Source organism: Streptomyces sp. NPDC004647 (assembly GCF_040609575.1).
GTDB lineage: Bacteria > Actinomycetota > Actinomycetes > Streptomycetales > Streptomycetaceae > Streptomyces.
This window is the reverse complement of the sequence record NZ_JBEXKU010000017.1, coordinates 1-105,563: the sequence shown is the minus strand read 5'-3', so window position 1 is coordinate 105,563 and position 105,563 is coordinate 1. Positions and strand designations below refer to the sequence as shown.

Genomic DNA, 105,563 nt, shown 5'->3' with positions numbered 1-105,563 from the left:
ACCCCCTTTTCGGTTTTTAATAATTTTCCGTTTTGGTTTTTGCCCCCCGCGCGGGGGGGCCCCCCCCCCCGGGGGGGGGGGGGGGCCCCGCGCCAGATATGGGCCGGTCGTTTCTCAGGGGCAGTTGACCGTGGTGTCGCCGGTGTCGCGATTGCAGGAGTCGAACGCGAGGCCGCCGTCGAGGCTGTCGTTGGCGTTGGTGCCGTCGTTGGCGTTGAGGGTGTCGCTGCCCTCGTGGCCGTTGAGAGTGTCGTTGCCGCTTCCTCCGGTCAGCGTGTCGTTGCCGGTGTTCCCGTTGAGGGTGTCATTGCCCTCGTCTCCGTTGAGCGTGTCGTTTCCGGCATTGCCGTGGATGGTGTCGTTCCCGCCCAGCCCGGAGATGGTGTCGTTCCCCGGCCCCCCGTTGATGGTGTCGTTGCCGGGGGTTGCCGCCGTACGGCCGGAGGCGCCGGCCGGGTCGTCGCCGACGAGACGATCCGCGCGGGGACCGCCGTTGAGCCGGTCCTCGCCGCTGCCTCCGTACAGGGTCGCCGGGGCATCCAGGTTCGGGGAGACCGTGATGTCGTCGTCGGCGTCCTGGCCGTTGACCTGTACGGCCGCGGGGAGCGGGCACGCCGCCGTGTTCTGCAACCGCGCCTCGCAGGGGGCGACGGCGCGCACGCCGTCCCCGTCGTCCGACACGAGGACGGTGCTGCCCTGCCGGCGGATAGTGATGTCGTTCGCCACCCCCTGGTCAGCCGTGACGACCAGAGTGCCGCCGACCATCTCGACCACCGTGGTTTCCGCGAGGTCGCGGGGCTCGGCGGTGAGCGGGACGGCCGAGGCCGAGGCACCGGTCAGCGAAGCGCAGAGGAGCGCTCCAGCCGCCAGGATCACGCTGATGCGTCGCGCTGTCATGGCTATGCGTCTCCTTCGTCGTGTCGCTGCCGCGCGGCCGGCCTGGCTCCGCGCCGCTCGTGCTTCCCGGTTCACGGACACTCCGCGATGCTGTCGCCCAGGTCGGCGGTGCAGCTGTCGGCTTCCGTGCCGCCCTGGACGTAGTCGTTGCCGCTGACCTCGTCCACGGCGTTGATGGTGTCCCTGCCGGAGCCCCCTTCGACGAAGTCGTTGCCGGCGCCGGCAACCACCTGGTCACCGCCACCGCCACCGCTGACCACGTCGTTCCCGGCACCGCCGTTGATGGTGTCGGAGCTGCCGCGACCCTCGATCGAGTCGTTGCCGGTGCCGCCGAAGATCCGGTCCGCGCCTGTACCCCCGACGAGGGTGTCGTTGCCGCCTCCGCCGGAGAGGAAGTCGGAGCCTTCGTCGCCTTCCAAGGTGTCGTTGGCGGCGCCGCCCTGGAGGCTGTCGTCACCCGCGCCACCGACCAGGGTGACTCCCGGACCCGCCAGGGAGGAGGTGACGTTGTCGTCCTGGTCACCAGCGTTCACCACGAGTTCGGTGACGGTGCCGGCAGCCGGGCAGACGGCCTCGGTCGCGCTGACCGCGGTGCACCCGCCGAGCGCCGCTATGTAGTCACCGGTGTCCCTCACCCTGATGGTGTCGCCGACCTGCCACACGGAGATGGTGTTCCCCCGCCCCACACCGGCGGTGACCGTGACCGACGTGCCGGTCTTGCTCACCAGCGTGCCGGCCAGGGCTGAGCCCGGCGGCTGCGTGCCGGGGGTCGCGCTCGCCGCGACAGTGAGGCACAGCGTGAAACCGAATACCGTCGTCAGGAGCGCAATGGTGCGATGAAGCGTGTTGTCCATGACCTGGCCTCCTAGATGCGTGCAAGATCGTTGCTCGTGTCGTGGTGTCCTCGGGTGGACCGGTGGTGACTGCAAGCGGGTGGCACCGCTGTGCGGTGCCCGACGCAGCGTGCTGTCGCGTGCCCGGGGGCAGGGTCGGCTCCGAGCGGCTGTGCCTTGTTGCCTCGTCACCTTGTTGCGCACGATGGCCGAATTCTCGTCGGCCGGTATTTCGGTGCGTTCGCCGTTCCGGCGGTATTGGCGCAGCGCGTATCGGCTCACTGCACACAGCGGGAGTTCATATACGCGTGTCGAAGGTTCGGCAGCCGCGAGGTCATGGCGGTGCCACTGCATGGACGCGCGAAGCGCTGCGTGCCGACGGATCGGGCGAACCGCGGCCACGACGTTCCGAAGTGTCGTGATCGACGGTTGCCCACCACCCCCTCATTGCTCACACATCAGATGGTGCCCGGTGTCACTCTGGCCGCCGGGCCTGAGTATGCCGTGTGGAGAACCTGTGGAGGAGGCGGTTTAGCGCCATTGAAGCGATAGCAACAAGACGGGGAATGAATTGTCGATGCGCGTGCCGTCGCAACAGGTCAGCGGTAGAGCCGGAGCGTCATGTGCGCCTGTCGAGCCAGGCTGGGCCGGACAGCGGGCTGTCCATGCCGAGGAGGGAGTCGGCCGGCGGGACGAGTTCGGGGCGGACTCGGCCGGTGCCGTCGTCCAGCAGCTCGGCGAGCCGGTCAGCAACCCGGGATGGTTGGTACCGGGAGAGCGTCCCAACTGCGCCTTCCCTCGTCCTGGCGGATCAGGTGCCGGCCGCCTGCTGGCACACTTCGGCCGAGGCAATCGCGCGGTTGCGTGATTGGCGCGAAGAGAACCCGGGCATCGTGGTCCCCCGGCGGTTCCCCGAGGGAGCGGGCACGCTCGAAGGGCCGCTCGCGACGTATGAACGGCCGGCGGCAAAGGTCACCACGGTGGGAGACGCGTACAGGGGCGGTCCGAAGCGCGGCATCACGACCGTCGGCACTCTGCGCGCAGGCGCCTTGCCGGCCATGTAGCTCAAAACCGCAGGTGTGGTGCGGGCCGCCCCGGCAGGCATTGTCGGTGCACGGCGAGGCAACGACCGGCCGGGGCCGGCGCGGGGAGCGGCCGAGGTGGCCCCGGCTCAGTCCCTCGGCGGGAGCAGGCCGGCTCCCGCCGGGGCCGGGCTCCGTCTACTCGTCACTCGCGGGCATGCGGGTAGTCCGGTGAGCGGTGCTGGAAGGACAGGACATTGGGGTTCTGAACGATTCCGTCGCGGATCTCGATGGCGCGTCGGATGGTCTCGTTTGCTTCCCAGGCGCTGGGTCCGGTGAGCACCGCCCGCAGGTAGGGGATCAGCGCATTGCTGATCTCCCAGGTGGCCGAGTTCCACAGGTAGGACGGGCTGTGGTCCACGCCGTAGTAACGGACGTTGTCGCCGACGACGAACGTCGGCTGCGTGAACGTCGTGGGCCGGGCCCAGGTGAAGCCCATTCCCTCGTCGCAGGAGACATCGATAATGAGGGTGCCCGGCGCGAGCGTGCGGAGGTCTTCGTCAATGAGGAACGTCAGCGGCGCTTTGGTGTCCTGCAGCACGCAGTTGACGATGATGTCGTGTTCGGCGAGGAACTCGGCCAGCCGGACCCGGCCCGTATCGGAGAGGGCGTGGCTGCGGCGAGGGTCGGCGTCATCGTGGTCGAACTGCACTATCCGGGCGGAATGGATCGGCGAGCTGACCGCGGTGACGCCCCGCTGGGTCAGGACGTCGACATCGTGCACTCCATGAGCGTTCAGGGCTGTCACCGCTCCCCGGGCGGTCGCGCCGAAACCCATCACGGCCGCCCGCATCCGACGACCGTAGTCACCTGTCGAACCGTTGATCTGCAAGGCGTGCAGCACCGAGCAGTAACCGGCGAGCTCGTTGTTCTTGTGGAAGACGTGCAGATTGAACCACCCGTCGGTGGTCCAGTGATTCATCGCCTCGAAAGCGATCAGTGTGAGCTGCCGGTCGATGGCCACCTGGGTGAGCTTCTTGTCCTGGACGCAGTGCGGCCAGCCCCAAAGGACCTGTCCCTCGCGCAGCTCCGCCAGATCCTCCGGCAGCGGCTTGGCCAGCAGAATGATGTCACACTCCGCGATCAGCTGCTCACGGGAACGGAACCCGGCGACGAAGGGCACCAGCCGCTCATCGGGGATGCCGAAGCGTACTCCGTAGCCGTATTCGAGGTAGATGCGTCCTCGGAGGTCGGCGTCGATCCGCTCGAAGTGCGATGGGTGGATCGGCAGTCGACGCTCGTTCTCTTTGCGTGACTCCGACAAGACTCCGAGTTTGAGCTGATGCACAGGCGCCCCTTTGTTTGATGCCTGTCTAACACAGGGCACCAAATCACGGGCGCTTCCGCGGTCCTGCCCCCGCCGACGGCGGGGCTGCGCCGGCCCGCGGCCCGTGACGGGGTGCGCCGACCGCGGCACGCATATGGCTGCTCCAGCAGGCCGCTCCCCTCCAGTCGGCTGAGACTTTGGGCAACCGTCTTCGCCGACAAACTCCGCGAAGCGGTGCATGAACTGCGGGATCTGCTCTCCACCGAGGCCCCGGAGAGATGAGGGCCGTGACCGGACGGCCCAGGCGGTTGCCTGGACTGCTGGTCGGTGAGCCGTCCGGCGCGCGCTCGCTGTTGCGGATGCGGAAAGGGCAGCGGTGGTCTCGTTGCCGACAGACGGCAGCAGATGGTCGGAGAGATGCTTCAACTGGTTCCCGTGACCTTTCGGGGAGAGCGCCGGCCCCGAGGTGCGCCGTCGTGATGCTGCTGCCGTCCGTCTCTACCGGAGATCTCATCGGTCTGCCCGGGGATCCCGGAGGGCCCTTCGAGGTGTTTGCGGGAGTCCCACCACTGTCCAAGTTCTCTTCGCAGGCGGTCGCAGGCCGCGAGCGCGGCAGCAATGGTCGGCCATTTCCATCTGATGCGCCTCATCGGCGGCGCCACGTGCCCGGTCTCGTGGAGTGGAGGTTCCTCCCGCGCTGCCAGGCTCCGGTAGACCTCCAGCGGGGTGACGCGGCTGCGCGGCCCCTCGGGCTCCCCCAAAGTGCCTTGTCCGAGCTTGTCGAGGGGCGACCTCTGGGTGCACGTGGCGGCAGCTGCCGCCGGTGTTCGGCCCGTGCCGGCAGACGTCTACCGGCGGTTCGCTCAGTGGAGCGGGGGGCGGGTGTGGGCACGGGTGAACCAAGTGGTGCTCGATGAGCTGGGCGCTCGCGGTGAGCTGGACTGGTCGAGGCGTGCGATCGGCTCCGTCGGTGTCCGAGCGGCAAAAGAGGCCCTGACCGGACCGAATCCGACCGACCGTGGCAAAGGTCCGGCGTGGCCCGGGAGGTGGGCAGGCCGACCGGTGCGCCAGCCTCGAATCCGCCATGGGTCCCGGCCGCGCCGTGCAAGGTCGTGTCGTCGTTGCTCTGTCAGAGATTCTAGGGCTGGAGTGAGCTAATGCCGAAAGGATTCATGAAACCTTGCTATGGCTCGGCAGCAGGTCTGCTGCGGCGGTAATGGGCCTGCCGGCACACCGGAAAAGGTCCGATCACACCGTGTGGAATCCCTGATCAGAGAGACGTGATGACGATGTTCCGCAGGGGGCCGCTCGCATTCCCCCATGCTGTCGCTGCCTTGCTGCTCCTCGTGGGCGCGGCTGCTGACCTCTTCGGGCCGCAGCCGTACATGGGACTGCCTCTTCTGGCGGCCGCCCCGCTGATCGCATGTGTCCTGCTGTCGTTCCGCACCGGGCTGGCATTCGCCGTGCTTGCGTGCGTGCTCTCGATTGCGCTGGACCTGCACCTCCGACGTCCTGCGACCGCGCTCTTCGTCGACCTGGCCGACGTACTCATCGTCAGTTCGATCGCCTTGGGGATCAATCGCCTGCTGCATCGGCAGGGACGCTATCTTGCGCAGGCCCGCGATGTTGCCGAGGCGGTGCAGCGTGCGGTACTGCCGGACCCTCCGCGCCGCGCGGGGCCGCTCGCCGTGGCCGCTCGCTACGAGACGGCGCAAGCAGAGGCTCGGATCGGTGGAGATCTGTACGCCGTGCAGCCCACCCCCTATGGAATCCGCGCAATCATCGGTGATGTTCGCGGTAAGGGGCTGCAGGCAATCTCCTCCGTCTCCGTGATCGTCGGAGCGTTCCGCCAGGAAGCCGAGCATGCTCCCACGCTGGCCGAGCTGGCGCACCGGCTGGACAGCGCTCTGTCCCGGGAGAGCGACCGTCGCCGGGAGACCGTCAGCGGCTTTGAGGACTTCACTACCGCAGTGCTGGTCCAGATCCCGCCAGACGGCGACGCAGTGCAACTGGTCAATCGTGGCCATCCGGCGCCTTTCCTGGTGGAGGGAGGAACCGTGGTCCGACTGGAACCAGCGCGTTACGAACTGCCGCTTGGAATGAGGCTGCCGGAGACCGGGGCGGGGGGCGGTGTGTCCGCCGCAGATGTCTTTACGCTGCGGCCGGGCGCCTCACTTCTGCTGGTCACCGATGGCGTGACCGAAGCGCGCAACCATCACGGCCGGTTCTACGATCCCTGCACCCAGCTTCCCGCAGGCGAGTACAGCCATCCGAGCCGCCTTGTAGACGCCCTCGCACAGGACGTATCCAGCTGGACAGGCAACCAACGGCAAGACGACATGGCGATCCTCGTTCTCACGCGAACCGAGAACGGACCCCCGGAACCCACCACATGAAGGCTATTCAGGCTTAACGCTCGGACATCCGCACGTGGTCGTCGCTCGGTGGCCGCCTACGACGCGGCCACGCTTCTTGCCACCTCACGGTCACCCGCCCGACGACTGCCCCACCCTGCGGACGTATCACCTCCGTGGGCGGCACCACCCGCCGGAACAGCTACCACAATTCATCGGGCACCAAGTGTTCATGGGTCGCCACGTCCTCCCCCATGACATCGCACAGATATTCGAGCAAGCGGCTACGCTTGAGCCACGGCGACGCCCCGAGAAATGGTCATGTCCACGGCATCGTTGGCCGACTGCGCGACTGTGCACGAACGGCTGCACCCCAACCTCGCCGCGGCGCGCACCACGGGCAGACGGCAGACCTGCTGTTCCAGGTCACCCCGGCCGTGGAACTGCTGCTGCCCACCGAGGCGGTTGCCGACCTGTGCTCGGTCCTTCCCCGCTGGCGCCACTCCCCCGCCCTGGCCGCCGGCATGCTGCGCCGCATCGCCCTGGAGCGGTACGGACTGCACACCACGACGGGTTGCGGGCCTCCCGCGCGCCGGGCTGGCTGTTGGGGGCCATGGCCGCCATGGTGCTGAGGCCTCGGATACCCCTGCGGTATCCGATGTCCTGTGACAGGGGACCCTGACAGTTTGTCATCGACGTTGGACCGGCGACCCTGCTCCGAGACCACCGGGTCATGTGCACGGCACGTTGATGTCGTACGTGAGCTCGCCGGAGTCGATCGGGATCTCGTTCCAGTAGGGGCCTGCCTGGTGGAAGGTCATGGTGACGCTGTAGGTGCCGCAGCCATTGAGGACGGCGGGAGAGCCGCCGCTGGCCGAACCTTCGGCAGACCCCTGCGTGACAGGGCTGGGGGTGGCGTAGTTCTCCGACTCGCCGCTCTTGGTCACGGTGCCGCTGGCGCTCCAGGAGGCCGGGTAGCGGCTGCTGGCGTTGTACCAGGCGCTGCCCCAGTAGTACTGCGGCTGGCTGTTGTTCACCCTCACCTCGTTGCCGCCGGGCCCGAACCGCAAGCACACCTGCGCCTCGGCGTAGGTCCACCGATCCTCGCTGTAGAGCTGCGTCTTCGGTGCGCAGTAATCGCCTGCCGGCGCGGCGGCGCGGTGCTCCGCGGCCATGGCGGTGTTGCCCAGGGCGAGGCCGGGCAGCGCCAGCAGGGCGACGCTCAGGCTGGCTCCGATTGTGCGCGCCAGGGGGCCGCCTGCGGTGCTATCGGGAGTGTCCCGGATGTGAGCGGGTGCTGACGTGGTGCGTCGTGAAAATCTCATGAGCCGTCTCCTACCGCGCGTGCCGACCCCTTGATCGTGGGGTGAATCCAGGACAGCACGGACAGCAATCGCAGGTTGCAGTCAGCCATATGATTCACCCAGGAGAGCACACGGGCCGCTGGGCAGCGCGGCCAATCCTTGATGGCACGAACCACGCACCGGTCCATCTTCAGTGGCAAACGTTCAAGGTAGTTTGTACCGCCGCACCAAGCGCGAGAAGGCGTACCGGTCGCAACCAGCCGCAGCTCTGCTCGGCCTGAGCCTCAGTCGGAAACGAGACGACCGGCCCTTCTCGGCCACAACGGCTCGGATCCGTCACTCTCGCGCGCCGAGCAGCGGGAACCATGCTGGTGGAGCACCACATCGCCACCCGGAAAACCACTAGGGATGCTCGTAACGGGAACGGGAATCTCACTTATCCATGGAACCAGAGGCCAGGGACCGTCTACCCCCTGGCCATTGCACGACACGACGTAGTAAGGCCAGTTCAACGGCCCCAAAAGTACAGCCACAATTCCTCACACCAGATTCACGAGGGCACAGGTCAGAGCCGTATCGCACCTGGCGTTACACCGAGAATTCACAGTGGAAGGGCGCCGCGCGGCGTCAGGCCGGTGCCGGGAGGCCGCGGATCATGTCCGCGGCCTTTTCCGCGATCATGATCGTAGGGGCGTTGGTGTTGCCCCGCACCACGGTGGGCATGACCGAGGCGTCCACCACCCGCAGGCCGTTCACGCCATGCACCCTGAGCCGGGAGTCCACGACGGGGCCGATGGAGCAGGTGCCCGCCGGGTGGTAGAGGGTCTGCAACTCGCGCCGGGCGAAGTCGAGCAGGCCGGTGTCGTCCGTGGAGCGGGGTACGCGGAAATCGGCTCGGCGGTGCTTGCGCAGGCTGGGCTGGTCGGCGATGTCGAGCAGCATCCTGAGCGCCCGGATCATCGTCGCGCGATCGTCCTCGGTGGTCAGGTACTTGTGCAGGATATGCGGTTTGGCACTGGGCACAGCCGACCGCAGGGAGACTTTGCCCCGGCTCGTGGGGGCGAGCAGGACCGCGCCGAACATGAAGGCATGGTCGGTGACGGGGCTGATGCCTTCCTCGTGGAACATCACCGGGGTGGCGTGCACCTGGATGTCGGGGGCGTCCAGCCCTTCGCGGGTGCGGTGAAATCCGCCGGCCTCGCCCACGTTCGAGCTGAGCGGGCCGCGGCCCTCTGTCTCCAGCAGGCGCACGTTGTCCGGTGTCTCGGCGGTCATCAGCGACTCGGTGTCGGTCAGGTAGCACAAGCCGACATGCGGATGGTCCTGCAGGTTTTCCCCCACCGGGAGGTCGACGCGCGGCGTGATGCCGCGGGCGGCCAGTTCACCGGCCGCGCCTATGCCTGAGAGCATGAGCAGTTGCGGGGAGTTGTACGCCCCGGCCGACAGCACCACTTCCCGTTCGGCGCGCAGTCGCAGCGATTCGCCGTTCCGGTCCACCTCGACGCCGGTCGTGCGGTCGCCGTCGAGCAGGAGGCGGGTGCATTGGGTGCCGGTGAGCACCTCGAGGTTGGGCCGGGACAAGGCCGGCCGCAGATACGCGACAGCGGTGCTGCAGCGCAGACCGTCGCGCTGAGTGAGGTGGTAGTAGCCGACACCGTCCTGTTCCGGACCGTTGAAGTCGATGGTGTAGGGGTGGCCGGCCTCCTGGGCGGCCGCCACATAGGCGGCCATCAACGGATGCAGGGAACGGCCCTCGCTGACCGTGAGAGGTCCGCCGGTCGCGTGCCACGGTGACGGGGCGCCCGAGAAGTCCTCGGCGCGCAGGAAGTAGGGAAGGACATCCTGCCAGCTCCACCCGTCGGCGCCGGCGGCCGCCCAGGCGTCGTAGTCGCGTCGATTGCCGCGTATGTAAATCATCGCGTTCATCGACGACGAGCCGCCGAGCATCCGGCCCCGGGGCAGATAGCGGCGGCGGCCGTCCAGCCCCGGTTCGCAGTCAGTGAGGTAACTCCAGTCGTATTTCGTCTGGAACAGCTTGCTGAACGCGGCCGGAACGTGGATTTCCTGGGCATCGTCCACCGGCCCGGCTTCGATGAGCAGGACGCGCGTGCTCGCGTCCTCGGTGAGTCGGGCTGCCAGCACGCACCCCGCCGACCCGGCACCCACGATGATGTAGTCGTACACCCGTCCCCCTCGGCCGACCTGGCTGTCCGATCCCTTCACCTAAGCCGCTTCGGTGGGCGGATCACACCCCGCTATCGGCCAAAATTAATCCGTTCCGCTCGGCTCAGTCATGCGAAACCAGCGATGAACGGCCGGGAAGCCGGCCCGGCCACGGCAGGTGGGGTGCTGGTCGGCGCGTCGTCCGGTTCGGCGAACGGCTGAGCGTGCTTCGTCACTGCGCTCTTGGCGCAGGGGCATCCGCGCGGGTTGCGGGGCTCGGCCCAGACTGTGGGCGGGCGGAGTCGTCGGTCGGTCTCCGTCGGGATGTCGACGCCCTCGGCGAGGCCCTGATGCGGGCCGGCAGGCTGCGTAGACGCCCATCCTGCGCTCCGTTCACGCCTGTGCTGGTATCATGCAATGCATGGAACCTGACGTTACAGGTAAGCCGGGTGCGGGTAAGGCTGAGAGTCAGCTCCGAAAAGGGGTGCTCGAATACTGCGTTCTGGCTCTGTTGCGAGACAGCCCCCGCTATGGAGTTGAGCTGTTGGGGGTGCTCGGAGCCGTGAGTGCCATGGCGACCAGTCAGGGCACGATCTACCCGCTGCTCGCGCGGCTGCGGCGTGAGGGGCTAGTGGACACCAGCTGGCAGGAGTCGCCGAGCGGGCCACCCCGCCGCTACTACGCCCTGACGGCCTCGGGGCGCACCGCACTGGAGGAATTCACCACCATCTGGCCGTACTTCCGTGATGCCGTCGATCATTTCATCGCCGATTGACCAGGAGATTCAGCGTGAAGACCACCGATCACCCACTCGTGGAAACGTACCTGGCCACCGTGGCGCGCGAGGCGACCGGACTCAGTCCGGAGCGCAGGAGCGAACTGCTGGCCGATCTGACCGAACACATTGCCGTGGCCCTCGAAGAAGAGACCACCCCAGGCGACGAGGGAGTACGCGGAGTGCTTGAGCGTCTTGGTGCCCCCCGCACGATCGTGGCAACTGCTCAGGGGGAGGAGCCGCCAATGCCGCCTGCGAGCCGATGGCACACCATTGCCCCTCTGGTCCTTCTGCCGATCGCCGGTCCGCTGACAGTGGTCACTCCTCTGATTGGCGGCATTGCCCTGATCGCCGGGACGGTACTGCTGTGGATCGCGCCGCAGTGGCGGACCCGGGACAAGGTGGCCGGGATGGGGGCAACGCTGCTGGTGCCCCTCTGCATCGCACTCGTGGGCCTCGCTGTCGCTACAGGCTCGATGCACCCGTACGCCTGGGAGCTCGCCACGATGGCCGCCGCCGCGCTCGTCTCAGCGCTCGCCTGCGCACACCTGCACCGAGCCGCACGCCGCAGCTCCTGAACCGACCGACTGTCGAAACCTGGCTTTACTCTGGCTAAAACTTCGTACGCGCCTCTGCATTTGAGCCTGTACTTCGCTTTGCAGATGAGCCCGTACCCCGACAGCCCGTAGAAACCGTAGCCGCCTGCGCCCGACTGATCCGGCCGAGAGGGGCCTTGGTGCCTCCGGGCGGCTCCGCCCAGCCCTGCCCCGGTGCCTCACAAGCGCCCGGCCGATCGCTCAGCTCACCACTCGGGAGTGCCGGTTCGTGCCCGCGGCGCCGCCTTGGGTGGTCAAACGGTGCCCCGGGTCCGGTGACACCACCCCCCAGGTCATCTGATCGACAGGGGGCAACCATCATGCCGGACCCGGAGGCCAGGAGTCCCGTTTCAGGGCGACGAACAAAGTGGGGCCGACCGCCGGAACCATCCGTGAACTGCCGATCCTGCCCACCTCGTACGACACCGGCGGCTGCGTATTCCGCCGCCGGGGACCGGTCCGCTGCGCCACGTCTGCGTGCGCGGCAGCACTGACTTGCCGTTCGTATCGCTACGCATCGCGTTCGCTCGTCCGAGGGGGTCCATAGGACGTCTGCCCATTGATTCCCTGTCAGTTCTGTAGACAGCAACCACTCTGGATGGAACGCTCGCTACAGAGCTGCGATTGTCGCCGAGTGCAGCGTTCCGCATGTGCGGAAGGGTTCTTCGCCCGCGCTCGGCTGCGGCGGTCATGGTCGTCCGCGCTTCCCATCTCCTCGGATCACGCCGCAGCTCAACTCAGCCTCGGACCGATGCAGCAGGTCGCGATACCCGGCCGATCTCGTCGGCCGAGCTCGAGTCGGCATTCCTTCGCGGACAGGAGTTCACCAGATGAGGGACCGAACCACCCCAGCGGCACTCGCCGCCGTCGTACCCGCCATGGCGGCGAGCTTGGCCGCCCCCGCCGCCCCGCTGCCGACCGGCGCGGTGTCACCCGTCCCCAGGGCACCGCCTGCGACGTCGGCGCCTACAAGCACACGCAGTGACACCGGCAACCCGGCTGCGGCGGGGCATCAGGAACCGTCCGCCCATGCGGTGCTCCCGCCACCGAAGAGACAGCACGAAGCAGAGGAAAGCAGATTCAAGCAGAAGGAGACCGATGAGATCCCGCAGCGTGCGTCATACCGCGATCCGTGCCGCGACCGCCGTCGCGGCCCTGCTGTTGTCGATCACGGCAGCCCCGGCAGCCCCGGCAGCCTCCGCCGGCTCCGGCCACGACCCGCTGGTCGTCCGCACCGCACAAGGCTCGGTGCGCGGCGCGGCCGGTGCCGATGGCGGCCGGGTCTTCCAGGGCGTTCCTTTCGCCGCCTCCCCGACCGGGGCGCTGCGCTGGCGCCCGCCCCAGCCGGCCGCACCGTGGTCCGGCGTACGGGACGCCACCGAACCGGCCAGTCCCTGTGCCCAGTTACCACTGACGCTGCTTCCGGACGGCGGACCCGTCCTGCCCGGTGACTCCAACCGGACCGGTAGTACGTCGGAGGACTGCCTGTACCTCAATGTGTGGACCCCGGCCCGCACCACCGGCAGGGACCTGCCGGTGGTGGTGTGGCTGCACGGCGGCGGCAACGCCTACGGCGCCGGAAGCGACTACAACGGCGCGGCGCTGGCAGCACGGGGCGTACTCGTCGTCACGGTCAACTACCGCCTCGGAGCACTGGGGTTCCTCGCCCACCCCGCCCTGTCAGCCGAGAACGCGGACCATGCCTCGGGTGACTACGGCCTGATGGACCAGCAGGCCGCGCTGCGCTGGGTACAGCGCAACATCGGCGCGTTCGGCGGAGACCGGAACAAGGTCACCCTCGGTGGCCAGTCCGCCGGGTCCGTCGGCACCTGCCTCCACATCACCTCGCCGACCGCGAAAGGCCTGTTCCACCGGGCCGTCCAGCAGAGCGGCAGCTGCGTATCGAACGGCGCTCTCCCCCCGCTCACCCTGGCCGCGGCCGAGAAGAAGGGGCAGAGCTTCGCGGCATCGGTCGGCTGCACCGACCCGTCGACCGCCCCGGCCTGCCTGCGCGCCGTACCCCCCGCCGAGCTCATCCGAGGCGCCCCCGGGGCCGCATCCCTGTGGGCAGCGAACACCGGGCCGCGCATCCTTCCGGTCCCGCCGCACGAGGCGTGGGCTACGGGGCGGGTGAACGCGGTCCCGACGCTGAGCGGCAGCACCCACGACGAGTACCGGTACTTCACAGCGCTGTACGTGGACCTGCTCGGCGGCGGACCGCTCACACCGCAGAAGTACGCCGACTTGATCAGGCTGCAGCATCCTGAAGGGGCGGCCGCCGTCCTCGACGCATACCCGGCCTCCGCGTATACCTCCCCCAACCTGGCCTATTCCGCCGTCGGCACCGACCAGCGGTTCGCCTGCCCGGCCAGGGCGGACAGCCGCCTGTACAGCGGCCGGGCACCCGTCTACGCCTATGAGTTCGACGATCCCCAGGCACCGCCGTTCATGCCGGCGCCGCACACCCCGCAGGGCGCCTTTCACGCCGCGGAACTGGCCTATCTGTTCCCGATGGACGCCCTGCCACTGCTGACTCCCGCGCAGCGGCGGCTGTCCGCGACGATGGTCGGCTACTGGGCCAGATTCGCCGCCACCGGCAACCCCAACGGGCCGGGCGCCCCCACCTGGCCCCGCTACACCGCCGACCACGACCGCATCCAGGTGCTGGCCCCGGACCGGACCGCTCCCACCACGGGTTTCGCGGCCGACCACCGCTGCCCGTTCTGGCAGTCGTCCGGCACCTCCTGAGGGGCTGCTCGCTGCTCCATGGGTTACGCCGAGGACGCCCGCCCGCTCCGGCGGGCGGGCGTCCTCGGCCGCCTCGCCCCGTACGGTGAGGCCGCCGCCCTGGCCCGAGCTGACCTTGCCCCCGCAGACCACCGATTTCGGAACAGCCGTGATCCGTCCGGCTGTAAGCAGGCGCGGCGACGATGACGGAAGGGGCTTGATGACGTCAACGTTCACACTGGTCCGGGACGGGCGCCGGGCGTGCCGGCATGGTCCGGATGCCTTGGCGAGCCGACAGCGGGAACGTCTGGCCGCGATGGTCGCCTTCGCCCGCGCTCACTCCCCGTACTACCGCGAGCTCTACCGGAGCGTTCCGGCACATGTCGAGGACCCGACGCTGCTCCCGGTGACGGACAAGCAGACGCTGATGGCGCGCTTCAACGACTGGGTCACCGACCCGGAGGCGACCATCGACCGGGTACGGGCCTTCGTCGATGACCCCGAGCGGATCGGCGACCGTTTTCTCGACAAATACCTGGTCTCCACCACCTCCGGTACCACCGGACACCGCGGAGTCTTTCTGCTCGACGATCGAGCGGCGGCGGTGGTCAGGGCCCTGTCGCTGCGTGCCGCCTCGCGAGCGCTCACCCCCGCTCGGCTGGCGGGCATGCTCGCCCACCGGATGCGGTCGGCTCACGTCATCGCCACCGGCGGCCATCTGGCGGCGTACGCGGTCATCACCCGGCTGCGTACGGCCGGCCGTTGGCACGCCCGGGGCAGCAGGGTCTACTCGGTGCACAGCCCCCTGCCCGAGCTGGTGGACCGGCTCAACGAGTACCGTCCCGTGCACCTGGACGGCTACGCCACCGTGATCGCGCTGCTCGCCGGGGAGCAGCTGGCCGGTCGTCTGCGCATAGCCCCGGCCGTGGTATCGCTGGTGGCCGAGGGCCTCAGCGACAGTGAACATCGACGCATCCGCTCGGCGTTCGGGGCGCACGTCGTCAACACGTACGGCTGCAACGAGAGCCTGGCACTGGGTTACAGCTGCCCGCAGGGATGGCTGCACACCCACAGCGACTGGCTGATCCTTGAGCCGGTCGATGCGGACCTCCGCCCCACCGCACCCGGACAGCAGTCCTCCACCGTTCTGCTGACCAGCCTGTGCCGGTGGGCGCAGCCGATCCTCCGCTACGACCTGGGCGACAGCGTCCTGCGGCGTCCGGATCCGTGCCCGTGCGGAGACCCGCTGCCCGCGATCAAGGTGCGTGGCCGTGCCGCGGACCTGCTGTCCTTCCCGGCTCAGAGGGTGAGACCGTCCACATCGTGCCGATGGCCTTCGAGACCGTCATCGAGTGCATCCCTGATATCGACTTGTTCCAGATCGTGCAGACGACACCCACCACCGTGCGGGTACGGATACGGCCGACCACCGGCGCGGATCCGCACAGGGTGTGGAGCTCGGTGCGAGCCGGGATCGCCGGGCTGCTCACCGCCCACCAGGTGGGGCACGTCACCGTCGAACGCGCCCACGAGCCACCCCAGCAGTCCCCCGGCGGCAAATACCGGGTGGTCATCCCGTTCTCCTGAACGCTTTCCTGACCCACCCCTGACCCACCCACGCACGCACGGCGTGCAGGGGCGCCCATTTACGGGTTCGCGGCCCGTCCGTGACGCGGGCCGGCTGCGGATGCCTTTCCCACGGGAACGCCGTGGTGGGCCGCCAAGGCCAGCAACGCGACGCGCAGTGGCTCGATCTCCAGGGTGGTGGCCGGTTCGAACCAGCAGGCGACGGCGGTTCCACTCGCCGTCCTGAGGGTGAAGCGGGCGAGCTCGCCTGACACCTCTGGTCGGTCGCGCAGGTCGAAAACGACGGTCAGGGAGTCCTGGGCCCATGTCACCAGGGCGTTGCGGTAGTGGTGCACCTCGGCCACGGCCGCGGCACTGGCGCCCTGCTGCAACATGCCCAGTCCGAGCAGCAGCTTCAAACCGTGCGGGTGGCGCTGGAACCCGTCTCCGACTGCCTGGAGAAAGTTGTCCAGCCGCTGCGTGACGTCAGTGCCCGGTACCTCGACCGAGGGCAGGGCCGCCAGCAGGACGACTCTGGCGTGTTCGAGCACTGCGACGTAGATCCCGTCCTTGCTGCCGAAGTGCCAGTAGATGGCGCTGGCGGGGAGGCCGCATGCGGCGGAGATCATCGAAATGGACGTGGCGGCGTAACCGTGCTGCGACATCAGCTCGCCGGCGGCGCCGAGAATCGCGTCACGGGACCGCATGCCGCGGTCTTGGGCCGGTGCCTTCGTCATACGGCCGACTCTAGAGGAGCATCAGAGGCCACGAGGAAGGACCGGCACTTCGCTTCTCGCAGACGCCCACATCACCCCGAGGGACCGGTTGAACGCGGTGATGCTTCGGTCGGGCCGAACGGCCTGGTCCCCAGCCGTGACGGGCGCGGATGCGGTGCGGTCAGGCTTCGCCGTTGCGCAGCAGGGGCCGAAGGGCGTCGATCACTGAGGAATCCTCGATGGTGGCGGGCAGTTCAGGGTCCCCTCCGTCAGCGATGTCGCGCATGGTGCGGCGCAGGATCTTGCCGGAACGGGTCTTGGGCAACGCCGCAACCACGTCGATCCGGCGCAGTGCGGCGACCGGGCCGATGGTGTCGCGCACGTGAGCGACCAGTTCCGTGCGGACCCGGGCCACGTTGCCGTCGGTGCCCTCTTTCAGGACCACGAAGGCGCGCGGTACCTGGCCCTTGAGGTCGTCCGCCACGCCGATAACGGCGCATTCGACGACATCCGGGTGGGCAGCGAGGACCTCTTCCATCGCACCGCTGGAAAGGCGGTGTCCAGCGACGTTGAGTACGTCGTCGGTACGGCCCATGATGTAGACGTAGCCGTCCTCGTCCCGGTGACCGCCGTCGCCGGTGAGGTAGTAGCCGTCGTACGCGGACAGGTAGGAGCGGATGTACCGCTCGTCGTCGCCCCACAGCGTGGTCAGGGTGCCGGGCGGCAGCGGCAGGCGGATGGCCACCGTCCCCTCCGTACCGTTCGGGACTTCGCGGCCCGCCTCGTCGAGGATGCGCACGTCGTAGCCGGATACCGGCAGGGTCGGCGAGCCCGGCTTGGTGGGGTGTGGCTCCAGGCCCATGGGGTTGGCGACGATCGGCCATCCGGTCTCGGTCTGCCACCAGTTGTCGACGACCGGGACGCCCAGCAGGTCGGCTGACCAGTGGTAGGTCTCCGGGTCCAGGCGCTCACCCGCCAGAAACAGGTACCGCAGCGAGCCGGTGTCGTGCTTGGCGAACAGCTCGCCGCCCGGGTCCTTCTGCCGCACCGCCCGGATCGCGGTCGGTGCGGTGAACAGGGTCGTCACCCGGTGCTCCGCGATGACCCGCCAGAATGCTCCGGCGTCGGGGGTGCCGACGGGCTTGCCCTCGTACAGCACAGTGGTGCAGCCGGTCAGCAGGGGTGCGTAGACGATGTAGGAGTGGCCGACCACCCAGCCGACGTCGGAGGCGGCCCAGAAGACCTCACCGGGGTGGGTGTCGAAGACGTTCTCCATCGACCAGCGCAACGCGACAGCGTGGCCCCCGTTGTCGCGCACCACGCCCTTGGGGCGGCCGGTGGTGCCTGAGGTGTAGAGGATGTACAGCGGGTCGGTGGCGGCCACCGGCACGCACGGCACCGGTTCAGCGGCGGCCATGGCATCGGTCCAGTCCAGGTCGCGGGGTGCGGTCATCTCGGCCGTGTACTGCGGTCGCTGGTGGATCACACAGTGCTCGGGCTGGTGGTCGGCCTGGGCGAGTGCGGCGTCCAGGAGGGGTTTGTACGGCACGGTGCGGCCCGCTTCGATGCCGCAGGAGGCGGAGATGACGATCTTCGGCTGGGCATCGCCGATCCGGACAGCCAGCTCGCGCGTGGCAAAACCACCGAAGACCACGGAGTGGACCGCTCCGATGCGGGCGCACGCCAGTATCGCGATCACCGCTTCGGGAATCATCGGCAGGTACACGACGACGCGGTCGCCCTTGGTCACCCCCAGCCCTGAGAGCACACCCGCGAAGCGGGCGACCTCATCGCGCAACTCGCGGTAGGTGAAGCGGGTCCGGGTATCGGTTACGGGGCTGTCGTGCACGAGCGCGAGGCGGTCTCCGTACCCGGCATCGACGTGCCGGTCCAGCGCGTTGTGGCAGGTGTTCAGCTCTCCACCGGGGAACCAGCGGTACAGCGGCGCCCGGCGGTCCTCCAGCGCCGCCGACGGCGAGACGGTCCAGTCGATGGCGCGGGCGGCCTCCAGCCAGAACCCCTCCGGGTCTTCCAGGCTGCGGCGGTGGGCGGCCGCGTAGCTGGTTCGCTTCGGTGGCCTGCTGAGTGCCATGGGGGTACTCCCTCTCAGATCCGCGGGAAGGACAGGCGTCTTGCGCTCGGCGGGACAGTGGTGATGCCGAGATGCCGAGTAGAGCACAACGGCCTCGAGGGGCACCAAGTCGCTGCACGGCGACGATCCCGTCGTCCGTACGTATTCTCTGGACTTTCGAGGCGCTGTGATCGCCCGGATGCGACAGGCTGGTTCGGGTCGCCCCCGCACTTCGACCCAGCGCGGTACAAGAAGCGCAACACCGTCGAGCGAGCGGTGAACAGGCTCAAGCAGTTCAGGGCTGTCGCTACCCGGACGACAAGCGCGGCTACATGTACTTGGGCACTATCACCGCAGCCACACTCGTCATCTGGCTCCGCTCCTGATCGAAGAGACACAACTCAGGTCGTTACACACCACGCCTCCCCGCACCGGCAGTGCCCTGGGGGACGTCATGGCAGATCACCGGGGGCCCGCTGCGTCTTCCCTGTGATGCGCCCGCCCGCCGGCACGCGGTGTGCTGGTCTTCGGGCGCAGGTCCGTCATCCGCGTGGGGACACGGGAGTAGTCAGCTCCTGCCGAAGTCCTTGGTCTTGACGAAGCGGCGGTCCGTCTTCGACGGGCCGTCCTCCGTCCCACGCAGAATCCAGTAGCCGGTGTCCGTGCGGGGCTTGCTGAAGCCGAACGTGCCGATGAGCAGCTCGTCAAGGCCATCGGTGTCGAGGTCGGCGAGGTACAGGTCCCAGCCGAAGGAGTCCTGGCCCCCCGAGCGCCGGGGGGAACCGCCCAGGCCGATCGCAGACCGGTCGATCGTGACGGTACGGGCCGCGCTGAGCCCGTCCTTGCCGCCAAGCACCACCACCACCTGGCCGTCGTCGCCACGGGACGAGGTTGCTATGTCGTCGTGGCCGTCGCCGTTGATGTCGCCGACCGCGACATCGAGGCCCGCCTTCAGCTTCCCGAGTCCGCCGGCGCGGGCCTTGCCCCGGCCAGGGCCGTCGCTGCTGCCGTAGACGGCAACGGCCCGATCGTCGCCCTGGCCGCTGGCGAGGATGTCCTGCTTGCCATCGCCGTCGAAGTCCCCTGCGGCGACAGGGATGGAGCCGGCCGTGCTCGTGATGCCGGGTACGGACCCGGCAGGCTTCAGCCCTCCGGCCGTTCCCCGGTAGAAGGTGGCGTCGGTGACGTCTTCCGGCAGGCCCTCCTCGAGGCGCGCGTCCTCCTCGTCGTACTCGCCCTTCGTCACCAGGTCGTCCCGGCCGTCGCCGTCGAAGTCGCCGACGACCGTGTGGGCCACCGACACCCAGCCCCTGAAGCCCACATCGGTGGTCGAGGTGGTGCGAGGCGCCCCGCCCTCGCGGCTGAGCGGGCCGTACAGGACGGTGCCCGGCTGCGGCCCGTCGGCGGACTCGCTGAAGGAGGGCTGCGCGAGGGTCAGCAGGTCGAGGGCGCCATCGCCGTCGAAGTCCCCGGTGGCGGTGGCCTGGCGGATGTCGGGGGTCAGCTTGGTGACACCACTGGGGCCATCGGGGCCACCCCAAACGATGCGCTGCTCGGGCGTGTCCTTCCCGCTGGAATCATCGAATATCACATCGCCTGCCATGACATCGGCGTAGCCGTCGTCATCCAGATCTCCGGTGAACTGAGTCGACCGGTCGTGCCCGATCGGCCCGCTGCTGATCCTTTGGTCAAGCTTGGGCAAGCGCTCCGCGAGGCGGAATGCCGCGCACGGTTCCGGCCCGCCGGGCGCGGAGAGGGCGACGAAACGGTTGCGCCGCCACTCCACCCCAGGGTTCGCGAGCACGTTGTACCAGCCGTTGACGACCACGTCGGCGTGCCCGTCACCATTGACGTCGTCCCGGTTGACCGGGCCGTCGTTCCGCTTCGAGGGGGAATGGGACGGTGGTGTCGCCTTCCCGTTCGAGGGGGAATGGCACGGTGGTGCCGCCTTCCTGCCGTCGGCCGAGCAGGCCGTGAACAGCGGGGTGGTCACGCAGAGACAGATCACGGCGGCGACAAGGCGGCGGGGGTGATGGCGCATGGAACCATCCTGCGAGACACGGCTCACGAACCCGTAACGGCCGGGGCAAGGCCGGATTGCGGCTGGATCTTGATCGAGGCAGTTGAAGACTGCGCGGCAAGCAGGGGAACCGACGAACGCGGCTCGTGAGGTGACGGAATGTGGGGGCGGGATCAGCGGGCCGGGCCCGCGCGAGTCCGGCGACGGCCGGCCGGAAGACCGAAGGGGCGGCGCAGCCGAGGACCTGGCCGGCACCCAGAGCGCTGGCCTGGGTGACACCCCCCAGCCCAGCGCGGAACCGGCCCGACACCTGGAGGATCTCGTCACCACCGACCACTGAAACAGCAACGGCGTCACCAAGGACGCCGACCCGGCAGAGTGGAAAACTCCACCTGCGCGAGACCGACAGCAGCCAGGTCGGCAAGGCGACCCTCGGCCGCCCCATCGACGGAATCGGCGTGCTGCGGTGGGTCAGCATCGACGCAGGCAACCGCATCCGCGGTCTCGGCCGGGCCTCCTCACCCGGAGCCGGCGTTGAGCCACCTCCGATGAGCAGCAGGCGAAGTGATGGACCGGCACCTATCCGTAAGGGCTATGGCGGAAAGCACGGCCGTACCGGCAGGATTCATGACCATGGATCAGGGTGCTGCTACGGTCTGGGCCGCCAGCGCGGCAGGCTTAACGGGTGCTGCGGGAGCGGCTGTTGGGGCAATGATCGCCGGCCGTTCGACGCGGGCTCAAGTGGCTCAGGAGTATGCAGCCCAGAAAGCAGCCCGGCTAGAGCAAGATATACGGGATACTTGTGACGCCTTCCATGCGAAAGGCATGGCTGCGCTGCATGCAGCCATGGAGTTGGAACGAGTTATATGCGACCAGCAGGATGGCACACAAGAGGAACGATCATTCAACGAAGCAATTAGAGCGACCATCGCTGCCACATTCGCCGTGAGATGGTGCCGTCCGGAACTAGAGCAGCCTGCCCGAGAATGGTGCGGAAGAATAAAGCTTGCGGCTGACGCCGCCCGCACCTTACGCAGCGATCCAGACGCGGCCAAGGACCCAGAATCGCCTCTCCGCCTTCACTGTCAGGAGGCATGGAAACAAGAAAGCTTCGCGCTCGTGGCCTTCTGGGAGAAGGTGGACAGAGTCAAGAATGATTGCGTGGGAATGTAGCATTACGCCAGTTTCGAAGCGGCACCTCCGCGCTTCCGGGCTGTGACGTGTGGAGCTGCCCGGCTACCGGATCCCACAAAAGACCGCAGGGCCGACGCCTCGGAGTCCCACCCTGGTGGGTCAACTGGAAGTGGCAGCACCACCGCTCCATCCCGCACTGCCTCGCCGACGGAGAAGGCCGGCTCGAAGTCCTCACCTCCACCTGCGCCCGCCCCCTGTACGCCCGGCTGCTCACCCCTGGGCGCACGCCCCGTTCCGAGTGACCTGGCGCAGGAGGTGGCGACACGCTGGTGAGGCCATCCCTTCCTGGCGTCTCGGGGGGAGAGTCTTACGTGAGGACGCAGAAGCGCCGGTAGAGGAGTCCTGCTTCCGGCAAATGGGCGCAGAGCGTGGCTGGTGCTCCGTTTCCAGTCCCTGACCTTACTGACCACGGGCTGGCTGGTTGGCGATCAGCAGGGTGGTGCCGGCCGGGCCGAAGCCCAGGCGTGCGTAGATTCCTACTCCATGCGAGCGGTTCGGCCTGCCGAACAGGCGGGAGACGGAAGCGTCACGTCAGCATCAACCTCGAGGCTGGGGTCACCCTCAGTCCCCGGCACGCCTCACCCGGCACGCCTCACCGACGAGGTGAAGGGACACGTATGCAGCCCCTGGGCTCTGCCCCTGCACCCCCGGCCGCATACGGACCTCCCGCGCGCATCTAGGAGACAGCATGGCAACCGGCCTCTCGATCCACATCGGACTCAATCAGGTCGACCCGTCGAAGTACGACGGCTGGAGCGGCGACCTCAACGCCTGCGAGCAAGACTCCAACGACATGGCTGAACTCGCTGAGAAGGCGCGATTCACCGTCACCGAACCGCTGCTCACCGCCGCCGCCACAGCCGACGCGGTCACCTCTGCCCTGAACGCCGCCGCTCAGCAACTGGTCAGCGGCGATATCCTCATGCTCACCTACTCGGGTCACGGCGGCCAGGTGCCTGACCTCAACCACGACGAGACCGGCGACCGCCTCGATGAGACGTGGGTGCTGTACGACCGGGAACTGGTCGACGACGAGCTGTACGAATTGTTCGGCAAGTTCGCCGAGGGCGTCCGCATCTGGATGCTGTCCGACAGCTGTCACAGCGGCACCGTGGCCAGGGACCTGCCTCAGATCCTCAGCTCGCATGAACTCGGCAAGCGGTTCAACACCGATAAGCCGGACGAGGTCGAGAAGCAGATCAGGGTCATGCCCCTGCCCGTACAGAGCAAGGTCTACAAGCGCGACCGCGCCGTCTACGACGAGATCCAGAAGACGCGCACAGCCAAAGACCTCGCCAAGATCGACGCCAGTGTCCTGCTGATCTCCGGCTGCCAGGACAACCAGACCTCCGCCGACGGGCTCGTCAACGGGCTGTTCACCGGCACCTTCCTCGACGTCTGGAGCCGCGGCTCCTTCGAAGGCAGCTACCGCAAGTTCCACCGGGAGATCCTCAAGAAGATGCCCCCCGACCAGACCCCGAACCTGTACCAGGCCGGCGCCCCTAACACGGCCTTCACCCGGCAACGCCCCTTCACGATCTGAGCACGCCGACGAGCCGGCCACTCGGAGTGCGGCCATGGAGGCCGGCGATTCCCCCTCGCCAGCCCATTACTCTTGGTAGTGGATCTTTGGATTGAAACCGGCGATAGTCTGCATATGGCAGATGTACGGGGATTCTGGGAGCGTCGGAGGGCCAGTAAGTACGAAAGGGGGTTGTGGGAGCTCAGAGAGGGCCTCTGCTCGCGCATCAGCGAACTTGAAGCGCTTCTCCGAACCAAGACCGAGCAAGAGCAAGTGCAGGCACCCTCGGAGGTGCAGGCGCTGGCGGTGCAAGCGTTCAAGGAATTGGACGAAGCAAGGAAAGCGCTCCACCACGATCACCCCCGGCGTCTGCCCGCGGCGCACCTGGCGGTTGCGCAGGCACACTTCGACGTCGCGCACAGCCTCATGCTGCGACTGTCCCCTTTGGACAAAGTCAGCGCCATGATGACCGGCTTGGTAGCTTACGTCCGGGAGCATCTCCCCGTCAGTGACGAGCGGAGAGTGCAGGTTGAGCAGATCGCGCTGTCCATCCGGGCGGGCGGAGTTCTCGATGATGCGCAACGCGAAGTGCTCGTCGACGCGATGGCCGTGGCCCGCCAAGCGCATCTCAGGGAGAGTCTCCGGGTCCGGAGTTTCGCTCGGATCGTCTACGGGGTGTCCATGGTCCTCACGGTCATCGTCCTTCTGGTCGGCGTCTTCGGCGCTGTGTCGCCGAAGACGGTGCCGTTGTGCTTCCAGCCCGAGGGCATCGGAGTCGTCTGCCCCACGGCGAGCGAAATGTCTGATCGGAGCCAGGTCTCCCGGCTCGATGTCGATGACCTCTACGCAATGGTGGCATCTCGGTGGGACTACCCCGTCGTCGAGTTCATCGGGCTCGTGGCTGCCGCTGTCGCCGCGGCAGCATCTCTGCGACGGATCAGGGGCACATCCACGCCCTACAACGTTCCTGTGGCACTGGCATTGCTGAAACTTCCGACCGGGGCCTTGACCGCCGTGCTCGGGCTCCTCCTCATGCGTGGGGAGTTCGTCCCGGGACTGCAATCCCTCGACTCGTCGGCCCAGATCATCGCCTGGGCTGTCATTTTCGGCTACGCCCAGCAACTCTTCACCAGATTCGTCGACAACCAGGCTCAGGCAGTTCTGAACTCCGTCGGAGGGCCGAACGCCGTACAGAGTAAGCCGGCTCGCGATCCACAGGTTCCCGCCACCTGACAGGTGGGTTCGTGAAGGGGCGCCCGAAATGCGGGGGTTCCGGCCCTGTGATTCTCTGGGGGTGTGCCACGTGGGCGCGTGAATCGGCATGCCTTTCGAACCGTGGCCCAATGACCTGTCGTGTCATCAGGTACCGACGGACCGGGTCAGGTCGTCAGGGCCGATGTCCGCCATTTGGGTGACCGCAACGAGGGAACCAAGAAAGAGCCGAAGGAGTCCCAGGATGACGAACGCGACAGAAAATCAACCCTGCGATTACACCCGCGCTCGGCCGACTCTCAAACGTGGTTCGTCAGGGGAAGCGGTCAAACAGGCTCAGTGCTACCTGAACTTGTCGATGGACGGAGATAAACTTGCCGAGGATGGATCCTTCGGGCCAGTAACCGATGCCGCGACGAGGCGATTTCAGAAATGCGCGGACATCACCGTCGACGGCATCATCGGCGCCCAGACCTGGTCGTTCCTCACGTACTGGGCCAACTCGACGGAATACGTCTGCTAAGTGCTCCATGGAGGATGTCGTATCCCGCCGCTATCCCGTTTGCGGGACCGCGGCGGGAACGGTTGAGCGGCCATCCCCGGCGCCTTGGCCGGACTTGCATCCTGCCTCAGGCAGCCGTCACTGATTTTGCGACGATCAGCCGCTGCCCGACCTTGATGAGGTCAGGGTTGGGAATCTTGTTCCACTTGACGAGCTGGTCGACCGTCGTCCCGAACCTGGCGGCAATGGCGGTGAGCGTGTCACCGGACTTGACCGTGTAGTAGGTCTCGTGAGGCGAGTCCGCCTTAGCGACGATCAGCCGCAGCCCGACATTGATCAGGTCAGGGTTGGGAATCTTGTTCCACTTGACGAGCTGGTCGACCGTCGTCCCGAACCTGGCGGCAATGGCGGTGAGCGTGTCACCGGACTTGACCGTGTAGTACGTGATGTTCGTCGTTTGTGTCGTCATATTTCACACGATAGACCTAATCGTTCCACCGCGCTCGGGGAGCGGCGGGTCCGCACTCTCCCTCCGGTACCTGCACCGGATCCCTGCGCGAGGGCAAGGTCTCCTGGCGGGCGACGACCGCGCCAGGCCGCCATGAAGCAGCCGGGCGAGATCAACTGCCATGGCCGCAGGCGCGGCATGGTAATTCCTGGATCCGGCGGGCCATGGTGGCATGGAGGCGGTCACCCGCCTTGCGGCAGCGGCGAGCGGGAGCGCCATCGCTGTGAGGCCCGCCGCCCCCGGGGCGGTGCACGTGCAGATGCAATTGCACTTTTCCTGCCTGTGCCGATCCTCAATTCGCTGAATCAAAGTCTGGTTGATGCTCTTTCAGCGAAGATTTCAGAGGAACGCGCAGTGCGGCCAAGACGGTGGTTCGGATAAGAGGGCCGTGGCATCGCGGGTGGCCGGCCGTTAGTCCCTTGCAGCCTGGGCGGTTTCGGCAGCCGCATGACACGGTCGGGGCGGACCCGGCCCAACACTCGACGGGCAGGTCGCGCAGGACCCGGCCAAACGGGTGACGTCGTAGCCGGCGTCCGATGACGATGTCCGGGTCCCCGGCCTGCCACTGGCCGGCGGCGATGAGACGCTCGACGACGTTCCGGAGTTGGGATGAGTCGCGTCATCGGCGGGCCATGCGGGCCGCCCTGATCAAGGCGCTGCCCGTTCAGGCCTGCTGCTCGCTGATGTTGACCAGCCAGGTGATGCCGAAGCGGTCCGTACACATGCCGAAGACGTCGCCCCACATCTGCTTCTCCAGCGGGACCGAGACCGTGCCGTCGCGGGAGAGCTTGTCCCAGTAGCCGCGCAGTTCGTCGGCGTCCTCTCCGCTCACGCTCACTGAGATGTTGTTCCCGGGCTTGTGCTCCATCCCCGGCGGGGTGTCGGCCCCCATGAGCGTGAAGCCGCTGTCGGTCTCGAGCATGCTGTGCATGATCTTGTCGGCGGCGTCGCCGGCCTCCTTCGCGCCGAAGTCACCGAATGTGTTCACCGTCAGGGTGCCGCCGAAGATCCCCTTGTAAAACTCCATAGCTTGCCGGGCGTCGCCGTCGAAGCTGATGTATGGGTTGAGTCGAGAAGGCACGAAAAATCACCTTTCGTGATGAGGTGTCAGTTCTGGCAGATTAGACGATGTGTCTTCCACGATCGGGGCGACTCCCCGGCCAGTCGAACGTCGCCCTGTCGTGGACATCTTGATCACTCCGCCCCCGCTGCGCCCCACCACGCCTGCCCTCGAGCAGCGCCACACCGCCTACGAGAGTCGGCGCCGCGCCGAACACCTCAGCGCCCTGAACCTCGTCCCCGCACCCCAGCCCACAGCCTCCCTCGCCGACCTGCACCGCCAGCGTCTGCACGCCCGTGACGCCGCCACCCCCCAGGACACCGGCCCGGCAGGTGCTCCTCGCCGTCCTGTCATGTTCGTACTCGCGTTCAGTCCTGGCGAGGTCGGCTGGCCGCGGACGCCTCTTTCCTGACCCGAGCTCGGTCAAGGGACCACGCGCCCAGGCCCACCAGTGCGGCCGCCCCGGCCGCGTAGACCGGCAGCCACTGGGTCGTAGTGGCTGCCAGGCAGTCGGAAACGGCGGCATGGCTCCGGATTTCCTGGGCGTGAGTCATGGCGGCACGGTCGCGACCAGCCAGGTTGGCCAGTGCGGCCTCCGCGTGGATGCCCTCGTACTTGCCCAGCTCAGGACACGCGCCGCGGGTGCCTTGCATCGGGAACAGCCACGCCCAGCGCTGCAGCGCTGGGGCCAATGTGATCGCTACGCACAGGCCGACGACCAGCGAGTACGCAGTCAGATTCCGCATGTACGCAGATAGGGCGCCAGGCATCCATGTCGGCAGTCGGTAAAAGGTGAAGATCAGCGCAAGAAGCGTCACCCCGACGTATGTGGCGAACCATTGCCAGGAACCCTGTGCGAGCGCGGCTGTGAGCACGGCGGCGAGCGCAATGCCGATGACCCCCGGCTGGCCGGGAGTGTCATGGCCCGCGCCGGTGGTTGCCGATTTCCCGGCTCCTTGAAGGCTGGGGTCGTCCACGGTCTCTCCCGCATGACTCGGAGGCCGCCAGCATCCGGTCACCTCGTGCCGTCGGCCCGGCACCATGCCGGACCGGCTCGGAAATCCCGCTCGGTTGGCCGGGGTCCGCAAGCCGGGCGCTGCCGCCGAGGTGACCGACGAAGCCCGCCGCGCTCTCTCACCCGCCATGGCTGGGAACTGGCCCCAACAAGAACGTCGCCGGACTCGGCAAGGCCGATCAGCACGCTGAACCCTCACCGGGCATTCCGTCACCCACGCGCCGCATTCCGTCGGTTCCCCCAACACCCTTGAGGGAGGAAGCACTTCGTGCCCCTTTTCCGGGGCCGGTGCGCTCGCCCTCATGGCGCATGCGGCCGTCGAGCCGCGCCCGGTACGCCACGGCGATAGCCCCCGACAGGTGAGGGCCCCGTCTCCGTTGCCCGTCACGAGAAAGACCTCGCAACCGCTCTTCCCGTTCCACCAACTTCCCTTTAGAACAAGAGGAGTTGAAAAACGAAGTGCAATATACCGCGTGGGCGCACGAAGGGTTGAAGCGGATTCATTTACATACAGTCATATTCACTCCTTATGAAATGACGTGCTTCAAATTCATCTTCCTAACCGGCAAATAATTCGGTTCAATTAACCCAAGAGAGCGCATCCGACCGGTTCTTGAAGTGAGGGCGCGCTCGTTTCCGAATGAGGCCAGCGGTGCCGGTCCGGGGCACCGAGGTCGCCGGCCCGCCCGCACTCCAAGTGGCTGGTCCGGACTCGACGAGCACGAGAGAAGGACGTGTCATGTCAGCAGAACTCACGTCGTCGCTAGCCGCAAGCATCGGAGCCAGTGGTACGGGATCCCTCGCGATCTTCCCCACAGCTCCGATCATCTTCGCCGTGTTGCCTCCCACCGGCCCGGCTGCAGGCGGAAACCAGGTAGTGATCTTCGGTCTCGGTTTCACCGGGGCCACGTCGGTGAACTTCGGCGGCAACCCGGCGACCAGCTACACCGTGGTGGGCAACAACCTCATCATCGCCGTCGCCCCCGCCGGCAGCGGAACCGTCCCCGTCACGGTCACCACCCCCAGCGGGACCAGCAACAGCTTCCCGTACAGCTACATCACGGCACCCGCCCCGGTCATCGCTGCCGTGGTCCCGCCCACAGGCCCCTCCACCGGCGGCAACCTGGTCACCATCACCGGCACGGGATTCACCGGAGCCACGTCGGTGAACTTCGGCGGCAACCCGGCGACCAGCTACACCGTGGTGTCCAACAACCTCATCATCGCCGTCGCCCCCGCCGGCAGCGGAACCGTCCCCGTCACGGTCACCACCCCCAGCGGGACCAGCAACAGCTTCCCGTACAGCTACATCACGGCACCCGCCCCGGTCATCGCTGCCGTGGTCCCGCCCACAGGCCCCTCCACCGGCGGCAACCTGGTCACCATCACCGGCACGGGATTCACCGGAGCCACGTCGGTGAACTTCGGCGGCAACCCGGCGACCAGCTACACCGTGGTGTCCGACAGCCTCATCATCGCCATCGCCCCCGCCGGCGTCGGAACCGTCCAGGTGACGGTCACCACCCCCAACGGGACCAGCAACAGCTTCCCGTACATCTACGTCTGATGAGGTAGCAGCACCCCAGAGGCGGTGGGAACCCGCTCGTCACGGCGCACAAGCGTCCCCGAGTGCGTTCCCACCGGCGTGCCATGTGCGGCGGCCCTCCCCCAGCGGTCGCGCACGGGATCGGTAGCAAACACCGCGGCTGCGCGGGCATCCCGCTCAACGTGCGGCACGCCGCAACGTCATCTCTTCCGCTCCCCGACGACGACCCGGGGAGCTTGCCCGCTTCTCTGACGCAAGGGACCTGACCTCGCCGTTTCACTTGGCGTGAGGTCGGGTATTGAGCGGAAACGCGAAAGTGCCTTCTGAGCTGGGACGATGAAACTTGTCGAGGGGTTCTGTCGTCACCAGAGGAAGGCACTTTCTGCGTGCAGGCTGCCGGTTCACGTCCCCAGCTCGTCATATCCGCCGACGGAACGGGGTGGTCGGGCTGCCGGGACACGGTTGCCGGCTGATCTCGCCGATGGCGGCGAGGCGATCGCGGATCTGGCCGTACTGCGGACCAGGGGCGAGGTGTTCGGCCCCATCGCCTCGACGGTCTGCCTCCCTGGTCTGGTCGGAAGTGTTGGTCAGACGGGGGTACCGCTCTGCGCTCGGTCGATGAGCAGGTCCAAAAGCGTGAGCAGGGCTCCTCGGACGTCGTCACGGGAGCGGGCGTCGAGCATGAGGATGGGCGTGTTCGGGTCACTCAGGTGAAGGGCCGCCCCGATCTCCTCAGCGGTGTAATGCTGCTCGCCGTCGAAGCAATTCGCGCCGATGACGAATGGCAGCCGGCGGTTCTCGAAGAAGTCCACAGCCGCGAAGCTGCGGTCCAGGCGCCGGGTGTCGACCAGGACGATCGCCCCGAGAGCCCCGTTCAGCAGGTCGTCCCACATGAACCAGAATCGCTCCTGGCCCGGTGTGCCGAACAAGTAGAGGACGACTCCGGCATCGGCGAGGGTGATACGGCCGAAGTCCATCGCGACGGTGGTCGCCGTCTTGGACTCGATTCCGTCGAGGTCGTCGACGCCGATACCCGCAGTCGTCAGCCGCTCCTCGGTGCGCAGCGGCTCTATCTCGGAAATCGCTTCGACCAGGGTCGTCTTGCCGACGCCGAATCCCCCGGCGATCAGGATCTTGACCGGCGACTCGTCCTGGGCAGCGGTGTCATATTCGGGCAAGGCTGTCCCTGATTCTCATGAGCAGGTGGACATTGGAGGTCTCGGCCGTTTCCAGCGGTGGCCGGTGGTGGATCAGCCCGCGGTCCGCGAGCTCGCCGAGCAGGACCGTCATCGGGGTGAGGCGCATCTGCATCCGGGCGGCGATCTCGGCGACCGCCCGCCCGTTCGGCGGCCGGCACATGGCGAGGATGGCCTGCCACTCCGTGGAGAGGCTGCCGTGGGCCTCCGTGACATCCGCCGCTGTGATCATCGTGTCCATGGTCAGGACGGTCCGTGGGGCGGCTGTACGCCCATCGGTCAGGGCATACAGCCGCGTTCGGCGGTGCCGTTCATGCTGCGCATCGCCCGGCATTACGACTTGGGCACCCGTGCGCGCCCGGGGGTGCCCAGCCACTCACCGAGCGCCTGCGAGGCCCGCACCGCCTCGCCGCCCAGCTCCCCGAGTCGTGCCTTGCGTGAGGTCACGACGATGAGCGTGCTGCCCTCCCCGCACCCGACGATGCAGAGATACCTGTCGTCCATCTCCACGAGTTGGCGGATCACTCGGCCGCCGCCGACCTCCCTGGAAATCGCCTTCATCGTCGCCGCGATGCCGGAGGACGCCGCGGCCACCCGCTCCGCCTGGTCCCGTTCCAGCAGGTAAGCGCTGAGTTTGATCCCGTCGTTGGAGAGGAGCACGGCTCCCTGGATGCCGGCAATCCTGCTCAGGTTGTTGTCCAGGATGCTGTAAATGGCGTCGTTCGGCGTCGTCGTCATGGCTGTTCCCGTCGGAGCTCTGCTTCCACGTTCTGGGTGCCGTCCTCATAGTCCGTCCAGGCGTCGGCCACCTCTTCGGGTGTCGCGCTGTCCCGGGCGGCTGCTTCTGGTGCGCGTGATTCGCGGAGTTGCTCAGCGATGTGGGTCTGCGGGACGCGCTCGGGGAGGGTCGGCCGGGAGGAGCGGTCGCGTGCCGGGGTCCGAACCGCGGTGTCACTCGTCCGTAGGCTCGGCACATCGGGCCGGACGGGCTCGGGCCGGACGGGCAGGGAATCGTCCGGCGGAGCGGAGTGCTTGTGCAGGATGAGTTCGGGCCTGCTTTCGTCGAGGGCTGCTTGCGGTGCGGGGGCGGCCGGTGCCGATTCGGGCGCCGGTTTCCGCTCGGTCTGCACGAGGTGTTCCTCAGGAATGATCACAACAGCGGATGTCCCGCCGAATGTCGAGCGGCGCAGGGTGACTCTGGCGTCGAGCTGGTCGGCAAGGTGGCCGACCACGAAAAGACCGAGCCGGTGGGCGTTCTCCGCCAGGACGGCGTACGGCGGGGCGGAGTGCAGCCGCCCGTTCATCTCCTCGTAGCGCTCGGGGGCCACCCGAGGACCGCGGTCCTCGATCTCCACCGACAGTCCGTCCGTCACGAGCTCTGACCGGATGGCAACCTTCGACCTAGGCGGGGAGAACCGAGTGGCATTGTCCAGCAGTTCCGCAAGGAGGTGGCTGATCTGGCTGATCACGCGCGGCTCCACGCTGATCTCGTCCAGAGCGTGCCTCTCGATCCGCCGGAACTCCTCGACTTCCGAGGCCGCCTCGCGCAGCAGGTCGGCCATGCGCATGGGCTCGGTGTGCGGGTCGGGGATCTCACCGCCCGCCAGGATGAGCAGGTTCTCCACCTGCCGCCGCATGCCCACCGTCAGCTGGTCGGATCTCATCAGCTGAGCGAGGAGCGCTTCGTGGTGGCCGAAGGTGTCCTGGAGGTCTTCGGTGAGGCTCAACTGACGGCTGACCAGGTTTCCGGTACGTGAGGCGATGCCCGCGGCGAACATGCCGAAGCCGTGGCGCTCGTCGGCGAGCTGCCGGTGCCCGTCGACGGATACGGCGACGACTCGGGCGAAGGCGTCGCTGATACGTCCGACCTCGTCCTGATCCCCGCTGGGTTCGGGCAGTGTGTCGTCGTCGACTGTCTGCCCACGCTGCAACCGGGCCACGGCGTCCGGCAGCGTTTCCTCGGCGATGGTCACCGTGCGCCTGTGCAGACTGGCCATGCGGCGAAGCACCGTGCGGGTGGTGAACACGACGACGGCTATGACGATCAGAAGTGCGGCGGCGCTGCCCACGACCAGCCAGGCGACCTCTGCCCGAAGCTGTCCGGCCTTGGCGTCGGCCTGCGCGAGCACCCCCCGCGCCCGGTCGGCGCTGAGGTCGTCCAGTTGCCCGGCGAACTTGTCCTGCGCAGCAGGCCAGCCACTGACTTCCCGGGGCAGCGCTACGCCGGAGTCGATGTCTTCGTGGTGGGACACGACCGCGTTTTCGATACGGGTCTTGGTCTTCCACGCCTCCGAGCCGGCGATCTGCTCGTAGAACCTCCTGTCCTGATCGGGCAGATAGGGGACGATCCACGTGTCGTACAGGAATCTGTGGGCACCGACGGTGTTGGTGAATTCGGCGAATCTGGAGGAGGTCAGCTCTTCGGAGGGTCCGGCCGACGCGAGGATCGTGTCTTCGCGCGCCAGCATCTCCGACGCCGAGAACAGGGCGACCACCGGCCGGCTCTCACGCGTGAGCTCAGCATCGTCCATATGACTGAACTCGTGGTGGGCGCGGATCATTTGGCTGATCACGCCGGTGAAGTAGTCGATCGTACGGTCCGCGCTGCCGCTGCGTGCGTCCGCGCGCTCGCGGTGGGCGTCAAGGTCGTCCAGGCCGTTCTTCACCTCGATGAGGTAGCGGTCCGCCCGCTCGGACACCGCCAGGCCGGGGCCGGTCGACCGACGGAACGCGGCTTCTGCGCGGTCCGTGGCCGCACGCCGGCTGCGCAGGTCGGCCCGGGACACGGGGAAGCCCGACCACCGCGCCGCCGTCATCGTGCGCTCGGCCTGCATCCCGACCATGAGCTTGTACAGGGGTACCCCGGCCCGCTCGCCCGCCACCACATCGGCGCTCAGGTTCTCGGACTGCTCCAGCAACCGATCCGCGGTGACGAGGACCTGGCCACCCATCGCCACGGTGGGTACCACCGCCAGCCAGATGAGCAAAGTCCGCAGCCGCACGGCACGCCGCCATCGACTTCTCGTGGGGTCGGGTAGGCCTACGCGCTCGGTGGGAGTCATCAGTCCTCGTGGGCAGAGGGGCGGGACAAAAAACAACAGCCGGGCCCGACGTCCGTCTGGGTGAGCGGATGGTCGGTCCGGCTGCGGTGGTACCTGAAGGACGCCGATCATAACCAGCCACGGCGAAAAAGGGGGAAGTTGCCGCAGTGGATCGATGCATGGTAGGCGGTGCAGCGGCCTTCACGGTGATGTGCAGAGAGCCCCGAAGTGCCCAGGTAGGAGGCGGTGTCGGCAGGGACTCAGGGGTGTTCCGGCAGCCTCGCCCTCTCCGGCGGGCGGGTACGGTGAGCAACGTCACCCGGTCCGCATCTCGGATCCCTGACACCGTTACGCCGGTCCAATTCGGTCATGACCTGCTCTCCCCTTTCCTGCTGGGTGAGCCCCGCGCTCGACGACGGTGCGTTTCTTGTACCGACCGCGTCGAAGCGGGCCGGCGGCCTCCGGCGCAGCCGCGCCGGCGTCGGTGGGCGCGCTGGTCCTTCGGTTCGGGAATGGTGTGCCTTCCTGCCTCCTTGCTTCGGCAAGCATCCTGCTGCCCGCCGGCACGATCAGCGGCGTCGACCACGGCGCCGAACCATGTTCGTCGCGCGGGCCAAGGATGAGATCAAGAACGGGCCCGAGTTCGGCAAGGACAATCACATCGCTGACCCCGGCTACCACCAGCAGCTCGGCCGTTGCAACGGGCCCCCGCTCGCCCGACCCATCCTGCGATCGAACGCGGGGCCCGGCCGACTCTCGTGCGGGCCCCGCGTTTTCGGCTGTCGCCTCCACGGTGACAACGCCCAAATATGAGGCGAAGAGGCCGTCGGGGTCGTATGGGGCGGGGTGTTCGAGGCGTTCCCTGTGCCAGGCCGTCGGCGGAGCCGTGCCCGCGGGGCGCGATACAGGTCACGGGCGGGCTCCTGGATCGGTTTGGTCGGTTCCGGAGGTACTCGACAGCCTCTGCCTCGGTGTGCACACCGAGGACGGCAGGTGTACAGAGGAGGTATGGTGCAGCGCTTCGTTGATCTTCGCGAGTCAGCGCGAGCGGGTCAGGCGATGGTGTCCATCCCGATAGCACTGATGGTGGCGGTCGTCGTGATCGACGTTCTTGCGCCGCCAGACATCCACCTCGGTCCCTTGCTGGTCGCAGCCCCCGCGATCACCGCTTCGTTCGCCGGCCCCTGGCTGACCGGACTGGTCGGCGCCCTCGCCGTGGTGGCACAGGCGATCATCGCGGTGCTGCGCGATCGTGACGAGCTGTTCTCGGCGAACCACCAGGCACAGATCATCGCCCTGATCCTGGTCGGATCGAGCCTCGTGATCTTCTGCGTGCTGCGAGAGCGCCGCGCCAGAGAGCTGACACAGGTCCGGTACGTGGCCGAGACCGCCCAGCGCCTCGTCCTGCGGCCGCTGCCCAAGCACATCGGACCGCTGCGACTCGCCTCCCTCTATCTTGCCGCCGAGGCCGAGGCCCAGATCGGCGGCGACCTCTATGCAGCCGCACGCACCAGCTCCGGAACCCGGCTGATCGTCGGCGACGTGCGGGGCAAAGGCATGACTTCCGTGGGTGACGCCGCCCTGCTGCTCGGCGCGTTCCGGGCCGCCGCCCACCGCCAGGCGACTCTGATCGAACTGGTGGCCTACCTTGATGGAAGCGTCTGCTGGAACCTGGCCGAACCCGGTGAGACCGACCAGGCCGGGGAGACCTTCATCACCGCCGCGATCGTCGACATCCCCGACGAGGACGTCAGGATCGACATGATCAACTGTGGGCACCCGCCACCGATGGTGCTGCGAAACGGCCGCGTCACGACACTCGATGCCTACCACCCGGCGCCTCCACTGGGCCTCGGCGAACTGGCGCAGCCCAGCTACCACCTCGACACCTTCAAGTTCGAGGTCGGAGACCTCCTGCTGCTCTACACGGACGGGGTCATCGAGGCCCGCGACGCCACCGGAGCCTTCTATCCACTCGCCGAACGGATCACGCGCTGGACGGAGAGCCACCCCGACGCGTTCCTGCATCACCTCCGGCGTGACCTGCTCGACCACGTCGGCGGACGGCTGGGCGATGACGCCGCCCTCATCGCGATCGAACGCCTCCCCACGCCCACGTGACCAGTCGGTGGCGCAGTCGCAGCCCGAGATCAGCCGCATCCGGGAAGCTCGTCGCCCGCCTCCCCGGGATGGGCCGAGTCAGACGAGGTCGACGAGGAGGTCTCCGCCCTCCACCTGCTGAATCGCGTTGATGGCGACCCGGGACACCGCCCCGGCCTTCGGCGCGGCAATAGTGGCTTCCATCTTCATCGCCTCGATGGTCGCCACGGTGGCACCGGCCTCCACCTGGTCGCCCTCGGCGACCGTCAGCGTCACCACGCCGGCAAACGGCGCGGCGACGTGGCCGGGGTTGGACCTGTCGGCCTTTTCCCTCGCCGGAACATCGGAGGCCACCGAGTTGTCCCGCACCTGGATCGGCCGCAGTTGGCCGTTCAACGTGGACATCACCGTGCGCATGCCGCGCTCGTCGGCGTCGCCGACGGCTTCCAGCTCGATCAGCAGCCGGACACCGGGCTCGAGGTCCACCGTGTACTCCTGCCGCTGGCTCAACCCGTAGAAGAAGTCCTTGCTGTCCAGCACACTCGTGTCGCCGTAGGCCTCACGATGTGTCTCGAACTCCTTCGTCGGCCCGGGGAACAGCAGCCGGTTCAGCGTCCCGCGCCGGTCCTTCTCCAACTGCTCACGGTCGTCGGCGGACAGCTCACGCGGCGTCGGCTTGGGGGCCCCGCGGCCCTCCAGCGCCTTGCTGCGGAACGGCTCGGGCCACCCGCCCGGCGGGTTGCCCAGCTCACCGTGCAGGAACCCGATGACCGAGTCCGGGATGTCGAACCTGTTCGGCTCGGCCTCGAAGTCCTCCGGCGGCACCCCTGCCCCGACCAGGTGCAGCGCGAGGTCGCCGACCACCTTCGACGACGGGGTGACCTTCACCAGGTGACCGAGGATCCGGTCCGCGGCGGTGTACATGGCCTCGATCTCCTCGAAGCGGTCGCCGAGTCCCAAGGCGATGGCCTGGGTGCGCAGGTTGGACAGCTGCCCTCCGGGGATCTCGTGGTGGTACACGCGCCCGGTCGGCGAGGCGAGGCCTGCTTCGAACGGCGCGTAGATCTTGCGCACCGCCTCCCAGTACGGCTCCAGGGCGCCGACCGCCTGGAGGTCCAGCCCGGTGGGCCGGGCGGAGTGGTCGGTGGCGGCCACGATCGCCGACAGCGACGGCTGTGAGGTGGTGCCCGCCATGGAGGCCACCGCCCCGTCCACCGCGTCCGCACCGGCCTGGACAGCCGCGAGATAGGTGGCGAGCTGACCCCCCGCGGTGTCGTGGGTGTGAATATGCACCGGCAGGTCGAATTCCCTGCGCAGCGCGGAGACAAGCGTCGCCGCGGCCGGGGCGCGCAGCAGCCCCGCCATGTCCTTGATCGCCAGCACATGCGCGCCCGCGGCCACGATCTTCTCGGCCAGCTTGAGGTAGTAGTCGAGCGTGTACAGCTTTTCCGACGGATCGGACAGGTCGGAGGTGTAGCAGAGTGCGACCTCGGCGATGGCGGATCCCGTTTCCCGCACGGCGTCGATCGCGGGGCGCATCTGCCCGACGTCGTTGAGCGCGTCGAAGATCCGGAAGACGTCGATGCCGGTGGACGTGGCTTCCTGCACGAAGGCGTTCGTCACCTCGGTCGGGTACGGCGTGTAGCCCACGGTGTTGCGACCGCGCAGCAGCATCTGCAGGCAGATGTTGGGTACCGCTTCGCGCAATGCGGCGAGGCGCTCCCAGGGGTCCTCGGCGAGGAAGCGCAGGGCAACGTCGTACGTGGCGCCACCCCAGCACTCCAAGGACAGCAGCTGCGGCATGGTCCGTGCCACCACCGGGGCGACGGCGAGCAGGTCCTTGGTCCGTACCCGCGTGGCGAGCAGCGACTGGTGCGCGTCCCGGAAGGTGGTGTCGGTGACACCGATCGTCGGCGACTCGCGCAGCCACCGCGCGAAACCGTCAGGGCCGAGCTCGGTGAGCTTCTGCCTGGAGCCGGCGGGCGGCTCGGTGGCGGGCACCCGCGGCAGCTTGGTGGTCGCGTCGATCAGTCGCGGGCGTTCGCCATGGGGCTTGTTCACCGTGACGTCGGCGAGGTAGGTCAGCAGCCTGGTGCCGCGGTCGGCGGAATGCCGTGCGGTCAGCAGGTGCGGGCGCTGCTCGATGAAGGACGTGGTGACGTTTCCGGCCCGGAAGTCCGGATCGTCCAGTACGGCCTGCAGGAAGGGAATGTTCGTCGACACGCCGCGAATACGGAACTCGGCCACGGCGCGCCTGGCGCGGCCGACCGCAGTCGCGAAGTCCCGGCCCCGGCAGGTCAGCTTGACCAGCATCGAGTCGAAGTGAGCGCTGATTTCCGTGCCGGCGTGGGCGGTGCCGCCGTCGAGGCGGATCCCCGAACCGCCCGGCGAACGGTAGGCGCTGATCATGCCGGTGTCCGGGCGGAATCCGTTGGCGGGGTCCTCGGTGGTGATCCGGCACTGCAGTGCGGCACCGTGCAGATGGACAGTTTCCTGCGACAGCCCGAGGTCACCCAGTGTCTGCCCGGCGGCGATACGCAGCTGCGACTGCACGAGATCGACATCGGTGATCTCCTCGGTCACCGTGTGCTCGACCTGGATGCGTGGGTTCATCTCGATGAACACGTGCCGACCGTCGCGGTCCAGCAGGAATTCCACGGTGCCCGCGTTGCGGTAGCCGATCTGCCGGGCGAACTTCACCGCGTCGTCGCAGATCCGCTCGCGCAGCTCCGGGTCGAGGTTGGGTGCGGGCGCCAGCTCGATGACCTTCTGGTGCCGACGCTGCACCGAACAGTCGCGCTCGAAGAGGTGGACCACATTGCCCTCGCCGTCGGCGAGGATCTGCACCTCGATATGCCGGGGCTCGACGACGGCCTTCTCCAGGAAGACCGTCGGGTCCCCGAACGCGGACTCGGCCTCGCGCGAGGCCGCCTCGATGGACTCGTGCAGCGCCCCGGGGTCCTCGACCCTGCGCATACCGCGGCCCCCACCGCCGGCGACGGCCTTGACGAACACCGGGAAGCCGAGCTCGTCCGCGGCCCGCACCAGCTCGTCAACATCGGTGGACGGCTCGGAGGAACCGAGCACCGGCACGCCGGCCGCACGGGCCGCGGCCACGGCGCGAGCCTTGTTTCCCGTCAGCTCGAGGATCTCCGCGCTCGGGCCCACGAACGTGACACCCGCCTCCTCGCACGCCCGCGCGAGGTCGGGGTTCTCGGACAGGAATCCGTACCCGGGGTAGATCGCGTCCGCACCCGCACTGCGCGCGGCGCGGACGATCTCCTCGACGGAGAGATAGGCCCGCACCGGGTGCCCCGGCTCACCGATCTCGTAGGCCTCGTCGGCCTTCAGCCGGTGCAGTGAGTTGCGATCTTCATGCGGGAACACGGCGACGGTTCTCGCCCCGAGCTCATAGCCGGCCCGGAAAGCGCGGATGGCGATCTCTCCACGGTTGGCGACCAGCACCTTGCGGAACATGCCCGTATCCCTTCTACCTGCCCCGTGCGAGCGCAAGCTTGTCGGCGACAGTACTGCCCGCGCGGCGCAAAAGGGTGCCCCGGTGTGATCCAATTCTCGTGGGCGGGTGCCGTGAGTCGTGTCTCGCCGACCGATCCGTCCCGCGGTGCGCTACGGGGTGTGGCCGGGCGCTGCCTCTCGGTTCGTCGATCTCGCCCAGGACTCACCGCGAACGCTCGCGCTCGGCCTGCAACCGGGTCGGTGAACCTGGGGTCGTCGGGATCCCGGTCCAGCACCTCGTCGCAGGCCAGGTAGAGGCGCTGGAACTCCGGGTCGGCGAAGGCCGCGGCGGATGTGATGAACCCGGAGACCCGGTCGTGGATGTTGAGGTAATCCAGGCCGACCGCGCTGGCGCCGGGCAGGAACACCACGGCCGGGCCTCCGGCGCCCGAGCGGTGGAGGAACAGGCGCCGTCCCTCGATTTCGTAGAAGCGCCCCAGCGGCGCCTGGCGTGAGGTGATCATGAGCCGATGTTCCAACCCTGACGCAGGGTCAAGGTCAAGCCGGCCGCTTCAGGCGTGACGATTCCGGCCTCGGGGAACAACGAAACAACCGTTGGCTCTCTTGGAAGCTGAATGCGCCCAGCGCCGCGGCCGGATGAACGTGCTCAGGACCAGACGCTCAACGGAAGGCAGCGGCGTTCTCCGAGGCCCACTGCTGAAATGGGCGGGCTGGGGAGCCGGCTTCCAGCGATACGGTGTCGTGCACCTTCAACAGTTCGTCGTTGGTGTCCGGTCCACGAGGTCGAGCACCGCATCCGCGGTCTCGTCTCCCAGGTAGGAAGCCTTCTGCTGTTGGGCCTGTGCACGGCTGATCTCGACGAACAGCTCTGCTGCCGGGCTGTGACGAGCGTTGGCCCCAACAAGTACCGACAACTGGGCCGTTCATCCGTACCTGGCTGAGCCGTTCAACGAGTACGCGGACACCCTTCCAGCGTTGTCAGCTTCTCATCGACGTTTTTTCGAGCTGTCTGATCGCTGGGTGCTGCCCAAAACCGTCGACAAACCTTGCCCGCTCTTGCTCACGAACCAGTAGCGCGTCCCGCCATCGGCACAGGGAATGTGTGACGCTGGGTCAGCAATATGCCGCCTGGGCGATCAACCATGCAGTGAGGAGCGCCTCGTATGTCGAAACCTCCGCTTCCCGAAGCGGCAGTCGCCATGTTGGCAAAGGCCAATCCGGCCGTCATCGCGACGTTGCGGTCGGATGGCCACCCGGTCTCCACGGCTACCTGGTACCTCTGGGAAAGAGGCCGGGTTCTGGTCAACATGGACGAGGGCCGTAAGCGGCTGGAGCACATGCGCAACGATCCCCGGGTAACGCTCACCGTGCTCGACGAAGGCAACTGGTACACGCAGATCAGCCTTGTCGGCCGGGTCACCGATCTCCATGAGGACAAGGAATTCGCCGACATCGACCGGCTGGCCCAGCGCTACCTCGGAATGCCGTATCCGCAACGGGACCGTCGCCGCGTCAGTGCCTGGATCGAGATCGACCGATGGCACGGCTGGGGCTCCTTGAAGGACAGCAGCCAGGCCGGGTGACGCCGCCCCGGCATCAAAGACCTCCGGCGGTGCCTCCGTGGGCGGGGGCGGACTGCGGGGAGCGCCCTGACCGATGCGGACCACCCGGTGGTTGCGGTCGTAGCGGCTCTCGTCGGTAGTGTCCGTGAGACCTGGGGCAATGCCCGCCCAGCCGAAGGAGCTCGACATGTCGATGATGCGCACCATACGCAGGGCGGTCCGCCTCCCCGGAGCCCGCCGGAAGGTGGATCTCAGCCACCCGGTCCGGTCCCCGCTCGGCAGCGCGGTCGTGAACTGCGTGGTCTACCTGGACGGCGTACGCCAAGTGGGCCACTGCCCGGCGGAAGAGGCCGTCGAGCGGGTGCGCAAGGATGGCAACGGCTTCGTATGGATCGGTCTGCACGAACCCACCGAACAGGAATTCTCCGGGATCGCCGAGCTGTTCGGCCTGCATCCGCTTGCCGCCGACGACGCCGTACACGCCCACCAGCGGCCCAGGCTGGTTCGCTACGACGACACCCTGTTCGCCGTCCTCAAAACCGTCTGCTACGTCGAGCACGCCGAGCTGACGGCGACCAGCGAAGTGGTGGACACCGGCGAGATCACGGTCTTCGCCGGACCCGACTTCCTCATCACTGTCCGGCACGGCCGCCACGGCTCTCTCGGCCCCCTGCGCGAAGGGCTGGAGGCTGTCCCCGAACAGCTCGCCAAAGGCCCCTCCGCCGTGCTCCACGCGATCGTCGACCACGTGGTCGACGACTACCTCGACGTCACCGCCGCCGTACAGAACGACATCGACGCGGTCGAGACCGACGTCTTCGCCCTCCAACGCACCGAGGGCGTCGACGCCGGACGGATCTACCAGCTCAAGCGCGAACTACTTGAATTCAAACGAGCCGTAGCACCGCTGAGCCGCCCCCTCCAGGCACTCTCCACCCAGCCCATGCCGCTGATCGACCCGGACATCCAGACGTACTTCCGAGACGTCACCGACCACCTGGCCCGGGTCACCGAGCAGGTCGCCTCCTTCGACGACCTGCTCAACTCGATCCTGCAGGCTCATCTGGCCCAGGTGACCGTGGCCCAGAACGAGGACATGCGCAAGATCACCGCCTGGGCCGCAATCATCGCCGTCCCCACGATGGTGTGCGGCGTCTACGGCATGAACTTCAACCACATGCCCGAACTGCGCTGGACATACGGCTACCCGCTTGTCCTCTGCGTCATCGCGGCCGCCTGCGTCACGATCCACCGCGGCTTCCGCCGCAACGGCTGGCTGTGACCGAAGCGGCCGCCGACCGGCCGGCCACGCGGGCAGGAGTGGGCGGTTTCCCTGCGGGGGCCGGCGGACGGTCGGCGCAGCAGCGGAGAAGTCCTCGCAGGACCACCTCGCCTGCGGCATTGACTCCGCCGCACCCGGATGTGACCGTCCTCCCGGGCCACCGCCCGATCACAGCGCTGCACGGAGCTCGGCTACAGCGGTATGTGGATGTCGATGACTGGCCCGGGGCCGCGGGTGGGCGGCGCGTCCAGACTCTCCAGGACGTGGAGCATCGGTGCGTTGACCGCGGCGACCGCGGCGGTCAGGGTGTGGTGACCGCTCCGGCGAGCCACGTCGGCCGCGTGTGCGGCCAGTGCGGTGCCCAGTCCCTTGGACTGCCATGCGTCCTCGATCAGCACGGCGAGTTCGCCCACACCTTGCCGACCGGTGCGCATGACGTTGGTCATGGCGATGATGCGGTCCGTGCGCTCGGCCGTGGTGGTGATCAAGGTGGTGCCGCGCTCCGGGTCGGAGAGCAGCCGCCATCCGGCCCGGGACAGCTCGGGTTTACCCGCGTGGTAGCGCAGGGCTCGGCTGTCCAGCGAGCAACGGTGGTGCAGCGCCTGGATCGGTCTGAGGTCAGCGGGGGTTACCTCCCGGGTCCGGGTGGCGGTGCCGTCGGTCAGCGTGATCGGGTGCGCGGTGCTTCGGGGCCCGGCGTCGGGCATTCGGCGGTCTCCTCACATTTGCGAACGTGACTGATGTGCCGCGGAGCCCTCTCGGGAGGGCTTATCCGCCTTTGCTGTAGGTGAAGTCTTTTGCCGCTCCTCGGGCGATTCAAGGTGGTTTCACGCCAATCGATTACGGTTCGCGCATGCTGTGTCACGGAACGGAGTTGGCAGAATTCCGGGACCCTCCGGATGAGCGGCGCGGGGCGGCTCCGCGGGCACGGTCTCTTCAGCACCAGAACGCGCGCAGGCGGTACGGATGGCCGTAGCATCCGCACAGGCCCTCGACCTGTGCGGGTGGTGCACCGGCGGGCGTAGGGCGAGGACTACCCCCATCGGCTGATCGCAGAGAATGGGGAGCATGGGTGAGATCAGATCTCCGGCCGTGTCCATGGCGCTCGACGACCAGCTGTGCTTCGCGCTGCACTCCGCCTCGCGGGCGGTGACGGCGGCGTACCGGCCGGTGCTGGCGGAGCTGGGGCTGACCTATCCGCAGTACCTGGTGATGCTGGCGGTCTGGGAGCGCGGCGACGTTCCGATGAAGGAACTGGGCGCCGTCCTCGGGCTGGACTACGGCACGCTCTCACCGCTGCTGAAGCGGCTGGAGACGGCGGGGCTGGTGCGGCGGGAGCGGCAGGCGGACGACGAGCGGCTGGTCACCATTGCGGCGACGGAGAAGGGCGAGGCGCTGAGGGCAAGGGCCGAGCAGGTGCCGGGAGCGATGGGGCGGAGCTACGGCATGTCGGCCGAGGAGTCGGAGCGGCTGCGCGTACAGCTGCGGGATCTCATCGACCGGCTGAGCTGAGCAGGCCTCGCCGGCCTGAACGAGACGCGTCGTGGAGTGGGATCAATCACACGCAGTTACATCGTGCACAATTAAATTGTGCACTATCTTTCTGGTGGGCGAGCCGCCCGACCGTGGATCACGGAGATCGCAAAGGTCATAAAAAGGAGTGTCGTTCATGGATTTCGTCAGGTACGAGGCGTACACCCCCGTCGAGCGCCCCACCTACCAGGAGGAGCTCGACGAGGTCGTGCGCAATGTCGCGCAGAGGACCCGCGAATCCGTTGAGCGGCAGGGTGTGGGCCGCGCGGTCCGTACGGCCCACGGCAAGACGTACGGCCTGGTGAAGGCCACCGTCACGGTGGGTGAGCCGCCCGAGCCGTACGCCCAGGGCATCTTCGCCGGCCCGGCCGCCTACGACGCCGTCGTGCGCTACTCCAACGGGCTCGGCCACCTGCGCGCGGACTCCCTGCTCGGCGCGGCCTGCGGTATGGGCATCAAGATGTTCGGCGTGCCCGGCACGTCGCTCCTGACGGACGAGGCCGAGGCGACCACCTTTGACCTCAACCTGATCAACAACCGGGTCTTCTTCGCCAATACGGCGTACGACTACATGGTGATCGAGCGGCTGTTCGCCGAGCTGCCCGACGCACTGGTGAACCCGGCGCGGCGGAAGTCGTGGATGGGTGAATTCCTCACCCGCCAGGGAACGTTGCAGACTGCGGACGAGTGGCTGTGGGACGAACTGTTCGCGATGCTGTCGTTCGCCCAGGTCCCGCGGAAGAACCTCCTCTCGTACACGTACAACAGCATGGGCGCCTTCCGGTACGGCGATCACATCGCCAAGGTGCGGACCGTCCCGACCCCGGGCTCGCTGGCGGGCATCGAGCACGGCGGGGTCGATGTGCTGTCCGACGGCGAGGCCTTCCGCAACACACTCGTGGCGGAGGCGGGCGAGCGCGACCATTCCTTCGAACTGCAGGTGCAGCTCAACACCGACCTGACGCGAATGCCGGTCGACAACACCTCGGTGGAGTGGCCGGAACAGCTCTCGCCCTGGGTCACCGTGGCCCGGATCGCCATCCCCCGCCAGGACATCTCGGACGAGGAGAACCTCGCCGCCGCGGACGGAACTTCCATCACCCCGTGGCGCTCGCGCGAGGACCACCGGCCGATCGGCGAGATCCAGCGGGTACGCGAGGAGGTGTACCGCCGCTCCTCCATCGAGCGGCACCGTCTCAACGGCCAGCCGCGTCAGGAGCCGGCGAGCAGCGCCGAACTCCTGGGCTGAACTCCTGGGCCGAGTCCGGACGCCTGTCCCCCGCGGGCTCCCCGGCAGGGACAGGCGGCACCGGGCCGGGGGCCGAGTCGACCCCCGTCCGCCGGTTGCCGGCGGCACGGCGTACCTCCTCGACAAAGCCGGAGCCGATGAACACCTCGCCGTCAACACGGAAGCCCCGCTTCGGCGGTTGCGTCAGCAGGAGATCCCCTGCTGACGCAGCCAGTCACACTGGGTTTCCCCAGAGGTCTTGCCTCCGTCGTAGACGCGGGGGTCCTTGTACCCGGGCCCCACAGGCTCGTTCTTCTCGAAGACTCCGTCGCCGTCGAGGTCGCCTCCGTTGGGGGTGATCTGCGCGCCTTTCGGGAAGCGGCAGGCCGCTCGGTCGGCCGGATCCGTCGTGCACTTCTCCCCCTGCCCCTGTTGAGGTTGCTGCTGTTGTGGCCGGGGCTGCTGTTCCTGCTGTTGACGGAGTTTGGTCATGTTTTCGCGTGCTGCGGCCCTTGCCTCAGCGGCTTCGGCTGCCTTGCTCTGGGCCACGGCCTGTTTCTCGACCGCATGTGCTGCGGGAGTGGGTGAAACTACCCAGGCCGCTACCGGGCGGGACTGGGACGATGGGGATTCTGTGCTGCTGCACGCCGCGAGAGGGAGAACCACGAGTGCCGCGACGAGGGCACAGGTGCTGAGGTGCTGGCGATGCCGGTGTCCCCGGTTCATGACATGCCCAGTGCTGTAGTCGTGAAAGTAAAACCGCTTGATGCGAGGTTGGGGCAGGCACCGCCCAGTCGTCACCAGCTCTCGCTCGGCGTCGTCCGCCGGTCTGCACGGTCAAGGCCCATTATCTCTCGGATATTCGCTGATGGCCCCGAACGTGGAGTCCGGTCCGTAAGCCAAGACCGTCGGCGGGCTCCAGGCCCGAACGGCGCGCACCTTCATCTTGTGGATGTCGGCGGCCGTGAAGGCGAAATACAGCGAGGGTCCGCTCACAGCGAACTGAACATGCAGGCAATCGAGTTGAAAGACAAACCGCGCATGGTACTTACGGACGACGCTTCCGGCGCGGAGATGCCGTTGCTGAGCCCGCACCCTCGCCCTTCGCCGGCTCGCGCCCCGACACACAGACGGGACCTGCGAGGTGGGCTTCCTTCGCCGGCATTGTCCGGATCAGGTACTGGAGGTCGCCGTCCAGTCTCTCGACTTTCCGGCCTCTCAGGTCAACCAAGAGGTAACGCCTTGGCGAAAGCCAGAACTCCCTTCTCCAAGGCCACTCCGGCTGAGCTCCCTCGCTCGCCCCGCAGGCCACTTTCATACTACTCCCATGCAAATCGGACGCCAAGAACTACGGGGCCCTTGGGTACCCGGCAGTTTGGTCACCTGGCACGGAACAGGGCCGGAAGGCCATCGGGAGTGCCCGTTGAGCCGGTCGCCGCAGTCGGCTTTACTGAGAGTGACGAGGGGGGCGAGACGCGTGCAGCGGAGAGGAACCATGCACCGCGCAATCGGGCCCCTCGAGAAACGGGGTAGTGCCCACTCCCAGGACCAGCTGCTGGAAGCTTCCCTGCCGGTTGGGCTCCCCGCCGCGCCCGACGACGGTGGGGCAGGAGGCGCGGCCGGCCACTCCCAAGGCCACCGATCCGAGAAGCATCCCGCCGAGCGCACCGAATCCGCGGCTGCCGATCACGAGGCAACTTGTGGCGTCGAGCGGAGTCCCTTTCGAGTACGCCTTCACGAGAGTGCGACACGCTCGCGGAGCGCGGGCCCCCATGTGCGGTGATCCAGCTGCCCTGACGTGCCTCAGGCCGGCGGGCGCAGGCCCGGGGACCGATACGAGGTCGAGCATCTCGGCGCGGTAGAGCCTGGCGGCCTCGTCGGTCCGGGTGCGCCGACGCGCGCCACCCCGGCCGCGAGGCGCCGACGGGGACGGGGGACGGGGGCGAGGCGGAGCGCGCACTCGATGGTGGCCCAGGGGATACGGAGCCGCTGCGCGTGCCGGACCGGGCCTCCCGAGCTGTCCCGCCGAGCACCGGAGCGACCACGCGCGCTGCTCACCGCCGGATCTGGGTGGCCCGCATCGGACTGTGGCGCGCACCGGCCGTCGGTCCGGTGGCACTCGCCGTCGTCTGCGCAACGCCGACCACAGTGGTTCAGGCGACCACGCACCACGCCGCCGCCGAGCCGACGCGTATCCCGCGGATCCGACCGGCTTCGCAGAGGCGTCCCTCTCGGCGTGGCTGCGCAGGGACGCCGGCGCCGACAGCGCACCGCGATCTGCGCCTGAATATCGACGATGACCCTTCGCTTTGGTGGTCGGCCGTCGAGCTTTGTCCCTCAACCGTGCGCGGAGCGCCACTCATTGCGGGAAGCGTTCATGGAGTGGCCGGGGTTGTTCAGCGGGTGGCGATGTGGATGTTCATGAATTCGGCCCATTCTTTGCCGGCTTTGGTGTCCCACAGCGGGTCGAGGTCGGCGTCGTGTGAGATCCAGTCTCCGGTCAGGGCGCTGTCCGGGGTGCGCAGGCTGCGGTCGAGTTGGTTGAGGGCGGAGCGGGTGCAATCCTCCCGCCAGTGATCGCTGCTGTAGTCGGAGGGGAGACTGGCGTCGGGAAGGTTGCTGGCCAGGGCGAGGAAGCAGGCGGCGTTGTAGTGCGTCATCCACCCGGCGGAGCCCTTGCGGACCGGGCCCCAGTGCCGCGAGGTGGCGCGACGGTCTTCCAGTGAACGGTGCTCGACTTCGTCGTGAGCGTGGCCCGAGTTGGCATGGTCGGGAAAGAGAAGGCGGCGCATCCCGGCGCCCGGTGCCCGGAAGCGGCTGCGAACCAGCACTTCTTTCGCCACCTGGTCGAAGGCGTGGCGGACGGTGCATTGTTGCCGGTCTGCGCTGTGGGCGGCGGCGTCGACGGTGAGCCCGTTCCGGCGGATTCCGGTGAGGTCATGGGCCGCCAGAGCGATGGTGATCGCACCGCGGAACGTGCGCCGGCGTGACCGCCGGGCAGGAAGCGGGAGGGGGGTGAGCCAGGCACCCCAGTACCGTCGTTCGCCGCTGTTGGAGCGGCCTCCTGGAACGAAAGTGCGCATCCAGCGGCGCAGCAGGGAGGAAAAGCGCAGGCGTCGGCGAATGTCTTCCAGATGAAGACGGGCGTTGCGTGCCGCGGCTTCGAGCCGGATGGTCTCCTGCGGTGGCAGGTCCGCGCTGCGCAGCAGGGGGCGAGCGATTCTTGAGTAGGCGATAGCGATCCGGTAGGCGGTTTCTATGTGTTCGGGCCACAGCTGGGTGCAGCGTGCGTAGAGAGTGATCGCCTGCTGCTCGTACCTCTCGGGGTCGTGGGCGTGGACCAGTTCGGCCAGGGCGGCTTCGTTGAGGCGGATCACCAGGTTGCTGGGGGCGTACCGGGCCGCGGTGGACAGCGCTGTCAACGCGGCGCTGTAGTCGGTCTCGCCCCCTCCGTCGTCCTGGCGGATGCAGCGCTGGAGATAGCTGCCGTGGCGATAGTGGGTGAGCGCGCGGACGTCGTCGCCCCAGCGTTCCCACCGGGGCATCCGGCGGAGCATCTCCCCTTGGTTGTGGACCTGCATGAAGCAGTAGGCGGCGGTGGCCTCGACGAGCTTCTCCTCATCGTCGCCTTCCATGACCCGGGCAGCGATGATGCGATTCTGCGGCACTCGCTCGATGCGCACGACGCCCCGGCGCGGGCTGTCGTCGGTGCCCTGCAGTTCGAGAAGGTGGATGCGGTAGGCGGGCGGGTTGGAGACCGCGAGGCGCAGCAGTGCCTCGAGCCAACGGTGAGGGCCGCCGGCCTCCTGGGCGGTGGCGTCGGCGGAAGCCGCCGAGGAGCTGCCCGGAGCCAGGATGTTGTCGCTCTGGTGCTCGCCGAGGTGGGCAGCCAGATGCGCGGTCAGTCCGTAACTCCCCGCCTGCTCACCGCCGTCCGCACCCGCCTGGCGTTCCTGGTAGAGGACCAGCGGTAAAAGCCGTCCCCGACTGCGCAGCCGCATCAACAGCGCCGAGATGCCCCGGAGCACCCCTATCAAGGCCAGGGCGGCGATGGCGATGAGTATCCAATTGACGGCTGTGCCCAGGACCTTTGTGATCGCCTCGCCTACCCACATCTGCGTTCCCCCCGCGAGACGCACCGCACGCCACCTTGCGTATATCTATGAATTTCCTGACCAAGCTCGCATCAACCCCACTCGACCAATTGAACAGACATTCCGGATCGTCGTCTCTTTTGCAACGACGGAGCAGCCGGGCGGCGGACACCGCCCGTGGCTCGACAAAGCTGACCGGTTCGCGGCGACCCCGCGGTTTTCCAGGGGTGCCGGCCGTTCGGGCCCGCCGGCTCCGACCCTTGGATCGCCTCCAGTCGGCCGGACCAGGGCCGGACCACGGAGGGCCGCAGCGGTGCCTCGACTGGTTCGGGACGCCTTCTTGCGGCCGGGTCAGGGGAGGTTGAAGGCGTCGGCGAGGGTGTCGATCTGGGCGGTGAACAGGGTGGCGCCGGTGTGGCCCATGCCATGGAACTGGCCGGAGACTTCGAGGCCGTCCTCGACACAGCGCGCCCGTTCGGGCCCTTCGACGAGACCTTCATGAACGAGTACGCCGAGATCTTCTACCAGCACACCGAGCCACAGATCATGGACTCCTCCGCCTTCGAGAACACCTTCGGCGTGCGCCCGGCTCCGCTGGGCCAGACCCTCGATGACACCCTCGCGTGGTACCGGGAATGGCTCGCCGGCCAATGAACCCCTGCCGCCGGTGAACCCCCACCCCCCACCAGCAGGCGTCACCCGCACCTCCGAAGACGGGCAGCGTTATTCCTGCCGAGGATGCCGAGCGCCGGATAGGCGACTCCGGGAGATCTATCGCCAGACCGGAGCTCTCCTGGTCGGCTGAGGCTCAGTCACACGTGGAGTGACGGAGCACCTTGACAGACCAGCTGAGATCGGGCGGGGCGGGCACCACCCCCGCCCGATCTCAGGTCCCGGGAAGCAGGGAACAGCGCGCGTTCCCGCGCTCAGGCGAGTCGCGTGAGTTGTCGGGGTGTGCGCCTGACCACCGCGATACCCACGGCCAGGGCCCAGTAGACGATGAGCGCTGCGGTCATGGCGGTGTTGCCCCAGCCCACGGCGCTGTAGAACTGCGCGGCGTCCGTCCCGAAGAACAGCGACGGCACGAACGCGACGTTGACGGCGGCGACGACATAAGCGCTGCGTCCGGACCAGCACGGCAGCACCCCGCTGCGCAGGATCGCGTATCCGGCGGCGGTCAGCAGAACTGCCGTCAGCAATCTTGCGACCGAGCCGTGCATGAGCATGTTCGCGTGTGCCAGCGGACCGTCAACGGTCGGGTCGAGTGTCCCGCCCGGATACTCAAGGACGACTCCGGCCTCGAGGGAAGCAGCGACCAGAGTGACAGTGACATAGGCCAGTCCGGAACCGAACACCAAGCTCGCCAACCACTCGAACCCGGCCCCCGCATCACGGATCAGGTGTCGCAGTCCCGCCAGGAAAGTCAGGAGCAGAGCGCACGTCAGGATGTTCAGCAGGATTCTTGCGAGTACGTTCCAGGCCGGCGGTGCTCCCGAGTACAGGAAATACAGAGGAACGCCGACCGCCGCGAGCGCGCCTGCGGCGATACCGCAGGCGCCCATCAATCGTATGCCTGAATCATCCATGTCGCTTTTCCTCTCCTTGCGTTGAGTGGAGTGCGAGCCGGGCTTCGACGCCGTCCAGCAGGCGGCGGACACCTGCGCGCACGATCGGAGTGACGTCACCGTCCTCCTCCTCATCAAGCCCCTCCCCGGCTGCAATCGAACACAGGACGGGGAAGAGCTCCGGGTCCAGACGCTGGGCAAGGACCCGGCCGTATGAGGCTGCGCCTGCCAGGTCCAGCTCAGTGGCCACCCGTGCCAGGTCACGCACAGCGCTGGAGACGAAGGTGGCGATCGGGACCAGCTCACTGCGGTGGAGCCCGGCACGGGCGAGAGGGCTCAGTAGCGCCTCGAACCAGGCAAGTTCATTTGGACCGACCGGTGCGCTCAGCGTGGGTGCCCGCACCATCCACGGGTGGCTCAGATAGAGGTCCCACAGGGCCTCCACCCACGACTCGATCTCAGTGCGCCATGCCGCCGGAGGAGATGACGGCGCGGGCGGGCGGCCGGTGGTGGCGTCGACCATCGCAGCGACGAGCTGATCCTTGCCCGGGATGTGCCGGTACAGCGCCATCGAGGAATAGCCCAGCTCGGACGCGATGCGCTGCATCGACAGCGCATCCAGGCCCTCGGCGTCGACGATGGCGACGGCGGCGTCCACGATCAACCGGGCACTGAGCCTGGGACGGGCACCCTCGGCACGTTCGGCCTCAGTGCGCCACAGCAAGTCTGCAACAGCTTCCGGACCGGAGACGCCGACGGGACGGCCGGTACGGTCTGCGCGAGGCATGCGACCCCCTCAAGGAACGTTTATCGATACGCCAAGTATATGGCATAAACTTTCTGTGCAACCATCCGTCTGCACAGCCCAGTTCAGCGCTCTCACACGCGCTCAGAAACGCCGAGCCCGGACATCGCTGATCCGCAGCGCAGGCCGCGCGGCTGCAGGGCGAGGGGCGCGGACAGGGCCCACGGGGCTCGGCCGGCGACGCTGCAGGCGGCGCTTCGATCGGCCCAAGGGGTGACCCTTGCGATCAGCGCACGCAGCGGAGCGCTGAGTTCGGAGGGGACGTGGAACTCTCCGCGCGTCGCCGACCAGCCAAGCCACCTGCTCAGGGGCCTTCGGGTACGCCACTGAGCCGTCCTCAGTGAGCAGCACCGGCCACCGCGGCCGCGGCCGCGGTGGCCGCGTCGGAAGAGCGCGTCAGTCCACGCCGAAGTTCGGTGTGGGGTCGATCAGCTCGTCCCAGTCGTAGGTGGGCGTGGGAATGCCGAAGGGATCACCCGGGTCGTACGGCGAAGTGGTGCGCCCCGGAGCAGGCGGATCCGCGGTGGGTGTGCCGTCGGGGCCGCAGACCTGCGGCGCGGACGGGGCCGTGAGCCCGTACTCCGCCACCCGCCTGGTCCTGAACTTCACGTCCTCGCTGTCGGTCACGCCGTCCCTGATGAACGTGCTGATGTCCTTGGGAAGTTCCTTTTCCTTGAGTGGCCCGCCGACCGATACGGCGATGAGCGAACCGGTGCAGGGAGTGAGCTTCACCGCCCGGACCCTCTCAGGCAGCGGGATGGAGTGCTCCTTGCGTCCATCGAAGCGTACCTGCTTCCGCTTCATCACAGCCATGTCGAAGTAGTAGTTGGGGCGCGGCGAGGCGGCACCGAGGCCCCCACCCGTCACCGGCCCGCGCTCGGCCGCGGTGTAGGTGAGCCTCCAGAACTCCACCTGCACGGTGATGGGCTTGCACAGCGGCCCGTAGCCCTCCACGGCCCTCTGCAGCTCGACGGCGTCCTGACCGAGGGCGAATGCGGAACCAGGGGTGTCCACGTTCAACTTCAGCCAGTCCACGGCGTTCCGAGTCGACCACCTTCCGTTCGGGTGGCACCCGTCGGCATTGCTGGGATACGGCGGAGGAGAGGAGGACGAGGGGGTGGGCGATGCGCTGGTGGACGATACCGTCGCCGACGAGCTGTCCGCGGGCTTTGCGGTGTCCTCCCCGCCCGAACAGCCGGCTGCTGCAAGCAGCGTGGTGCCGACGAGCAGTGCAGCCCCCCGCCTACCCGTACCACGCCGCCACGACTTGATTACGTCGTTCACCACAGCCCCCCGTCGGTGCACTTCCGGTCCCCCGGGAGGGCGCTGCCCCAGCCCGCCCCCCGGCCCCCTGACCCCTAGGCCCCCCGGCCACCTGCGCGACGGCGCCTTCGGAAGACACGAGGATCCTCACACGCGGCACGGACCACCGCAGCCTGAATGGACCATTCCTTTCAGATGACGGCGCTTGGCACCGTCCGGCGTCAGGACGCCGTCGGCCGTCGGCCTCACCGGCGCCCTGGCCGCCCTCCTACTGATCCGTGCTCGCCGATCGTCGGTGCCGCGCCCACCAGCTTGGGATGCGTGCATGAGGACATGCCGGCCTCCAGCAGGTCGACGGAAGGGGCGAACGGAGCACGTGTGGGCCCTACGCCCGAACCCGGAGAGTGCGGCCGCGGACTCTCCTTGTGGAGCAGGAGCGGTTGCGCAACCGGCCCAAGTCTCCCGCACTCAGTGTGATCAACCGGTAGCCTTCTGATACGGACTCTGGGGGGCGGTCATGGGGGCAAGCGGGCGCGGAGCGCGCAAGGCGGTCATTGCTGTGTTGGCGGTGGCGGTGCTGGCTGGGGGGTCTGCCTGTTCGTGGCCCACGTCACCCGCACCCTCGTCCGTCTCGGCGTCGTCGGACGCTGCGCCAGACGGGATCGACAGCAGCGGTAAACCAGGCGGAGGAGAACCCGACGCCTCGTCCAACACTGCGTCAGGTGGGAGCGACAGCAGCGACAGACAAGGGGGAGGAGATCCTGACGTCTCGCCGGTGATTTCGCCGAGCACCGATCTGGGATCCGGCCGCACTTGGGACCCCAGCGCGTACCCGACAGCGACTGAGCCCCCGTCCGACAAACCCTGCAGCAGCCCGTCGGATGCCCACGCATGCGATCGAGAACCGTCCCCGCGCTCACCTGGTGTCTCCCCCGGCCCGACGTCCGCTCCGCAGGTCCCCTAGGGCATCCGGTGCAGAGTTCCTCTGCTCCTGACCGTGCCATAGCCCGGCGGCGTCGCCGCCTGCAGACAACGCCGTCAACTGTCCGGCGGCGGGCCTCGGCCCGATCCAGTCGCGCCCTGCCGACGGCCGGCGCGACTGGGCCCGCGGAGGCGGTGAACGCCGCTGTGGCTGCGAGCTCGTTCTTCGCGGCCCTGATGTTCTATGCGGGCGCCATGTACGCCAGTGCCTACTACGCATACTTCCGCGTACAGGCCTTCTCACTGGGTTTCAGCTTCTTCGAGCTCGTCCTGCAGAGCCTGCGGCTGATCACCATGCCCGTACTCATCACGATGGCCCTGGCCGTACTGGCGCCCAAACTCCCTGAGCTGTTGGCCTCCCTGGGAGTCCCCCGGCGGCCCGTCCTCCTCGCGCAGCGGGCCGGGCGCACCCTGGCTGGGCTGCATCCGTTGATCGTGCTGGCCGGCATCTGTCTGATGGCGCTCTGGCCGTACATCCAGCCCTACCGATGGGCCGCGCCGGTGTTGGTGGCGAGCGGTCTGCTGCTGGGCCAGACCCGCGCTGCCCAACAGCCGCCGCGTCCGTCCTCGGGGTGGCGCAGCGGCCTGCCCATCGCCATCGCAGGTCTGTTTCTCATCTGGGCCGTGGCGCTGGCCGCCGGGCAGCAGGGCCGGCAGGAAGCCGAGAAGACCGCTGACCTTCTGGTGCGCCGTACTGCCGTCGTCCTGCTGAGCACCGAGCGTCTCGCGATGTCGGGACCGTCCGGCCTGAGGTCCGAAGACCTGGGTGAGGGGCAGCACTACCGGTATCGCTACAGCGGCCTGCGGCTGCTGGTCGAGCGGGACAAGCGCTACTACCTGTTGCCGCTGGGATGGCAGTACCGCACTGACTCGACGTACGTCATCGAGGATGACGACAGCATTCGGGTCGAGCTCTACCCCGGCACCCAGCCACCCCCTTGAGCAGAGACCCGCGCACCATTCTTATGAATGTCGCTCGGACCGTGAGCCAGGCACCACAATGCGCTACTGACGGCTACCTGATCGAGGTGGCGGACCACGGGGTTTCGAAGGGCTTTCAGCACCCACCAACAGCTGAGAACGGCACAGGTCCCGTCCGTGGGGTGTGCTCAAACGGTCGACGCACGACGCTCACCTCAGAGCGCTCCGCTCTTCAGGTTCGCTTCAGGTGGTTCTTGTCAGAGTGATCATTACGGCCGCCGCCAGCGGTGGCCGCGTACAGCGTCACCAGAACGAGGGAGCAAGCCGACGTGCAGGCACTGATGGATCACGCGCGGAATCTCGCCGACCGGGCCGAGGAGTTCAGCCATCTCGCGGGCGGGCAGTCGCCACAGGCACTGTTCATCACCTGCTCCGATTCGCGGGTGATCCCTGCTCTGATCACCGGCGCGCGGCCCGGGGACCTGTTCGAACTGCGTACCGCGGGGGGCATCGTGCCGCCCTACGATCCGGCTCGGCGTTCCGGCGAGATGGCGACGATCGAGTACGCCGTCGAGATCCTCGGAGTCGCCGACATCGTGGTGTGCGGGCATTCCCACTGCGGTGCCGTCGGCGCACTGGTGCGCGGCGAGGATCTGGCGGCCGCGCCGGCGGTGGAGTATCTGCTGAGGGGCGAACAGCCGCCGGCCCTCCGCGCGGCGGCGGATGACGGCCCGGCTCCAGGCGAGGCCAGCGTCCCCGCCGTGCAGGAGCACGTACTCCGGCAGCTGGAGCGCCTACGCGACTACCCCTGCGTGTCCGCACGCCTGACCGAGAGCCGGATAACGCTGCACGGCTGGTGCTACGAGGTGCACACCGGGCTGGTCACCGCTCACCGCGGAGGCGGCGCGGGCACCCCGGGCGGCGCAGACGGTGCAAGCAACCCGGTCGGCGCAGGCGGTGCAAGCAACCCGGTCGGCGCGGGCGGTGCCGGGTTCGCACCGCTGTGATGCCGCCCGTCCCGCGGCGCGCCGGCCCCCGCACCTCTCCTACCCCCTCTCTCGGAAGGCACTGATGTTTTCCCCTGCCCTTGGACGTGAACTGGGCGCATCCGTCGTCGTGTTCCTGGTCGCCCTGCCCCTGTGCGTGGGTGTGGCCGTGGCCTCCGGCTTGCCCGCGGAGGCCGGTCTGATCACCGGAATCGTCGGCGGCATCGTGGTCGGGCTGCTCCCCGGCAGCACCTTGCAGGTCAGCGGTCCCGCCGCCGGTCTGACCGTGCTGGTCTTCGAAGCGGTCCACACTTACGGTGTCGCCGCCCTCGGCGTCATCGTCGTGAGCGCCGGACTGCTGCAGGTCCTGCTCGGCGCACTCCGCCTCGGCCGGTGGTTCCGGGCTGTGTCCGTCTCCGTCGTGGAGGGGATGCTGGCCGGTGTGGGGCTGGTCATCATCGCGGGCCAGGTCTACGCCATGGCGGACCGCGCTGCTCCCACGACCGGTCTCGGCAAAGTCATGGGCGTGCCGGAACTCGTCGGAGGACTGTTCGGCTCCGCCCAGGCGCTGACCGCGGCGGCCGTCGGCGCCGGTACGGTCCTGGTGATGGCGTTGTGGCGCCGTGTGCCCGGTCCCCTGCGCGTGGTGCCGGGGCCGCTGGTCGCGGTGGCCCTGGCCACCGGTGCGACGTCACTCCTCGGACTCCCGCTGAAGAAGGTCGAGGTCCAGGGCCTGTTCGAGGCCGTCCACCCAGTGAGCCCGGGAGACTTCGGGCAGTTGGCCCAGGTGGGCGTCCTCGGTACGGTCCTGGCCTTCACGCTGATCGCCTCTGCCGAGAGCCTGTTCAGCGCGGCGGCGGTCGACCGGCTCCACAGCGGACCGCGGACGGACTACGACAAGGAGCTCATGGCTCAGGGCGCGGGCAACACCCTGTGCGGCGTCCTCGGTGCGCTGCCCATGACCGCCGTGATCGTGCGGAGTTCGGCCAATGTCGATGCCGGAGCGCGGACCAGGGCCTCCCGGGTGCTCCACGGAGTGTGGCTCCTGCTCTTCGCCGCCCTGCTGCCCTTCGCGCTCGCCCTCATTCCTGTCGCGGCGCTGGCGGGCGTCCTGGTCCACGCCGGGTGGAAGCTCCTGCCGCTGCGGCAGGTCCGGACGATGTGGCGGGAGCACCGCGCGGAAGCCGGCATCATGGTGGTCACCGCGCTGGCGATCGTCGTCGTGAATATGTTCGAGGGCGTCCTCATCGGCCTCGCCCTCTCCGTCGTCAAGTCGGCCTGGGATACCTCACACCTGCGCACCCGGGTCCACGACCGAGGGACAGGCCCGATCCAGGTCTCGCTCACCGGCAACGCCACCTTCCTCCGGCTCCCGGCCATCCTGGACACGCTGGAAGCCCTGCCCGCCGACCGGCCTGTCCGGCTCGACCTGTCAGGGGTACGGCATCTGGACCACGCCTGTGCCACCGCCCTCGCCTCGTGGACCGAGCGCCACAACAGCTCGGGACAGGAAGCGCGGATCACGGAGCAGGCGAGCACCGCCACCTGACGCACCGAAGCTCGGCACATACTGGAGCTCTGAGGACGCACTGAGCCAGGGGGCAGGTGCCGCAGGCGTGCGGCCCTGCCACTGCATCCACTCAACCGTTTGACTTGCGGACCGGACCGAGGGTGCCGCCCACCCCCTGGGCCCAGGTGGGTGCTGTGACGCCGGGTGTGACCGTCGGTGCCGAGGAGGCCTTCTCCCGATGCAACGGTCTCGCCGGAGTTGAGACGGGTCAGGCGGACCAGGCGGGCGGAGTTGTCGCAGTTGAGGTTCTGCTCCCCGTCCTGGCCGGTGTTCTCCCCCCAGCTGTGCGGATCGCCGTTGAGCACGTCAGCGAAGGCGCTGCCGGACTCGCCGGTCCCGTCTGGCGGCGGCGAATGGCGGCGTACGCGCTTTACCCCATCGCGATGGCGCTACTGCGAGCGCCGCGCCGTCCAATGGGTGATTATCTCGCCGTTCACCACTCGTTGAGCCCATGGGGTCGCTCGAATGCGGCCTTCTCCAGTGGTGCGGAGTCGCGATCGGGATGACGGTGATGACGTCGCAACTGCGATCCGATGAGCCGACGACGTGTCAGCCTTCGCAGTCTCGCGGCGAAAGGAATCTGTCTCATGCGCACTGCTCGTACCCTGTTCGCCTCAGCCGCCATCACCGCGGTCCTCGCGATCTCCGCCCCCGCCGCGAACGCCATGACCACGGCCGACGACTGGGGTCACGACAGCGGCTCATCCTCCGGTAGCGACCACCGCAAGGACTCCTGGCAGGGCGGCGGCCACGAGAAGTCAAAGGACGGCCGCAAGCCCCACGGCGGCGTGCACACCGGCGGCGGCGCCCTCGCCACCGCCGACGACTGGGACCACGAGAAGTCAAAGGACGGCCGCAAGCCTCACGGCGGCGTGCACACCGGCGGCGGAGGTCTGGCGGACTCCGAAGGCGGTCTCGCCGCCGGCTCGCTCCTCGCGCTCGGTGGTATCGGCGCCGGTGCGTACATCCTGCGCCGCCGCACCGGCTCGGGCACTGCGGCCGCCTGATCAGGCCACACCACTCGCAGATGGCTCTGCAGTCGCGGTCACCGTCGCTCATCGACGGTGGCCGCGGCGACTGCGTTTCCGCCCCCGCAGCAGCCTCGCCCGCCGCTCAGACCCCGCCTCTCACGAAAGGCACCGTGCCATGCCCGCCGAGAAGCCGCCCCAGCAGAACCCGCCACGGACCCCGCCCGTATCCCGGCCCCTCAGCCGCGCCCTGCTGGGGCCCGCCGCAGCGGTGGGGCTGGGCATCCTCATGATCCACAACTCCTTCGACACCTCCGCATCGGACGCCAAGCCGCAGTACCGTCCCCCGGTCGTCGCCTCCCCCACGCCCGCCCCCACCACTCCCAGCGCCCCCACCGCCCCCGCTACCCCTGCTTCGGAGCTGCCCCGTTCCACACCGAAGCGGCTCTCGATCCCGGAGATCGCTGTCGACGCGCCCTTCACCCCGTTGTCCATCGGCGCGTCCGGGCGGCTCAACGCGCCACCCGCCGAGAACAGCAATCTCGTCGGCTGGTTCCAGGGCGGAGCAACGCCCGGCGAGCGCGGCTCCGCGATCGTCGCCGGTCACGTGGACACCAAGACCGGCCCGGCCGTATTCGTACGGCTCGACAGGCTCAAGCCCGGAAGCACGGTCGACATCACCCGTGAGGACGGCAAGGTAGCGACATTCAAGGTCGACTCCGTCGTGACCTTCAGCAAGGCGAACTTCCCCGATGACCGGGTCTACGCCGACACCGCCTCGGCGCAGCTGCGCCTGATCACCTGCGGTGGCGCGTACGACAAGAAGGCCAAGGATTACGTCGACAACGTGGTGGTCTTCGCCCATCTCACCTCGTCCAGGAACAGCGTCTGAGCCACCGGGGGCCGTTTTGCCGTTCGTGTCGTCCACGGAGGCGGCATTCGCCCGCGGTGATGCTTGCGCTGCTCCGGCCACGCCTCCCCCGAGGCCTGCATGCCTTCATCCTCACGGTCGCCGTCGTCGACGACTTCGTGGCGCTCGGCGTCATCGCGGTTGCCTACAGCGACCACATCACCCTGACGGCTCTTCTGGTCGCCCTCGGGATCTTCGGCGTGATCCTGCTCGTCCGCGCCGGCGGGTTGCGCCGAGGAGCGTACGCACTGCTGGCGGCGGCCGCATGGGTGGCGCTCCTGGAGTCCGGCGTGGATCCGGTCGTCATCGGCCTCGCGATGGGGTTGCTGACGTACGCCTACCCGGCCGCACGCAGAGACCTCGAGCACGCGAGCGGCCTGTTCCGGCTGTTCCGCGAGCAGCCGACTCCGGAGCTCGAGCGTTCCGTACGACTCGGTCTCGCGTCGGCGATCTCCCCGAACGAGCGGCTGCAGCGGATGTTCCACCCCTGGACCAGCTATGTGATCATGCCGCTGTTCGCCCTCGCCAACGCCGGCATCACGATGAAGCGGAAGCCAGCTGGCCCGGGCGTTCAGCTCGCCGGTCACGCTGGGCATCCTGTTCGGTTATCTGCTGGGGAAGCCGATCGGCATCGTCGGCGTCTCGTGGTTGACCACCCGCTTGAGCGGGGGCCGGCTGCGCCCGCCGGTCGGCTGGGGTGCCACTGCGGCCGGCGGCACCATCGCCGGTGTCGGCTTCACGGTGTCCCTGCTGATCGCGACTCTCGCCTTCGAAGGCGACCGCCTCGAGGAGGCGAAGATCGGCATTCTCAGCGCGGTGGTCTGCGCCTGCGCGGCCACGTGGGTGGTCAGCGCCGTGATGCGGCTGTTCCCGCGGCACCTGAGGATCCGTGCCCTGCTCGGCATCTCCGAGGGCATCGTGGATCTGGAGGCGCCGGTCGATCCGGATCGCGACCATGTGCGCGGGCCCTTGGCCGCGCCGGTGACGGTGGTCGAGTACGGCGACTTCGAATGCCCTTACTGCGGCCAGGCGGAGTCCGTCCTCCGGGATCTGCTCGCCGACTTCGGAGACGTCCGCTACGTCTGGCGGCAGCTCCCGCTCAACGATGTCCACCCGCACGCCCAACTCGCCGCGGAGGCGGCCGAGGCCGCGACCGAGCAGGAAGCCTTCTGGGAGATGCACGACCTCCTGCTCGATCACCAGGGTGCCCTGCGGATCCCCGATCTGCTCGGCTATGCCGAGGACCTCGGCCTGGACACCGAGTCGTTCGAACGGCACTTGCGGGCACGCGTCGGTGCCGCGCGCGTGGCCGAGGACGTCGAATCGGCCGACCTGAGCGGCGTGTCGGGGACACCGACCTTCTTCATCAACGGACGACGGCACCAGGGCGCCTACGACATCGCCGGTCTCGCCGCCGCCGTGCGCGCGGCCCGGGCGCGTGCGGCCCTGGTGCCGTGAGACCGCGCAGCCGACGGAGACCGCGCTTGAGAGCGAGGTCCGGGGCGGGATCTCACCGGACTTCCGCGGCGGCCCGGTCAGGGAGGGCATCGGCGTCCACGCCTGCCGATGAGCGCAGCCCCGCCGCATCCGCAGCCTTGTACAACGAGCGCAGTGCGAGCAGCAGCAAGCCGATGTCATCGAGCAGGACCGGATCCGGCAACAGGTCGACCGGGCAGATCAGATAAAGGATCGAACCCCAGTACGCGAGCTTGTTGTTCAGGGGGATACCGGCATTGCGCAGCAGCTTGCGGGCGCGGACCACCTTCACCAGCAGCACGACGGCCAACACCACCATGATGACGACCAGCACCGTGGCGATCACCACGATGGTCCACATCTCGCCGCTCATCCTGGCCTCCAACAGCTGGACGGCCGGTCCGGCCGGACCGGCGTCCCTCCGGGTCGGATTCCCTGCCGGGGCGCGGCCATACCGGTCCTCGTGCGTCCGTTCGAGGGACAACAGACTCCGTCGGGCTCACGGAACAGGGTCGCCGCCCAGCTCATCGCCGACACCACCGGGCGCACCCCGGGCGTCCTTTCATCCCGATGACGCTGCTGCGGGAAGCCGGCCTCGCCTGCCAACGGCGATCCGGCGCAGCCGAACTTCCGCGCGCACCAGGACACAGGCGCGGGCCAGGACGCGGGCCAGGGCTGGACAGTTGCCGCACGGCAACAGCGGCCACAGACGACAGGCGAGGGGCGCGGTTGGACAGGGAGGCCGAGTGCGCCGAGTGCGCAGGCTTCCTGGCCGTCTCTCCCTGCTTCATGGCCGCGGTGCCAGGGCGGCCAGCGTCCGCTCACCGCCCGGGTCGCCGCTGGTGGCGGGGACGATGGCGACCTCGTCGAGTCCGGCCGCGGCATACACCTCAAGGCGCGCCCGTACCGTAGCCGTATCGCCCACCAGCCCGACCTCGCTTGCGGCTTGGGGCGGCAGCGCAGTGAGCAGTTCCTCGGGTGCGGCGCCTGCGCCGGCCATCTCCACGGCCTCGCCGAACCCGGCGGTGGTGAACATGTCGCTGTAGCCGCGCACCGTGAGGTAACCGACGATGCTCCGCATGATCTGGGTGATGGACTCAGGGGCGGGATCGACGGCCGTGGGCAGCCAGGCGGCGAGCCTGGGCGGCGTGCGGCCGACCTGGGCGGACGCGGCGTCCAGCTTCGCGCGGAGCAGGCCGACCTGCTCGGGGGAGACCAGATCCAGCAGCATGCGGTCGGCGTGCTGTGCCGCGGCGGCGATGGCGCGGTCACCGAAGGCCGCCACGGTGAGCTGTCCGCCCGGCGGAGCCAGCCGTCGGCGGAAGCCGCTGCCGGGCACGACTTCGCCGTCCGGAGCCGCCCGTTCGCTGCGGATGAGCATCCGTACGGCCTCGGCGCTCTCGGCCAAAGTGGTGGCCGCCCGGGCACGGGAACGACCGTGCACCCCCTCGACCACCCGGGTGCTGGAGGTACCCAGAGCCACGCCGACCGACCGGCCGGTGAGGGCGGCGGCCGATGACGCTCCCCTCGCGATCGTCGCCGGATCGCGCACATGGACGGGTACCGGCCCGGCCGTCATCGCGATCCGCTCGGTGGCCGGCCCGATCGCGGTCGTGAGCACGAACGCATCCCAGGTGGGCCCCTCGCCGACCCACAGCTCGCCGTACCCGAGCCGGTCCGCCAACGCCGCGACGCGCAAAGGCTCATGTGGCGGACGGTCGTCCTCCCGGGCCGCGACAACCACGCTGATGTCCATGGAATTCACCCTAATCGGCTGACTCACGATCACCCCGTACGGCGCCCGGCAAGTACCGGCCCGGCGCGGGAAGTCCCGCGCACGGTGAGCCCACTCGGAGGTGTGGAGGCATCGGCGCCGGTAGTCCTTGGGTGGGATCCCGTAGGCGGTGCGGAAGGCGCGGGTGACATCGGCGGCACCGGGAAGCCCACCGGGTTGCGACGGCGTGGACGGGTGTGGTGTGCAGCGCGGGGTCGGCGAGGTCGCGGCGGGTTGAGCCAACCCATCTCACGGCCCAGCCTCCGTCAACCCAGTTGAGTCTCCCGCCTGTATGCCCTGTCGAGCACCGGGCCACCGCGGTAAACCGCAGGCCTTGGTCTACAGCTGGGATTCGCCGTGGAGCGGCGATCGCACTCGGTTGCACCCCGTCCGTTGCCGCTACCGGTTCACGGGGTGAGCGAGTACGGCGCAACGTGACGGCAGGTTTGGGAGTGCAGCCATGCGCTGGGCCTGGGGCGGACATTGCCGACGAGGAGCGACCCTGGAAAATCATGACAAACCGGTGTGTTGTAGACGAAAAGTGTTGATCTTCACATAGCATACGTTACTGTAGCGATTCGAACGATTGCGGATCGTGTCGACTCAGACGGAAGTGGAGATGTAATGCGCAAGCTTCGCAAGGTTGCCCTTGTAGCCGCGATGGTCGGTAGCGTCAGCGTGCTCGGGGCCGGCGTCGCCTCCGCCCATGGCTCCGAGGGCTCCCATGAGTACAAGCATGACAAGGCCCATGAGTACAAGCACGACAAGGCCCATGAGTACAAGCACGACAAGGCCCATGACGACGACGGGGACGTCTACAACACCACCGTGATCGACTGCGACCAGTCGGCCGACACCACCAACGTGACGTCGCAGAACGGTCTCATCAACATCGCGGGCTCGCCGATCACGCTCCTCGGCTCCGGCAACGCCGAGTCGAACTCGACCCAGCAGATCTGCGGTATCGACAACGACGAGAACGAGAACGAGAGCGAGGCCGAGTCGGGCGACGCCGAGGGCAACGTCCTGACCATCGTCGATGATCTCATCTGAGCGCTGAGACCGCTTGTTGGGCAGCTCCGGACCCGAGCTCCAGGCTCGGCTCCGGAGCTGCCTCACGCTCAGCGAAGAACGTCTCTCAGCGCGGCCAGGCAGTTCACCCCACACCAAAGCGGACTGCGCGCCGACACCACCCTGAACCAGCCGCCATCCCTGGCCAACTGCACCGCGTGCGGGCAGGCTTGCACGTTGGCCGCGACTACGCGCTGCTCAATCCCGCCCGCCTTGTTCCGCGAACGTCACGGCGATCCGCTCGAATCCCAGGGAACGCAACAAGTTTTCCAACATACGTTCGGTGTTCTTTTCCGCGCGCGCCACGAGGTCGCTCTCCTTCGCTGCGTCGCCGATGTGCTGCACAGCCAGTTTGTGCACCTCATGCTCATCGTTGGGGTTGTCGGAGAAGACGTCGCCGAGCCGGTCGAGAAGCCCACGCTCCTTGGTGACGGCGTACGAACGTTCCACGTCCAGCGCAGGCTTCTCCAGACGCGCATGCGGCAACCTCAGCCTGGCGCCCTCACGGTCGTCCGTGACCGTGACGGCATCCTTGTCCAGGCCACCGAGGTCTACGTACGCTGCGACGTTTCCGGTGCCGACGAACAACGTACGGCTGCCGCGCACGGCGTCCGGCAGGAACTTGGCGTCCTTGTCCAGATCGACGACGACCTGGAAGGTGCCGGAGACGGCCTCGTAGCGGCTCATGTCCTGAATGGATTTCAGCAAGGCGGGCCCGGTGCGGTCTTCGGTCTCCGCCCCGAACGGATTCTTCAGCCCGGGCAGCAGACGCATGTGCCCGGCCAGCACGACCAGGACCAGCAGGGCGACGAGCGAGGCCGGAACCGTCACCCACCAGGGCAGGCGATTGCGCACCGGCCGGCGCACAGGGCGCGCTCCATCGGGAGACGCGCCCTCGGCCCGCGGTTTCCGAACTTCGCTCGAGGCACCTTCGGAGCCCGTCGGACCGTGAGCGGAAACGGAGGCCGATCGCCGCAACTGTGCCATCTCGCATGCACCTCCCGGGAGACGAAAATCCTTCCGCCTTGGCGCTTTCCCCGGGACCTCGCGTCCATGGGCGCGACGTCAGCCGGGTCGGGAAGGGGGTGGTGGGCTCGCGCCGATACTGAGCGGGTGAGGGGCCCTCCCCATGTCGTGAGGAGGCCCCCGCGCACCGTCCGGGCTCACTTCTTCCGCCGGGTTCACCGGGAGTCTCCTCCCCCGTTCTGGGACGATAACTGCACGTCACAGCTGGAGCACGAGCGATCAGGGAGAAACAATGGCCGGACAGTTCGAGGCATCGGTCGACATCGACCGCCCCATCGAGGAGGTCTTCGCCTTCCTCGCCAACGGTGAGAACGACCCCAAGTTCAGCCCGAGAGTGCTGCAGATGACGAAGACGACCGACGGCCCGACCGCCGTGGGCACCGTCTACGCAAGCACGGTCAAGGACGCCGGTATGAAGACCCAGCGAGAGTTCCGGATCACCGAGTTCCAGCCGCCCAGCAGGATTCGCTGGGCCGAGACCTCGAAGAACCTCATCACGGCCACGGAGGGCGGCTACGACCTCCAGCCCAGTTCCGGCGGAAAGACCCGCCTGCGGATCTTCAACCATCTCGAAGGCCACGGCCTGGGCAAACTGATCGCGGGCCTCGCCCTGAGCGCCGCGCGTAAGGACGCGGACGCCTTCGCCCACCGGATCAAAGCAGCTGTCGAGTCGTCATGAGCTCCTGACACCTGAACCACCAGCACGCACCGGGCAGCCGAACCGACCGCGAGAGAGCGTGATATCGCGAGCCATTCCGACAACGCCCGGTGAACAGTTCAGCGGCTGAGGGCGCGCCCCCGACCTCCGCTGCATCAGCCATCGCGGCGGCCATCCCGTCGGCCGTCACCGGCTCATCGGCCGCCACGCAGGCACGCGAGGCGGCGCCGGACCCTCCGGACGGCGCCGCACCCAGCCGAGCATGACCACGGAGACCACCGCGGCGAAGGCGCACCAGGTGGAGATGAACTCCAACCGCCACAGCACCACGCAGATCACCGCCCCGGCCGCCACCAGGACCCCGAGCAGCCGCAGCAGCGGATCACCGCCGAGCAGCAGGGAGCCGACGGTGGCGAGGAGATAGCCCGCAATGATCAGCGGCGAGTGCGGCAGGTCGAGGACGTAGCCGAGAGTGTGGCCACGGATTTCTGCCGTCACCGGCCGGGTGGCCAGGGCGTACGTGAGCGCGCCGGCGGTGGCGAGCCCGGCAGCGGCCGCGACCGCCAGTCCGCGCCGGGCAGTCGGCGGCGCGGCGAGCAGCACGCCGAGCGGCACCCACACCGCCAGCAGGGGCAGGGCCATGACGGCCCAGGCCATGGTGGCCGGGCCCGCACCGCCGCCGGAACGCCAGACGACGGACTCGATGACCTGGTGGGCTCCGAGGAGCAGCGGCAGCGCGGCGAGCGGCAGATCGCGGGCCCGGCGCAGCTGCGACACGCAGGCCACCCCGATCGCGGCGATGCCGACGCCCGCCACGAGGTCAGCCGTCGCACTCCAGCACATGGCGTCACCCAGAGACCAGAAGACTGCGTGAATCAGCGCATATCGTGGGTAAAGGGTACGATCCTGGCGGCTTTCTTTCTCAGCGACACCCAGTCCCCGTAGCAAGGCTGACTCCGCACCCGGCCCGCTCGCCGATGAGTCCGGGGAGAACGGAGAGATCGGGTCCCTGCATGGCCGCTTCGCTCGGATGCGGAGCTCGGGCGGGAAACCTGTCCAGCGCAGGTCTGCAGTTGGTGTCCCGTGTCGTTGCAGACGAGGACGGACGACTGCCTGCCGGGCTCCTCGCCGGGGATGCCGAAGGCTTACGCGACACCCTCGGCCTCCAGGCAGCGCACCAGCAGATGAGCCACGTCCTCAGCGTCGCCGCCCGGGTCCTGGCGGTGGGTGTTGGGGTGAGAGCTCATGATCGGAGCGTAGGTACACGACTTCGACTGTCGCGACTCAGGAGCCGGACGGGCGAAGTGGTCGCGGGGCTTCCGCTGCGGGTCCTGAGGTGTGCCGTGCGGGTGCCCGCGTTCGCGTCTCGGGGAGGCCGATTGTCAGCCCCTCGTGGAAGGGTGTTGGTCAAGGACGGCATGTGCACCGAAGGAGCCCCCGATGACCGCGATGCTCGACTTGAAACCCGCGGCCCGTCAGATGGCGAGCCTGCTGCAGGGAATCACCGACGACCAGCTCGGAGCGCCCACGCCGTGCCCCGAGTACACCCTCGGCGACCTCATCGACCACGTCGACGGGCTGTCGCAGGCGTTCACCACCGCCGCTGCAAAAGACCTCGGAGCGGCGACCTCGCAGCTCCCCTCCGGCGACGCCACCCGGCTGGGTGACGACTGGCGGTCCCGTATCGCCGGGCAGCTCACGGCACTCGGCGATGCCTGGCGCGACCCCGGCGCGTGGGTGGGAATGACCCAGGCGGGTGGAGTCGACCTGCCGGCTGAGTCGGCGGGCAGGATCGCCCTGGACGAGCTGGTCATTCACGGTTGGGACATCGCCCACGCGAGCGGGCAGCCCTTCGACTGCGATCCACAGGCGCTCAGCGCGTGCATGGAGTTCGTGTCGCTCATGTCCGAGCCGGGTCAGGAGGCGAGCAGAGAAGGGCTCTTCGGCCCGGTCGTCGACGTCCCTGCAGACGCCCCGCTCCTCGACCGCGTCATTGCTCTCAGCGGGCGCGACCCCGCCTGGACGGCAGTCTGAGGTGATGGCACGGGTGGCCGGCCTCCCGGTGCGCCCAGTGCTGAATCCTCAATCCTCGGCATCCGGCTCCCGGCCCGATCGTCCTCCGCCGCCTCCCACCAGCGGCAGGTCCGCCTGACGGTCGTCAGGAAACGAGCCGGCACCGGAGCTGTGAACCCCGGTGCCGGCCGCCGCCGTTTCCTGGCCTGGACGGGCCAGGCGAGGTCGGATCAGTCAGGTCAGCAGCTGGCTTCCCAGGTGTGGGCGCCACCGCGGTTCGCCGCGCCCGGGTTGCTCCCGACGGCCTGTCCCGGGGCGAGGCAGATGGTCCGGCCGCCCCATCCGTTCCACACCTGGACGTGGTCCTGCACGCCGGGTCCCGAGACCCCGTAGTTGGCCCACGACTCGTCGTTGTCGTTGATCGGCGCCCCCCATGTGCTGTCGTCGCCGGTCCACTCCGCCTTGTCGCCCCCGTAGTTGGGGGACGTCCAGGCGCAGAAGCTGCCGGAACCGCAGCCGGCGGCCAGCGCGGAGGTCGGCGTCACCACGGCTGCGGTCGCTGCCAGAGCCAGCGTGGCTCCTGCAAGAGCGATCTTGCGCATGACATGTGTCCTTTCCTGTGTGCGATGGACGTGCTCCATCAACCCCCGGCGTTCGCCGGGGGAAACTGTGGGTGGTGCTGGAGAGGGCGGTCCCTAGGCGCCGGGCGCTTCCCGCTGAACCGCCAGGTGGAGCGCGTGGCGGCGCATCCGCTGGTAGTCCTCGTTCTCTCGCTGGTGGGCCGCGCGGACCCCACCGAGGTGACGGCGTTCCAGACGTTCGGCGGTACGGGCCAGCTCGGTGGAGCGCACACAGCGCGCTTCTGCCACGGCCAGGCTTCGCTGCAGGCGGTGTGCCTGCCCCGCGCTCATGCCCGCCGCGCGGTGCTCCCACTTCCGGCGCAGCTGCGCCGGGTCCTTGGCGGCCTGACTCGGCGCCATGCACCGCGACCAGCTCTCCAGGGCGCTGCGGTAGCCGCGGTCCGCGCGTACGCGCCTGCCCGCCTCCGCGCGCTGGTTGTCGACCAGCACCTGCGCGCGGACCCAGCGCTTCTGGTCTCCGTACAACTGCCGCTGCGCGGTGGCCAGGCAGCCGTCGGTGTTGACGCTGACGGTGTACCCACCGGGCAGCGCTACCGACAACTCCCGCTCACCGGCGCCGAACACGGCCGCGGTGACCTTGCGGGACTGCTCCTCCGTCCGGGCACGCTCGCCGTGCTCCGCCGGTCCGCCGGCGGTCCCGGGCCGCGGCTGGGAGGTGCTCTTCGATGCGGACGGGGCCGGCAGTCCGAAGCCGTGCCGGGCTGCCCACCGGGGGTCATCGATGCCGTACGGGAATGTGCGCCGGACCGCCGACGAGTCGTCCGCGGCTGCCTTCCGCGCGGACCCGTCGGCGGAGGATGCGGCCGGGCCCGCCTCCGGCCGCAGTCCGCGCTTCCCCAAGCAGCGTCCCACCAGGATGGACTCGGCCCTCTTCAGCAGGTCCGCCTGGGCGCGAGCACTCTGCGGAACGGTCGGGGGCTGGGCGGAGCCGCCGGGGGCGCAGCCCGCCAGAGCCGCCACAGTGGCGGCCAGGAGTGCCGCGGGCAGAGCACGCAGGGCGCGCATCGTGTCCTTCCCTTCCGGTTGCGGATGCTTGCGCCGGTCCAACGGACCAGTCACTACGCACACGAACGGCGGGGGTCTCTCGTATGACGGCGGAATGTGTGACCTGGGCCACTCTCCTGCCGCGTCCCGCCCGAAAGGACGCGGACCCGGAAGATCGAGCTCAGGTAGAGTGTTTCCGTCTTCAGCAGTGAACGACCGAGGAGGTGAGACCCATTACCGCTGTACCAGGCTGGGTGCTCGCATCTCACGCCGTGCGGTCCCTCCGCCACAGGTGACCGCCGCGGGAGCGCCCTCAGGCATCCCGAAAGGCACTCATGTCGGCTTCACTGTCACTTCCCCCTCTCTCCGTCATCGTCACCAGGCTTCGGGCCGCCGGTTGTGTCTTCGCCGAGGACGAGGCGCAGTTGCTCATCTCGGCGGCACGGACGCCTGACGTTCTCGCCGCCATGGTGGAACAGCGAGTCGTCGGCCTGCCCCTCGAACACGTCCTCGGCTGGACCGAGTTCTGCGGCCTGCGGATCGCCGTGGACCCCGGAGTCTTCGTACCCCGCCGCCGTACGGAGTTCCTCGTCCACCAAGCCGCCGCCCTCACCCGGCCCGGGGCTGTCGTCGTGGACCTGTGCTGCGGCTCGGGCGCGTTGGGCGCAGCGCTGGCCGCGACCACGGACCGGGTCGAGTTGTACGCCGCCGACGTCGACGCCGCCGCGGTGCGGTGCGCCCGGCCCAACGTCACCGCCGCGGGCGGTCAGGTGTACGAAGGCGACCTCTACGAGCCGCTGCCCGCTTCGCTGCGGGGCCGCGTCGACGTCCTGCTCGCCAACGTGCCCTATGTACCCACCGACGAGATCGAGTTGCTCCCCCCGGAGGCCCGTATCCACGAGGCGCGGGTGGCGCTCGACGGTGGCGCGGACGGGCTCGATGTCCTGCGGCGGGTGGCCGCTGCGGCGCCCGTATGGCTGGCGCCGGGCGGCCACCTTCTGTTCGAGACGAGTGAGCGCCAAACCCCGCAGGCAGTCGACATCGTCTCCCGCAATGGGCTGACGCCGCGGGTTGCCGTTTCCGGCGAGCTGAACGCCACCGTCGTCATGGGAGCCAGGCCCGCCCCCGGCCCACGTGGACCGGGGGACGGCCGCGAACGCGTCGGAGTGATCACCTGTCGGCCGCTCGGGGACGGGACCGATGCTCTGCATGATCCGCCGGCGATCCAGCGCATGATCTGCTGGTGATCCAGCGCAGCAGACCGGTCGAAGCCGCTCCCCCGGCCCGGCGCGCACGCGGAGCCGTACGCGATCTACGAGCGCTCCCCAGCCGGTGTGCGTTGTGCACATCGCATGACGGCGAACAGTGCACTTTGACCAGTATGCGTGGTCGGGGAAATGCTTCATCGTGGGACGTCACCGCCCCGGGGAGCTCCCCCATGCCCCACCCACAGGAGTACGCATGTCAGCACCTTGGCCGGGGCCGCGGCCTCTGTTCCGGCACTGCTGTTCACATGCCCCGAGCCGCCCGGAGTGCTCGGACCGCGCCGGCCACGCCCGGTCCCGGCCAGGGGCGCACCGCCCGCGCCCCCTCGTCGCCGAATGGCCCGGGCCGCCCCGGGACCACGGCAGTGATCACGACAACAGCACTCGCGCAGGACGTACAGAGAAGGACGGCAGCCGATGAGCACCACCGTAGGCAATGTGATCAATGGTCAGCGAGAGGCCGCGGGCGGCCCTACGAGTGAGCTGATCGACCCCGCGGCCGGTGAGGTGTTCGGCGCGGCGGCGGTGTCGGGAGCGGCTGATGTCGAGCGTGCCGTGCGCGCGGCCGAAGCGGCCTTTCCCGGCTGGGCGGCCACCACCCCCGCCGCGCGCCAGGAGGCACTGCTGGCGCTGGCCGACGCACTGCTCGCCCGGGCGGAGGAATTCGTGGAGGCGGAGTGCCGGGAGACCGGGAAGCTCCGCCAGGTGGTGCTGGAGGAGGAGATCCCGCAGTGTGCCGACCAGATCCGGTTCTTCGCCGGTGCGGCCCGGCTGATGCACGGCGGCTCGGCCGACGAGTACGTGGCCGGGCACACCTCCTACCAGCGGCGCGAGCCGGTCGGCGTGATCGCCCAGATCACGCCGTGGAACTACCCGTTGATGATGGCGGTTTGGAAGATCGCCCCAGCCATCGCGGCGGGGAACACGGTGGTGGTCAAGCCCGCCGACACCACGCCGAGCAGTACGGCGCTGCTTGCGGAGGTGGCCTCGGAGATCCTGCCGGACGGTGTGTTCAACGTGGTGCTCGGCGACCGGGACACCGGGCGTCTGCTGGTCGAGCACGAGGTGCCCGCCATGGTGTCGATCACCGGGTCGACCCGCGCGGGGATCGAGGTGGCCCGCAGCGCCGCCGCCACGCTCAAGCGCACGCACCTGGAACTGGGCGGCAACGCACCCGTCCTGGTCTTCGACGACGTCGACGTGCGCGGTGCGGCGGACGGCATCGTGGCCGCCGCGTTCTACAACGCCGGACAGGACTGTACGGCCGCCACCCGTGTGCTGGTCCACTCGGACATCCACGACGAGTTCGTGGCGGCGCTCACCGAGCGCGCCGAGGCGACGAAGCCCGGCGTCGACTTCGGCCCGCTGAACAGCGCCGCACAACTCGACCGCGTACTGGGCCTGCTGGCACGGCTTCCGGCCCACGCGCAGTCGCACTGCGGCGCCGAGCAGCACGGTGACCACGGATACTTCCTCGCCCCGACCGTCGTCTCCGGCCTGACACAGGACGACGAGATCGTGCAGGAGGAGATCTTCGCGCCGGTCATCACCGTGCAGCGCTTCGGCGACGACGCGGAGGCCGTGGCGCTGGCCAACGGAGTACCGCAAGGCCTGGCGGCCTCCGTCTGGACGCGCGACCACGGACGGGCCGCGCGGCTGACGACCTGCCTGGACTTCGGCTGCGTGTGGATCAACACGCACGGGCTGCTGACCGCCGAGATGCCGCACGGCGGGTTCGGGCAGTCCGGGTACGGCAAGGACCTGTCGATGCACGGCCTGGAGGACTACACGCGCGTCAAGCACGTCATGGCCGCACACGGCTGATCGACCGCCTGCCATCGACCGACCGGCTGCTTGCCGGGACCGCCCGCCGGCCCCGGCAGTCAGCCCCTTCGGCGGGACGGGAGAGGCGACCCCAAAATTGGTCTACACCTTGACTGGTACAGACCAATCCGGTTGAGTGTCCTCCACCCACATCCGGCGGCCCCGGGCGCGCCGGCTCCCGTGGCGTGACAGCTCGTATACGGATCAGCCCAGCCGTCTGTGCGGCGTGCCCGTACGAAGGAGTCATCACGTGTCGAGACAGCGAATCACGGCATCCCTCACCGGTTTAGCCATTGCGGCCGCAATGTCGGTCGCCGTGCCCACGTATTCCGCCGCGGCTTCCTCACCGGCCGCGGCGTCCGCCTGCACCTTTACGCAATGGGTTGCCGGGAAATGGTACGCGGCCGGCGACATCGTCCAGTACAGCGACGGCAATTTCTACCGGGCCGAGCACGACAACCCGGGCTATGACCCCGTCATCAGCACCTGGTACTGGGAACCGTACGACTGTGGCGGCGGGGTGCCGGGCGAATCGAACTTCGTCGTGAGTGAGGCGCAGTTCAACCAGATGTTCCCGAGCCGGAACTCCTTCTACACCTACAGCGGTCTCACCGCGGCCCTCAGCGCCTACCCCGGCTTCGCCAACACCGGCAGCGACACCATCAGGAAACAGGAAGCCGCGGCCTTCCTAGCCAACGTCAGTCACGAAACCGGCGGCCTGGTCCACGTCGTGGAGCAGGACACCTCGAACTACCCCCACTACTGCGACACGAGCCAGCCGTACGGCTGCCCCGCGGGCCAGGCCGCGTACTACGGCCGCGGCCCGATCCAGCTGAGCTGGAACTTCAACTACAAGGCGGCGGGCGACGCTCTCGGTATCGACCTGCTCAACAACCCGTACCTGGTGCAGAACAACGCCTCGGTGGCGTGGAAGACCGGCCTTTGGTACTGGAACACACAGAGCGGGCCGGGAACGATGACGCCGCATCAGGCGATGGTCAACAGCCGGGGATTCGGTGAGACCATCCGCAGCATCAACGGCAGCCTGGAATGCGACGGCAAGAATCCCGCGCAGGTGCAGAGCCGGATCAACGCCTATCAGAGGTTCGTCCAGATTCTGGGCACGACCGCCGGTGGCAACCTCGGTTGCTGAGCGTATGACCGCCCATGGTTTGCTTGTGTGACGGCCGAGGGCGGGCGGCAGGGGAGCGGCCGAATCACCTTCAGGACCGGCGTTTGAAGATGATTCGGCCGTTCCCGCGTCCAGCGTGGGGACAGGCCGGCCAAGCCATGCGGTTACGCGATCCGGCCGGTGAGTACGGAAACTCTGACGTGTTCGGTGAACCGCAGCTCCGGTGGGAGCGACTGCCGGATGGCCTCGGCGAACGCCGGCCGGTCGGCCGGTGCCGGCAGCCCATCCGCGGGGATCGCGGAGTAGACCCCGCCGATGAGCTCGTCGACGCTCAGCTCATCGCTGTACTCGATCGCGGTCTCCCGCACATCCTCGTAACCGGCCTCGCCGAGCGCCTGCGCGTAGCGAAGCCGGTCCCGGGAGCCGGTGCCGCACGTCGCCTCCAGCCTGGTGCCGAAGTGCTCTTCCAGGAACCTCCGAAGCGAACGCGACCACGCGCTGTCCTGCAACCACAGGGGCGTCCCGTTGGCGACCACGGCGATGCCTCCACCGGCCCGGAACAGCGGGGTCAGTTCACGGAACAGCTCGTCGTGCCGCATCCAGTGGAGCGCCTGCCCGATGACCGTCATCGCCAGGGCACGCTGTCCCACCAGCGCACCCATCGCGGGTATGTCGGTGTCGGCGCCGAGCACCCACGTCGCGTTGTGCACGCCCTGCCCGGTAGCCGACTGTCTGGCCAGCCGGAGCATGTCCGGCTCGGGATCCACACCGATGACCGAACGGACGCGGGATGCGAGCGGGACGGCGAGCTGGCCGGTACCGCATCCGAGGTCGAGGACGACGTCGCCGGTGCCCAGCCCGAAGGCCGCTTGCAGCGTATCGAGAACCTGAGGCGGGTAGCCACGCCGGAACTTCGCGTAGTACTGGGCGACATCACCGCTGAATCCGAGGGTCATGGCCTCACTCTGCCCGCGCACGGCGGCGGGGGCAGCCGTCGGGGCGGTGATCGCCAACGGCTGAATCCGGGACTCTCCCGTCGCGGGCACCTGCACGATCGCTGTCCGTCGCGAGGAAACGAGAGGCGCTGGTACGCCGCGGTGGTGCCGGAGCCGCGTGATGGCCGACGCGCGCCCCGCGGGGTCTGCTCGCTCCGTACGGGCCGGGGCCCCCGTCGTCACCGGCGGGGTGCCGGAGCGGCGCGGCGCGGAGATGCCAGAAGGAAGGGAGCGCCGCTCTTCCTGTCCGGGTGTTCGGACACCTGCCAACCCGCGCGCTCGAGCGCTCGCGCGTACCGGCCCAGCTCCTGCCTGACCGGTTCATCGCCGCTCCCCGACCGCGCCCCACCCGAGGACGCCGGACCCGCTGACGCCGCGCCCGCTGACGCCGCGCCCGCCCAGGTCACGCGCACAGCATCGTCCGATGACCACGGGAACAGGCGATAGCCGCTGCCGCAGCGCAGGCCGTTCCCGTCAACCGCGGACGGCCGGCAATCCGCCGCCTCCAGAGCCAGCCCCACGGCCGCCACCAGATGTGTCCGCTCCCACGGGCACGGCACCTCCGTGCTGCCGGTGCGGTTGGTGAGCCGCCGCAGTTCCAGCAGCCCCTCCCAGGCAACGCTCACCTCGCGCGCCCGCACCCGGCCATCGGCGGGCTCCGCCTCATCGCCCGACCGGGCACTGAACACACCCGCCGAGACCGTGGTGCCCTCATCGGGTCCCGGCGGTTGCGGCGCGGGCGCGAGGAGCTCCTGGCGGAACTGACGACCGGCGGGCGTCAGATAGCAGCGGTGAGGCGGCCGCGGGTGCCTCACCACCCACCCCTGGCCGGCCAGCGCCTCCAGTACGGACTCCCGGCCGCGTACGAGCCCGGTGTCCGGATCGGCCTCCGCAACGGCCCGCCGCTGTGCGGGGGTCGGCTGCTTGGCCACCTGCTTCCTCCCCCGGGACGGACGTCCGAGTCACACGATCCGATCGCGCCTGACGTCCCGCCCACAGTAGACCGCCGGGCGCACCCGTAACCTTGCACGGCGTGCCTGCCCGGCGGCCGTAGAGTCACCCGGACCCGGGCTGGACCAGTGGGCGCGCCTGAACCGCCGCGTGCACCTGGTGCCCACCGCTGGCGATCATCCGCACCTCGGAACGGTCACTGATCTCTGCCCGGACGATGCCGGTGTCGTCCATGTATACGGGGTGCCCACCCGGGCCGCTCCGATCAGTGCGGTGCACCACCACCACATCCTCCACCACCGGCGCCGAGTAGGGCGCCTGTGTAAACACCAGCTCGTACGCATCGCGCTGTCCCATGACGCCTCCTTCGTCGCGAACCTCGCCCCACCCCGTTCCCAAAACGGGACATTTCACACTCATGGCCGCACTTCCATACTCTCTGTCATCGCAGTGTTTCAGTGCGGAGTCGCCGAGTACGGCCCACCGGACAGCCTTGCCTTCCCAACGCGGCCGTGATGGTCACGGGGCCCACGTGCGTTCCAGCATCCGCTCTGCGCGCTGCACCCCGTGCTCACCGCTGTGTGTCGCTGCGCGTGAGGCAACCCCCGTCGCGAAGAGCCGGGAGTCGGCTCCGCGTGGACCGTGAACTCGACGACGGCGACGTGCTCGACTTCGACGGCGACAGGCGGGCCGTGGCAGTGGCCGACCCCAGGCACACCGCCGACGGTGTGGCTCTCCATCTCCCCGCGCCGCAAGTGCTGTTCACCGGTGACACCGTGGCGCGAGGTCACGACGGAGGGTCATGCTGGGTGTCTTCAACGTCGACCCTCCCGGGGCCGTCGCTTCCTTCAAGCGCTGGCGCCTCTCGACACCGATGCCGCCTGCTTCGGCCACGGCGAGCCGCTCACACAGGGCGCGGCAGCCGCCCTTCGGGCCGCGGCCGGGCGTCTGAGAGCAATACCGGGCCGCCACAGACCCCACTGACACAATTCGGATATGGCCGACAGCGACCCGACCGAACCCACCTCCGCCGAGCTCCGCGGCCTCGCCGCCCAGGCCGAGACCCTTGCCCGCCGACTCGAGGAGATTCACACCCGGCTGATGAGGGCCCGTACGGACGGCGACCCGCCCAGTCTCACCCAGCTCGACCACGCCACCGCCCAGGCACACCTCATCGCCGGCGCCCTGGAGGAAACGGCCGCGGACATCGCACGTCTCCACACCTCCCCCGGCGGCACTCTGTGCGCCATTGCCTGGGGAGTGTGCCCGGAACACGGCAACACCCTGCACTCCAAGGCCGGCCGCACCACCTGCAAAAGCCCCCACTGCTACCGGGTATGGGCCTACGACCGGCTCGGCGCGCCGTGCACCGAGCCCGCCAGCCACCAGTGCACCGACGCCCACGGCACCGCGTTTCCCGCGTGCGACGGGCACGCCAAGGACGTTCGGCTGCGTATGGACGGTGCCACTGTCGCCCCGATCGATGTCTGAGCGGACTTGAGCCGGGCCGGGCAGGACCACACTCAGGGGAACGGACCGGCGAGCATCCGCGCGCACGCGCAAGGGGCGGATGGAGTTGACAGCAATCGCGGGAACAAATAGCGGAGGCGATCTCGGTCTTGACGGTGCGCCCTGTCCAACAGCCCGGGGGCGCGGCTCCCCGCCCCGAAAATCACGTCAGCCATATCCGCAGAAACGGGCCATGCAGGGAATGGACGGCAGAATCGGGAAGGGCCCCAGGAAAACTCCTGGGGCCTTCCCCCAAGGAACCGTCGTCGCGACTGCCAAGGCCTGAACAACGGGTTCCGGAAAAGCATACACACCGAGCAGTGAATCGCCGAAAAGACACTCACGCCATAAATGCGTACCATCATCGCACAATTAACGAGGCGTCGAATTATTGGACGGTGGACACCCGACGGTCGTCATCGGTCACGCGTGCCCCGCTCCTTTGTTCCTCGATGTGCGCCCATAGCACGAGGGGATCCGTCAACTGCCCCGATCCGTCCGGCGGAACCACCCAGGTCCGGTTGTCACCCGACACCTGCGGAGAGGCGACGCTGTGTGCCATGGGGCAACGCAGAACGCTGCCTTTGCCGACGCACCGAGTGCCCGGCAGCGGAAGCCAGTTCTGAGCTGTCCCACCGGGCACGAGGAACTCGAAGCGGGAACGCGGCCCGCACCACAGGACCGGCCCCAACGTGGCGTCACCGCCCGCCAGTAGGTCAGCGACGACGCGACGGCCGAGGCCGTGCGAGACCCGGACCAGGTCGAAGGGCCGGCCCAGCGGAAGCTCCGCAAGACCATCCGCCCCCGCCCACTGGGCCAGGACGAGTCCCGACGGCAGCGGGTAGGCCGCGGCCATCAGCCACGCCGTACCATCCGGCCAGGTTCTCCACACCGGAGGCTTCGCGGCCGCCGGACGCGGGGCACCGGCGTGGTCCCCGTCGCGCGGCTCCGACCCAACGACGCCCGGTGTCCTGGCCGGCGCCGGTGGCCGGCACCCGAGCCCGCCTGCGCCCGGGGCCCTCACGCCGGTCCTGCCGTGGCCCCGTCGAGCCTGCGGAAGCCGGCCACAAGGAATGGTGTGAGGCTCTCGGCCGGATGGTTCCCAAGGGTGCGGTTCGTCGGCATCGTTCCTACTCGGCGTCGATCGGGCCATGTCACTGCTTCGGACATGACGTGATCTGTGCCCCGACGCCACAGGTGGATCTCCGCCCGATCGAGGGGATTGATTCCGCCGGGGTCACGGTGAGTGATGCTGCTCGAACCCGGTGGCGATCGGAGCACGTACTTCAGTGACTCGATGCACCGGCAGCCGACAACGAAAAGGCACGAGCCCCCGACAAGTTGGTAGGAGCTCGTGCCTGACAACACTGTGCAGAGGGTTCGCTGGGGTCCCTGCTCCACGGAGCATTGAGGGCCCGGACGAGAGCAGGGGAGAAACGCACCGCTGGGACCGGGCGCGCTTCTCCCCTGAGGATCAGCCGACAGGCAGCCGACCCTTCGCCGTTCTCTCATGCATTTCGCTGACCGGCACCGAGGTGCCGGACGACCCCGGGTCGAGGGCCGGCCGGCCACTCTCCCGGGGCTTGTGTCAGAACAGGCCGTCGAGCGTGATGAAGGTGGACTCCGGGGCGAAGTTGATGGCGGTGTTGTTCTCACCGTTCTGGCAGAAGACCGGCCCCTCCGCCTCCTGTTCGATGTCCGCCAGGACGGCGCTGTCGGAGCCAGTGATCGACTGGTCCGCGTTACCACAGATGTTCACCGGGTCGTCGAGTTGCCGCCCCTTGTCGTGGGCGGTGGCAGCCGATGCGGAGGCGCCGAGCATCGCGGCCACGGCAACCGCCATGACGGACAGCTTGAGGGATGTGCGCATGTCTCTCTCCAATTTCTCTGTCCTTCTCCGGTGGAAGAACGAGGAGAGTCATACCTCCGCCAAAGGGGCCACATAACATTCAATACGCTAAATACGCCGTATGGCTTGCGACGCCATCCCAACAGCTCAACAAATCCGAGCCGGGTTATCAGTGTTGTGCTGTGACCGTGCGAGGCCGACCCTGCCGACGGAGTTCGGCGACCCGTCTCCTGCCGTGCCGGAACAGCACAGAGCCCCATCCGCTCGCACGCCATACGAGCGGAGGGGGCTCTTGTCAGCGGAGCCGGATGCGACCCGCGCGACGTCAACGCGCCCGATCCTGAATTTCTGACAGCTGCCGCCTTTCCGTTCGGGCGGCGACCTGCACAACGCAGCGCAAGCGCTCCGGTAACCGGCCCTCACCCGTATGGCGCTGGTCGAATCCGAGGAGCCTGGAGCGCGACGACCGCGAGGGGCAGTGCAACGCCACCCTCCGCCGCGTCTCCGCTTCGGACCGTCCCGCGGGCGCAACTGAGCGTGATGACGGGACAGGGCGGAGGGCCTGGACGACGGGGCGGATCGCGGTGCGGTGAAGGCTTTTCCGGCCCCTCGAGTCGCCGTTTGTCCGGAGTAAAATGAGATCTTCTCGATCGTCGGCTCGGTCCGCGTTCGCGAGAGCCTCATTTCATGCCTGGGGCCGATGCCGGAGCTACGGACCGGGTATGGGGTAACCAAGGGAGAGATGCCGGCGCGAATGGCGGGCGGCAAGTATGAGCACATCCGAGACGGCGCGCAGCGCGGGCCCGGTGGACCCGTTCGATGTGACACGTGCGGCTGCGGCCGTAGTGGACTCGCAGGGTTTGATCGTACGGTGGAGCGAGGGTGCGCAGGCCCTGCTCGGCTATCGGGCCGAAGAAGTCGTGGGCCGGCCGGTGACCATGATCCTCACCGCCGACGGCGACGCTGCGTCGGCGCTGTCGGATCGGTACCGGCTGGGGGGCGGATGGGGGGCGACCGTGGCCGTGTGCCATCGCGACAACCACCGGCTGGATCTGGAGCTTCGGGCATGCCCCTTGTGGGACAGCGACAAGCGGACCGGCTGGCTGGTCATCGGCACCGATGTGGACCGGTTGCGTGAGTGGGAGCACAATCAGGCGTTGCTGCACGGGCTGTTCGACCAGTCCCCCATCGGTATGGCTGTCCTCGATTCCCGGCTCAGGTATCTGCTGATCAATCCGGCGCTGGAGCGCATGGAGGGGGTGGCCGCACAGCTGCGCCTGGGCCGTCGGCTCAGGGACGGGACACCGGGCCCCGAGGGTGCCGCGCTCGAGCGGGAGGCCCAGCAGGTACTGGAGACCGGTGAACCGTTGATCACCTTCCAGCAGATCGGGCAGGCGCCCTCCGACGTCAGCGCGTTCCCTCGCCGTGACCGTGTGCGCTCCGGCTCCTCGTTCCGGCTGGAGGATCCCTCGGGCGAGGTCCTCGGCGTGTGCCACACAGTCCTCGACGCCACCAGCCACTACCGGGACTACCGGGCCCGGCAGCGGCTGGCACTGGTGAACGAAGCGAGCGGACGTATCGGCACCACGCTGGACCTCGACGACACCGCCCACGAGCTGGCCGATGTACTCGTGCCGCGGGTCGCCGACTTCGTCTCGATCGATCTGCTGGACGCCTTGCTGCGCGGGCAGGAACCGCTCCCGGGGCCGATCAGCGCCACGGAGGTGCTGCGCCGGGCCGCGCACCACTCGGTCCAGGAGGATCTTCCGGAGGCCGTGGTCGAGCCCGGTGAGCCGACCCGCTACCCGGCGGGGTCGGCGCCCGCCCTGTGCCTGGCCACGGGCCGGCCGGTCCTGAAGGCCGTCGTGGATCTCTCCGCCCCCTGGCTCGAGGAGGATCCCGCCCGGGCCGCCAAGATGCGCGAACTCGGTATGCACTCCGCCCTGGTCGCACCCCTGCAGGCGAGGGGCATCACCATGGGCGTGGTCACCCTGGCCCGGTGGAAGAATCCCGAACCCTTCGACGAGGACGATCTGCTGCTCGTCGAGGAGCTGGTCGGCCGTGCGGCGGTCTGCATCGACAACGCGCGCCGCTTCACCCGCGAGCACAACGCGGCTCTCACACTGCAGCGCAGCCTCCTCCCCCGCGACCTGCCGAAACAGAGCGCCGTGGAGGCCGCGTACCGCTATCTGCCCGCCGACGCGATGGCGGGTGTGGGGGGCGACTGGTTCGACATCATCCCGCTCTCCGGAGCCCGGGTGGCGCTGGTCGTCGGGGACGTCGTCGGCCACGGCCTTCACGCGGCCGCCACCATGGGCCGGCTGCGTACGGCCGTCCACACCCTCGCCGACCTCGACCTGCCACCCGACGAGCTTCTCGCCCACGTCGACGACCTGGTGATCCGGCTCGCCGACGAGGAAGAGGAGGCCGCGGAAGGGTCGACCGACAGCGCCAGTGTCATCGGGGCGACCTGCCTGTACGCCATCTACGACCCGGTCTCGCGCCGGGCCACCGTGGCCCGCGCCGGTCACCCCAGCCCCGCGATCGCCCACCTGAGCAGCCCGGTGGAGCTCCCCGACATACCCGCCGGACCACCGCTGGGCCTCGGTGGTCTGCCGTTCGAGTGTGCCGAGATAGAGCTGGCGGAGGGCAGCGTCATCGCGTTCTACACCGACGGCCTGATCGAGGCGGGCGACCGGGACGTGGACGTCGGATTCGAACGTCTCTTCTTTGCCTTGGCGCACCCCGACCGCCCGTTGGAAGAGATCTGCGACACCATGGTCCGCACCCTGCTGCCGGACCGCCCACGTGACGACGTCGCCTTCCTCGTCGCCCGCACCCGCGCTCTGCACGCCGACGACGTCGCTTCCTGGGACCTCCCCGCCGACCCCGCCACCGTCGCCGACGCCCGGCACGTCGTCGGCCGCAGAATGGTCGAATGGGGCCTGGGAGACGCCGCGTTCACCACGGAGCTGATCGTCAGTGAACTGGTCACCAACGCGGTCCGCTACGGCACCGGACCGATCAGGCTCCGGCTCATCCGGGACCGGACCCTGATCTGCGAAGTCGCCGACGGCAGCAATACCTCGCCGCACCTGCGCCGCGCGCGCCTGACGGATGAGGGCGGACGCGGTCTGTTCCTCGTCGCCCAGTGCGCTCAGCGCTGGGGCACCCGCTACACCGCGGATGGCAAGACCATCTGGGCCGAACAGCCTCTGAGCAGGAAATCTGCCCAGGGCCACAGCAACGCGGGCGCCCGCTGAGCGTTCGCGGACCGAACCCGGCGGCATCATCGGCATCGCGGCGGGATCCGCAGGGGGCGCAAGCCGGCCGGTGGCATCACGCCGCGAGGGCGCGGTCCGTCGGCCCGATCGGCGACGGCAGATCCGTGGAGCCCGTCAGATAGCGGTCCACGGCAGCGGCGGCGGAGCGGCCCTCCGCGATGGCCCATACGATCAAGGACTGGCCCCGGCCCGCGTCTCCGGTGGCGAAGACGCCGGACGCGGAGGTGGCGAACTCGGCGTCCCGGGCGATGTTCCCGCGCGCATCGAGCCGGAGACCGAGTTGGTCGATGAGGCCGGTGTCCCGCTCCGGCCCGGAGAAGCCCAGGGCGAGCAGCACGAGCTCCGCGGGGATCACCCGGTCCGTGCCCGGCTCCGGGCGCCGCGCCTCCGGTTCGACGCCGACCAGGTGCAGCGACCGTACGTGTCCGGCTCCGTCGCCCTTGAAACGCAGGGTGGAAGCGGAGAACATCCGTATGTCCCCGCCGGGGCCCGGCAGGGGGACTCCTCCGTCGTGGCCCCGCTCCGTACCGCCCAGCCGCGCGAGCTCCCGCGCCTCCTCGTGGGCCGGCGACACCCGGTAGATCATCGGGTACGTGGGCCACGGATCGTCCGCCGTCCGGTCCTCGCCCGGCAGCGGATTGATGTCCAGCTGTACGACAGAGGCCGCACGCTGCCTCAGCACGGTTCCCAGGCAGTCCGCTCCGGTGTCCCCGCCGCCGACGATGACGACATGCTTGCCCTCGGCGGTGATCGGGGATTCGGTGAAGTCGCCCTCCTGCACCCGGTTGGCGAGCGGCAGATATTCCATCGCCTGGTGGATGCCGTCGAGCTCGCGCCCCGGGATGGGCAGTTCGCGCCAGGCCTTGGCGCCGACCGCGACCACCACGGCGTCGTAACGGTCCGCCAGCTGCGCCGCGTCCATTTCCGTGCCGACGGCGGTCCCGGTGCGGAACTTGGTGCCCTCCGCACGCATCTGCCGGATGCGGCGGTCGATGTGGCGCTTCTCCATCTTGAACTCGGGGATGCCGTACCGCAGAAGCCCTCCGATGCGATCGTCCCGTTCATAGACGGCGACCGTGTGGCCGGCGCGGGTGAGCTGCTGGGCACTGGCCAGTCCGGCCGGGCCGGAGCCGATGACCGCGACCGTCTTGCCGGAGAGCCGCTGGGGAGGAAGGGGTGGTGCGCATCCGTGCGCCCAGGCGTGGTCGGCGATGGCGACCTCGACGTCCTTGATCGTCACCGGGTCCGCGTTGATGGCCAGCACGCAGGCACTCTCGCACGGAGCAGGGCACAGGCGGCCCGTGAACTCCGGGAAGTTATTGGTCGCATGCAGCCGGTCGCTCGCGGCGTCCCAGTCGTTCCGTGAGACCAGGACGTTCCATTCGGGGATCAGGTTTCCCAGCGGGCAGGCGTTGTGGCAGAACGGGATGCCGCAGTCCATGCAGCGCCCCGCCTGCGCGTTGATGATCGGGAGCAGACTCTGGCCGTCGTAGACCTCGTTCCAGTCCCCCACCCGTTCCCGGACGGGACGGCGGGCGCAGCTGCGGCGGGGAGTGGTGAGGAACCCCTCCGGATCGGCCATGGCGGCCTCCAGCGCCTGCGCAACGGTCTCGGAATTGCGCCGGGCCGCATTCCCCGGTCGGACCAGGCCATACGTTGCGGGGCGCACTATATATCGCCACCATACGTCCGCTTTGTACTAATTTCGACGCCGCAGGTCGCGCGCCGGAGAGCGGGCGGGCCGAGGCCGGCGCGGCTTCCGGCGCCTTCCCGGAGATCCGTTGACGGTGCGTGCCACGACGTGGACGTCCTGTTACGGCGAGCGGCCGGGGGTTGCCGCCGCGGCCGCTGCCCCCTCGAAAACCCGTACAGCAGGTGCGGGCGGCCGCAGCCGTACGCCGCGCGCACGGCGGCGATACGGGGCCGGGGCCCGTAGGCCTCCACGGGCGGCGTCACTTCCCGTAACATCCCTCCACCACCGAGGCGTTGGACTCACCCCACACGCGATGTCAGGAGGTAGCAATCAGCGCCCGGGTGCTCACCACAAGGAAGTTGACGCGGTGCCATGGGGAGGACGTACGCGGTGGAGACCGGCCCATCCCCGTCTCCCGGCGCCGCTCCGCGGCTTCACGACCGTTTGAGCCGGTTGCCCGGCACTTGAGCATCTCGCGCCCCGCCCTCGTACTCCATGACGAAACCTCTGTCCTCGTCCTCGTACTTCCCGCAGGTCACCGCGCCGGACGGCGTGCAGGTGGCCAAGAGAAGAGGAGCCGCTCGTGTCCGTGCAGCAAATCCCGGCACAGCCAGTGCTGGTGGAGCCGAAGAAGACCGTGGTGGACGGGGAGGTTCGGGAGGTCACCGTCCCGCCGCTCGCTTCCCCGCCCGACCACGGCAGCCTGGCCGACATCCCCTTCCACAACGCCGCCGAGGCACCGGCCGACGCGGTGCTCAGCCGTAAGCGGCCGGACGGCAGTTGGCGGGATGTGACCGCGGCGGAATTCGCCGCGGAGGTACTCGCCACCGCCAAGGGCCTGATCGCGCACGGGCTGCGCCCCGGCGACCGGCTGGCCATCATGGCCCGTACGAGCTACGAGTGGACGCTGCTCGACTTCGCCGCCTGGGCGGCCGGTCTGGTCACGGTGCCGATCTATCCCACCTCCTCGGCCGAGCAGACGCGCTGGATCATCCAGGACACCGGCGCGGTCGGCTGCGCCGTCGAGGGCGTCGACGAGGCGCTGCTGATCGACGCCGGGCTGCACACGCTGCCGCACTTCGCGCATCTCTGGCAGTTCAACGCGGGTGCGATCGACGAGCTCGCGGAAGCCGGACGGCACGTCCCCGACGCGGAGGTGGCCGCCCGGCGCCAGGGGCTCTCCCCCGATTCCGTCGCCACCCTCATCTACACCTCGGGCACCACGGGCCGTCCCAAAGGGTGCGTCCTCACGCACGGCAACTTCTTCGCCGAGGTGGACAACGCGATCGAGCTGCTGCACCCCTGCTTCAAGTCGGTCAGTGACGAGCCCGCGTCCACCCTGCTCTTCCTCCCGCTCTCGCATGTCTTCGGCAGGATGGTCGCCATCGGCTGTCTGCGGGCCCGCGTCCGGCTCGGCCACACAGCGACCATCAAGACCGAGCCCCTGCTCGCCGACCTCGCCGGCTTCGAGCCGACCTTCCTGCTGGTCGTCCCCTACGTCCTGGAAAAGGTCTTCAACACCGCCCGGGCCACCGCCGAGAAGATCGGCCGCGCCCCCTCCTTCGACCGCGCCGCCAAGATCGCCCAGCGCTGGGGAGAGGCCTACGAGGCCGAAGAGCACGGCACCGGACCGGGCCCCGGCATGGGCCTGCGCGCCGCCCGCGCGCTCTACGACCCGCTGGTCTACCGCCGTATACGGGCCGCCCTCGGCGGCAAGGTCAAGTACGCCATCTGCGGCGGCTCCCCCCTCGGTCACCGGCTCGGCGCCTTCTACGCGGGCGCCGGCATCGAGATCTTCGAGGGCTACGGCCTGACGGAGTCGACCGCGGCGGCGACTGTCACACCGCCGCTGAAACCACGGCTGGGTACGGTCGGCTGGCCGCTGCCGGGCACCGCGGTCCGTATCTCGGACGACGGTGAGGTGCTGCTGCGCGGCAGGCAGCTCTTCTCCGGCTACTGGGACGCCGCTCAAGGCGCCGCCGTGCCCTTCGCGTTGGGCCCGCCTCCCTCCTGGCCCTCGACCGGGGAGGCGTCGTACGGCCTGCGGCCCGATCAGCAGAAGTGGTTCGCGACGGGCGACATCGGCGCCCTCGACGCCGACGGCTACCTCACCATCACCGGCCGCAAGAAGGAGATCATCATCACCGCGAGCGGCAAGAACGTCGCTCCCGCCCCGCTCGAGGACCGGGTGCGCGCGCACTCCCTGGTGGGCCAGTGCATCGTGATCGGCGACAACCGCCCGTACGTCACCGCCCTGATCACTCTCGACCCCGACGGGCTGAAGCACTGGCAGCTCATCCATAAGAAGCAGGACGCCACCAGGTCGACGCTGGCCTTCGACAACGCACTGTGTGCCGAGGTGCAGCGAGCGGTGACGGACGCCAACGAGCTGGTGTCCAGGGCCGAGTCGATCCGCCGATTCAGCATCCTGCCCGTGGATTTCACCGAGGAGAGCGGCCATCTCACGCCCTCGATGAAGATCAAGCGGGAAGCCGTCGCCCGGGACTTCAAAAAAGAGATCGAAGCACTCTACGAACCCTGACGCAGGCAACGCGACGGCAGTTGGCAGCGTCCCTTAACCCGGACGGAAGTCCGGGTTAAGGGGGCCTCAAGCCCTGTTCGGCGCAAAGACGACCCCGATGTTCCCGGAACCTCCTCCACGGCCGGTACCTCTAACCGGATGACAGTAGAGGGGAATACGCGCCCTTCCCGCCCGACCACCCGCACCGAACGGTGCCCGGTGCCGGCGGGCGAGGACGCCGACGGGGATATGAAGGGGCATCAGTCATGAACGCATCTGCGCGGCCGCCAATGAATCGCCGGTGGGAGGCGAGGCAGCCACAGTCGTTTGCCACAGCCGTGCGCCACACCTTTTCCGGACGAACTTCACCGTGTGACCTTCCGTGGCTGAACGATCACGGGAGACGGCTGTGAGAATCGACCCCGGAGAGCTACAGAACCAGTGCCCCGTGTGCGGCGGACAGATGCAACAGAGCCCCGGCGGAGGCTGGCTGTGCGGGAACTGCGGGGCGCAGCGTTGAGCAGTGACCCCTACTGGACGACTACGTGCCCGGGGTGCGGGGCACAAATCGACGGGATTGACGATCGTTACGCCTGCGGCTTCTGCGGCTGGGTGAGCCCTCCCAGGGATGAGGCTTCGCCAACTCGCAAAGAAGAGTAGGACCCACACCAATCCGCGACTGCGAGAGCTCCGAATAGACATCAGGTGCGCCGCTCACGCGCACCGGCCGAACGAAGCCAACGGCCGGTGGACATGAGCGAGGTGCCGGTTCGAGCTCGAGACAGACTGCGGCCCGCGCCCCTGCGGGAACCGCCGGAGAGGGGACAAACGATCGTGATATCCCAGCGCACCACTCGCCTTGCCGCACTCGTCGTCCTGCCCGCCGCGCTGACGCTGGGGGTGGCCATCCCGTCGTCGGCCGACAGCCACGGCGGCGGAGGAGGCAACGGCGGAGGCAACGCGTACCAGATCGATCTGCAGCAGCTGAACAACTCCGGCGCCACGGGCACGGTGATGCTCAGCGCCGAGGGCACGGACCTGACGGTGAAGATCGAAGCCGAAGGGCTCACTCCCGGCCAGCCGCACGCCCAGCACCTCCACGGCTCCACCGACGGCCATGACTTCCACTGCCCGGACGCCAGCGACGACACGGACGGCGACGGCATTCTCAACAACACCGAAGCCACCGTCGACTACGGCGACATCAATATCTCGCTCACCACCTCGGGCGACACGACCCCGGAGAGCGGCCTCGCCGTCGACCGGATGCCCGCCGCCGACGCTCAGGGCAAGCTCTCCTACGAGCGCACCATCCCCGTCTCCCAGGATGTGGTCGACAAGATCAAGGACCTGCACGTCGTTCAGCACGGCATCGACCCGAACGGCAACAAGAAGTACGACTTCGGCGTGGGCAAGAGTGAACTCGACCCCAAGCTCCCCCAGGAAGCCACCGCCCCCACCAACTGCGGCGTCGTCAAGGGCGCGGCCGTGGGCTCCATCCCGGTGGGCGGAGTCGAGACCGGCTCAGGTTCCACCGACGGCGTGGAGGCACCGGGCATGCTCGCTGCCGGCGGTATCGCCTTCATCGCTACAGCGACGGCGCTGACCATGGCCCGCACCCGGACCCGCCGGTCCCGGCAGAACGTCTGAGGGGGCGGTAGGTATGAGTCGATCGAGGAATCACCCCAGGGCCACAGGGCGCCGACTCGTTCTCCTGGCCGCCGGTTCGGTACTCGCCATGACCACCGCCGTCCTGGTGGTGACAGGACTGTCTCAGCAGGAACCGGCTCCGCCCAAGGCGGTCCCGGCCCCGCAGGCCCCCGCGCAGGGCGGGTCGTCGCAGGGAGACCCGCAGAGCCCCGAGGGGCAGGCGGGCGGAGGCTCCGGTGCGCAGAAGGCGCAGGCCATGCAGGCATCGGCTCCGGAGCGGATCGCCATTCCCTCGCTCAAGGTCTCCTCGACGCTGGAGAACCTGGGCAAGGGCGCGAGCGGGGCCATGGAGACACCGCGCGATCCGGACAAGGCGGGCTGGTACACGCCCGGCCCGACCCCGGGTGCCACCGGGCCCGCGGTCATCGCCGGTCATGTCACCTGGAACGGGGCGCGTTCGGTGTTCTTCGGCCTCTCTCAGCTCAAGTCGGGTGACAAGATCGACGTCAGCCGACGGGACGGGAGCACCGCGGAGTTCACGGTCGACCGGATCGCCCAGTACCCCAAGAACAAGTTCCCCACCCTGGAGGTGTACCGGAATCTCGACCACGCCGGGCTGCGCCTGATCACCTGCGGGGGCGAGTTCTCCAAGGCCAAGCACTACTACAAGGACAATGTCGTGGTGTATGCCAGCCTCACGGGCTCGCGCCAGTGAGGCCGCCCGGCCCGGTGCGGCTCCGCGGAGGAGCCCCGGGCACAGGGAGATGAGTGAAGGCGGACCCGAAGTATCGGGTCCGCCTCCTCATGTGTGCCGGTGCGGGCCGCTTGGACGCGGCCCGCACGGTGTTGTCCGTGTCCGTATTCGTGTTCGCGTACGTCAGGCCGGCCAGGGAGCGGCGGAGGCCGAAGCCGGCAGGGCGGCCCGCACCGGCTGGGGCGAAGCGGGCGGAGCGGCCGAAGAGGCCGAGGGGCTTCCGTAGAGGTAGTCCTGCAGGCCGCTCAGCAGCCGTTCGACGTCCCCGTACGGCCTGACCACGAGCCGCAGGAACTGGCTGCTGCTGCCGAGCTTGTTGCCGCATTCGCGGACGAACACGTTGTGCTCGGAGAGCAGATAGTCCCTCAGCTGAACGCCGTCGGCCATGTCGGGCAGCTTCACCAGAAGGAAATTCCCCTGGGAGAGGAAGACGACAACGCCCGGGAGCCCGGCCAGTGCCAGGGCCATATTGGAGCGGTCACGGGAGAGCAGAGTCAGGCTCTGCCGGTACTGCACCCCGTACTCCTTGAGCATGAAAACGACGGTCTCGGCGAAGGAGTTGAGATTCCACTTCGGCAGCGCCTTGCGGATGGTGCCGGCAAGTGCGGGGTTGGCGACGAGATAGCCGAATCTGATGCCGTGCAGCCCGAAGTTCTTGCCGAGGCTCTTCAGCACGATCACATTGGGCCGGATCGCCGCCTCATCGGCCACGGAAGGAGCGCGCTCCGCGTCGACGAAATCGATGAACGACTCGTCGACCACGATCAGGTCGAGATCGACCAGCTCGTCCAGCAGCCAGAGCACTTGCTGACGGCGGAGGTAACCGCCGTCAGGGTTATTGGGATTGCAGATCACGGCCACCCGGGATCCGCGCCGGCGGATGAACTGAACGTACTCCTGCAAATCGAGCGCGAAATCCTGGTCCTCGCGCAACGGGAACATATCGACCCGCTTGCCGGTCTCCAGAGGCTGGTCTGTCCAGCGTCCGAAAGTCGGGATCGGAATGGCCAGGCTCTCCTTGACGAGCAGGTGGTCGATCCATGTGATCAGCTCCGTGGAGCCATTCCCCATGGCGACCGTCTGCGGATTGAGACCCAGAACGCTGCACAGTTCGGACGTGACCGTGTCCGCGTCGCTGGGGTAGTACTTGAGAATGGTCTCCAGGGAACCCTGCAGCCGGGCGAACATGTCCGGGGGCGGGAAGTACGGATTGCAGGGGATGCAGAAATCGAGCCGCTCGCGGGGCTCGGCACGAGGGAACGGACCGGCCGGAGCCAGCGGCTCCGTCGCCACGCCGAGCGGCTCGGCCCGACCGGCCCCCGAGCCCGTCGCCAGACGGTTGAGCATGGCCCAGGACGGACTGTGCGCGCCGCGGCTCAGCAGGCCCGTATCGAGGGGTTGGGACACGACGGGGTCTCCTTACGGTCGATGCGCCCGGACTGCGCGCGGACTGCGCGCGGACTGCGCGCGGCGGCGGGAATGCGGGCTCAGTGGAGCCGGCGCCGGAGAAGTACGAACGTCCCCACCGCGGCGACCGCGAGGACGGCGGCGCCGCCCACGACCATCGGCAGCACGTCGCGCTCCGAACCGGCGACGGCGGCTGCCGGTTCGGCGGGAGAAGCCTCGGGTGACGGGCGGTCGGCCGGGTCCGCGGCACCCTTGTCAGATGCCGCGTCCTCCGGGGCCGCGGCGTCCGGTGCACCGGCATCGGGTGCTCCGGCGGCAGCCGCACCGTCCGCGGTGTCGGCAGCGCTGCGGCTCTTGTCCTCGCCGCCCCCGTTCCCGCGCGAGGCACCGGCGGCGAAGGTGACGTCGGAGCACGAGTAGTACGTGTCCGGGGTGTCGGAGTTCCGCCAGACCGTATAGAGCACATGCCGACCGGTCGTCCCGGCCGGCAGCTTGCCCTTGATGCGGTACGAGCCGCCCTCGAGCGCCGGGTCGGTGGCCGTCACGATCGGCTTCGCCCGCAGATCGGACCAGGACAGCGGCGTGGCCGGATCGTAGCCCTCCTTGGTCAGGTACAGGCTGAAGGTCCCCTTGTGCGGGATGGTCGACCGGTAGGTGAGCGTGAAGCCGGATCCGGCGCTCAGTCTCGTGGAGGGCCAGTCGGCGCGGGGGGTGTCCAGGCCCTTGTAGGCGTCGATGCCCGCGCTGCACAGCTTGCCGTCCGGGATCATCTGCCGGTCCCTGCCGCGGACATCGGGCACCCTCAGATTGTCCCAGTCCTCGAACCCCCGGCCGCCGTTGGCGGCGACAGCCGCTCTGCAGGCCGCCGACTGGGCGGTCCTCTCCCCCATCGGGCTGCACGACGCCACCCGGCTGACCGGGTCGACCGGCGCGCCGTGCGCCGCGGCCGGACCGGCGGCCACGACCGTCAGCAGAAGCGGGACGGCGCCGACCAGAGCCGCCACGGCGGCATTGCGATGCACGGTCATCCGCGGAAGTCCTCCTTGGCCGGTCCGGCGGCTGATGCTGCCTGCCGTGTAATACGCGGCGCTGTCGCCGAGCGTTCAGCAGGAAGGGCACCGCGACCGCCTGTCGGCCCGCACATCCGACGGGGTCCGGCGCCGGGGGCCGCTGGACGGGCCGCTGGACCGGAGCACCTCCCGCGGGTCTTCCCGCGGCGGGCTCGACGAGCAGCGGGCTCCATGAGCAGGGGGCTCGATGAGGACAGGAGGACGGAGGAGCTCGGAGTGCGTTCAGGTGCCGGGGCGCTACCCGAGCCCCTGGCGGTGGCGTTTGCCACCCGTACGGAACATATGAATGCGGTGTCCGTGTTCATCGGCGACCTGCACCGCCCGCTCCCAGCTCAGCGCCCGCTCGCCCTCGGCGAACAAAGGGCCGGTTTCCCGGTCACCGATCATTTCGCGCAGCATTCCGGCCGCACGCTCGCTGAAGTCCCCCTCGGGGTCGGCCTCCCCGACATCCATGGAAAGGAGATCGAGAACGCGCAGCTCTCCCTCCCACAGCAGCAGCCACAGGGCTCGGTGCACGGTGGGTATGGACTCGTCATCGAGGAGTTCCTCAAGGCGTTCGTAGGTGATGGTTTCAGCCATGAGCGTCATGGCCGTGCAGTATGCCTTCGGGGACGTCCGGGGCATAGGGGGCTCGGCGACCGTTCCACGGACCGGGACGCGGCCGCACAGTATTTCGGAAGGCAGCCCTCGGTTCCCTCCGCCGTACGATCCGGCGAAGGGCCGTACGGGGAAGGGAACTTCGGGCGCCGGTCTCACGGCACGCGGTCTCACAGCACGCGGGCGGACGGGCAGGCGGGCGGGCAGGCGGGCAGGCGGGCAGGCGGGCAGGCGGGCAGGAACAGCGGTCCCGCAGAACCGACCCGCCGCGTGCCGCCCGGGCGGCTATCGCCCGGCGCCCGGTGACGGGGTCCGGGTCACCTCCAGTTCCTCGATGCCCGGATGCTTCTTCGGGTCCTTCGTGCTGATCTCGGCCCGTGCGTAGCGCGCCGTTGAGGGCCTCTCCAGCTCGCCCATACCGCCCTCGGCGAAGGACGCCTTGCGCCAGTGCTTGCCGTCCGTCGAGGTCAGCAGCCGGTACGAGGCCGGGCGAACGTCCCCCCACTTCGCGGAGATCTTGGCGATACGGCTCACCCGGCCCAGATCGACCGTGAGGCTGCCGCGCTCCGCGTTCGGCGTCCAGGCCGTGGTGCCGTTGCCGTCCACGGCCGCGCCCGCGTACAGCCCGGGCTCCTCCGAACTGGCCTTCGCAGTCCGGCACCGGGCCGCGTTGTCCGTGGGCTCCAGATCCGGCCGACGGGTCTTGAGGACTGCCGGGGCATCGTCGCTCACGACCTGCGACCCCTGCGGTGTCTCCACGGTGAACGGCTCGCCGCGGGTCAGCCGGACGGTGGTGTGGTCCGGACCGATGGCCACGTCGTACGTACGCCCCTGCCAATGCAGCCCCCGCAGCTTGACACCGTCCGACATCTGCGGCGGCAGCATCGGGTCCAGGTGCACCCGGTCCCCGCGCCAGCGCAGTCCGGCGAGCCCGTTGGTGAAGGTCTGCAGGAACCCGCCCTTCCCGGTCGTGAAGTCCTGCGCCGGGGAGCCGGCGAGCGGGTCCTCGGCCCCGGCCTTCTCACCGCGGGCCTCGGAGAACAGCGCGAAGGGGCCGCGGACGAAGGGCTTGATCGAGCGCATCAGATAGGTGTTCGTCGAGCAGCCCGGGTCGCCGATGGCCGCGGCGTCCACCGCGTGCACCGAGTCCGTCATGGCCGGGCCGTCCGGATCGGTACGGGCCGCGTAGTAGTCGAGGGTGGCGGAGGCCGCGCCCCGGGGCATCGGCCACTCCATCGGATACATCAGCAGGGCGGTGTCCGCCTGCTTGATCTTCGAACCCTTGTAGCCGTCGTACTGCCGGAAGACCTTGCGGTCCTTGTCGTACGGGATGCGCAGCTTGCCCGCGACGGCGTTCCAGTCCTTCGGTGCGCTCTCGCCCACGAGTTGCGCGGCGTGCGTCGCGTTGCGCAGAGCGGTGGCCGCCCCGGCGTTGGTGAACACACCGTCGTCGACACCGTTGCTGTACTCGTCCGGGCCGGCGACGTCGGTCACGGAGTAGCTTCCGTCACCGTTCTTCTTGGCCCGGTCCGCCCAGAATTCCGCGATGCCCTTCAGCATCGGCCAGCCGCGGCTGCGCAGCCATTCCTTGTCCCCGGTCTGCTGGTAGTACTGCCAGGCCGCCAGGGCTATGTCGCCCTGGAGATGGATCTGGGTGCGGCAGTGCGGCGGGTCCACGCTGTGGCACTCCGACCCGAGGTCACCCCTGCTGCCACTGGTCCACGCGTAGAACAGGCCCTGGTGGCCGAGTTTCCTGGCGTTCGCACGGGCGCCCGGCATGGTGCGGAAGCGGTACTCGAGAACGGACTTGGCCAGTTCGGGACGGAAGGCCAGCAGGCTGGGGAACATCCAGGTCTCGGCGTCCCAGAATTTCAGGCCTGCGTAGTTGTCGCTGGTCAGCCCGGTGGGAGCAATGCTGTTGGGCGAGCCGCGGCGGACGCTGGACAGCAGTGCGTACTGGCTCGAGCGAAGCCAGCTCTGCAGCTTGGGCCGGTGGGGCACCTCGATGTCGCTGCGCCACAGCTTGCGCCAGGCGGCGCTGTGACCGGCGAGGAGGTCCCGCCAGCCGCGGCCGGCGGCTCGGCGGGAGGCGGCCGCAGCGGTCTCGGCGGGCGTACGGGAGGTGAGTTCGGTGTCGACACCGACGTACTTGGTGAAGTCGTAGCTGCGTCCGGCCCGGACGGGGACGTCCAGGGACTGGGATGCGGTGAGATCCTCGGTCGACCGGCCCCGGTCGCGGACCTGCATGTCCTTGCCGTGGCGGAGGGTGGAGGAGACCGAGCCGTCGACCTTGGTGCCGTCGGTCCGGAAGGACACGCCGGCCGTGCGGCCGTCCGCCGGTGTGCCGCTCCCGGTCGCGGACATCCGCCGCGCGCCGCGGCCGTCGAGCAGATCGGTGACGGTCGTGTCGCCGCTCCAGCGCGGTGTCATGCGCAGCCGCACAGCGCCCACATGTTGGTTCCTGCGGTCGGCGAGGACGTCGTAGACCAGGTCCGTGGACTTGCCGTCGCGGGTGGTCCAGGTCAGGGAGGTGCGGACCAGGCCGCAGCGGAGGAAGAGGGTCTGCCGGTAGTTCGAGATCCGGTCGGCCGATGTCGAAGGGTTGAACGTTTCCCCTCCGGCCTTGACCGTCATTCCGGACCAGGTCGGGATGGCGGCGGCGGCCTGCCGGTCCTCGGCGGTCTTCTTGTTGTGGGCGTAGAGGCCCGCGACGAATGCCCCGTCGTAGCGCGGGCTGAACAGCGGCCAGCCGGTCTTCTTGTCCGTGCCGGAATAGCCGGCGCCGGAGGGCGGCAGGCTCTGTCCGAGATATCCGTTGCCGACGTAGGCGTGGTGGCCGGCCCGCGGGTTGTACCGCGAGGAGCTGAGCGACCATCCCGGGTCGGCCTTGTCCGGATCGCCGGGGCGCGGATCACCGGGACAGGGGCGGGCCTTGGGCCGGGAGCCGGACTCGCCGGTCACCTCGGCGTACGTCGGCGGGACCGCTGCCACGAGGGCGCCCACGAGCAGGAGAACGGTCGGTCGGGCGTAGCGGAGGCGCCGTGCGACATGCGCTGCCCGCCCCTGTGCGTTCATCGATGGATCTCCGTTCGCGGCCACGGGACAAAAGTCCAGCGAACATACGAGCCATGAACGAAAAAGGTCAACCAGCGTTCGCGATCTCTTCATTAATTGAACGAACGGCTGCCGGAGACCTCCCGGAAGGTCACGCGTCCTTGCGCGCCTTGAAGCGAATTCGGTGCCGGCACGGCGGTCCGGCAGGCCGACGGCTCCGGACGTACGCGGACCGGACGGACCGATGTCGGCGAGGTTCAGGGAGGTCCCGCAGTCCGGCAGTCCGGTGCCCAGGGGTGGCTTTCGGCACGGCCGACGGTCAGTCACCGGCGTGGCAACCACTGTTCCTGCCTCTGTCCGCTCACCCTGTGGGCACCCGCGTGATATGCGGTTTATGCCGTTATTCGGCATGGAATGTGATCAAGTGCCAACGAGGCGCGAGGAGTAGGAGAACAAGATGTCCAGGAATTCCAAGGCGCGTGGCAGACAGCTGGCCATGGGGACATGCGCCCTCGCGGCGGCCGCCACGCTGGGCGGTTCGCTGCTCGGGGTGGCCCCGGCCCAGGCTGCCGCCACCAAGGCCGTCCCCGCCCTGCCGTACGGCACAGTCGTCCCGCCGGACGGTGTCAACGAGCGGCAGTACCCCAGCACCGACTCCTCGGTCGTGGGATTCCTGCGGTACCGGACCCAGGTCGGACTGAAGTGCAAGGTCCGCGCGCAGAACATCGACGGCAACACCGTCTGGTACCTGCTGCGCGACCGCCCCGCCTGGGTCTCCGCGCGGTACGTCGACAACACCGGAGTCGTGAAGTACTGCAAGGACGTCCAGCGCAGCCCGCTGAACAACAGCCAGCAGGCGCAGACCGCCCGGGGCTGACCTCACGGGCATCCGCACAAGGGCCTGGTCCCTCCTCCGGCGAGGGGCCGGGCCCTTTGCGTGCGTGCCGCAGGAGTCCGCCTCGGACGGGAGGACCGTACCGACGGGGTGTCAGCCCGCGAACTGCCAGCTGACGGTGTGGTCGGCGGTGACGAGCACGGCGAGGACGACCAGATCGGCCACGCCCAGGACGAGCCCGAGAATCGCGCGGGCACGGCGGCCGGTCCCCCGGGCGATCGCCATGGCGCCCAGGACGAGCGCGCAGGGTCCGAGTACCAGATTGAAGACCAGCAGACCGAGCAGCCCCATGACGAACGAGGCGACGGCCATGCTGTCGGCTTCCCGTCCGGGTGCTCTCCGGGTCCGCGTAGTGGTGGCGAGCAGGTCCATGGTTCCGTTCCCTTCGCAGTGGCTCGAGGTGAGCACCGGTCGGCAGGTCAGTGGTTCCCGCTGTGCCCGATGCGCTCGCGGACACCGAAGACCAGCAGCCAGCCGCCGATGACGGCCGCGGCGACCAGGGTCACCGGGAGCGGGAGGTGAACCGCGGCGCCGACGAGGACTCCGAGCATGAGGAGAGCTGCGACGAGGAAGAGCATGACCGCACCTTTCTCTGTGGATCTCGGATGGTTTTTCAGTGAACAACTGAAGTTACAATTGTTCACTGACCTCATCGTACTGTAGCTCCGACGGGAGAACGGTTGTTTACTGAAAGGTATGAGCCACACTTCCGGGGTCCGGCAGGCCCAGAAGCAGAAGACCCGTCAGGCACTGCTGGACGCAGGCCTGCAGCTGCTGGAGGAGCAGAGCCTGAGCAGTCTGGGACTGCGCGAGGTCACCCGGCTGGTGGGCATTGCACCGGCGGCCTTCTACCGGCACTTCCGTGACATCAGCGATCTCGGGGTGGCGCTCGTCCAGGAGTCGCTCGGGAGTCTGCACGCGGTGATCCTGGAGATCCTCGTCGAGCAGGACGAGACCGACGGCAGGATCGACCGCGCGGTCGAGGCCATCGCCGGCTATGTGCGCCATCGCCGTCCGCACATGCGCTTCATCGCCCGGGAGCGCTATGGGGGCGTAAAGGACGTGCGCGTGGCGATTGCGGCCGAATTGGACCGCTTCGTGGGCGAGGTCGCCGAGGGCCTCGCCTCCCGGCCGGAGTACGGGGGCTGGAGCGCGGAGGACATGCGGATGCTGGCCGAGCTCCATGTGGACCACATGGTGTCCACGGCCGCCGCCTTTCTCCAAGCGCCCGACCGGCCCGGGGCCGAGGAACGCATCGCCCGCACCGCCCGCACACAGCTCCGGTTGATCAGCGTCGGCTGCCGTCACTGGGACAGCGCTTGATCGGTGGTTCCGGGCTCAATGTCCTTGTGGCACAGCTTCGTTGGAATCCTGACCAGGACCTGGCATTCCTCCTAGGATGACGCACAGCAACCAGATCCTGGCTGTGTGCCAGGGAGGAAAGACTGTGAGGGATTCGATGGGCCAGGGCAGTAAGCCGTTGTCCAGTGTGGTCGATGTCAACGTCCCGAGTGTGGCTCGGATGTACGACTACTACCTGGGCGGCAAGGACAACTACGCCGTCGACCGCGAGGCTTCCGAGGAGCTGCTCAAGGTCGTACCGAGCACACAGGCGCTGGCGATCAACAACCGCCGCTTCCTCCAGCGTGTGGTGCGCTGCCTGGCGCAGGACTACGGGATCCGGCAGTTCCTCGACCACGGCTCCGGCCTGCCCACCCAGGACAACGTCCACCAGGTCGCCCAGCGGGTGGACGAGCATTCGCGCGTGGTCTACATCGACGACGATCCGATCGTCCTGGCCCACGGCCGCGCCCTCCTCGAGGAGAACGACAAGACCGCCGTCATCCAGGCCGACATGCGCGACACCGACGCCATATTCGGCCACCCCGAGGTCGAGCGGCTCATCGACCTCGACGAGCCGGCCGCCGCCCTGTTCGTCTCGGTCATGCACTGCATCCCCGACGCCTCCGACCCGGTCGGCCTGATACGACGGGTGGCGGACCGGCTCGCCCCCGGCAGCTTCTTCGTCATATGTCAGCTGGTCAGCGAGGACGCCGCGACCCGCGATTTCGTCACGGAGTTCATGGACACCAGCACCCAGGGCAACTGGGGCAGAGTCCGGCAGGAGCACGAAGTGCTGGAGTATTTCGACGGCTTGGAGATCCTGGAGCCGGGCCTTGTGGAGGTCTCCACCTGGCGACCGGACTCCGACCTCGGAGCGAAGCAGCTCACCCAGGAGTGGATCGAGTTCGGCGGCGCAGCCCGTCTGCCCTGACATCCGAGGGAGCCGCCCGCCCGTCATGTCCCCCGGTGCGGCTCCGAGTTCGGCCGACGGCGGGCTTGCCCTGCGCGCGACCGGCTCCGCTAGCCGGAGGGGAAGGCCCGCCAGAAGCGGTGCACGACCTCCCGGAAGCCCGTGTGCGTCGGGCTTCCGGCGACATGCCGCGCCGCCCATTCCCGTACGGCCTCCGGCTCCTCCGTGGCTCCGGAGGAGTGGCCGCACGTCGTGCACTCCATGTCGAAGACGGCCGAAGGCGCCTCCCGCGCAGGCTCACGCACGATCGACCAGTCCCCCGGACTGTTGGCCGTGTACACGCTCACAGCGTCCTCCTCGACGCTCCGCTCGTCCCGGGCGCAGCCACGCCCGCCATCTCTCGGGCGGGAACGGGGCGTACGTCGTCCGGTGAGGCTTCCCACTCCCGGCCGCCCTCAGGGGGGCGCAGGAACATCCGGCCCCCCTGCGAGTCCATGACCATCCCGACCGCATCCCGCTTCGCATCGAGCACAAGCTCGCCGACTGCCGGTGATTTGCCTGACTTGAGCATCGCTCCGACGGCTCTCCACTCCCTCACGGCACATCAGGTGACGTCTCTCACGTCCCGGCCACGGTCCTGAGTCTCACATCACTATCCTCGCGTCCCACCAGGTCCTGCAAGTACATCTGCAAGAACACTTGCAATTGCACGCGTGGACGGCTTGAGTTCAGTCGGCAGCGGCAAGACCGGCTCCTCGTAGGGAAGATGAGGCGTAGGTGCACCAGTTCAAGAACGGCACACCGGCCACGCACATCGACGGCGCGGTGTGGAAGAAGAGCACGTACAGCAATCCCAGCGGCAACTGTCTCGAGCTCGCCCGGCTGCCGGGCGGCGACATCGCCCTGCGCAACTCCCGTGACCCCGGAGGTCCGGCGCTCATCTGCACCCGGGACGAGATCGCGATGTTCCTGTTCGGCGCGAAGGACGGCGAGTTCGACGGCATGATCGTCGAAAATTGAACCATTGCGCCCGGCTGAACCGTCCGGCCGCTGTACGCGGCGGCCCCGGCAGTGGAACACTGAGCACTCGCCTATGTACTCAGGGGAGTCAGCATGACCGCCGCTCAGCCGAGTCGTGCGCCGTCGATAAGGCGCTATCTCGAGCACCCGCGGGGAGGACCGACCGCTCTGCGCATCGTGCTCGGCACGCAACTTCGCAAGCTCCGCGAGGCCAATGGCGTCAGCACGCAGACGGCCGCGAACGCCATCCGCGGCTCCCACGCGAAGATCAGCCGGCTGGAGTTGGGCCGGGTGGGCTTCAAAGAGCGTGATGTGGCCGACCTGCTCACGTTGTACGGGATCGCCGACCCGTCGGAGCGCGAGGACTTCCTCGCGCTGGCCCGCCGGGCGACCGCCCCCGGCTGGTGGCACCAGTACTCGGACGTCCTGCCGAGCTGGTTCGAGACCCACCTCGGCCTCGAAGAGGCCGCCGCGGTCATCCGCACGTACGAGAACCAGTTCGTGCCCGGCCTGTTGCAGACCGAGGGCTACGCCCGCGCGGTCACCAAGCTGGGTCACCCGCGGGCTTCCGCCACGGAGGTCGAGCGCCGGGTCCGGCTGCGCACCACCCGTCAGGAACTGCTCCACAGGGAGGACCCGCCGAGGTTCTGGGCGGTGCTGGACGAGGCGTCGCTGCGCCGGCCGCTCGGCGGCACGGCCGTGATGCGCGAACAGCTCACCCATCTCATCGAAATGGCCCGGCTCCCTCATGTGACCCTGCAGATCGCACCGTTCAGTCTCGGTGGTGTGGCCGCCGCCGGAGGGCCGGTCACGATCCTGCGGTTCCTCGAGCCGGATCTGCCCGACGTCGTCTACCTCGAGCAACTGACCAGCGCCCTCTACCTGGACAAGGAGGAGGACGTGGACGACTACCTCTACGTCATGGACCGGCTCTGCGCCGAGGCCGAGCGGCCCGCCACCACCGTTCCGTTCCTGGAGAAGGTCCTCGACGAAACCGGGACGGCTTGACCCCGGCCCTTCCCGGGCTGCTCGCTCCGGTTCCGGACGGCGCCTCCCGGGCCGCTCTTCGTACGGCATGCTGCGCCGCGGTGATGACCGGCGCGGCGGCTTTCACTGCGGTGCGCAGAATCTGCCCCGCGGGTTCGTTCGTGGTCAACAGCCCGGTCCTGGAAGGTGAATCGATGACACGCGCCGCACGAGAGGTGCTGGTCACCGTGTGACGGCCCACACGCCGGCGGGACGGCTGATGCGCCGGGCCTCGCAGGCACCGCTCCCCCACGCGCCCGGGCAGCCCTCCGCCTCAGATGCGCATACCCGCTGACAGCGTCCCTCAGGACGCCCTGCCGCGAACGGCCCCGGGGCGACCCGCGGCCGACCGCGGACGGGCCTCGGCGCGGGCCCGTCCGCGTGAGGGGAAGCGTCAGTCGGTCTTCTCCTCCGAGCGGTCGCCGCCCCAGAGGGTGTGGTAGCTGCCCTCGCGGTCGACGCGCCGGTAGGTGTGGGCGCCGAAGTAGTCTCGCTGGCCCTGGGTCAGCGCGGCGGGCAGCCGCTCGGCGCGCAGGGCGTCGTAGTAGGCGAGCGCCGCGGAGAAGCCCGGGGTGGGGACACCCTGGCCCACGGCCGTGGAGACCACCGCACGCCATGCCTCCTGCGCGCTGCCGATCTCCTCGGCGAACTCCTTGTCGGCCAGCAGCGTGGGCAGATTCGGGTCGGCGGCGAAAGCGGCCCGGATACGGTCCAGGAACGCGGCCCGGATGATGCAGCCACCACGCCAGATCGCGGCCACCGAGCCGAGGTCGATGTCCCAGCCGTACTCCTCCCCCGCGGCGCTGATCATGTTCCAGCCCTGGGCGTAGGAGACGACCTTGGACGCGTACAACGCCTGCTCGACCTGGGCCGCGAACTTCTCCGCCTCCGCTGCGCCCAGGGGGCTCGCGGCCGGACCGGCCAGCGTACGGGCCGCCTGGCGCAGGTCCGCGTGGCCGGAGACCGCGCGTGCGAAGACCGCCTCGGCGATGCCCGAGACCGGAACGCCCAAGTCGAGGGCGGTCTGTACGGTCCAGCGGCCGGTGCCCTTCTGCTCGGCCTGATCGGCGACCACATCGACGAAGGGCTTGCCGCCGGCGTCCGTGTGGGCGAGGACCTCGGCGGTGATCTCGATGAGATAGGAGTCCAGGCGGCCGGTGTTCCAGGTCCGGAAGGTCTCCGCGATCTGCGCGGGCTCGTAACCGGCGACACGCCGCAGCAGGTCGTAGGCCTCGGCGATGAGCTGCATATCGGCGTACTCGATGCCGTTGTGGACCATCTTCACGAAGTGGCCTGCGCCGTCGGGACCGATATGGGTGCAGCAGGGGCTGCCGTCCTTCGCCTTGGCGGAGATGTCCTCCAGCAGCGGGCCGAGCGCCTCGTAGGACTCCTTGGACCCGCCGGGCATGATGCTGGGGCCGTGGAGTGCGCCTTCCTCGCCGCCCGAGATGCCGGTGCCGACGAAGTGGATTCCCTGTTCGCGCAGTGCGGCCTCGCGGCGGCGGGTGTCCTCGAAGTGGGCGTTGCCACCGTCGATGATCATGTCACCGGATTCCAGCAGCGGCGCGAACTCCTCGATGACGGCATCGGTCGGGCCGCCCGCCTTCACCATGATGACCAGGCGCCGTGGCCGCGCGAGGGAGGCCACGAAGTCCTCCGGGCTCTCCGACGGGACAAAGGTCCCCTCGTGGCCGAACTCCTCCACGAGGGCGCGGGTTCTGGCCGCGGTGCGGTTGTGGACGGCGACGGTGTGCCCGTGCCGTGCGAAGTTCCGGGCCAGATTGCTGCCCATCACCGCAAGGCCGGTGACGCCGATCTGTGCCAACGTATCCATGCTCAACTCCAGAGGTGGAACCCGAGTGCTGCTGCGACTCGCCCACATTCTGATGGATGTGAGCCCCGGCTGTTCGCTGTCTGGATACGCAGGGCCGGTGCGCGGCGCTCAACTCCGGGCCTGATCACCGTACGGAAGCGGAGCGCTCACTGCCGCTCGTCGGTTTCCTCCGCGTCGGGGACGACGTGTACGGCGGCCTCCTCGGCCGAGGCCGCGGCGCCGTCGATGCCGACGTCGCTGGCGACCATGTCCTTCTCCTCGTCGGAATGGGCGCCCTCGTCCGGTGCCACCAGCCGGCCTGCGCGCCGCTCCCCGACCTCCTCGTCCCACAACTCGCCGTCGCTGTCCAGCGTGTCCCCGATTCCGTCGCCCTCGGGTACCGCGATGTCCGGGATCTCGTGGGCCAGCCGCTCGTCCAGGGGCTCGCCGCGGTGCTGTTCGTCCGCCGTCGTGCCGCGGCTCTCCACGGCCCAGGGCCGCTCGGGCGGCGAGTACCCCTCGTCGAGAACCGCCTCCAGCCCCCGGTCGTCGAGGGTGTCCTCAGGTTCGAGCAGTCCGGCGTCGTCCTGTACCTCGGACCCGTCCGGCTGGTAGACCTCGTCACCCATCATGCTCTCGCTCATCGTGTGGCCTCGCTGTTCGCCCATGTCCAGGATCGCGCAGTCCCGGCCCGCGGGCCAGGCATGCACTCCTCCTGCGCCTGCCCGCCCTCGGCCGCCATGACCCCGTCATGACCCCAGTACCTCCGCCAGGTCGTAGCCGACCGGCTCCTCCAGCTGGGCGTACGTGCACTCCTCCGGCTCGCGGTCCGGTCGCCAGCGGCGGAATTGGGCGGTGTGGCGGAAGCGGTCGCCCTGCATGTGGTCGTACGCCACTTCGCACACACGTTCGGGAATGAGCGGCACCCAGGACAGATCCTTCGTACCGGTCCAGCGGCTCGGCGCGCCGGGCATACGGCTGGCGGCGTGCGCTTCCTCGTCCGCCCAGGCGGCCCAGGGGTGGCCTTCGACGGTGGACATGCGCAGCGGTTCCAGCTCGGCCATGAGCTCCTCTCTGCGCCGCATGGGGAAGGACGCGCAGACGCCGACGTGCTGGAGCCGGCCGGCGGCGTCGTGCAGGCCGAGGAGGAGGGAGCCGACGACGGGGCCGGTCTTGTGGGGTCTGAGGCCCGCCACGACGCAGTCGGCCGTCCGCTCGTGCTTGATCTTGACCATGACGCGCTCGTTCGGGCGGTAGCCGAGGTCGGGGCGTTTGGCGATGATGCCGTCGAGGCCGGCGCCTTCGTACTGCTGGAACCACTGCCGGGCGAGGCCGATGTCGTCGGTGGTGGGTGCGGTGAAGACCGGGTCGGCGGCGTCGCGCAGGGCCTCGGTCAGCGCGACGCGGCGCCGTAGCAGGGGCGTGTCCAGCAGGGAGTCGTCGCCGAGGGCGAGCAGATCGAAGGCGACAAAGCTCGCCGGTGTGGTCTCGGCGAGCATCCGCACCCGGGAGTCGGCGGGGTGGATCCGCTCCAGGAGGGCATCGAAGTCGAGACGGCCGGCGCGGACGATGACGATCTCGCCGTCGAGGACGCAGCGCTGCGGGAGATTGGCCAGGAGGGCCGTGACCAGTTCGGGGAAGTAGCGGGTGAGGGGCTTGCCCGAGCGGCTGCCGATCTCGAGGTCGTCGCCGTCGCGGAAGACGATCGCCCGGAAGCCGTCCCATTTGGCCTCGTACTGCATACCGGGCGGGATGCTGGCTGCGGATTTCGCCAGCATCGGCTTCACCGGGGGCATCACCGGAAGGTCCATGGGACTTGATTGTGGCCCTGCGGCGGAGTGCGCGCCTGCCGAAATGTGCGGTGCCGGGAGGCGCTCTGCCGGGCCCGGGCCTAGCGTGGCCCTATGGGAGAGACGGTGGAGCTCACGGTGTCCGGCCGGCCGGTGCGGCTGTCCAACCCCGAGAAGGTGTATTTCCCGGAGCGGGGATTCACCAAGCTCGATCTCGCCCGCTACTACCTGGCGGTGGGCGACGGCATTCTGCGTGCGCTGCGGAACCGGCCGACGACGCTGGAGCGCTACCCGGACGGCGTGGAGGGTGAGTCGTTCTTCCAGAAGCGGGCGCCGAAGAATCTCCCGGAGTGGATTCCGACCGGGCGGATCTCCTTCCCCAGCGGGCGGTACGCGGACGAGATCTGTCCCACCGAGGCCGCGGCCGTGGTGTGGGCGGCGAACCTGGGCTGTCTGACCTTTCATCCGTGGCCGGTACGGCGAGGGGACACCGAGCACCCCGACGAGCTGCGGATCGACCTCGACCCGCAGCCGGGGACCGGCTACGAGGACGCGGTGCGGGCGGCGGTCGAGCTCCGTGAGGTGTTGCAGGAGGTGGGTCTGCGGGGGTGGCCGAAGACCTCGGGCGGGCGCGGCCTGCACGTCTTCATCCCCATCGAGCCGGTGTGGACCTTTACCCAGGTGCGCCGGGCCGCCATCGCGATCGCCCGGGAGCTGGAGCGACGCGCTCCGGAGCGGATCACGACCTCCTGGTGGAAGGAGGAGCGCGGCTCCAAGATATTTGTGGACTACAACCAGACGGCCCGGGACCGGACGATCGCCAGCGCGTATTCGGTCCGTCCACGGCCGAACGCGCCGGTGTCCGCACCACTGCGCTGGGCCGAGGTGCCCGACGCCCGTCCGCAGGACTTCGACCTGGCGTCCATGCCGGTGCGCTTCACCGAGGTGGGTGATGTGCACGCCGACATGGACGAGCACGCGTTCCGTATCGAGGCCGTACTGGAGCTGGCCGCCCGGGACGAGCGCGAGCACGGGCTGGGCGATCTTCCCTATCCCCCGGAACACCCGAAGGTGAAGGGCGAGCCGAAGCGGGTGCAGCCCAGCCGCGCCAAGCACTGACCTGCCGTGGGACAGCGGGTGGCCGGTAGCGGAGGCCGGGCGGTCGAGGCGAGGAAGGAGCGGGCGGTGGATCCGGTGGCGGCCCTGGACCGGATCGCGTTCCTCCTGGAGCGCGACCAGGCCCCGACGTACCGGGTCCGCGCCTTCCGTACGGCTTCGGCCGTGCTGGCAGACCTCGGCCCGGAGGAAGTGGAGCGGCGTGCCCAGTCCGGATCGCTGGAGTCGTTGAAAGGGCTGGGGCCCAAGACGTCGCAGGTGGTGCGCGAGGCACTGAAGGGGGAGGTGCCCGGGTATCTCGCGAAACTGGAGGCGGAGGCGGAGAGCGCCGAGCCGCTCCCGGAGGGCGCGAAGAAGCTGCGGGCGGCGCTGCGCGGGGACTGCCATCTGCATTCGGACTGGTCGGACGGTGGGAGTCCGATCGACGTGATGGCCCGGACAGCGGCGGATCTGGGGCACGACTGGGCGGTGTTGACCGACCATTCGCCGCGGCTGACGGTCGCGAGCGGGCTGTCGGCGGACCGGCTGCGCGAACAGCTGGACGTCGTGACCGGGTTGAACGAGGAGCTGGCGCCTTTCCGGCTGCTGACCGGGATCGAGTGCGACATCCTCCTCGACGGCTCGCTGGACCAGGAGGAGGAACTGCTCGACCGGGTGGACCTGGTGGTGGCCTCGGTCCACTCGAAGCTGCGGATGCGTTCCCCGGAGATGACCCGCCGGATGGTGAAGGCCGTATCGAGTCCGCTGGTCGACGTGCTGGGGCACTGTACGGGCCGGCTGCTCTCGGGACGGGGCCGCCCGGAGTCGGAGTTCGACGCGGCGGCGGTGTTCGGCGCGTGCGCGGAGTCGGGCACGGCCGTGGAGATCAACTGCCGTCCCGAAAGGCTTGACCCGCCGCGCAGGCTGCTGCGGCAGGCCGTGGACACGGGGGTGTTCTTCTCCATCGACACCGATGCTCATGCTCCGGGCCAGCTCGACTGGCAGGTCAACGGATGTACCCGGGCGGCCGGATGCGGTGTTCCGGTGGATCGGGTCATCAACACCTGGACGGCCCGCCAGTTGCTGAACTGGACCCGTACGCGCAAGCCGCCACGCTGACCGGCATGCACGCCACGGGGACGACGGTGACCTCGGCCGGCCTGATTCTGGCCGCCACGTTCGGAGTGTCCGCGCTGACCGGTGCCACGGAGGAGATCAAGCAGCTGGGGGGCTCGATCGCCATGGGGATTCTGCTGGACACCTTTCTGGTCAGGGTGCTGCTGGTGCCGGCCACGGTGATCCTGCTCGGCCGCTGGAACTGGTGGCCCTCCGCGCTGTTCCGCGCGGAGCGGGACGCGGCCCACGCCTCCGATACGGCACCGTGAGAGCGCTGTCCCGACCGCGGCGGCCGGGACGGCGGTGCGGCTCGTTGCGGCATCGCTGTGAGACGAACGCCGCATACCTCGCATCCATAGAAGGGCTGCCGCTGGGCAGACACCCGGAAGGAGGAGAAGGAGGAGGCGACAGCGCATGGTTGTGATGGAGTGCGAGGAGGGGGATGCGGCCGGGGCGCGGCATGCCACGGCTGCGTTCCTCGCGAGCGTCTGCCCGTGGGCCGATCTGGACGCGGTGATGCTGGTGGTCTCCGAGCTGGTCACCAATGCGGCCAAGCACACGGCAGGCTGGTGGCGCCTGCGGGTGCAGGCCTTCCACAGTCATCTCGTCGTGGAGATCGACGACTCCAGCGATGTGCTGCCGGGCCCGCGTACACCGGACATGACGGGCAGAGGCGGGCTGGGCTGGCACATGGTCCAGCAGCTCGCCACCGAGGTGGAAGTCCTCCGGCAGGCAGAGGGCAAGACCGTACGCGCGACCTGGCTGCGCGGCGCCGAGCCCGCGGCGGTGCCGTCCGTGTAGCAGAACTCGCAGCTGTGCCCCCTGGGGGCGGCCGGAGAGCACCGGCCGCCCCCCGGGGGCCCCGCCGGGGGCGCCCCTACCGATAGGTAGGGCGGGGGGTGGGGGAAGGGTGGGGCGGGGAAGGTGGAGATCGCGGGGGGGGC

Annotated in this window: 87 protein-coding genes, 8 pseudogenes and 1 riboswitch; of the genes and pseudogenes, 47 read left to right on the top strand and 48 right to left on the bottom strand. The window is 68.7% G+C overall.

Going from position 1 to position 105,563, the window contains the following annotated elements:
- Positions 1-114 precede the first annotated feature (114 nt).
- The 3 genes from ABZW18_RS10545 to ABZW18_RS10535 all read right to left on the bottom strand — a co-directional run bounded on the left by ABZW18_RS10545 (position 115) and on the right by ABZW18_RS10535 (position 4,100).
- Positions 115-897: a calcium-binding protein gene (locus ABZW18_RS10545; RefSeq protein WP_356184944.1), complete on the bottom strand. Its 783-nt coding sequence runs from the start codon at positions 895-897 to the stop codon at positions 115-117.
- A gap of 71 nt (positions 898-968) precedes the next feature.
- Positions 969-1,751: a calcium-binding protein gene (locus ABZW18_RS10540; protein WP_356184942.1), complete on the bottom strand. Its 783-nt coding sequence runs from the start codon at positions 1,749-1,751 to the stop codon at positions 969-971.
- 1,206 nt (positions 1,752-2,957) lie between these two features.
- A complete protein-coding gene (locus ABZW18_RS10535; protein ID WP_356184940.1) occupies positions 2,958-4,100 on the bottom strand; it encodes a N(5)-(carboxyethyl)ornithine synthase in 1,143 nt (380 codons plus the stop codon).
- Positions 4,101-4,928: 828 nt separating this feature from the next.
- On the opposite strand from ABZW18_RS10535, the pseudogene ABZW18_RS10530 reads away from it, so the two are divergent.
- A pseudogene (locus ABZW18_RS10530) lies at positions 4,929-5,105 on the top strand (IS5/IS1182 family transposase); the annotation flags it as partial.
- Between the two features lie 257 nt (positions 5,106-5,362).
- Complete coding sequence (locus ABZW18_RS10525) at positions 5,363-6,475, top strand: PP2C family protein-serine/threonine phosphatase (RefSeq protein ID WP_356184937.1); 1,113 nt, start codon at positions 5,363-5,365, stop codon at positions 6,473-6,475.
- 689 nt (positions 6,476-7,164) lie between these two features.
- On the opposite strand, the gene ABZW18_RS10520 is transcribed toward ABZW18_RS10525, so the two are convergent.
- A complete protein-coding gene (locus ABZW18_RS10520) occupies positions 7,165-7,758 on the bottom strand; it encodes a hypothetical protein (protein WP_356184936.1) in 594 nt (197 codons plus the stop codon).
- Between the two features lie 606 nt (positions 7,759-8,364).
- On the bottom strand, positions 8,365-9,921 hold the full coding sequence (locus ABZW18_RS10515) for an FAD-dependent oxidoreductase (protein ID WP_356184933.1): 1,557 nt from the start codon (positions 9,919-9,921) through the stop codon (positions 8,365-8,367).
- A 400-nt stretch (positions 9,922-10,321) separates the two neighbouring features.
- Between ABZW18_RS10515 and ABZW18_RS10510 the strand changes: the two genes are divergently transcribed.
- The 5 genes from ABZW18_RS10510 to ABZW18_RS10490 all read left to right on the top strand — a co-directional run bounded on the left by ABZW18_RS10510 (position 10,322) and on the right by ABZW18_RS10490 (position 15,585).
- The gene (locus ABZW18_RS10510; protein WP_356184930.1) at positions 10,322-10,675 is read left to right on the top strand and encodes a PadR family transcriptional regulator; all 354 of its coding nucleotides are present in this window, start codon (positions 10,322-10,324) and stop codon (positions 10,673-10,675) included.
- A 14-nt stretch (positions 10,676-10,689) separates the two neighbouring features.
- Positions 10,690-11,253 (top strand): hypothetical protein, encoded by a 564-nt coding sequence (locus ABZW18_RS10505; protein ID WP_356184927.1) that lies wholly within the window; start codon positions 10,690-10,692, stop codon positions 11,251-11,253.
- Positions 11,254-11,869: 616 nt separating this feature from the next.
- Positions 11,870-12,256: a choice-of-anchor Q domain-containing protein gene (locus ABZW18_RS10500; protein WP_356184924.1), complete on the top strand. Its 387-nt coding sequence runs from the start codon at positions 11,870-11,872 to the stop codon at positions 12,254-12,256.
- 113 nt (positions 12,257-12,369) lie between these two features.
- A complete protein-coding gene (locus tag ABZW18_RS10495) occupies positions 12,370-14,019 on the top strand; it encodes a carboxylesterase family protein (protein WP_356184921.1) in 1,650 nt (549 codons plus the stop codon).
- A 1,302-nt stretch (positions 14,020-15,321) separates the two neighbouring features.
- Entirely contained in the window at positions 15,322-15,585 is a 264-nt protein-coding gene (locus tag ABZW18_RS10490; RefSeq protein WP_356184918.1) for a hypothetical protein, read from the top strand.
- A 59-nt stretch (positions 15,586-15,644) separates the two neighbouring features.
- Here ABZW18_RS10490 and ABZW18_RS10485 read toward each other — a convergent pair whose 3' ends face one another.
- On the bottom strand, positions 15,645-16,301 hold the full coding sequence (locus tag ABZW18_RS10485) for a TetR/AcrR family transcriptional regulator (RefSeq protein WP_356184916.1): 657 nt from the start codon (positions 16,299-16,301) through the stop codon (positions 15,645-15,647).
- Positions 16,302-16,461: 160 nt separating this feature from the next.
- Entirely contained in the window at positions 16,462-18,372 is a 1,911-nt protein-coding gene (locus ABZW18_RS10480) for a propionyl-CoA synthetase (RefSeq protein WP_356184913.1), read from the bottom strand.
- Between the two features lie 201 nt (positions 18,373-18,573).
- Between ABZW18_RS10480 and ABZW18_RS10475 the strand changes: the two are divergent.
- A pseudogene (locus ABZW18_RS10475) lies at positions 18,574-18,737 on the top strand (IS5/IS1182 family transposase); the annotation flags it as partial.
- Between the two features lie 182 nt (positions 18,738-18,919).
- Here the strand turns inward: ABZW18_RS10475 and ABZW18_RS10470 are convergent.
- Positions 18,920-20,392, bottom strand: a complete 1,473-nt coding sequence (locus ABZW18_RS10470; protein ID WP_356184910.1) for a VCBS repeat-containing protein — start codon at positions 20,390-20,392, stop codon at positions 18,920-18,922.
- 1,861 nt (positions 20,393-22,253) lie between these two features.
- On the opposite strand from ABZW18_RS10470, the gene ABZW18_RS10465 reads away from it, so the two are divergent.
- From ABZW18_RS10465 to ABZW18_RS10455, 3 genes are all read left to right on the top strand, one after another.
- Positions 22,254-23,108 carry a caspase family protein gene (locus tag ABZW18_RS10465; RefSeq protein ID WP_356184907.1) on the top strand — a complete coding sequence of 285 codons (855 nt, stop codon included), beginning with the start codon at positions 22,254-22,256 and terminating at the stop codon, positions 23,106-23,108.
- A 114-nt stretch (positions 23,109-23,222) separates the two neighbouring features.
- On the top strand, positions 23,223-24,320 hold the full coding sequence (locus tag ABZW18_RS10460) for a hypothetical protein (RefSeq protein ID WP_356184904.1): 1,098 nt from the start codon (positions 23,223-23,225) through the stop codon (positions 24,318-24,320).
- A gap of 223 nt (positions 24,321-24,543) precedes the next feature.
- Positions 24,544-24,822 carry a peptidoglycan-binding domain-containing protein gene (locus tag ABZW18_RS10455; RefSeq protein ID WP_356184901.1) on the top strand — a complete coding sequence of 93 codons (279 nt, stop codon included), beginning with the start codon at positions 24,544-24,546 and terminating at the stop codon, positions 24,820-24,822.
- Between the two features lie 106 nt (positions 24,823-24,928).
- Here ABZW18_RS10455 and ABZW18_RS10450 read toward each other — a convergent pair whose 3' ends face one another.
- Both ABZW18_RS10450 and ABZW18_RS10445 read right to left on the bottom strand, forming a co-directional pair.
- Positions 24,929-25,270 carry a LysM peptidoglycan-binding domain-containing protein gene (locus ABZW18_RS10450; protein WP_356184898.1) on the bottom strand — a complete coding sequence of 114 codons (342 nt, stop codon included), beginning with the start codon at positions 25,268-25,270 and terminating at the stop codon, positions 24,929-24,931.
- 703 nt (positions 25,271-25,973) lie between these two features.
- Positions 25,974-26,390 carry a VOC family protein gene (locus tag ABZW18_RS10445; protein WP_356184896.1) on the bottom strand — a complete coding sequence of 139 codons (417 nt, stop codon included), beginning with the start codon at positions 26,388-26,390 and terminating at the stop codon, positions 25,974-25,976.
- Positions 26,391-26,490: 100 nt separating this feature from the next.
- Between ABZW18_RS10445 and ABZW18_RS10440 the strand changes: the two genes are divergently transcribed.
- Positions 26,491-26,781 (top strand): hypothetical protein, encoded by a 291-nt coding sequence (locus tag ABZW18_RS10440; protein ID WP_356184893.1) that lies wholly within the window; start codon positions 26,491-26,493, stop codon positions 26,779-26,781.
- Here ABZW18_RS10440 and ABZW18_RS10435 read toward each other — a convergent pair.
- Positions 26,738-27,346 (bottom strand): hypothetical protein, encoded by a 609-nt coding sequence (locus tag ABZW18_RS10435; RefSeq protein WP_356184891.1) that lies wholly within the window; start codon positions 27,344-27,346, stop codon positions 26,738-26,740. The two genes, ABZW18_RS10440 and ABZW18_RS10435, sit on opposite strands and share 44 nt — an antisense overlap.
- A gap of 777 nt (positions 27,347-28,123) precedes the next feature.
- On the opposite strand from ABZW18_RS10435, the gene ABZW18_RS10430 reads away from it, so the two are divergent.
- The gene (locus ABZW18_RS10430; protein ID WP_356184888.1) at positions 28,124-28,951 is read left to right on the top strand and encodes an IPT/TIG domain-containing protein; all 828 of its coding nucleotides are present in this window, start codon (positions 28,124-28,126) and stop codon (positions 28,949-28,951) included.
- A gap of 566 nt (positions 28,952-29,517) precedes the next feature.
- On the opposite strand, the gene ABZW18_RS10425 is transcribed toward ABZW18_RS10430, so the two are convergent.
- The 4 genes from ABZW18_RS10425 to ABZW18_RS10410 are packed head-to-tail and all read right to left on the bottom strand — an operon-like array spanning position 29,518 to position 33,128.
- Positions 29,518-30,108, bottom strand: coding sequence for an ATP/GTP-binding protein (locus ABZW18_RS10425; RefSeq protein ID WP_356184886.1), 591 nt, complete (start codon positions 30,106-30,108; stop codon positions 29,518-29,520).
- Positions 30,095-30,460 (bottom strand): DUF742 domain-containing protein, encoded by a 366-nt coding sequence (locus tag ABZW18_RS10420; RefSeq protein WP_356184884.1) that lies wholly within the window; start codon positions 30,458-30,460, stop codon positions 30,095-30,097. Before ABZW18_RS10420 ends, ABZW18_RS10425 begins: the two co-directional genes overlap by 14 nt.
- Positions 30,460-30,864 carry a roadblock/LC7 domain-containing protein gene (locus ABZW18_RS10415; RefSeq protein WP_356184883.1) on the bottom strand — a complete coding sequence of 135 codons (405 nt, stop codon included), beginning with the start codon at positions 30,862-30,864 and terminating at the stop codon, positions 30,460-30,462. The genes ABZW18_RS10420 and ABZW18_RS10415 overlap by 1 nt, the downstream gene beginning before the upstream one ends.
- On the bottom strand, positions 30,861-33,128 hold the full coding sequence (locus tag ABZW18_RS10410; RefSeq protein ID WP_356184880.1) for a nitrate- and nitrite sensing domain-containing protein: 2,268 nt from the start codon (positions 33,126-33,128) through the stop codon (positions 30,861-30,863). Before ABZW18_RS10410 ends, ABZW18_RS10415 begins: the two co-directional genes overlap by 4 nt.
- A gap of 1,098 nt (positions 33,129-34,226) precedes the next feature.
- Between ABZW18_RS10410 and ABZW18_RS10405 the strand changes: the two genes are divergently transcribed.
- Positions 34,227-35,288 carry a PP2C family protein-serine/threonine phosphatase gene (locus ABZW18_RS10405; RefSeq protein WP_356184955.1) on the top strand — a complete coding sequence of 354 codons (1,062 nt, stop codon included), beginning with the start codon at positions 34,227-34,229 and terminating at the stop codon, positions 35,286-35,288.
- 78 nt (positions 35,289-35,366) lie between these two features.
- Here ABZW18_RS10405 and ABZW18_RS10400 read toward each other — a convergent pair whose 3' ends face one another.
- Entirely contained in the window at positions 35,367-38,744 is a 3,378-nt protein-coding gene (locus ABZW18_RS10400; protein WP_356184878.1) for a pyruvate carboxylase, read from the bottom strand.
- 660 nt (positions 38,745-39,404) lie between these two features.
- Positions 39,405-39,601, bottom strand: a pseudogene (locus tag ABZW18_RS10395) (capsule biosynthesis protein CapD); the annotation flags it as partial.
- A 306-nt stretch (positions 39,602-39,907) separates the two neighbouring features.
- Here ABZW18_RS10395 and ABZW18_RS10390 point away from each other — a divergent pair.
- Positions 39,908-40,327, top strand: a complete 420-nt coding sequence (locus tag ABZW18_RS10390; RefSeq protein WP_356184876.1) for a PPOX class F420-dependent oxidoreductase — start codon at positions 39,908-39,910, stop codon at positions 40,325-40,327.
- 166 nt (positions 40,328-40,493) lie between these two features.
- Complete coding sequence (corA, locus tag ABZW18_RS10385) at positions 40,494-41,588, top strand: magnesium/cobalt transporter CorA (RefSeq protein ID WP_356184873.1); 1,095 nt, start codon at positions 40,494-40,496, stop codon at positions 41,586-41,588.
- A gap of 191 nt (positions 41,589-41,779) precedes the next feature.
- On the opposite strand, the gene ABZW18_RS10380 is transcribed toward corA, so the two are convergent.
- Positions 41,780-42,295, bottom strand: coding sequence for a GNAT family N-acetyltransferase (locus ABZW18_RS10380; protein WP_356184870.1), 516 nt, complete (start codon positions 42,293-42,295; stop codon positions 41,780-41,782).
- 361 nt (positions 42,296-42,656) lie between these two features.
- Here ABZW18_RS10380 and ABZW18_RS10375 point away from each other — a divergent pair, with 361 nt between their 5' ends.
- Complete coding sequence (locus tag ABZW18_RS10375; RefSeq protein WP_356184867.1) at positions 42,657-43,100, top strand: MarR family transcriptional regulator; 444 nt, start codon at positions 42,657-42,659, stop codon at positions 43,098-43,100.
- A gap of 157 nt (positions 43,101-43,257) precedes the next feature.
- Entirely contained in the window at positions 43,258-44,370 is a 1,113-nt protein-coding gene (locus ABZW18_RS10370; RefSeq protein WP_356184865.1) for a catalase family protein, read from the top strand.
- A 183-nt stretch (positions 44,371-44,553) separates the two neighbouring features.
- Here ABZW18_RS10370 and ABZW18_RS10365 read toward each other — a convergent pair whose 3' ends face one another.
- From ABZW18_RS10365 to ABZW18_RS10350, 4 genes and pseudogenes are all read right to left on the bottom strand, one after another.
- Entirely contained in the window at positions 44,554-44,841 is a 288-nt protein-coding gene (locus ABZW18_RS10365; protein WP_356184863.1) for a hypothetical protein, read from the bottom strand.
- 641 nt (positions 44,842-45,482) lie between these two features.
- Positions 45,483-45,653, bottom strand: a riboswitch (TPP riboswitch).
- Between the two features lie 143 nt (positions 45,654-45,796).
- Positions 45,797-46,123 (bottom strand): universal stress protein, encoded by a 327-nt coding sequence (locus ABZW18_RS10360; RefSeq protein WP_356184861.1) that lies wholly within the window; start codon positions 46,121-46,123, stop codon positions 45,797-45,799.
- Positions 46,124-46,745: 622 nt separating this feature from the next.
- Positions 46,746-48,464 (bottom strand): hypothetical protein, encoded by a 1,719-nt coding sequence (locus ABZW18_RS10355; protein WP_356184858.1) that lies wholly within the window; start codon positions 48,462-48,464, stop codon positions 46,746-46,748.
- A 330-nt stretch (positions 48,465-48,794) separates the two neighbouring features.
- Positions 48,795-48,896, bottom strand: a pseudogene (locus tag ABZW18_RS10350) (TetR/AcrR family transcriptional regulator); the annotation flags it as partial.
- 12 nt (positions 48,897-48,908) lie between these two features.
- Between ABZW18_RS10350 and ABZW18_RS10345 the strand changes: the two are divergent.
- Positions 48,909-49,097 (top strand): annotated as a pseudogene (locus ABZW18_RS10345) (epimerase); the annotation flags it as partial.
- A gap of 272 nt (positions 49,098-49,369) precedes the next feature.
- On the opposite strand, the gene ABZW18_RS10340 reads toward ABZW18_RS10345, so the two are convergent.
- From ABZW18_RS10340 to ABZW18_RS10330, 3 genes are all read right to left on the bottom strand, one after another.
- A complete protein-coding gene (locus ABZW18_RS10340) occupies positions 49,370-50,029 on the bottom strand; it encodes a hypothetical protein (protein ID WP_356184856.1) in 660 nt (219 codons plus the stop codon).
- On the bottom strand, positions 50,022-50,795 hold the full coding sequence (locus ABZW18_RS10335) for a TetR/AcrR family transcriptional regulator (protein WP_356184853.1): 774 nt from the start codon (positions 50,793-50,795) through the stop codon (positions 50,022-50,024). Before ABZW18_RS10335 ends, ABZW18_RS10340 begins: the two co-directional genes overlap by 8 nt.
- Before the next feature lie 414 nt (positions 50,796-51,209).
- On the bottom strand, positions 51,210-51,848 hold the full coding sequence (locus tag ABZW18_RS10330; protein WP_356184850.1) for a hypothetical protein: 639 nt from the start codon (positions 51,846-51,848) through the stop codon (positions 51,210-51,212).
- Positions 51,849-53,204: 1,356 nt separating this feature from the next.
- Between ABZW18_RS10330 and ABZW18_RS10325 the strand changes: the two genes are divergently transcribed.
- The 6 genes and pseudogenes from ABZW18_RS10325 to ABZW18_RS10300 form a co-directional block, all read left to right on the top strand.
- The gene (locus ABZW18_RS10325) at positions 53,205-53,999 is read left to right on the top strand and encodes a hypothetical protein (protein ID WP_356184847.1); all 795 of its coding nucleotides are present in this window, start codon (positions 53,205-53,207) and stop codon (positions 53,997-53,999) included.
- A gap of 308 nt (positions 54,000-54,307) precedes the next feature.
- Entirely contained in the window at positions 54,308-54,985 is a 678-nt protein-coding gene (locus ABZW18_RS10320) for a carbonic anhydrase (protein WP_356184844.1), read from the top strand.
- Between the two features lie 64 nt (positions 54,986-55,049).
- On the top strand, positions 55,050-56,513 hold the full coding sequence (locus ABZW18_RS10315; protein WP_356184841.1) for a SulP family inorganic anion transporter: 1,464 nt from the start codon (positions 55,050-55,052) through the stop codon (positions 56,511-56,513).
- 608 nt (positions 56,514-57,121) lie between these two features.
- A complete protein-coding gene (locus ABZW18_RS10310) occupies positions 57,122-57,541 on the top strand; it encodes a hypothetical protein (protein ID WP_356184840.1) in 420 nt (139 codons plus the stop codon).
- Positions 57,542-57,680: 139 nt separating this feature from the next.
- A complete protein-coding gene (locus ABZW18_RS10305) occupies positions 57,681-58,394 on the top strand; it encodes a class F sortase (protein ID WP_356184837.1) in 714 nt (237 codons plus the stop codon).
- A 31-nt stretch (positions 58,395-58,425) separates the two neighbouring features.
- A pseudogene (locus ABZW18_RS10300) lies at positions 58,426-59,870 on the top strand (Na+/H+ antiporter NhaA); the annotation flags it as partial.
- Positions 59,871-59,922: 52 nt separating this feature from the next.
- Here ABZW18_RS10300 and ABZW18_RS10295 read toward each other — a convergent pair.
- Positions 59,923-60,261, bottom strand: a complete 339-nt coding sequence (locus ABZW18_RS10295; RefSeq protein WP_356184835.1) for a hypothetical protein — start codon at positions 60,259-60,261, stop codon at positions 59,923-59,925.
- Positions 60,262-60,675: 414 nt separating this feature from the next.
- A complete protein-coding gene (locus tag ABZW18_RS10290; protein ID WP_356184832.1) occupies positions 60,676-61,644 on the bottom strand; it encodes an LLM class F420-dependent oxidoreductase in 969 nt (322 codons plus the stop codon).
- A 642-nt stretch (positions 61,645-62,286) separates the two neighbouring features.
- On the opposite strand from ABZW18_RS10290, the gene ABZW18_RS10285 reads away from it, so the two are divergent.
- Positions 62,287-62,715 carry a hypothetical protein gene (locus ABZW18_RS10285; protein ID WP_356184831.1) on the top strand — a complete coding sequence of 143 codons (429 nt, stop codon included), beginning with the start codon at positions 62,287-62,289 and terminating at the stop codon, positions 62,713-62,715.
- Between the two features lie 216 nt (positions 62,716-62,931).
- On the opposite strand, the gene ABZW18_RS10280 is transcribed toward ABZW18_RS10285, so the two are convergent.
- Complete coding sequence (locus ABZW18_RS10280; protein WP_356184829.1) at positions 62,932-63,600, bottom strand: DUF4230 domain-containing protein; 669 nt, start codon at positions 63,598-63,600, stop codon at positions 62,932-62,934.
- A gap of 391 nt (positions 63,601-63,991) precedes the next feature.
- On the opposite strand from ABZW18_RS10280, the gene ABZW18_RS10275 reads away from it, so the two are divergent.
- Entirely contained in the window at positions 63,992-64,438 is a 447-nt protein-coding gene (locus ABZW18_RS10275) for an SRPBCC family protein (RefSeq protein WP_356184826.1), read from the top strand.
- 165 nt (positions 64,439-64,603) lie between these two features.
- On the opposite strand, the gene ABZW18_RS10270 is transcribed toward ABZW18_RS10275, so the two are convergent.
- Positions 64,604-65,260: a DUF6629 family protein gene (locus tag ABZW18_RS10270; protein ID WP_356184823.1), complete on the bottom strand. Its 657-nt coding sequence runs from the start codon at positions 65,258-65,260 to the stop codon at positions 64,604-64,606.
- 597 nt (positions 65,261-65,857) lie between these two features.
- On the opposite strand from ABZW18_RS10270, the gene ABZW18_RS10265 reads away from it, so the two are divergent.
- A complete protein-coding gene (locus tag ABZW18_RS10265; RefSeq protein ID WP_356184820.1) occupies positions 65,858-66,451 on the top strand; it encodes a TIGR03086 family metal-binding protein in 594 nt (197 codons plus the stop codon).
- 218 nt (positions 66,452-66,669) lie between these two features.
- Here the strand turns inward: ABZW18_RS10265 and ABZW18_RS10260 are convergent, their stop codons facing one another.
- Together ABZW18_RS10260 and ABZW18_RS10255 are read right to left on the bottom strand one after the other, a co-directional pair.
- A complete protein-coding gene (locus ABZW18_RS10260) occupies positions 66,670-67,032 on the bottom strand; it encodes a peptidase inhibitor family I36 protein (RefSeq protein ID WP_356184817.1) in 363 nt (120 codons plus the stop codon).
- Positions 67,033-67,125: 93 nt separating this feature from the next.
- Complete coding sequence (locus ABZW18_RS10255; protein WP_356184814.1) at positions 67,126-68,076, bottom strand: hypothetical protein; 951 nt, start codon at positions 68,074-68,076, stop codon at positions 67,126-67,128.
- A gap of 314 nt (positions 68,077-68,390) precedes the next feature.
- Here ABZW18_RS10255 and ABZW18_RS10250 point away from each other — a divergent pair, with 314 nt between their 5' ends.
- From ABZW18_RS10250 to ABZW18_RS10240, 3 genes are all read left to right on the top strand, one after another.
- A complete protein-coding gene (locus ABZW18_RS10250; protein WP_356184812.1) occupies positions 68,391-69,302 on the top strand; it encodes a putative protein N(5)-glutamine methyltransferase in 912 nt (303 codons plus the stop codon).
- A 435-nt stretch (positions 69,303-69,737) separates the two neighbouring features.
- Positions 69,738-71,144, top strand: coding sequence for an aminobutyraldehyde dehydrogenase (locus ABZW18_RS10245; protein ID WP_356184809.1), 1,407 nt, complete (start codon positions 69,738-69,740; stop codon positions 71,142-71,144).
- 250 nt (positions 71,145-71,394) lie between these two features.
- Complete coding sequence (locus tag ABZW18_RS10240; RefSeq protein ID WP_356184807.1) at positions 71,395-72,297, top strand: glycoside hydrolase family 19 protein; 903 nt, start codon at positions 71,395-71,397, stop codon at positions 72,295-72,297.
- Positions 72,298-72,440: 143 nt separating this feature from the next.
- Here the strand turns inward: ABZW18_RS10240 and ABZW18_RS10235 are convergent, their stop codons facing one another.
- The 3 genes from ABZW18_RS10235 to ABZW18_RS10225 form a co-directional block, all read right to left on the bottom strand.
- Positions 72,441-73,232 carry a class I SAM-dependent methyltransferase gene (locus ABZW18_RS10235; protein WP_356184804.1) on the bottom strand — a complete coding sequence of 264 codons (792 nt, stop codon included), beginning with the start codon at positions 73,230-73,232 and terminating at the stop codon, positions 72,441-72,443.
- A gap of 218 nt (positions 73,233-73,450) precedes the next feature.
- Positions 73,451-74,203 (bottom strand): hypothetical protein, encoded by a 753-nt coding sequence (locus tag ABZW18_RS10230; RefSeq protein WP_356184803.1) that lies wholly within the window; start codon positions 74,201-74,203, stop codon positions 73,451-73,453.
- Positions 74,204-74,327: 124 nt separating this feature from the next.
- Positions 74,328-74,579 carry a DUF6296 family protein gene (locus ABZW18_RS10225; protein WP_356184800.1) on the bottom strand — a complete coding sequence of 84 codons (252 nt, stop codon included), beginning with the start codon at positions 74,577-74,579 and terminating at the stop codon, positions 74,328-74,330.
- A 158-nt stretch (positions 74,580-74,737) separates the two neighbouring features.
- Between ABZW18_RS10225 and ABZW18_RS10220 the strand changes: the two are divergent.
- A pseudogene (locus ABZW18_RS10220) lies at positions 74,738-74,959 on the top strand (hypothetical protein); the annotation flags it as partial.
- 259 nt (positions 74,960-75,218) lie between these two features.
- Positions 75,219-75,713, top strand: a complete 495-nt coding sequence (locus tag ABZW18_RS10215) for a hypothetical protein (RefSeq protein ID WP_356184798.1) — start codon at positions 75,219-75,221, stop codon at positions 75,711-75,713.
- 406 nt (positions 75,714-76,119) lie between these two features.
- Here the strand turns inward: ABZW18_RS10215 and ABZW18_RS10210 are convergent, their stop codons facing one another.
- The gene (locus tag ABZW18_RS10210) at positions 76,120-76,587 is read right to left on the bottom strand and encodes a hypothetical protein (protein WP_356184795.1); all 468 of its coding nucleotides are present in this window, start codon (positions 76,585-76,587) and stop codon (positions 76,120-76,122) included.
- A gap of 732 nt (positions 76,588-77,319) precedes the next feature.
- A complete protein-coding gene (locus ABZW18_RS10205) occupies positions 77,320-77,601 on the bottom strand; it encodes a hypothetical protein (RefSeq protein ID WP_356184792.1) in 282 nt (93 codons plus the stop codon).
- A gap of 749 nt (positions 77,602-78,350) precedes the next feature.
- Between ABZW18_RS10205 and ABZW18_RS10200 the strand changes: the two genes are divergently transcribed.
- The gene (locus tag ABZW18_RS10200) at positions 78,351-80,843 is read left to right on the top strand and encodes a SpoIIE family protein phosphatase (RefSeq protein WP_356184789.1); all 2,493 of its coding nucleotides are present in this window, start codon (positions 78,351-78,353) and stop codon (positions 80,841-80,843) included.
- A 76-nt stretch (positions 80,844-80,919) separates the two neighbouring features.
- On the opposite strand, the gene ABZW18_RS10195 is transcribed toward ABZW18_RS10200, so the two are convergent.
- Together ABZW18_RS10195 and ABZW18_RS10190 are read right to left on the bottom strand one after the other, a co-directional pair.
- Entirely contained in the window at positions 80,920-82,446 is a 1,527-nt protein-coding gene (locus tag ABZW18_RS10195; protein WP_356184787.1) for a glutamate synthase subunit beta, read from the bottom strand.
- A 545-nt stretch (positions 82,447-82,991) separates the two neighbouring features.
- Positions 82,992-83,123: a hypothetical protein gene (locus tag ABZW18_RS10190; protein ID WP_356184785.1), complete on the bottom strand. Its 132-nt coding sequence runs from the start codon at positions 83,121-83,123 to the stop codon at positions 82,992-82,994.
- Positions 83,124-83,140: 17 nt separating this feature from the next.
- On the opposite strand from ABZW18_RS10190, the gene ABZW18_RS10185 reads away from it, so the two are divergent.
- From ABZW18_RS10185 to ABZW18_RS10175, 3 genes are all read left to right on the top strand, one after another.
- Positions 83,141-85,099: an AMP-binding protein gene (locus ABZW18_RS10185; RefSeq protein WP_356184782.1), complete on the top strand. Its 1,959-nt coding sequence runs from the start codon at positions 83,141-83,143 to the stop codon at positions 85,097-85,099.
- Positions 85,100-85,912: 813 nt separating this feature from the next.
- Positions 85,913-86,728, top strand: coding sequence for a hypothetical protein (locus tag ABZW18_RS10180; protein ID WP_356184779.1), 816 nt, complete (start codon positions 85,913-85,915; stop codon positions 86,726-86,728).
- 88 nt (positions 86,729-86,816) lie between these two features.
- Positions 86,817-87,443: a class F sortase gene (locus ABZW18_RS10175; protein WP_356184776.1), complete on the top strand. Its 627-nt coding sequence runs from the start codon at positions 86,817-86,819 to the stop codon at positions 87,441-87,443.
- A gap of 255 nt (positions 87,444-87,698) precedes the next feature.
- On the opposite strand, the pseudogene ABZW18_RS10170 reads toward ABZW18_RS10175, so the two are convergent.
- The 4 genes and pseudogenes from ABZW18_RS10170 to ABZW18_RS10155 form a co-directional block, all read right to left on the bottom strand.
- Positions 87,699-88,715: pseudogene (locus tag ABZW18_RS10170) on the bottom strand (histidinol-phosphate transaminase); the annotation flags it as partial.
- 254 nt (positions 88,716-88,969) lie between these two features.
- The gene (locus ABZW18_RS10165) at positions 88,970-89,917 is read right to left on the bottom strand and encodes a lytic polysaccharide monooxygenase (RefSeq protein ID WP_356184775.1); all 948 of its coding nucleotides are present in this window, start codon (positions 89,915-89,917) and stop codon (positions 88,970-88,972) included.
- 279 nt (positions 89,918-90,196) lie between these two features.
- A complete protein-coding gene (locus ABZW18_RS10160; protein ID WP_356184772.1) occupies positions 90,197-90,538 on the bottom strand; it encodes a hypothetical protein in 342 nt (113 codons plus the stop codon).
- Between the two features lie 303 nt (positions 90,539-90,841).
- Positions 90,842-93,631 carry a discoidin domain-containing protein gene (locus tag ABZW18_RS10155; protein ID WP_356184770.1) on the bottom strand — a complete coding sequence of 930 codons (2,790 nt, stop codon included), beginning with the start codon at positions 93,629-93,631 and terminating at the stop codon, positions 90,842-90,844.
- Positions 93,632-94,067: 436 nt separating this feature from the next.
- On the opposite strand from ABZW18_RS10155, the gene ABZW18_RS10150 reads away from it, so the two are divergent.
- Complete coding sequence (locus tag ABZW18_RS10150; RefSeq protein ID WP_356184767.1) at positions 94,068-94,487, top strand: SH3 domain-containing protein; 420 nt, start codon at positions 94,068-94,070, stop codon at positions 94,485-94,487.
- A 111-nt stretch (positions 94,488-94,598) separates the two neighbouring features.
- On the opposite strand, the gene ABZW18_RS10145 is transcribed toward ABZW18_RS10150, so the two are convergent.
- Together ABZW18_RS10145 and ABZW18_RS10140 are read right to left on the bottom strand one after the other, a co-directional pair.
- On the bottom strand, positions 94,599-94,877 hold the full coding sequence (locus tag ABZW18_RS10145; protein WP_356184765.1) for a DUF4190 domain-containing protein: 279 nt from the start codon (positions 94,875-94,877) through the stop codon (positions 94,599-94,601).
- A 47-nt stretch (positions 94,878-94,924) separates the two neighbouring features.
- On the bottom strand, positions 94,925-95,083 hold the full coding sequence (locus ABZW18_RS10140) for a hypothetical protein (RefSeq protein WP_356184763.1): 159 nt from the start codon (positions 95,081-95,083) through the stop codon (positions 94,925-94,927).
- A gap of 118 nt (positions 95,084-95,201) precedes the next feature.
- Between ABZW18_RS10140 and ABZW18_RS10135 the strand changes: the two genes are divergently transcribed.
- A complete protein-coding gene (locus ABZW18_RS10135) occupies positions 95,202-95,828 on the top strand; it encodes a TetR family transcriptional regulator (RefSeq protein ID WP_356184761.1) in 627 nt (208 codons plus the stop codon).
- Between the two features lie 136 nt (positions 95,829-95,964).
- The gene (locus ABZW18_RS10130) at positions 95,965-96,780 is read left to right on the top strand and encodes an SAM-dependent methyltransferase (RefSeq protein ID WP_356184952.1); all 816 of its coding nucleotides are present in this window, start codon (positions 95,965-95,967) and stop codon (positions 96,778-96,780) included.
- Between the two features lie 89 nt (positions 96,781-96,869).
- On the opposite strand, the gene ABZW18_RS10125 is transcribed toward ABZW18_RS10130, so the two are convergent.
- Complete coding sequence (locus ABZW18_RS10125) at positions 96,870-97,106, bottom strand: hypothetical protein (RefSeq protein ID WP_356184758.1); 237 nt, start codon at positions 97,104-97,106, stop codon at positions 96,870-96,872.
- 430 nt (positions 97,107-97,536) lie between these two features.
- Between ABZW18_RS10125 and ABZW18_RS10120 the strand changes: the two genes are divergently transcribed.
- From ABZW18_RS10120 to ABZW18_RS10110, 3 genes are all read left to right on the top strand, one after another.
- On the top strand, positions 97,537-97,779 hold the full coding sequence (locus ABZW18_RS10120) for a DUF397 domain-containing protein (protein ID WP_356184756.1): 243 nt from the start codon (positions 97,537-97,539) through the stop codon (positions 97,777-97,779).
- Between the two features lie 93 nt (positions 97,780-97,872).
- Positions 97,873-98,787, top strand: coding sequence for a helix-turn-helix transcriptional regulator (locus tag ABZW18_RS10115; RefSeq protein ID WP_356184754.1), 915 nt, complete (start codon positions 97,873-97,875; stop codon positions 98,785-98,787).
- Positions 98,784-98,999 (top strand): hypothetical protein, encoded by a 216-nt coding sequence (locus ABZW18_RS10110; RefSeq protein WP_356184752.1) that lies wholly within the window; start codon positions 98,784-98,786, stop codon positions 98,997-98,999. The genes ABZW18_RS10115 and ABZW18_RS10110 overlap by 4 nt, the downstream gene beginning before the upstream one ends.
- A 200-nt stretch (positions 99,000-99,199) precedes the next feature.
- Here the strand turns inward: ABZW18_RS10110 and gndA are convergent, their stop codons facing one another.
- From gndA to ABZW18_RS10095, 3 genes are all read right to left on the bottom strand, one after another.
- The gene (gene gndA / locus ABZW18_RS10105) at positions 99,200-100,639 is read right to left on the bottom strand and encodes an NADP-dependent phosphogluconate dehydrogenase (protein WP_356184749.1); all 1,440 of its coding nucleotides are present in this window, start codon (positions 100,637-100,639) and stop codon (positions 99,200-99,202) included.
- A 146-nt stretch (positions 100,640-100,785) separates the two neighbouring features.
- Entirely contained in the window at positions 100,786-101,262 is a 477-nt protein-coding gene (locus ABZW18_RS10100; RefSeq protein WP_356184950.1) for a DUF5709 domain-containing protein, read from the bottom strand.
- A 105-nt stretch (positions 101,263-101,367) separates the two neighbouring features.
- Positions 101,368-102,429 (bottom strand): ATP-dependent DNA ligase, encoded by a 1,062-nt coding sequence (locus ABZW18_RS10095; protein WP_356184747.1) that lies wholly within the window; start codon positions 102,427-102,429, stop codon positions 101,368-101,370.
- A 93-nt stretch (positions 102,430-102,522) separates the two neighbouring features.
- On the opposite strand from ABZW18_RS10095, the gene ligD reads away from it, so the two are divergent.
- The 4 genes from ligD (at position 102,523) to ABZW18_RS10075 (ending at position 105,420) form a co-directional block, all read left to right on the top strand.
- Positions 102,523-103,527: a non-homologous end-joining DNA ligase gene (gene ligD, locus ABZW18_RS10090; protein WP_356184745.1), complete on the top strand. Its 1,005-nt coding sequence runs from the start codon at positions 102,523-102,525 to the stop codon at positions 103,525-103,527.
- A 66-nt stretch (positions 103,528-103,593) separates the two neighbouring features.
- Entirely contained in the window at positions 103,594-104,622 is a 1,029-nt protein-coding gene (locus ABZW18_RS10085; RefSeq protein WP_356184947.1) for a PHP domain-containing protein, read from the top strand.
- Positions 104,623-104,627: 5 nt separating this feature from the next.
- Positions 104,628-104,888: an MMPL family transporter gene (locus tag ABZW18_RS10080; RefSeq protein WP_356184742.1), complete on the top strand. Its 261-nt coding sequence runs from the start codon at positions 104,628-104,630 to the stop codon at positions 104,886-104,888.
- A 145-nt stretch (positions 104,889-105,033) separates the two neighbouring features.
- Positions 105,034-105,420 (top strand): ATP-binding protein, encoded by a 387-nt coding sequence (locus ABZW18_RS10075; protein ID WP_356184740.1) that lies wholly within the window; start codon positions 105,034-105,036, stop codon positions 105,418-105,420.
- The last annotated feature ends 143 nt before the right edge of the window (positions 105,421-105,563 follow it).

What these genes read in the sequence shown, in the direction of transcription:
- ABZW18_RS10310 (WP_356184840.1), top strand. Translation starts at nt 57,122, where the DNA reads ATGCGCACTGCTCGTACCCTGTTCGCCTCAGCCGCCATCACCGCGGTC.
- ABZW18_RS10390 (WP_356184876.1), top strand. Translation starts at nt 39,908, where the DNA reads ATGTCGAAACCTCCGCTTCCCGAAGCGGCAGTCGCCATGTTGGCAAAG.
- ABZW18_RS10455 (WP_356184901.1), top strand. Translation starts at nt 24,544, where the DNA reads ATGACGAACGCGACAGAAAATCAACCCTGCGATTACACCCGCGCTCGG.
- ABZW18_RS10380 (WP_356184870.1), bottom strand. Translation starts at nt 42,295, where the DNA reads ATGCCCGACGCCGGGCCCCGAAGCACCGCGCACCCGATCACGCTGACC.
- ABZW18_RS10520 (WP_356184936.1), bottom strand. Translation starts at nt 7,758, where the DNA reads ATGAGATTTTCACGACGCACCACGTCAGCACCCGCTCACATCCGGGAC.
- ABZW18_RS10175 (WP_356184776.1), top strand. Translation starts at nt 86,817, where the DNA reads ATGACCACCGCCGTCCTGGTGGTGACAGGACTGTCTCAGCAGGAACCG.
- ABZW18_RS10470 (WP_356184910.1), bottom strand. Translation starts at nt 20,392, where the DNA reads ATGCGCCATCACCCCCGCCGCCTTGTCGCCGCCGTGATCTGTCTCTGC.
- ABZW18_RS10160 (WP_356184772.1), bottom strand. Translation starts at nt 90,538, where the DNA reads ATGGCTGAAACCATCACCTACGAACGCCTTGAGGAACTCCTCGATGAC.
- ABZW18_RS10155 (WP_356184770.1), bottom strand. Translation starts at nt 93,631, where the DNA reads ATGAACGCACAGGGGCGGGCAGCGCATGTCGCACGGCGCCTCCGCTAC.
- ABZW18_RS10095 (WP_356184747.1), bottom strand. Translation starts at nt 102,429, where the DNA reads ATGGACCTTCCGGTGATGCCCCCGGTGAAGCCGATGCTGGCGAAATCC.
- ABZW18_RS10315 (WP_356184841.1), top strand. Translation starts at nt 55,050, where the DNA reads ATGTTTTCCCCTGCCCTTGGACGTGAACTGGGCGCATCCGTCGTCGTG.
- ABZW18_RS10540 (WP_356184942.1), bottom strand. Translation starts at nt 1,751, where the DNA reads ATGGACAACACGCTTCATCGCACCATTGCGCTCCTGACGACGGTATTC.
- ABZW18_RS10195 (WP_356184787.1), bottom strand. Translation starts at nt 82,446, where the DNA reads ATGGCCGATCCGGAGGGGTTCCTCACCACTCCCCGCCGCAGCTGCGCC.
- ABZW18_RS10235 (WP_356184804.1), bottom strand. Translation starts at nt 73,232, where the DNA reads ATGACCCTCGGATTCAGCGGTGATGTCGCCCAGTACTACGCGAAGTTC.
- ABZW18_RS10495 (WP_356184921.1), top strand. Translation starts at nt 12,370, where the DNA reads ATGAGATCCCGCAGCGTGCGTCATACCGCGATCCGTGCCGCGACCGCC.
- ABZW18_RS10200 (WP_356184789.1), top strand. Translation starts at nt 78,351, where the DNA reads ATGAGCACATCCGAGACGGCGCGCAGCGCGGGCCCGGTGGACCCGTTC.
- ABZW18_RS10225 (WP_356184800.1), bottom strand. Translation starts at nt 74,579, where the DNA reads ATGGGACAGCGCGATGCGTACGAGCTGGTGTTTACACAGGCGCCCTAC.
- ABZW18_RS10355 (WP_356184858.1), bottom strand. Translation starts at nt 48,464, where the DNA reads ATGTGGGTAGGCGAGGCGATCACAAAGGTCCTGGGCACAGCCGTCAAT.
- ABZW18_RS10295 (WP_356184835.1), bottom strand. Translation starts at nt 60,261, where the DNA reads ATGAGCGGCGAGATGTGGACCATCGTGGTGATCGCCACGGTGCTGGTC.
- ABZW18_RS10150 (WP_356184767.1), top strand. Translation starts at nt 94,068, where the DNA reads ATGTCCAGGAATTCCAAGGCGCGTGGCAGACAGCTGGCCATGGGGACA.
- ABZW18_RS10265 (WP_356184820.1), top strand. Translation starts at nt 65,858, where the DNA reads ATGACCGCGATGCTCGACTTGAAACCCGCGGCCCGTCAGATGGCGAGC.
- gndA (WP_356184749.1), bottom strand. Translation starts at nt 100,639, where the DNA reads ATGGATACGTTGGCACAGATCGGCGTCACCGGCCTTGCGGTGATGGGC.
- ABZW18_RS10115 (WP_356184754.1), top strand. Translation starts at nt 97,873, where the DNA reads ATGACCGCCGCTCAGCCGAGTCGTGCGCCGTCGATAAGGCGCTATCTC.
- ABZW18_RS10285 (WP_356184831.1), top strand. Translation starts at nt 62,287, where the DNA reads ATGCGCAAGCTTCGCAAGGTTGCCCTTGTAGCCGCGATGGTCGGTAGC.
- ABZW18_RS10205 (WP_356184792.1), bottom strand. Translation starts at nt 77,601, where the DNA reads ATGCGCACATCCCTCAAGCTGTCCGTCATGGCGGTTGCCGTGGCCGCG.
- ABZW18_RS10405 (WP_356184955.1), top strand. Translation starts at nt 34,227, where the DNA reads ATGGTGTCCATCCCGATAGCACTGATGGTGGCGGTCGTCGTGATCGAC.
- ABZW18_RS10370 (WP_356184865.1), top strand. Translation starts at nt 43,258, where the DNA reads ATGGATTTCGTCAGGTACGAGGCGTACACCCCCGTCGAGCGCCCCACC.
- ABZW18_RS10250 (WP_356184812.1), top strand. Translation starts at nt 68,391, where the DNA reads ATGTCGGCTTCACTGTCACTTCCCCCTCTCTCCGTCATCGTCACCAGG.
- ABZW18_RS10165 (WP_356184775.1), bottom strand. Translation starts at nt 89,917, where the DNA reads ATGACCGTGCATCGCAATGCCGCCGTGGCGGCTCTGGTCGGCGCCGTC.
- ABZW18_RS10275 (WP_356184826.1), top strand. Translation starts at nt 63,992, where the DNA reads ATGGCCGGACAGTTCGAGGCATCGGTCGACATCGACCGCCCCATCGAG.
- ABZW18_RS10145 (WP_356184765.1), bottom strand. Translation starts at nt 94,877, where the DNA reads ATGGACCTGCTCGCCACCACTACGCGGACCCGGAGAGCACCCGGACGG.
- ABZW18_RS10335 (WP_356184853.1), bottom strand. Translation starts at nt 50,795, where the DNA reads ATGCCTCGCGCAGACCGTACCGGCCGTCCCGTCGGCGTCTCCGGTCCG.
- ABZW18_RS10245 (WP_356184809.1), top strand. Translation starts at nt 69,738, where the DNA reads ATGAGCACCACCGTAGGCAATGTGATCAATGGTCAGCGAGAGGCCGCG.
- ABZW18_RS10450 (WP_356184898.1), bottom strand. Translation starts at nt 25,270, where the DNA reads ATGACGACACAAACGACGAACATCACGTACTACACGGTCAAGTCCGGT.
- ABZW18_RS10075 (WP_356184740.1), top strand. Translation starts at nt 105,034, where the DNA reads ATGGTTGTGATGGAGTGCGAGGAGGGGGATGCGGCCGGGGCGCGGCAT.
- ABZW18_RS10545 (WP_356184944.1), bottom strand. Translation starts at nt 897, where the DNA reads ATGACAGCGCGACGCATCAGCGTGATCCTGGCGGCTGGAGCGCTCCTC.
- ABZW18_RS10375 (WP_356184867.1), top strand. Translation starts at nt 42,657, where the DNA reads ATGGGTGAGATCAGATCTCCGGCCGTGTCCATGGCGCTCGACGACCAG.
- ABZW18_RS10460 (WP_356184904.1), top strand. Translation starts at nt 23,223, where the DNA reads ATGGCAGATGTACGGGGATTCTGGGAGCGTCGGAGGGCCAGTAAGTAC.
- ABZW18_RS10500 (WP_356184924.1), top strand. Translation starts at nt 11,870, where the DNA reads ATGGAACGCTCGCTACAGAGCTGCGATTGTCGCCGAGTGCAGCGTTCC.
- ABZW18_RS10140 (WP_356184763.1), bottom strand. Translation starts at nt 95,083, where the DNA reads ATGCTCTTCCTCGTCGCAGCTCTCCTCATGCTCGGAGTCCTCGTCGGC.
- ABZW18_RS10340 (WP_356184856.1), bottom strand. Translation starts at nt 50,029, where the DNA reads ATGGATGATTCAGGCATACGATTGATGGGCGCCTGCGGTATCGCCGCA.
- ABZW18_RS10305 (WP_356184837.1), top strand. Translation starts at nt 57,681, where the DNA reads ATGCCCGCCGAGAAGCCGCCCCAGCAGAACCCGCCACGGACCCCGCCC.
- ABZW18_RS10400 (WP_356184878.1), bottom strand. Translation starts at nt 38,744, where the DNA reads ATGTTCCGCAAGGTGCTGGTCGCCAACCGTGGAGAGATCGCCATCCGC.
- ABZW18_RS10100 (WP_356184950.1), bottom strand. Translation starts at nt 101,262, where the DNA reads ATGAGCGAGAGCATGATGGGTGACGAGGTCTACCAGCCGGACGGGTCC.
- ABZW18_RS10525 (WP_356184937.1), top strand. Translation starts at nt 5,363, where the DNA reads ATGACGATGTTCCGCAGGGGGCCGCTCGCATTCCCCCATGCTGTCGCT.
- ligD (WP_356184745.1), top strand. Translation starts at nt 102,523, where the DNA reads ATGGGAGAGACGGTGGAGCTCACGGTGTCCGGCCGGCCGGTGCGGCTG.
- ABZW18_RS10430 (WP_356184888.1), top strand. Translation starts at nt 28,124, where the DNA reads ATGTCAGCAGAACTCACGTCGTCGCTAGCCGCAAGCATCGGAGCCAGT.
- ABZW18_RS10290 (WP_356184832.1), bottom strand. Translation starts at nt 61,644, where the DNA reads ATGGACATCAGCGTGGTTGTCGCGGCCCGGGAGGACGACCGTCCGCCA.
- ABZW18_RS10210 (WP_356184795.1), bottom strand. Translation starts at nt 76,587, where the DNA reads ATGGCCGCGGCCTACCCGCTGCCGTCGGGACTCGTCCTGGCCCAGTGG.
- ABZW18_RS10485 (WP_356184916.1), bottom strand. Translation starts at nt 16,301, where the DNA reads ATGACGAAGGCACCGGCCCAAGACCGCGGCATGCGGTCCCGTGACGCG.
- ABZW18_RS10420 (WP_356184884.1), bottom strand. Translation starts at nt 30,460, where the DNA reads ATGCCGGGCGATGCGCAGCATGAACGGCACCGCCGAACGCGGCTGTAT.
- ABZW18_RS10510 (WP_356184930.1), top strand. Translation starts at nt 10,322, where the DNA reads ATGGAACCTGACGTTACAGGTAAGCCGGGTGCGGGTAAGGCTGAGAGT.
- ABZW18_RS10080 (WP_356184742.1), top strand. Translation starts at nt 104,628, where the DNA reads ATGCACGCCACGGGGACGACGGTGACCTCGGCCGGCCTGATTCTGGCC.
- ABZW18_RS10415 (WP_356184883.1), bottom strand. Translation starts at nt 30,864, where the DNA reads ATGACGACGACGCCGAACGACGCCATTTACAGCATCCTGGACAACAAC.
- ABZW18_RS10270 (WP_356184823.1), bottom strand. Translation starts at nt 65,260, where the DNA reads ATGTGCTGGAGTGCGACGGCTGACCTCGTGGCGGGCGTCGGCATCGCC.
- ABZW18_RS10260 (WP_356184817.1), bottom strand. Translation starts at nt 67,032, where the DNA reads ATGCGCAAGATCGCTCTTGCAGGAGCCACGCTGGCTCTGGCAGCGACC.
- ABZW18_RS10130 (WP_356184952.1), top strand. Translation starts at nt 95,965, where the DNA reads ATGGGCCAGGGCAGTAAGCCGTTGTCCAGTGTGGTCGATGTCAACGTC.
- ABZW18_RS10215 (WP_356184798.1), top strand. Translation starts at nt 75,219, where the DNA reads ATGGCCGACAGCGACCCGACCGAACCCACCTCCGCCGAGCTCCGCGGC.
- ABZW18_RS10360 (WP_356184861.1), bottom strand. Translation starts at nt 46,123, where the DNA reads ATGGGGGCCCGCGCTCCGCGAGCGTGTCGCACTCTCGTGAAGGCGTAC.
- ABZW18_RS10480 (WP_356184913.1), bottom strand. Translation starts at nt 18,372, where the DNA reads ATGGCACTCAGCAGGCCACCGAAGCGAACCAGCTACGCGGCCGCCCAC.
- ABZW18_RS10365 (WP_356184863.1), bottom strand. Translation starts at nt 44,841, where the DNA reads ATGACCAAACTCCGTCAACAGCAGGAACAGCAGCCCCGGCCACAACAG.
- ABZW18_RS10135 (WP_356184761.1), top strand. Translation starts at nt 95,202, where the DNA reads ATGAGCCACACTTCCGGGGTCCGGCAGGCCCAGAAGCAGAAGACCCGT.
- ABZW18_RS10465 (WP_356184907.1), top strand. Translation starts at nt 22,254, where the DNA reads ATGGCAACCGGCCTCTCGATCCACATCGGACTCAATCAGGTCGACCCG.
- corA (WP_356184873.1), top strand. Translation starts at nt 40,494, where the DNA reads ATGTCGATGATGCGCACCATACGCAGGGCGGTCCGCCTCCCCGGAGCC.
- ABZW18_RS10255 (WP_356184814.1), bottom strand. Translation starts at nt 68,076, where the DNA reads ATGCGCGCCCTGCGTGCTCTGCCCGCGGCACTCCTGGCCGCCACTGTG.